This is a genomic window from Lacrimispora algidixylanolytica (assembly GCF_003609635.1).
GTDB lineage: Bacteria > Bacillota > Clostridia > Lachnospirales > Lachnospiraceae > Lacrimispora > Lacrimispora algidixylanolytica.
In genome coordinates this window covers 1-115,343 of record NZ_MCIA01000014.1, presented here as the reverse complement: position 1 = coordinate 115,343, position 115,343 = coordinate 1, and the positions used below count along the sequence as shown (strand labels likewise).

The 115,343-nt window shown below is 41.2% G+C and carries 80 protein-coding genes and 2 pseudogenes (1 of these 82 running past the window's edge); 71 read left to right on the top strand and 11 right to left on the bottom strand.

What is annotated here, in order from left to right; genetic code table 11:
* From BET01_RS10255 to BET01_RS10215, 8 genes and pseudogenes are all read left to right on the top strand, one after another.
* Positions 1–2,503: the final stretch of an InlB B-repeat-containing protein gene (locus tag BET01_RS10255; protein ID WP_158585026.1), read on the top strand. Its footprint begins 3,749 nt before the window's first position; the window shows 2,503 of its 6,252 coding nt (coding positions 3,750–6,252); the start codon falls outside the window, past its left edge; it ends in the stop codon at positions 2,501–2,503.
* A gap of 8 nt (positions 2,504–2,511) precedes the next feature.
* Entirely contained in the window at positions 2,512–2,991 is a 480-nt protein-coding gene (locus tag BET01_RS10250; RefSeq protein WP_120196704.1) for a hypothetical protein, read from the top strand.
* Positions 2,992–3,009: 18 nt separating this feature from the next.
* Positions 3,010–7,197 carry an N-acetylmuramoyl-L-alanine amidase family protein gene (locus tag BET01_RS10245; protein WP_120196703.1) on the top strand — a complete coding sequence of 1,396 codons (4,188 nt, stop codon included), beginning with the start codon at positions 3,010–3,012 and terminating at the stop codon, positions 7,195–7,197.
* Positions 7,198–7,449: 252 nt separating this feature from the next.
* Positions 7,450–7,877, top strand: a pseudogene (locus BET01_RS22405) (single-stranded DNA-binding protein).
* 661 nt (positions 7,878–8,538) lie between these two features.
* Complete coding sequence (locus tag BET01_RS10230; RefSeq protein WP_120196701.1) at positions 8,539–9,252, top strand: hypothetical protein; 714 nt, start codon at positions 8,539–8,541, stop codon at positions 9,250–9,252.
* A gap of 83 nt (positions 9,253–9,335) precedes the next feature.
* Positions 9,336–23,411, top strand: coding sequence for an MSCRAMM family protein (locus BET01_RS10225; protein ID WP_120196700.1), 14,076 nt, complete (start codon positions 9,336–9,338; stop codon positions 23,409–23,411).
* A 103-nt stretch (positions 23,412–23,514) separates the two neighbouring features.
* Entirely contained in the window at positions 23,515–24,342 is an 828-nt protein-coding gene (gene srtB, locus BET01_RS10220; protein ID WP_120196699.1) for a class B sortase, read from the top strand.
* A gap of 42 nt (positions 24,343–24,384) precedes the next feature.
* On the top strand, positions 24,385–25,365 hold the full coding sequence (locus tag BET01_RS10215) for a Gfo/Idh/MocA family protein (protein WP_207667597.1): 981 nt from the start codon (positions 24,385–24,387) through the stop codon (positions 25,363–25,365).
* A 430-nt stretch (positions 25,366–25,795) separates the two neighbouring features.
* On the opposite strand, the gene BET01_RS10210 is transcribed toward BET01_RS10215, so the two are convergent.
* Positions 25,796–26,332: a glucan-binding protein gene (locus BET01_RS10210; protein WP_120196698.1), complete on the bottom strand. Its 537-nt coding sequence runs from the start codon at positions 26,330–26,332 to the stop codon at positions 25,796–25,798.
* Positions 26,333–26,555: 223 nt separating this feature from the next.
* On the opposite strand from BET01_RS10210, the gene clpB reads away from it, so the two are divergent.
* On the top strand, positions 26,556–29,144 hold the full coding sequence (gene clpB, locus BET01_RS10205) for an ATP-dependent chaperone ClpB (RefSeq protein ID WP_120196697.1): 2,589 nt from the start codon (positions 26,556–26,558) through the stop codon (positions 29,142–29,144).
* Between the two features lie 61 nt (positions 29,145–29,205).
* On the opposite strand, the gene BET01_RS10200 is transcribed toward clpB, so the two are convergent.
* Positions 29,206–30,210 carry an asparaginase gene (locus BET01_RS10200; RefSeq protein WP_120196696.1) on the bottom strand — a complete coding sequence of 335 codons (1,005 nt, stop codon included), beginning with the start codon at positions 30,208–30,210 and terminating at the stop codon, positions 29,206–29,208.
* A gap of 128 nt (positions 30,211–30,338) precedes the next feature.
* On the opposite strand from BET01_RS10200, the gene BET01_RS10195 reads away from it, so the two are divergent.
* From BET01_RS10195 to BET01_RS10115, 17 genes are all read left to right on the top strand, one after another.
* A complete protein-coding gene (locus tag BET01_RS10195) occupies positions 30,339–30,518 on the top strand; it encodes a DUF4250 domain-containing protein (RefSeq protein WP_120196695.1) in 180 nt (59 codons plus the stop codon).
* Positions 30,519–30,609: 91 nt separating this feature from the next.
* Positions 30,610–32,121 (top strand): cardiolipin synthase, encoded by a 1,512-nt coding sequence (cls, locus tag BET01_RS10190; RefSeq protein WP_120196694.1) that lies wholly within the window; start codon positions 30,610–30,612, stop codon positions 32,119–32,121.
* 42 nt (positions 32,122–32,163) lie between these two features.
* The gene (locus tag BET01_RS10185) at positions 32,164–32,634 is read left to right on the top strand and encodes a putative ABC transporter permease (protein WP_120196693.1); all 471 of its coding nucleotides are present in this window, start codon (positions 32,164–32,166) and stop codon (positions 32,632–32,634) included.
* Positions 32,635–32,688: 54 nt separating this feature from the next.
* Complete coding sequence (locus BET01_RS10180) at positions 32,689–33,456, top strand: lysophospholipid acyltransferase family protein (protein ID WP_120196692.1); 768 nt, start codon at positions 32,689–32,691, stop codon at positions 33,454–33,456.
* A 16-nt stretch (positions 33,457–33,472) separates the two neighbouring features.
* Complete coding sequence (gene pheA, locus BET01_RS10175; protein ID WP_120196691.1) at positions 33,473–34,609, top strand: prephenate dehydratase; 1,137 nt, start codon at positions 33,473–33,475, stop codon at positions 34,607–34,609.
* A gap of 60 nt (positions 34,610–34,669) precedes the next feature.
* Positions 34,670–35,959 (top strand): ATP-binding protein, encoded by a 1,290-nt coding sequence (locus BET01_RS10170; protein ID WP_120196690.1) that lies wholly within the window; start codon positions 34,670–34,672, stop codon positions 35,957–35,959.
* Between the two features lie 98 nt (positions 35,960–36,057).
* Positions 36,058–37,626, top strand: a complete 1,569-nt coding sequence (locus BET01_RS10165) for a Ppx/GppA phosphatase family protein (protein ID WP_120196689.1) — start codon at positions 36,058–36,060, stop codon at positions 37,624–37,626.
* Positions 37,626–39,767 (top strand): RNA degradosome polyphosphate kinase, encoded by a 2,142-nt coding sequence (locus tag BET01_RS10160; protein WP_120196688.1) that lies wholly within the window; start codon positions 37,626–37,628, stop codon positions 39,765–39,767. Before BET01_RS10165 ends, BET01_RS10160 begins: the two co-directional genes overlap by 1 nt.
* A 147-nt stretch (positions 39,768–39,914) precedes the next feature.
* A complete protein-coding gene (locus tag BET01_RS10155) occupies positions 39,915–40,622 on the top strand; it encodes a response regulator transcription factor (RefSeq protein WP_120196687.1) in 708 nt (235 codons plus the stop codon).
* Positions 40,612–41,748, top strand: a complete 1,137-nt coding sequence (locus tag BET01_RS10150) for a sensor histidine kinase (protein WP_120196686.1) — start codon at positions 40,612–40,614, stop codon at positions 41,746–41,748. Before BET01_RS10155 ends, BET01_RS10150 begins: the two co-directional genes overlap by 11 nt.
* Positions 41,749–41,754: 6 nt before the next feature.
* On the top strand, positions 41,755–44,226 hold the full coding sequence (locus tag BET01_RS10145; protein ID WP_120196685.1) for a hypothetical protein: 2,472 nt from the start codon (positions 41,755–41,757) through the stop codon (positions 44,224–44,226).
* On the top strand, positions 44,226–45,188 hold the full coding sequence (locus BET01_RS10140; RefSeq protein WP_120196684.1) for an ABC transporter ATP-binding protein: 963 nt from the start codon (positions 44,226–44,228) through the stop codon (positions 45,186–45,188). Before BET01_RS10145 ends, BET01_RS10140 begins: the two co-directional genes overlap by 1 nt.
* Entirely contained in the window at positions 45,166–46,074 is a 909-nt protein-coding gene (locus BET01_RS10135; protein ID WP_120196683.1) for an ABC transporter permease, read from the top strand. The genes BET01_RS10140 and BET01_RS10135 overlap by 23 nt, the downstream gene beginning before the upstream one ends.
* A 16-nt stretch (positions 46,075–46,090) precedes the next feature.
* On the top strand, positions 46,091–46,915 hold the full coding sequence (locus BET01_RS10130; RefSeq protein ID WP_120196682.1) for a deoxyribonuclease IV: 825 nt from the start codon (positions 46,091–46,093) through the stop codon (positions 46,913–46,915).
* Between the two features lie 60 nt (positions 46,916–46,975).
* Positions 46,976–48,166 (top strand): SPFH domain-containing protein, encoded by a 1,191-nt coding sequence (locus tag BET01_RS10125; protein WP_120196681.1) that lies wholly within the window; start codon positions 46,976–46,978, stop codon positions 48,164–48,166.
* On the top strand, positions 48,163–49,218 hold the full coding sequence (locus BET01_RS10120) for a TFIIB-type zinc ribbon-containing protein (protein WP_120196680.1): 1,056 nt from the start codon (positions 48,163–48,165) through the stop codon (positions 49,216–49,218). Before BET01_RS10125 ends, BET01_RS10120 begins: the two co-directional genes overlap by 4 nt.
* Entirely contained in the window at positions 49,215–50,105 is an 891-nt protein-coding gene (locus BET01_RS10115) for a TPM domain-containing protein (RefSeq protein WP_120196679.1), read from the top strand. The genes BET01_RS10120 and BET01_RS10115 overlap by 4 nt, the downstream gene beginning before the upstream one ends.
* A gap of 60 nt (positions 50,106–50,165) precedes the next feature.
* On the opposite strand, the gene sfsA is transcribed toward BET01_RS10115, so the two are convergent.
* Entirely contained in the window at positions 50,166–50,942 is a 777-nt protein-coding gene (gene sfsA, locus BET01_RS10110) for a DNA/RNA nuclease SfsA (protein ID WP_120196678.1), read from the bottom strand.
* 208 nt (positions 50,943–51,150) lie between these two features.
* Here sfsA and thrC point away from each other — a divergent pair, with 208 nt between their 5' ends.
* The gene (gene thrC / locus BET01_RS10105) at positions 51,151–52,635 is read left to right on the top strand and encodes a threonine synthase (RefSeq protein ID WP_120196721.1); all 1,485 of its coding nucleotides are present in this window, start codon (positions 51,151–51,153) and stop codon (positions 52,633–52,635) included.
* Here thrC and BET01_RS10100 read toward each other — a convergent pair.
* Positions 52,632–54,041 carry an MATE family efflux transporter gene (locus BET01_RS10100; protein WP_243117180.1) on the bottom strand — a complete coding sequence of 470 codons (1,410 nt, stop codon included), beginning with the start codon at positions 54,039–54,041 and terminating at the stop codon, positions 52,632–52,634. The genes thrC and BET01_RS10100 overlap by 4 nt on opposite strands.
* Positions 54,042–54,214: 173 nt before the next feature.
* Between BET01_RS10100 and fba the strand changes: the two genes are divergently transcribed.
* From fba to BET01_RS10085, 3 genes are all read left to right on the top strand, one after another.
* Positions 54,215–55,078 carry a class II fructose-1,6-bisphosphate aldolase gene (fba, locus tag BET01_RS10095; RefSeq protein ID WP_120196677.1) on the top strand — a complete coding sequence of 288 codons (864 nt, stop codon included), beginning with the start codon at positions 54,215–54,217 and terminating at the stop codon, positions 55,076–55,078.
* 204 nt (positions 55,079–55,282) lie between these two features.
* Positions 55,283–57,400, top strand: a complete 2,118-nt coding sequence (locus BET01_RS10090) for a glutamine synthetase III family protein (protein WP_120196676.1) — start codon at positions 55,283–55,285, stop codon at positions 57,398–57,400.
* Positions 57,401–57,663: 263 nt separating this feature from the next.
* A complete protein-coding gene (locus tag BET01_RS10085) occupies positions 57,664–58,539 on the top strand; it encodes a hypothetical protein (protein WP_120196675.1) in 876 nt (291 codons plus the stop codon).
* Between the two features lie 198 nt (positions 58,540–58,737).
* Here the strand turns inward: BET01_RS10085 and BET01_RS21855 are convergent, their stop codons facing one another.
* Positions 58,738–59,502, bottom strand: coding sequence for a phage tail tip lysozyme (locus BET01_RS21855; RefSeq protein ID WP_207667596.1), 765 nt, complete (start codon positions 59,500–59,502; stop codon positions 58,738–58,740).
* A 371-nt stretch (positions 59,503–59,873) separates the two neighbouring features.
* Here BET01_RS21855 and BET01_RS10075 point away from each other — a divergent pair, with 371 nt between their 5' ends.
* The 7 genes from BET01_RS10075 to BET01_RS10045 all read left to right on the top strand — a co-directional run bounded on the left by BET01_RS10075 (position 59,874) and on the right by BET01_RS10045 (position 66,729).
* On the top strand, positions 59,874–60,899 hold the full coding sequence (locus BET01_RS10075; protein WP_120196674.1) for a M42 family metallopeptidase: 1,026 nt from the start codon (positions 59,874–59,876) through the stop codon (positions 60,897–60,899).
* 159 nt (positions 60,900–61,058) lie between these two features.
* The gene (locus tag BET01_RS10070) at positions 61,059–61,841 is read left to right on the top strand and encodes a glycosyltransferase family 2 protein (RefSeq protein WP_120196719.1); all 783 of its coding nucleotides are present in this window, start codon (positions 61,059–61,061) and stop codon (positions 61,839–61,841) included.
* Between the two features lie 16 nt (positions 61,842–61,857).
* Positions 61,858–62,634: a glucose-1-phosphate cytidylyltransferase gene (gene rfbF / locus BET01_RS10065; protein WP_120196673.1), complete on the top strand. Its 777-nt coding sequence runs from the start codon at positions 61,858–61,860 to the stop codon at positions 62,632–62,634.
* Position 62,635: 1 nt separating this feature from the next.
* Positions 62,636–63,715 (top strand): CDP-glucose 4,6-dehydratase, encoded by a 1,080-nt coding sequence (gene rfbG, locus BET01_RS10060; RefSeq protein ID WP_330512709.1) that lies wholly within the window; start codon positions 62,636–62,638, stop codon positions 63,713–63,715.
* Positions 63,716–63,732: 17 nt separating this feature from the next.
* Complete coding sequence (rfbH, locus tag BET01_RS10055) at positions 63,733–65,076, top strand: lipopolysaccharide biosynthesis protein RfbH (RefSeq protein WP_243117181.1); 1,344 nt, start codon at positions 63,733–63,735, stop codon at positions 65,074–65,076.
* Between the two features lie 24 nt (positions 65,077–65,100).
* The gene (locus BET01_RS10050; protein ID WP_120196671.1) at positions 65,101–65,943 is read left to right on the top strand and encodes a LicD family protein; all 843 of its coding nucleotides are present in this window, start codon (positions 65,101–65,103) and stop codon (positions 65,941–65,943) included.
* Positions 65,944–66,105: 162 nt separating this feature from the next.
* Positions 66,106–66,729: a hypothetical protein gene (locus BET01_RS10045; RefSeq protein WP_120196670.1), complete on the top strand. Its 624-nt coding sequence runs from the start codon at positions 66,106–66,108 to the stop codon at positions 66,727–66,729.
* A 141-nt stretch (positions 66,730–66,870) separates the two neighbouring features.
* Here the strand turns inward: BET01_RS10045 and BET01_RS10040 are convergent, their stop codons facing one another.
* Positions 66,871–67,854 carry a zinc dependent phospholipase C family protein gene (locus BET01_RS10040; RefSeq protein ID WP_120196669.1) on the bottom strand — a complete coding sequence of 328 codons (984 nt, stop codon included), beginning with the start codon at positions 67,852–67,854 and terminating at the stop codon, positions 66,871–66,873.
* Positions 67,855–68,003: 149 nt separating this feature from the next.
* On the opposite strand from BET01_RS10040, the gene BET01_RS10035 reads away from it, so the two are divergent.
* The 4 genes from BET01_RS10035 (at position 68,004) to BET01_RS10020 (ending at position 71,942) form a co-directional block, all read left to right on the top strand.
* A complete protein-coding gene (locus tag BET01_RS10035; RefSeq protein ID WP_120196668.1) occupies positions 68,004–69,350 on the top strand; it encodes an alanine/glycine:cation symporter family protein in 1,347 nt (448 codons plus the stop codon).
* A gap of 40 nt (positions 69,351–69,390) precedes the next feature.
* Positions 69,391–70,356 (top strand): linear amide C-N hydrolase, encoded by a 966-nt coding sequence (locus BET01_RS10030; RefSeq protein WP_120196667.1) that lies wholly within the window; start codon positions 69,391–69,393, stop codon positions 70,354–70,356.
* Positions 70,357–70,669: 313 nt separating this feature from the next.
* Entirely contained in the window at positions 70,670–71,188 is a 519-nt protein-coding gene (locus BET01_RS10025; RefSeq protein ID WP_120196666.1) for a peptidylprolyl isomerase, read from the top strand.
* Positions 71,154–71,942, top strand: a complete 789-nt coding sequence (locus BET01_RS10020; RefSeq protein WP_147422806.1) for a GNAT family N-acetyltransferase — start codon at positions 71,154–71,156, stop codon at positions 71,940–71,942. Before BET01_RS10025 ends, BET01_RS10020 begins: the two co-directional genes overlap by 35 nt.
* On the opposite strand, the gene BET01_RS10015 is transcribed toward BET01_RS10020, so the two are convergent.
* Positions 71,878–72,579, bottom strand: coding sequence for a hypothetical protein (locus tag BET01_RS10015; RefSeq protein ID WP_120196664.1), 702 nt, complete (start codon positions 72,577–72,579; stop codon positions 71,878–71,880). The two genes, BET01_RS10020 and BET01_RS10015, sit on opposite strands and share 65 nt — an antisense overlap.
* A gap of 173 nt (positions 72,580–72,752) precedes the next feature.
* Between BET01_RS10015 and BET01_RS10010 the strand changes: the two genes are divergently transcribed.
* From BET01_RS10010 to BET01_RS09965, 10 genes are all read left to right on the top strand, one after another.
* Positions 72,753–73,505, top strand: coding sequence for a YesL family protein (locus tag BET01_RS10010; protein ID WP_120196663.1), 753 nt, complete (start codon positions 72,753–72,755; stop codon positions 73,503–73,505).
* A gap of 93 nt (positions 73,506–73,598) precedes the next feature.
* Complete coding sequence (locus BET01_RS10005; RefSeq protein ID WP_120196662.1) at positions 73,599–74,177, top strand: GTP pyrophosphokinase; 579 nt, start codon at positions 73,599–73,601, stop codon at positions 74,175–74,177.
* 328 nt (positions 74,178–74,505) lie between these two features.
* Entirely contained in the window at positions 74,506–75,411 is a 906-nt protein-coding gene (gene ispE / locus BET01_RS10000) for a 4-(cytidine 5'-diphospho)-2-C-methyl-D-erythritol kinase (protein ID WP_120196661.1), read from the top strand.
* Positions 75,401–76,075: a GntR family transcriptional regulator gene (locus BET01_RS09995; protein ID WP_120196660.1), complete on the top strand. Its 675-nt coding sequence runs from the start codon at positions 75,401–75,403 to the stop codon at positions 76,073–76,075. The genes ispE and BET01_RS09995 overlap by 11 nt, the downstream gene beginning before the upstream one ends.
* A gap of 16 nt (positions 76,076–76,091) precedes the next feature.
* A complete protein-coding gene (locus BET01_RS09990) occupies positions 76,092–76,283 on the top strand; it encodes a hypothetical protein (protein ID WP_120196659.1) in 192 nt (63 codons plus the stop codon).
* Between the two features lie 133 nt (positions 76,284–76,416).
* Positions 76,417–77,037 carry a TetR family transcriptional regulator gene (locus BET01_RS09985; RefSeq protein ID WP_120196658.1) on the top strand — a complete coding sequence of 207 codons (621 nt, stop codon included), beginning with the start codon at positions 76,417–76,419 and terminating at the stop codon, positions 77,035–77,037.
* 23 nt (positions 77,038–77,060) lie between these two features.
* Entirely contained in the window at positions 77,061–78,218 is a 1,158-nt protein-coding gene (locus BET01_RS09980) for an efflux RND transporter periplasmic adaptor subunit (RefSeq protein WP_120196657.1), read from the top strand.
* 12 nt (positions 78,219–78,230) lie between these two features.
* Positions 78,231–81,260, top strand: coding sequence for an efflux RND transporter permease subunit (locus tag BET01_RS09975; protein ID WP_120196656.1), 3,030 nt, complete (start codon positions 78,231–78,233; stop codon positions 81,258–81,260).
* Between the two features lie 93 nt (positions 81,261–81,353).
* A complete protein-coding gene (locus BET01_RS09970; protein WP_120196655.1) occupies positions 81,354–82,505 on the top strand; it encodes a TolC family protein in 1,152 nt (383 codons plus the stop codon).
* A gap of 1 nt (position 82,506) precedes the next feature.
* Positions 82,507–83,712, top strand: coding sequence for a TolC family protein (locus BET01_RS09965; protein WP_120196654.1), 1,206 nt, complete (start codon positions 82,507–82,509; stop codon positions 83,710–83,712).
* Here BET01_RS09965 and spoIIR read toward each other — a convergent pair.
* Positions 83,690–84,349: a stage II sporulation protein R gene (gene spoIIR, locus BET01_RS09960; protein WP_120196653.1), complete on the bottom strand. Its 660-nt coding sequence runs from the start codon at positions 84,347–84,349 to the stop codon at positions 83,690–83,692. The two genes, BET01_RS09965 and spoIIR, sit on opposite strands and share 23 nt — an antisense overlap.
* Positions 84,350–84,445: 96 nt before the next feature.
* Between spoIIR and BET01_RS09955 the strand changes: the two genes are divergently transcribed.
* From BET01_RS09955 to BET01_RS09945, 3 genes are read left to right on the top strand one after another with little or no spacing between them, the layout of a single operon-like run.
* Positions 84,446–85,510: a D-alanine--D-alanine ligase family protein gene (locus BET01_RS09955; RefSeq protein WP_120196652.1), complete on the top strand. Its 1,065-nt coding sequence runs from the start codon at positions 84,446–84,448 to the stop codon at positions 85,508–85,510.
* Positions 85,511–85,522: 12 nt separating this feature from the next.
* The gene (gene murI, locus BET01_RS09950) at positions 85,523–86,341 is read left to right on the top strand and encodes a glutamate racemase (RefSeq protein ID WP_120196651.1); all 819 of its coding nucleotides are present in this window, start codon (positions 85,523–85,525) and stop codon (positions 86,339–86,341) included.
* A gap of 11 nt (positions 86,342–86,352) precedes the next feature.
* Positions 86,353–86,799, top strand: a complete 447-nt coding sequence (locus BET01_RS09945; protein ID WP_120196650.1) for a DUF1934 domain-containing protein — start codon at positions 86,353–86,355, stop codon at positions 86,797–86,799.
* Positions 86,800–86,923: 124 nt separating this feature from the next.
* Here BET01_RS09945 and BET01_RS09940 read toward each other — a convergent pair whose 3' ends face one another.
* Together BET01_RS09940 and BET01_RS09935 are read right to left on the bottom strand one after the other, a co-directional pair.
* Positions 86,924–87,544: a superoxide dismutase gene (locus BET01_RS09940; RefSeq protein ID WP_120196649.1), complete on the bottom strand. Its 621-nt coding sequence runs from the start codon at positions 87,542–87,544 to the stop codon at positions 86,924–86,926.
* Between the two features lie 233 nt (positions 87,545–87,777).
* A complete protein-coding gene (locus BET01_RS09935) occupies positions 87,778–88,227 on the bottom strand; it encodes a hypothetical protein (protein WP_120196648.1) in 450 nt (149 codons plus the stop codon).
* Positions 88,228–88,433: 206 nt separating this feature from the next.
* Here BET01_RS09935 and rpoB point away from each other — a divergent pair, with 206 nt between their 5' ends.
* From rpoB to BET01_RS09850, 16 genes and pseudogenes are all read left to right on the top strand, one after another.
* Positions 88,434–92,300, top strand: a complete 3,867-nt coding sequence (rpoB, locus tag BET01_RS09930) for a DNA-directed RNA polymerase subunit beta (protein WP_207667595.1) — start codon at positions 88,434–88,436, stop codon at positions 92,298–92,300.
* Between the two features lie 18 nt (positions 92,301–92,318).
* Entirely contained in the window at positions 92,319–95,978 is a 3,660-nt protein-coding gene (gene rpoC / locus BET01_RS09925; RefSeq protein ID WP_120196646.1) for a DNA-directed RNA polymerase subunit beta', read from the top strand.
* A gap of 277 nt (positions 95,979–96,255) precedes the next feature.
* A complete protein-coding gene (locus tag BET01_RS09920; protein ID WP_120196645.1) occupies positions 96,256–97,131 on the top strand; it encodes a carbohydrate ABC transporter permease in 876 nt (291 codons plus the stop codon).
* Entirely contained in the window at positions 97,121–97,954 is an 834-nt protein-coding gene (locus tag BET01_RS09915; RefSeq protein ID WP_120196644.1) for a carbohydrate ABC transporter permease, read from the top strand. Before BET01_RS09920 ends, BET01_RS09915 begins: the two co-directional genes overlap by 11 nt.
* Positions 97,955–97,970: 16 nt before the next feature.
* Positions 97,971–100,496, top strand: coding sequence for a hypothetical protein (locus tag BET01_RS09910; RefSeq protein WP_120196643.1), 2,526 nt, complete (start codon positions 97,971–97,973; stop codon positions 100,494–100,496).
* Positions 100,493–101,572 (top strand): glycoside hydrolase family 88/105 protein, encoded by a 1,080-nt coding sequence (locus tag BET01_RS09905; RefSeq protein ID WP_120196717.1) that lies wholly within the window; start codon positions 100,493–100,495, stop codon positions 101,570–101,572. The genes BET01_RS09910 and BET01_RS09905 overlap by 4 nt, the downstream gene beginning before the upstream one ends.
* An 18-nt stretch (positions 101,573–101,590) precedes the next feature.
* On the top strand, positions 101,591–102,508 hold the full coding sequence (locus BET01_RS09900) for an AraC family transcriptional regulator (protein WP_120196716.1): 918 nt from the start codon (positions 101,591–101,593) through the stop codon (positions 102,506–102,508).
* A gap of 78 nt (positions 102,509–102,586) precedes the next feature.
* Positions 102,587–103,849 carry an ABC transporter substrate-binding protein gene (locus tag BET01_RS09895; protein ID WP_120196642.1) on the top strand — a complete coding sequence of 421 codons (1,263 nt, stop codon included), beginning with the start codon at positions 102,587–102,589 and terminating at the stop codon, positions 103,847–103,849.
* A gap of 204 nt (positions 103,850–104,053) precedes the next feature.
* Positions 104,054–104,473 carry a 30S ribosomal protein S12 gene (rpsL, locus tag BET01_RS09890; RefSeq protein WP_120196641.1) on the top strand — a complete coding sequence of 140 codons (420 nt, stop codon included), beginning with the start codon at positions 104,054–104,056 and terminating at the stop codon, positions 104,471–104,473.
* 177 nt (positions 104,474–104,650) lie between these two features.
* Positions 104,651–105,121, top strand: a complete 471-nt coding sequence (rpsG, locus tag BET01_RS09885) for a 30S ribosomal protein S7 (protein WP_120196640.1) — start codon at positions 104,651–104,653, stop codon at positions 105,119–105,121.
* Between the two features lie 16 nt (positions 105,122–105,137).
* Complete coding sequence (gene fusA / locus BET01_RS09880) at positions 105,138–107,258, top strand: elongation factor G (protein WP_120196639.1); 2,121 nt, start codon at positions 105,138–105,140, stop codon at positions 107,256–107,258.
* Between the two features lie 154 nt (positions 107,259–107,412).
* Positions 107,413–108,606 (top strand): elongation factor Tu, encoded by a 1,194-nt coding sequence (tuf, locus tag BET01_RS09875; RefSeq protein WP_120196638.1) that lies wholly within the window; start codon positions 107,413–107,415, stop codon positions 108,604–108,606.
* Between the two features lie 243 nt (positions 108,607–108,849).
* Positions 108,850–109,335 (top strand): hypothetical protein, encoded by a 486-nt coding sequence (locus BET01_RS09870; protein WP_158585024.1) that lies wholly within the window; start codon positions 108,850–108,852, stop codon positions 109,333–109,335.
* 570 nt (positions 109,336–109,905) lie between these two features.
* The gene (locus tag BET01_RS09865) at positions 109,906–110,283 is read left to right on the top strand and encodes a hypothetical protein (RefSeq protein WP_120196636.1); all 378 of its coding nucleotides are present in this window, start codon (positions 109,906–109,908) and stop codon (positions 110,281–110,283) included.
* Positions 110,253–110,915 (top strand): hypothetical protein, encoded by a 663-nt coding sequence (locus BET01_RS09860; protein WP_120196635.1) that lies wholly within the window; start codon positions 110,253–110,255, stop codon positions 110,913–110,915. The genes BET01_RS09865 and BET01_RS09860 overlap by 31 nt, the downstream gene beginning before the upstream one ends.
* Positions 110,916–111,180: 265 nt before the next feature.
* A pseudogene (locus BET01_RS09850) lies at positions 111,181–112,026 on the top strand (creatininase family protein).
* A 95-nt stretch (positions 112,027–112,121) separates the two neighbouring features.
* Here BET01_RS09850 and BET01_RS09845 read toward each other — a convergent pair.
* Positions 112,122–112,883, bottom strand: a complete 762-nt coding sequence (locus BET01_RS09845; RefSeq protein WP_120196632.1) for an alpha/beta hydrolase — start codon at positions 112,881–112,883, stop codon at positions 112,122–112,124.
* Positions 112,884–113,575: 692 nt separating this feature from the next.
* On the opposite strand from BET01_RS09845, the gene BET01_RS09840 reads away from it, so the two are divergent.
* Positions 113,576–115,249 carry a DUF5722 domain-containing protein gene (locus BET01_RS09840; protein WP_120196631.1) on the top strand — a complete coding sequence of 558 codons (1,674 nt, stop codon included), beginning with the start codon at positions 113,576–113,578 and terminating at the stop codon, positions 115,247–115,249.
* Positions 115,250–115,343 lie beyond the last annotated feature (94 nt).

Here is a 115,343-nt window from a genome sequence, read left to right as displayed (position 1 = left end):
TCTTCCGGAGCCGGAGGAGAAAGGGTATACCTTTACAGGATGGTATGATGAGGAAAACAATAAAATTAATCCTCAGACCATCTTTCAGCCACAGTCTGGAGCAGAGAGATATACCTATCATGCAGGCTGGAAAGAAAATTCTTATAAGATTCAGTTTGTTTACTATGATGCAAATGGTAAGCAAGTTGTAATAGAAACAAATCAGGATTATCCTTCCCGACTTGGTACACTGCCCGTACCGGAGAAGCCAGGCTATACCTTTGTTGGCTGGTTTAAAGACAACGGGGAGCAAGTGACAGCCGGGAGTTGGGTAGAAGCTGGTGATACGCAGTATAAAGCCAGATGGAAGGCAAACCAGTATACGATTCATTTTGAGCGAAATCTACCAGATTTTGAAGCAGCAGAAGATCCGGAAGATAAGACTGTGACCTATGCTCTCCCTATTGGTACACTGCCATATCTAAACGAGACAGGTTATGTGTTCCTTGGTTGGTTTACTGATCCAGAAGGAGGAAACCGGATCAAGGAGACCACACTGGCAGCACTGGGAGATCAGACCTATTATGGACACTGGAGCATCGGAATTATTGACAATGGAAACGGGACTTACAGAAGACCCGGAGCTGATGGAACATGGAATACAGCCGATGATGAACTCTGGTGGAAGGGACTGGATGGAATTTCTCAGACTTCCGATGACAAACAAATCTTCACCTTCGCAAATGGTACAGGGGCCTATGAAGATAATGGGAACGGAACCCATTACCGTCCATGTGCGGGAGGAAGCTGGACCAGTGGAATTGAACTATGGTGGAATGGTCCGGATGGAATCCCAGGAACCGATGATGATGTTCGGATTTATACCGGGGGGAGTGGAAGCAGCGGAACACCGATTTATTACATTGACAGTGGAAATGGAATCTATATCAGACCGGGAGTCGGAGGAAACTGGGGAAGCGGAACACAGTACTGGTGGTATGGGCCAGATGGAAATTCAGGAACCGATGATGATAGGCAGATTCATTTACTGCCCGGAGGCGGTTACTACATCGACAATGGAGATGGGGCCTATATAAGACCAGGGACCGGAGGAAGCTGGACAAGTGGAACGGAACACTGGTGGTATGGGCCAGATGGAAATCAGGGAACCGATGATGATAGGCAAATTCATTTACTGCCTGGAGGCGGTTATTACATCGACAATGGAGATGGGACCTATATAAGACCAGGGACCGGAGGAAGCTGGGCAAGTGGAACGGAACACTGGTGGTATGGGCCAGATGGAAATCAGGGAACCGATGATGATAGACAGATTCATGTACTGCCCGGAGGCGGTTACTACATCGACAATGGAGATGGTACCTATATCAAGCCAGGGACCGGAGGGAGCTGGACAAGCGGAACCGAACACTGGTGGTATGGGCCAGATGGAAATCCGGGAACCGATGATGATAGGCAAATTCATGTACTGCCCGGAGGCGGTTATTACATCGACAATGGAGATGGAACTTACATCAAACCAGGGACCGGAGGAAGCTGGACAAATGGAACAGAACATTGGTGGTACGGCCCGGATGGAAAGCCGGGAGCCGATGATCGCCAAATTCATACAATGCCGGGAGGAAACGGTTATTACTTAGACAATGGGGACGGAACGCATATCAGACCAGGGACTGGAGGAAGTTGGGATCACGGTACTGAAATCTGGCAGGATGGACCAGATGGAAAGCCAGGTACTCCTGATGATTATAAAAAAGTTGATAATGGGAATACCGATCCGGAACCGACAAAGCCAGATCCAACCGATCCAGGCCCTATAAAACCAGAGCCAACTGATCCAGAGCCGACAAAGCCGGAGCCGTCAAAACCAGAGCCAACCAATCCATCAAAGCCCGAACCATCAAATGAGACAAAAGCTGGCAAAGAGGATAGTGTGGCCGTAACAGTACCAGAGACTCCTTCTATCGACAGTACTTCAAAGCCAAGTGTGCGGGATGATGGTGGTACCTTTAAGGTAGATCCAGAGAACCCAAAGGATGTTACCTATATTAAGCCTGACGGAACTCCTGCAAGTAATGAGTGGGTCGGAGATGGAACCAATTTATATCATGTAAATGAAGAAAGTAAGTTAAATTACAGCTGGTTCTTAGAAAAAGATAAAATGTGGTTCATGCTGAACCAAGATTCTGGAGAGCAGTTTGGAGCAGCACTTAGGGGCTGGTATAGCGAATCAATGGATAAAAAGAAATATTTCTTTGATCCAAGCACAACGGTAATGCTCACTGGATGGCAGCGTATTGATAATAAAGAATATTACTTTACGGAAAAAAATGAACGTAAGACTTATACGGGGGACAACAGGATAGGGTGGTTATTTGATTTTGAGATACTTAACACACCTTTGAGTCGGCTAGATCGGCCGTATGGCTCCATGTATCGAAATGAATATACCCCTGACGGATATTGGGTAGATGAAAATGGTGTTTGCGCATACAAACAATAGGAGGAAGAATGTTAGAAATTAGTATAGGAAAACAGAAATTAGAAGCAAATAATATTGTTGGGATTCATGGGGATACAGGGACGGGTAAATCTTGTCTCATGGCGCAGATCTCATATTGTTTAACAATGGATTTTTTAGGAATGAGACCATTGCTACTGGATGGTGTGATGATGAATTCCTTAACAGATGATACAAAGAATAGTTATATCCAGGCAATAACGGCTCTGGCCAATGAACATCCGGTGATCCTTTTAGTTGATAGCCTTGAGCTGTTAAAAGAAAGTGATATGAGTTTTTATGAAACTTTGGTAGACAAGTCCAATAAAGGTGAATGGAACCTTATTTATACGTCTCAAGAACCAGCAGAAGACTTTAATTGGGATAATAGTATATTACTCCATACGACTAAAAATGCTGGTAGGTATCAAGATGAAATTGTCCTTCCCACAGGATATGGAGCGGAAGATGTAACAGTTCCTTCTTTCTAAACTAATAGGAGAAAAAGAATGAGAAAAAGAGTAACAAAATGGACGGCATACACATTGTGTGCCGCCCTGACAATGACATCACTGCCAAGCCTGGCAGTTTATGCCAATACAGATCTACTAGCCGGAGAACCGGTGTATGCCCGGATGGGGACTCCATCCCAGGCTGAGAAGATCCAGGATGAAGAAGAAAAAACAGTTGATACAACCAAAGAAACAGAACCGGAAATTGATCTTCCTGAAGGTGAAGTAGAAACCGAGCCAGTGCAGGAGCCAGACATTGACTGGACCGAACCGGCCACACCGTCTCAGGCGATTCCGATATCCATAGATCCATTGCTGCCTTCCTCCCTGGTTGCTGTGAAAAAATTAGCTTTAGAGACTTCCAACTCCCTTGGTGATATATGGGATTCTTGGTCTGGAAAGACTAGCTTTGAATTTCTTAGTGGAAGCCAAGGCGAGGGAACAGAAGAGAAGCCTTATCTCATTAAGAACCGGGAACAGCTCATGGGATTATCCGAACTTACGGCCATGGGCATGATGGTTCCAGAGGCAGAGGGAGCAAAATATGCCGGAGATTATTCCGGATGCTACTTTGCCCTGGGAGCAAACATTGACCTTCAGGGAGTAAACTGGATTCCCATTGGATTTTACCAAGATTCCTCTGAAATTGCTGGAGAGGTATCCCATCCATTTAATGGTTTCTTTGATGGAAGTGGAAAGACCATTAAGAACTTAAAGCTGACTTCCTTTGCCGTTTATAATAACGTGGGCCTGTTTGGTGCCGTAACGGATGCCAATATCCATGACCTGACCATAATCCCAGATAGCAGTTCCATCAAAGGAAATGACCGCACTGGTGTGGTGGTAGGATATGCACAAGACAGCCAGATCCGAAACGTAACGATAAAAAATGCAGACATTAGTTCTACTGGAATTTCAGGAGGAATTGCAGGAGAGATCAGTAGCACTGTCATTGAGAATGCTATCTGTGAAAAAGTCATGATTGATGCCAAAGGAGGAAATGAGGTCATTTATGCCGGTGGAATCGCCGGAGTTGCTTCTAATTCCTCCATCGTAGACTGTGAAGTATCTACCGGCACAAGTAACACGGCAAGAATCCAGGGAACTGGATTTATCGGTGGAATTGTGGGATATCAGAATGCTTCCAATGTATTTAATACCTATGTAAGTGGAATCATCGGAGGCTATCATTCCACCGCCATTGGTGGTGTTACTGGAAAATATGCTTCTGGAAAGTTAAAAGTAGCCCGATTTGTTGGGACCATTGGAAACTCTCAACTTGGTTCTAACGCAAGGGAAGGAACCTTTATCGGAACCAGACAGGGCGCTGTCACTAACTTTAACTATATCGAAGATGTGGCGTACCTTTTTGCTGATTCAGAAAGCAAGATAAATTCCAATGTGTGCGGATCAGAGATTGAGGATGACAATGATTATACATACGATGCCCATATTGGCTTCTGGAACACCGGAGATCTCTATTACACTCTGGTGCAAGGAGGGGCAAAAAAGGCCATATCAAACCAGTACTTTTACGAGGAGCTGGAACAAGGTATTTTAACTGTCCTTGATGAAGAATCAGGAGACTATACCCTAGATCATTTTGCACCAGATTCTTTAGGGAGGCCCTTAAGAGGATATCTATTAAATGTCAATCAGATTGATACCATAGCAAACGGCCAGAACTTTTATGACATTGCTACCTTAGAAGTCCGTGGAAGTTCCCAGTATTTCAAGTCTCTTGATAAGGAAAACCGGGGAGCCATTGCAGCCGGTAGCGCAGTTACCGTCACGACAGCGCCAAAGAATACAGATACAGAAAAGTTTCAGATCGAAGGCTCTCCTTTCTATGTAAATAGCAAGGGAATCAAAAAGAGCAGTACTTATTCCGATAGCAGCCATGCGTATGCGTTTACCATGCCAGAGGATAATGTTACCCTTTCAGCACTTTATAAAAAGGTGGCCGTATCCGTAAAGGTAGATCCTGAAAGTTATACCTTTAAAGTCACTCAGACAAGGACTGGAAACCGAAAGAATCCGGTAAAAACAACAGAGATTAAAAACGGGGAAGGAAAGCTGGTTGCCAGATATATCAATGGTGTTCTAGAGCAGGGAACCCAGGTGCAGCCAGTAAATATCAAGGCTGTGATCGATGCCAACAATGACGTGGAAGATAACAAGGTGAAATGGAGCATTGATGATCCTCAGCTTATCACCCTGGAAAAGAATAATGACGAAGGAACAGATGGATATACCGCAAAGTCTGCCAGCCTTTCCCTAAATCTTTCTTCCTCCTTCTTTCAAACCATTATAGAGGAAGCAGAAAAGAAACAGGCAGATGAAAATTATCAGTATAAGATCCCTGGTACCATCTATGGGGCAGGACACCAAAACGGAGGCGTTGCAGTTTTAACCGCACAGACCAGACCTTCCACTTCCTTTGAAGGAAAGCCCTGTAGTGCCAATAGTCGAATCAACGTTACCTTTCAGGTCATTGATAATACCTTAGTTGCAACGGAAGGCGCTGCCCTGGACAAACAGGCGTTGACCTTTACGGTGACGAGAACATTGACCGGAGACCGGAAAGCTCCAAGCGAGAGCATAACGGTAACAGCTCCTCAGTCCTTAACGGCAACGTTCACTCCTGACTTTTTTTCTAAGGATGAAGTGGTATGGGCCAGTTCTGATCCGGCAGTGGTACAAGTGGCTCAGGATAATGAAGCATACCGGGAAGCATCAATTTCCGCTTTAAAGGATGCTGCCTGGATTCGTAACATCATGGCAACCGACAATGGAGTAAAAAGCAACGATCCCTATGCCAAAGTATCCGGAAGCGGAAACCGAGATGTGGTTATCACAGTGGATGGAAAAGATAAGTTAGGAAATAAAGCTTCCGCTACATGTCAGGTGAATGTGAGCTTTGTAACAGATGATCAGACCAGAGTGATCCCAGAAGGAATCACCCTAGATCAGAAAGAAGTATCCTATACACTGGGCTATCACATGGTAGGGGATATTCATTCTCAGATTGTAGTAAAAAAAGGATTTGACGCAAAGAAGCTGACTGCAACGGTTCTTCCAGATTTAAACGAATCAGCAGAACACAAACCATATGATCGCACGGTAATCTGGACTTCTTCAGAACCGGATTCCGTATCCGTAGATGATCAGGGAAGAATATCCCCAGTAGAAGGGGCTGCCTGGATCAAGGAAGCACTGAAAAAGGCTCCATACCAAGCTGAAAAAGATGTGGAGATTACAGCCACCACAAAGGACGGGAAGAAAGCAACTACTTGTCTGGTGAGGCTTACATTCCAAGCAGAATGCCTGGAAGCAGACCGAGACAGTGAAACGTTTGATCTGATTCTCACCAAAACAGGAAGAAGAAACAGTCCTTCTTATACCTGGAGCGGATTGGAGGGAAAGAAAATTTCCGCTTCTGTTTATCCAGAATATAGAGAGAAAAAGAAAATCCAGTGGCGTTCCTCTGATTCAGGAATCCTTTCCGTAGATTCAGATGGAAATGTAAAGGCTATGGTAATCAATGAAAAGCAGGAAGTTATTTCTGGCTGGATTAACCAGGTCATTGGAAAATCACAGTATTCCGGAAGTACAAACGCTGTTATCTACGCAGAAAGCAGCGATGGAAAGCTATCTGATTCAGTAAATGTAACATTGAACTTAAAAGTCATTGACAATACCACTTCTGGAGGCAGCTCCGGTGGAGGAGGCGGTGGAGGCGGTGGCGGTGGCCGATCCGTAGGAGTCACAGCTACAGGAAATATAAAAGGGCCGGAAGCTCCTTCTGGATCAGTAACTGGAACATGGACCCAGGCAGGAAATGGAAAGTGGATCTTTGCTTCTGATCGAACCTATACCAATGAATGGGCTTATATCAGTAACCCATTTGCACTAGGAGAGCAGGAAAAGGCTTCTTGGTTCCGGTTTGATAAAGATGGATTCATGGTGACGGGCTGGCAGACAGATATAGATGGAAATACCTTTTACCTAAAGACAGCTACTGATGGAACTCAAGGACAGATGTTTACTGGTTGGCAGGCAATAGAAGGAACTTGGTACTATTTTAATCCAGTGTCTGATGGAGTAAGAGGAAAGCTATTAACAAACACGACCACACCAGATGGTTATAAGGTAAATGAAAAAGGCCAGTGGATTCAATCATGATGAAAAAATGTGTCATAGCAATAACAATAATTCAAATCACTATAATTACCTGTCTGATATTGTTACTTCTTATTTTTCTTTTTTGTAATGAGGAAATAAGATGGCTGTACATGACGTTAAGTGAAGGCATTGCTCTACTCATTGTAGCCTTAGATATTATATGGCTAATGAGAGTAATGGAAAAGATGAAGTTTCTAGTGGAATAAAAGACACATCCTCTGCCCTGGTGGGCAGAGGAGAAACGGAGGGAAAATGAACAAGGTAATTTTAATGGGTAGGCTGACTCGTGATCCTGAAGTTCGATATTCTCAGGGAGAAAGGTCCATGGCGATTGCAAGATATATTCTAGCTATTGATCGAAGGTGGCGTAAAAACCAGGATAGTAATGAACAGATGGCTGATTTTATTAACTGCGTTGCATTTGACAAAGCAGGGAGTTTGCGGATAAGTATTTCCGTCAGGGAATGAGAGTATTGATTTCAGGACGTATCCAGACTGGAAGTTATACGAATAAAGATGGCATAAAAGTTTATACAACAGATATTGTTATAGAAGATCAAGAATTTGCTGACAATAAACATTCAACTACTGATAATTCCAGACCAGAACCATTAAGTGTGGGAGGTGGGTTTATGAATATTCCTGAAGGCGTAGACGATCCAGGACTTCCATTCAATTAAGAGGAAAAAAAAATGAAGATTTCTATTAAACAAAAAAGTAAGAAGATACCTGTGGAAGTTACTTTAAATGGTAAAAAGATATACGGAATCGTGATATGAAGAGACAATAATCTTATATGTGTTTTACTAAGTACTGGAGAGTATGTAGACGTACAAGAAAGTAATGTGAAAAGATATAAAAAGGAAATTAAACATTAGTACAGAGACAGTTATAGCGTGAAATTGAAATACTAATGTTTTCATAGATAACTACGAACTTTGATAATCGAATATGTTTAACCGATAAAAGTATCAAAACCCTCTTTGAATTAGTAATATAGTTTGAAAAACTTCCAAAATATGGTATAATATTAAATAGGTAGTCAATCTGCCGGGTGGTTTCCATCTCCGAGAGGAGGTGGTTGTTATTAGCACATATGAAGAATTTATGATTATTATAAATGTTACGGCATTGGTCATTACGATCCTTACATACGTGAATAACAAAAATAAAGATACAAAAAAATAACCACCCCGCCAACCAAGCTTTGGGTGATTATTTTTAAATCAAACAAATAAATTGGAAGCCACTCTGTGGAGATGGCTACCCTTTTGTATCTTTAGAATAACACGAATATAAAAAAATGTCAAATATCATATAGAATTAAGGGAGGACTTGAATATGAAAAAGAGACTATTAGGGGCAATATTATCAACGTTACTTACCGTGACCATGGCAACACCGGCTTTTGCGGAAATTATATGGACAGCAGATAAGCTTCCAGCAGGATATACGACAAATGAGTTGGAAAATAAGGACTTTAGCTTTTATTCAGGAAATGCTATAAAGAAAGATACTTATACTTATTATGTAAAAGATTTACAAGGAAACTTTATGAAGAATGCCACATTCGCAGGTGGTTCAAGGACAGATGGTAATGGTGCTTTCATTTATGCAGATGGTTTTGTTCCTTCATTTGGGACAAAAGATGTAGAAACTAACTATATCCTTTCTCAACCATATGAAAAGGATACTTGGCGTCAAGATTCATCAAAGTCAACGAATACAAATGGAATAAGCAATAATTGGTATGGGGATAGCAAAACGTCAAGATATAAATGTAATTGGGCTTGGTTAATGGTGGCTCCAGACGGAAAGAAAGACGGTTTAAAGTATGCTTACTGTTTTAATGAATATGGTTATCTTTACACCAATACTATTACACCAGATGGCTACATGGTCAATGAGTTTGGACAATTAATGATAGATGGAAAGGTAAAGACAATTAATCCAAGGGAAATTATAGCGAATTACAATAATTACCCTATAGGACATTTGATTTACGATCCAGTAACAAGAGCGCAAAGGGAGCAAACTCCAAATCCATTTTTTTAAATTGAATAAAAGATTTTGTAAAAGACTATCGGTTAATTCATAATCGGTAGTCTTTTTTTATTGCAAATTAGAGGATGAAAAGAATGAAAAAACTGTTACAAAAGATTGATATTAAGAGAAAAACAGCCGGATTTATGGCTTTAATTATAACCACGATGTCCTTCTTACCATACATACCTGGAAACATGGTTTCCTTTGCAGACTATGCACAGGTGATTGAAGCAGTGTCCTTACCTTCTTGGGATTCATCCAGATATGGTGATGATATAAGTATCAATGGTTATCAGCCTACAGGATTAATGTATGAAAATAAGGTGTTTCACTTAGGGGCACCAGTAAAAGATGGAAATTTTCCGGCGGGGGCGAAGCAATATCTTGTTGAAAATAAACAGCACAGCAACGGAACTTATAAGGAGTTTGATAAAACCTTTATCTACTGCGTAGAAGGTCATACAGAAAATGAAATGATTCACCTTGGTAGCCAAGCTTTTTTAGAGAAAGTATGGGCACCAGAAGATCCACCCCAGGCATTTCCCAAAGGAGATAATGCAAACAATCCGGTTCTTAAGAATTTTAACTTTCTTATGATTGTTTATGCGACTCATATGGGAAGAAATGATAGCATTGAAGCCTGTAATGATGCCAATGCAGGGACAGCAAAATATATTGTTGCATCCATTGTTAACTGGATGGCTGCAGATTATTGTAAGTTTACTGGCGATTTTAAGACTGACCTGGACTTATTTCGTGATGATGCAAATTATAAATCAGTCATTCAACAGATGAATCCCAATGCCGTAGGGGATAGATCTGTATATCGGCAGTTATCCAGTACTCAGATACCGGAAAGTTATAAAGCTAAAGGCTGTAATAACTGGGCAGAATGGATGTTTGGAAATATATGGGATGCAGCCAATCTTACACAATATTTTAAAACTGATTCAGAAGAAACGGTCTACTTTGCCAAGATGGATCATTCTACAGATGCATATACCATTACAATTCCTTATCCCAATGAAGCGATAAAAGCTTTTTATCAAGGTTTTTCAGCCAAGGATCTGTATGGTGATTGGACATACAGCGGTCCTACAGATGCTGGTCTTGTGTTTACTTCACCGTCAGGTGAGGTTCCAGAAGATGGGAAAGGGATTGGTATCCTTTACTGGGCTAACCCTACGCAGGTGGGGGCAGAGTTAGCCAAAGACCTTGGATCAGCCCAGCTTGCAACCTTTAAATTTTATACTCAAATCCCAGGTGATAATAAGTACGTTTTTGATCGTTCTCAAACTTACTTTGCAGCCAAGCTTGACAAAGATTTAGAGGTTCACGTTCGTATTGGATCAGGTAAAGGCGGACAAGTAAAACGATACAAACATACGGAAGGGTTCGGAGCCAGTTATAACGTGTCCCTGTCTACCTTTGATTCAGAAACCGGAAAGCCTATGGCTGGTTCCCAGTTTGATATCTTAGAGAAATTTGATGATTCTCAGCTTGATGATACAGACCTGGACCTTGATGATTCGGGGAGCTATTCTTCCAACCTCGGCTCTTTATCTGGGGCTTCCTGGGAAGAGGATGCGGGAGGGGATGAAGAGCGGATCTCTAACAATTACAGCGGAGATACCGGATTAAATGATTCAGATTCAAACCGTTATAACCAGGGGAATTCATCCGGCTCTCAGTTTGAGCGATGGAGTGATCCGGAAAAAGATCCTTGTCCAGCAGATAAGCATATTACAGGTGAAAACGGAGAACTTCACTACGTGGATTCCCAAGGAAAGATAGTGAATAAAAAAGCCCACTCTGATAATAAAAATTATACCTATGAAAAAGGGTATTGTTCTGGCCATCCAGCTCCGGTCATTGAGTACGAAGAAGTACCAGAACCAGAGTATGACGAAGAGACAGATGAACAGACCAATGCCGATGAGATTGAAGCCGTGGAACAACGGAACCAGGCCCTTCATGATACCAAATGGGACGAGTGGCTGGCAGGAGTGCAGGAGTGTGAGCGCCTGGTAGAAAAAGGCGGTTTCTTTCATGCCATTGATACAAGCGGCGCACCACAAAAGGAAGCATTAGAACAGGACCGGGATCAGTTTTATAAGGACTTCATTTCCTTAGATTATGAGTACTCGGCCAAGGAAACCACACCGGCTCCAGGTTATGCCCTTCATGGCAGCCACCCCGATGATATCCCGGTGGAATGGAGAACCGTTTCCTCCAGTGAGTATAAGAATTATAGTTCCTCTGGTTTTCGCTCTGGAAGCATGGAGGAAGGATCAGATTTGGAATCAGAATCCAATTCTTTTGATACTTCCTTCATTCAGCAAAATGATTTCACCTCCAGACAAGATTTACTAATGGGCTTTGGTGCCGTAGAACAAGTAGATCTGGTTGACGAAAAGGAGTTCATTGTATCTCACCATGAAGAAGAGACGGAAATTGATACAGAGGTAGAAACCTCTTCAGATAATGAAACAATGGAACAAACGGAAGCAGAAACACAGCTAGAAACCGAAACTGAGAGTCAAACGGAAACAGAAGCGGAAGAAACAAAAGAAGCAATATCAGAATCAACGGAAGCTACAACGGAAGCAGAAACAGAAATTAGAGCAGAAGCAGAAACGAAAGCAGATGTACCGGAGGAAACAACGGTACAATGGGTAGAAGAGACTCAGGAGTCCCAAGTGGAAACGCTGGCAGAGACGATACCGGAAACACTTCCTGTGGAACTTCCCCAACCAGTCAAGAAAAAAAAGGCCACTTTATCCCAAGCAGATGCTATTAACGGTGGAATCTCCTTCACTGGCTTTTTTGAATACATCAAGGCGAACATTACATCAAGCCTTCGAATGGTAGTGGATAAAACAAACTCTCTATTTAAACTTACCGGTAAGAAAAAGGGTTCTGGAGGAAGCTCCTCGTTATCTTCACTTCCAGAATCCACGGAGACCAGCCGGATCTCTCCACCAGATTCTTCTATCGTTGACTGGACTTTTATCGTTTACGATCAACGGGTGGAGGGCGATATCCATATCAATAAAAAAGACATGGATCTAAAGAATGGGGAAACTGGTAACTACAACGCTTACGGAGATACTCAGGGAGATGGCAGCATGGAGGGAGCCGTTTATGGGCTGTTTGCAGCCACGGATATTTCCCATCCTGACGGACATTCCGGAGTTGTCTTTCAAAAGGATAACTTAGTTTCCGTAGCAACGACAGACCGGAACGGAGATGCCAGTTTTTTAACCATTACCCAGACCCCTGGCTATACCTTTAACTATCAAACGGGAGTCATTGAAAAATCACAAGGTGGGTTTGCAGATCATGCCCCCACAAATCTCTATACCTCTATGGGAAAAGCTATTAATAAAGAAGCAGATATGGAGCGGTTTGAAGGCCATACCTCCCGTGGAAGCAATATTTCCATGACAGATAGCCGAAATGAGACTTCTTCCGGATATCAAAAGCTTTCTTCCAACCAGGGACGGGACGGGACCGGAGAAGGAAGTCATTTCTACCCCATTGAAAACAATGAGGCTCTAAATGGAAATGCCTGGATTGGCCGGCCACTTTTAGTCGGTGCAGACGGAACCCAGTATTACATTAAAGAACTAGCCCGCTCGGAGGGGTATGAACTTTCCGTTTATGGAAAGGATGCATCTCTCACAAACCGGGAAGCTTTTGAAGCTGGAGGAAATCCATCGGCAGTGGGAACGGTTACGGCAGGAAGCCTAGAGGTGGACCGCTTAAAGAAAAGCAATTCTTTTACCATAAAAAGCAGTGGTACCACCAATGGATATCAGATCTATGCCCAGGGAATCCCGGCAGGAGCTTCCTTTTATGAAACAAGAAGCCAGATTGTAGAAGATCCAAAGGGAAGCCATACGGAGTATGTATCAAGAGAAGAAACTGCCCTGGCAGAAGAAGCAGGAGCCAAGGTCATTATAAACGGCCAAAGCGTGGCTGCAAAGGCAGGGGATACCATTTCTCTACCAAATGGAGAGAGCGTTGTGGTAAGCCAGGTATCCGATCCGGAATATGATTACACTGCAGTTCGTCCGGACAATGCTTTGCGCTATACCATTCCTACCTTTGAAGATAAGAAAAACACAGAAGACTTAATGGATGATGCCAATGCAGCATTAAAGAAAGCTTCCTTTAAGGAACCAGATGAGGGAGCGCCCTGGATGTTAGTCCCTGTGGAGGGGGAAACCTTTGAGGAACAGGCGAAAAGCCTATATGAAGGCATGGAGGAAGCTGGACTTTCCGTTTTTAATTGCTTACGCATTCAGGAAATCACCGATGGAAATGCAGTGATCCGTTATTCCTACCGGGTAGGCACTTCGATCTCTTCCGGTATTTACGATGAAGCCAGAAAAATAGTCTTTGTCAAACAACCAATTATTTACAAGATCAAGGGAGCTGAAATTTCTGGATATGTATATCTTTCCTACACCGTTGATCAGCTAGAGGATTATAAGGAAAATAGTAACGGCTTTCTTACCTTTGCTAAGGTAAAAGCCGGAGAACTTTCAAAGAAACAGGCTATTTTCCCAGAAGATCTAAACACAATCACGTTGCAGAAAAGCCCGGAGCGCACTTACTGGACCTACAACCAAGGAGAACCGATCCGAAACAATGACGGAAGTATTAAAAAGGTCATGGTAGAGGGAGAGATCCAAGTAGCACCGGGCTATGAATTAAAGGACGTAGACACACCTGTAACTGCCATATATGACGGAACGGGATATACCATAGAAGCATCTGGAAGTGATGAGACCGAAACAAAAGAGTACCGGATCAAATATAATACAGAGCTGGTAGAAGGGACCTATATAACCTCAGAGGAATATGCAGCGTACTATGTTAACATTTCTGTCACGTCAAAGATGGCCAGTGCTGGAAGCTACATTGAATCAGTGACGCTTCGCTATGACCGGACCCGGATTGATTCTGACGGCGGGACCAGACAAGCCCCCGTTTCCTTACAAGGACGGGCCATTATGCAGAAGGTAAAGATAACAAAGGATATATCAGTTCAAGCGGATGGAACCTATGAAGATAATACTTATGCAAACGCTGGAGGAACGGATAAGTATACCAAAGAGGGCGGTGGAACAGAAAACAACGCAGCATATAAGAAGAACTTCCGGTTTAAAGCCTATTTAAAATCCAACTTAGAACGGCTTTACTGGACAGAGGATGGAAGCATTCTCTGGCAAGATCGGAATGGAAATACCGTGGATATTAAGTCTTATCGGGATTCATTCCCAGAAATAGCACAAAAGCTATACACCAACGTAGACCATGAGACCGATCCGCTTAAAAAGGACTCTAACAAGGCAGCAATCGCCAATCCTGAACTTTTTAGTTACACAAATAATTATATCAATGCAGATCAAAATCCAGGATATACAGCTATTTTAGAAAAAGGCTTGCAGAAGGTTAAGGATGAAGCAGGAAACGACCGGGAAATCAGCGGTTACAATTATGAGAAGTTTTTTGAAGGAATAAAAGTAGCCAATGAAGATAAATGGGACCGGACAGACAATGGCAGCACGTCATTCAAACCATTTGCCTGGATCAAACAACTCCTATTCGGAACAGAAGGAGGAGAGAAGGAATACCCGGCCATTCATAACAATTTGAACATGAGAAATAACATCAATACATCAGGAGACGCAGAAAGCAACTCCCAGCGTTCGGATCATGTTCGCCAGTTTGCTATTACCTGGTACTTAGACGATGAAGTGGCAAAGCTGGTAAAAAAGAATCCGGCCGGAGAAACAGAGGGAGCTCCAGGATCGGAGAAATATCCGGATGAGATTTATGATAAGGCTCTGTCCGAAGCCATTAAGAAAGCAGAGAACTATTTAAAACCGTTCTTCAGCTATGACCTTGATGAAATCTATTCCATTCACTGGGACAGTGAAGTAGAGGGAGGAAAAGATAAGGATACGACAACCCTAAGCGCTGACCAGGAAGATGGAGAGGCAAAGTATTGTTATGGCGTATCAGAATATCTCCCCTACGGAACCTACGTGGCAGTAGAACAGCAGCCCTTTAACAAGGAGTTAGGGGATCTTTTCAACAAGCATTATAAGACAGATGTTCCAAAGGAGATTGAGCTTCCAGCCGTATACGAAGGTGGGAAATCCGGATCAGACAAAACACCGGAGGAGCTGGCCAACTATTATCGTTACAGTGTGGCAGATACCGCTTCTCAGCTTTCTTCCAAATACCACATCCGTTTCAATGAGGAATGGCCGGGAGAGAATGGAGAGGATAAGCGTAAATATGTGATCCGGTCACACAGCCGGTTAGGAGATTATGAGATTTATCCTTATGGGTTGGACCTTCAGGCAATTTCTGGCTCTGCTCCTGGAGATCCATCCGGGAAAGGGCATTTTACCATCACCCAGGAAAAAAATGATCCAGGAAAGGATTACTATAACACCATGATTCACCCCAAAGAAGCCGGAGGTAGCCCTAGCAGCCATTACCTGGCAGACGATGGAAACACTGGAAAGACAACGCCAAACGGTTCCACTTATGAGACCAATGGCGTAGAGAAAATCTATCGTTATGGCTCTATTTCAGAGGACAAACAAATCTATGACCAGGTTGCCTTTCCATCAAATGGTGGAGTGGCCTATCGGGATCACGTAACGGCCATGGAGGGAATGCAGACCGCCTATGATGGCAAGTATGCTTCCATGTTAGTCCCCTGGTCTGTGACAGAACCAGCGAATGAGCAGACGGATACCAATCAGAATCAGAATGGTGCCTCCAGCTATAAAGGGTATGGATACCGGAAGTTTACAAACACCTTTTATAAGAGCCGGTTAAGAGTCGAAAAGCTAGATCCAGAAACTGGAGAAAACATCTTGCATGATGGGGCTATTTTTGCCCTGTATGCCGCTTCCAGAGAAGACGGAGAAACCATGGATGGTCTGGTAAAGTTCTATGAAACAGATACCAAAATCAAAGGCTCTAAGGAGTTTTTAGAAGCCATGGGAGCGGAAAAAATTAGTAAAGTTGATAATCTACAAGGGGAAGCGGATCAGGTTCTATGGACAGGAATCGTCCCGGCAGGGACTCCTATCTGTGAGGAAGCAAAGCAAGTGATTCTTTCCGATCAGGAAGGACGAAGAACCGGACAGTTTGTAGCATTTACCACCATAAGGGACGGTCTTCAGGCCAAGGAAGAGGATAACACAAGAACAGGGAATCAGGATCAAAACACCGGATATCTTGTTACACCAGAGCCACTCGGAGCAGGAACCTATGTCTTATGTGAAGTCAAGCCTCCGGCTGGTTATGTGAGAACAAAGCCAGTAGCCATTGAGATCTATTCCGATCAGACCACCTATTACCTAGCTGGTAACCGTAATGAGAGAGTGGCCGCAGCCATTTATGAGAATAAAGATTTAAAGGAAGATACCGCAAGGGTCTATGTTGGAAATACGCCAATCCGCTTAGAAGTATCTAAAATTAAAGATTCTGCGCAAACCGTCACCTACCAAACAGAAACCAGAGTGGAAGGAACAGAGCTGGAATTAAAGCAGAGATATGGAACGGAGAATTTAGAATTTGGCTATAAAAACGGAACGTACTTAGGATATGGCTGGTTCAAAGGAACCTTAGAAGCACTTCTTGCTAGAAAAGAAGCAGGAGAAGATGTGGAGCCAGTTTACTTCAATGGCGTGTTTGCCGGATATGGCCTGGTCTCAAGACCATTGGACACCGCTGACGATAAAAACCGTTACGCAGCCGGAGCAAAGATGGCGCTTTACGATGCCATTGAGATCAAAGAAAACGGAGACAGTGGCGATTACGGATATGACGGCGTGGAAGTGATGAGGGACCGGAACAATAACGTTCAGTCCATGAGAGTGAAAAAAGGATACGCTGGAGATACGGTAGAATTTATTAACAAACAGGATCAGGAAGGAAGCTTGTCCGGAGGAACCGGGGAAGGTACCTGGACGTATCAGACCATTGACCGGGAGGATACTGACATTCTCTTTTATTCTCTGGCAGATCTTACGGTTACAGAGACTAGACCCAATGGAGCAGTCTACGGCTATGACAGAAACAGCAATAAGGTATCTGTAAAAAACCGGGAATCCATCTTTGTGTTAAAGGCCGGGAAGCCAGTCTTTGAACTGACCGAAGGAGATTTAAGTAAAGTTCTCTATACAAAGGCAGATAAGCGCCTGACACTTCCTTCCGGTACAATGCTTTATCACATAGATGAAGAAGGAAACCGGGATGCATTTGTTAATCCTACCACCGGTATGGCCTTTACCCGGAGTATCGGGGCAGACTCTGCCAAAGAGGGAGACAAGCTTCTTGTATGGCCGATAAAGCTATCAAAGAATAAGACCGGGGCCATCATAGCCAGGGAAAAGATTAAAACCTTCCGGATTGCTACGGTGAATGCAGACACAGACCAGGAGTATACCACTGGAACGTACCAGGGGAAAACCTTTCAAAAGAGCATGAATCCCGTATTAAATGGTCATGGCCTACCAGAGTATTATCAGAAGTCCAACGAAACCTATAAAAAGGGAGATCCTATCTATGATATTGATGGGGATTACGTGCGCTATAAATACGATGATCACTTAGATGCATTCAATAAGGTAGCTTATCGGATCAATAATAAATCAGAAAGAGACTCCATAGGTGCGGAGGAAAATATCACAGACGATCCAAAGCTATACCATCGTCAGGGCGAAGCCTGGGTAATGGAAAACACCTGGTTTACTGGAGAAAAATATCCGAACAATCCGTTCCAATCGGATATGACAGTGGGACAAGCGGACATGTTAAAACGTGTTATCCCAGGGAAGTATATTATGGAAGAGCTAAAGGCCCCTTCTGGTTATCAAAAAGGGCTTCCCCAAGGAATCACGGTGAAGGAAAGCAAAGAGGTACAGACAGCCAGTTTGGAAGATTCAAAGATCAAGGTAGAAATCACAAAGACGGATGCCGCCAGCCAGTACCGAATTCCGGTCATACCCGATGGTGCGGGGGATGCTGTCAGTGACTATCATCAAGGGACAGACCCCCAGGGGAACCTTGTACCCGTTGAAGCGGGGCACGCAGTGGTGACAGAGCCAAAAGGTGCTTACAGTTACAAACAGATTACTGGGGCGCATCTGTTGCTTTACAAGGCCAAGAGGGTCTTCACTACGGACAGCAACGCCTATCCAAAAGGTTATTACCTAGTAAAAGCGGAAGACAAACCGGCAGAATGGACCACAGAGAATACGGCAGACAACGCTCCGGTACGAATCGTAGCCGACTGGATCTCAGATGGAAAGGCCAAGTACTTGGAAGGTATTCCGGCTGGAGATTACATTTTGGAAGAGAGCGAAGCAGCAGGCGGATATGTAAGAACATCAAAAGAGGTTACTGTAAAGCCCGCCGGTGATGTTCAAACCATTGATCTGACCAATGATCACACAAAGTTGGAAATCTATAAATACTACATAGACAGTAAGGGAGATAAATCTCTACTACCAAATGATCACCCTGCAGGGCTGGCTCTTTACGAAGCTAAGACAGATCAAGACGGAACCATTTTGATGGAAGGAGGAAAACCACAGTACGATCCAACAAAAAAAGTAGGGGACTGGACTACGGACAATCTGAGCGATTACACAGATCTGACACAAAAGAGCACAAAATTTGCAGACCGCATAAAAGGCTTCCTGGGCTTTACAGACAACAAATCCAGTTTCCTCACCGATTTTGAAGCCTCATACAGGGAAAAGGGAGAAGGTCTTACCTATCTTACCTGGTACACCAGAAACGGAAAACGGAGCGCAGAACGGGCAAGTAGCATATTAACCGGAAAGGGAGAAAACACGACTCAAACTTGGACTACCGATAACGGGGCGACAATCCGAATTACCAGCTATCGTAATGTGACAAATGGTGCCTTAGATTCTGACGGAAAACTGCCTTTGATCTTTGAATACCAGTTCAACTATAAGGAACATAACGCAATAAAATCCTATGATACCTTAGAGGGAATGCACCGTTTCGATTATCTGCCTCTAAACGCAGAAAAGGATGGAAAGAAAATTGGAGCCTATGTCCTGGTGGAAGAAAAAGTCCCAGACGGATTCGAACCAGCTGATCCAAAAGCAATTACCCTAACAGAAACAGGAGCCGTACAGCGATTTAGCTTACAGAATGTAGAGAAATTTATCAATGTTTTGAAGGTGGTAACAGATGGAACCAATCAGTATGCAGCGGAAGGAGCAGAACTTGCCTTATACATAGCTTCGGAGGATGGAAGCTTGCTAAAAGATCAAGTGCACCTTATAGAGACCTGGTTTTCCGGATCTGACGGACGTTATACCAAAGAGGATCAATTCAACAACAAGATCATCGAAGGATTTCAAGTGGGAGATCTAAAACCTCACCAGATCAGCAAGATAGCATACGGAACCTATTACATCGTAGAAATCACTCCACCAGCTTATATGCAAAAAGCAGATCCTCTGAAAATAGAAGTAGAGACAGAAAAAAATCCAGTTTACAAAATAACAAATATTCCAACCGTTGGAGCGTTGGAAATTAATAAAAAAGCTTCTGACACCACGGAGGGCTTAGAAAATGCCCGATTTAAAGTAACAAACACCAATACAGGAGCTTTCTGGCACATGGCGACCGACAAAGAAGGAAGTGCAGTTTTAAAAGATCTCCCTGTAGGAATTGTGCTGGCAAACGGAACTATAAAACCCTATACCTATACAATAGAAGAAGTATCCCCACCTGACCTATACCAAATCAAAGGAGGAATTAGAACATTTCAATTTGATAAAACCCAAAGCGAGAAGATAGTAATTGATACCCAAAGCGTAATTAACGACCCAACAAATATCATCATAAAAAAGACCAATTTTAATACAGGCCTAGCATTAGAAGGTGCTGAAATAGCAGTTTATAAAGCTACCGTAGTTGATGGTACATATCAAAAAGTGGGAGAACCGATTGAAATGACCATATCCGGTCAAAATGGATTCACTCTATCTAAAAAACTGTCTGCGGGTCAAGTTTACATCCTTGAGGAAACAAAAGCACCAACTGGATATACAACATCAAACCCAATAATCTTCACCATGAACAAGTCTGGGACAGGAATCCAAAATATTTCAAATGATTTTAATGTTATCAAATTGGCACAAAGCAATGGATCCATCCAAGCACTTACAATAACTGGCCGGGTACCCGTAAAAGTTTATACCGCATTAAAGGACCTTGATAGTGGAACAGAATTACCAAGTATAATAGGAACAAGCGGCAATCAAACTTTATCAGAGAAAAACGGGATTGAAGATGGTCATTTATATGAGATTACAGAGTATACCAAATATTCTGATGGAAGAACGTTGAAGACAAATAAGGAAACGAAACGGATTTATTTAAATGAGAGCAGAAACTATAACCTTCCAACCAGAACGTATTTACAAACCAAACAGGAGCTGACAGATTTTAATGGAAACATTCTTTCAAGCTGGATCATAAATGAAAATAACTATGATCATACCATTTATAATCCATTAATAAAAGAGATTCCAATCGCCCAGGTTACTAGTGACATTGGAGCAAATCATAGTGCAGTTAAAAATGGAAATGTTATTAGATACAGCATTTCTTACGAGAACTCCTACAACCAACCGACTGACATTTCCATAAAGGCAGTGCTCGGTGATAATTTGGAATACCTGCGTTCTAGCAAACATGGAAGTGAATTAAACAACATCATCACCTGGAACATATCAGAAGTTCCACCTCATGAAAAGGGAACTGTTGATCTGGTAGTGGTGGTAGATGGAGAGGAAGGAAAACAGGCAACGGTACATTTTAATACAACTGCCAAAGAAATAAAAAATCAAACTACCCTTACCAACGTGATTGCTCCCCCTGGATCAATTACATTAGTGAACAAATTGACTGGAATGGGTAAGAACCAGGCAGATGAATTCACCTATCATATAAAGCTAATTGATCCGTCACAGGTATTATTAAGTGGGTATCAGGCTTATAGTGGATCTGTCAAAGGGCGTATAAAAGGAGAAGGAAGTATTACTCTTAAAGGCAATGAGTATTTGACTCTACCAGGACTACCTTATGGCACTCAGTATGAAATTACTCAAGAACCCGCATCTGGATACGACATTGTACCTGATATAAATGGTCAACCCCAGAATAATATTATAAAAGGACAAGTAACAAAAGATCTTCAAAGTGCAGTATTTAAGAATAATAGGGATGACAACACCATTCGCGATATTTTGAAGACCGGAGAAAACTATAGTCTGAAAGAGACAACGGTATATAGTGATGGAAGTAGAATCACAAGCGGTATCTACCGATTTGCAATCAACAATCTTGGTATGATTGACAATCTGGATGTGGAAGATCGTCCGGTTAATCTAAACTTCCTAAAGGTAGACAGAGATACTGGAGGATTAATTACTGGTGGACACTACAGTCTTATTGATGCAATAAATGACAGTGTAATATACGAATTTACCAGGAAGGAATTAAAAGCAATAAGTATTCCGTTTCACCTAATTAACCCTGGCAATCAATATATTGTACGTGAGGACATTTCTCCTGAAGGTTATGCCTATGAGAACGATATTATTTTTACCGCAGATACAACTGGTATTTCAGAGACCATAATAATGGAAGATAAAAAAACGGAGGTGTATATTCAGAAAATAGATGAAGAAACGGGTGAGATATTACCCGGTGGATGCTTTTCCATTCGTGAAAAGGGCACTGGAAATCTTATAAAATCATTTACATCAGAAGGAAAGCCGTACTTGCTAAAAGGGGTCCTTATTGCAGGAAAAACATATCAACTGATAGAAGATGAACCTCCCGCTGGATATTCCTACAGTCAAAGTAAAGAGTTTACTGTTCCAAAGAAAGCAGAAAACCTAGTAGTTACAATGAAAGATAAGCAAACTAAAGTTTACATAAAGAAAATAGCAGATAAATTAATTGAAAGTACACCATCAGAAGCAGAGATTTTGCTACCAGGCAACGTTCTTCAAATACTAAATGAAGACAAGTCACCCACAAAAGCCATTAAAGATTCCAGTGGTTTAAAAAAAGGTGAAGATCTGATTTTCTCAACCACAAAGGATATAAAAGAGATAAAAGGTCAATTAATGCCTGGAAAACGCTACTTGCTCCATGAAGTATCTCCGGCAAAAGGATATTCCTTTGGAGAAGATGTTTCGTTTCTAGTAAGCTTGGACGGAAGTCCTGATGAGGTTATTATGACGAACTATGAAACCCACGTCGTGTTATCTAAGAAATCTGTATCAGACAATCAAGAACTCCCCGGAAATCTCATGAGTGTGAGAGATAAGAACGGCATAATTGTAGAAAAATGGATCTCTACAGAGGCGCCTCACCATATAATTGGAAAGCTGGCAGCAGGAGAGCCCTATTACTTCTGCGAAGAAAAGCCTCAAAAAGGATATTCCTATGCAAAACCAGTATTATTTACGGTAGAAAGAAACAACGAAGTCACAATGGCAGAGATGTCAAATGACACGACAAAAGTAAACATTCGTAAGGTTGATTCAAAGGGAAAATTGCTGGAAGGTGCTATATTAAGAATTATAAACAAGAAAGGAGAAATCATTGTCCCAGATTTTACTTCTGGATCGGAAGAATTTAAAATAGAAGGGCTGTTGGAAGCTGGAGAGACATACATACTAAAAGAAATAAAACCACCAGATGGATACCAATTTTCTGAGACTGTAGAAATTATTGTTCCAAAAGAAGTTAAAATAATAGATGTATATATGACTGACCTAAAGAATCCAGGAACAGATGACGGACATCCAGTGCCGGTGCCACCCACTCAACCACAGACAGTACCTCCTGACGAAACGGTAAAGGTTGGAAAAATCACTGCGTCCTATCACAAATCACCTTTCAATCCCTCTTGGCTGGATATGATATACGGGAAGACGGGAAAGAGAAGAGGAGAGAAAACCGGAGATGATTCCTCCTTAGCATTCTGGACAATAGGAATGTTAATTAGTTTAACAGGGGCAGCGATAACATTAAAAAAGGGAAAACAAAAAAGACGTAAGAAGTAAGACAACCTCTAGATTTTATTAAAATAATGCTATGTTCCCTTTTGGGAGCATAGCTCCTTCAAAGCACTTGAAAATAAATATAGTGATAGAAAAAAACTAGGAAATGAGGAGGACTATTTCAATATTTCACTCTATGAATCAAAAGCATATAAAACGCAGTAGAAAGCCCTTGCCTCCATCTTTGCACTTTGTAAAGTCAATAAATCTGTTCAAAGTCTGCATGTTTACGCTGTGGCTTACTATGTTTTTGGTATTTGCCATGAAACTGATTTTGCGTGTAAATACATATAAAGACGCCAGAAAAGAATACACAAATTTAGAAAAAAGCATTTGGAATAATCAGTCCAATATGCTCAGCCCTAAGGTTAATACCAAAACAACAGAAGAGTCCCTGAAAGAGATTAATCCGGATTATTTATTATGGATCTCCATTCCAGGAACGTCGGTTAATTATCCAGTGGTAAAAAGCCGATATCCTGGCTACTATTTAAGCCATACTTTTTTTTGCACTGAAAACCCCAGTGGCAGCCTTTTTATACAGGAAGATGCCACTCAACTTGGAGATGGTAATTTAGTGATATTCGGTCATAATATGAAAGACGGAACTATGTTTGCAGATCTAAAGCAATATAAGAGCCAGGAATTTTATAAGGACCATCGTAATGTTCATATTTATAATAAGGGACGGTGGTATCAGGCTGAGATTTATTCGGTTCAGATCACAGACGAAAATGACCTGAATAGTTATGAGACAGGATTTGGCAGCCAGAAAGAAAAAGAAAATTTTATACTTAATATGAAAGAAAAATCCATCTATTCGACTTCTTGCATGCCGCCCCCCATCGATACACTAATCACCTTATCTACTTGCCATGGGTCAGCAGAGAGAATGATTGTACAGGCCGCCTTAATATGCTATACTGAAAATTAACGATACTTGGTAATAACCACAAAATCAAGGAGGTCAATAACCATGGAAACAATAAAAATAGGAATTATAGGAGCAGGAGGAATTGCATCAATTTTAGCAGATACGATGGTGAAAATGCCTGATGTTGAACTTATTGGCATCGCTTCCAGAAGTATTGAAAAAGCACAGGAGTTTGCAGCGCGATTTTCTATTAAAAAGGCTTATGGAACTTATGAGGAAATGGTAAAAGATCCGGAAATTGAACTTATCTATATTGCAACTCCCCATTCGGAACATTGCAAAAATGCAAAGTTATGTTTGGAAAATGGAAAGCATGTGCTTTGTGAAAAGTCTTTTGCTGCTAATTATATGCAAGCAAAAGAAATGATCACTTTGGCAGAAGAAAAAAATCTTTTAATTACTGAAGCTATGTGGATACGTTATATGCCTATGGTTGAAACCATTAAAAAAGTATTAAGTAGTGGTGTGATTGGAGAGCCAATGACCCTTACAGCAAATCTCTGCTATCTGATTTCCAAAAAGCCTAGACTAATAGAGCCTGAGCTTGCGGGAGGTGCTCTTCTTGATGTTGGTGTGTATACTCTTAATTTTGCTTCTCTTATTTTTGGCGATGAGGTTACAGATATTCAATCTAGCGTGATAAAAACGGAAACTGGTGTTGACGCACAAAACAGTATTACTCTTTGCTATCCAGGTGGTAAGATGGCTGTGCTAAATAGCTCCTTACGGGTTCTCTCAGACCGTCAGGGAATTATATATGGAACAAAAGGATTTATGGTGATTGAAAATATCAATAACTTTGAAACAATAAAAGTTTACGACGTGGACCGAAAGTTGATTGAGTCATATGAAAAGCCAGAGCAGATTTCAGGATATGAATATCAGATCACAGCCAGTGCACAGGCTATCAAAAATGGCTGGACTGAATGTCCGCAGATGCCTCATAAGGCAACCCTTGACATAATGAAGATCATGGATGAACTGAGAAAGCAATGGGGAATCCAATATCCATTTGAATCATAGATTTTATATTTCTGAGATAAAAGAATGAAATAAAAGGCGCAGATAAAAGACCCAAATATAAAGCGCAGATAAAAGACGCAGATATAAAGCGCAGATAAAAGACGCAGATATAAGGCGCAGATAAAAGACGCAGTATAAAGCGCAGATAAAAGACGCAGATATAAAGCGCAGATAAAAGACGCAGATATAAAGCGCAGATAAAAAGTGCAGATAAAGGTCGCAGATAAAGAATTCAGATAATAGGCACAGGTAAACGAATGAGATAAGCTCTATAATAAAAAGCCAAGAAAAAAGCTGCTGAAATAATTTTTATAACAGATATTGCAAAAAACATCTACATGCAATTTCTTTTATAAATTCTTATTTCAGCAGCCTCTTTTATGTCAATCTTTAAACCATCTCACCCCAAGTAATCTTATAACCCCACATATCACCGTACTTCATTCATTCGGCCTTTTTCATCAACATAAGAGCCATCTATCATACGATTCGTAGCCATAAGTCCGAGTACGCCGTCCTGGTTTTGGTTAAAATAATACCAGGATCCACTCACTCGATGCCAGCCAGTTGACAGTATGCCATATTCATTGGTATAAAACGAGCCATTATAATCTGGATCATGAACCCAACCGATTGCCATGGCCCCTTCTTGTTTCCCTTTTTCAGTGTTGAAAAAGTACCAATGGTTGTTTAAACATTTCCAACCGGTGACCATATATCCGTTGTCCATAAAATAATAGGAATTGCCCTGGTATTCCACCCATGCCCCAGCAGGGGAAGAAAGGTTCCACTGATTGACAAAACGCCAGCCGACTTCATCTTCTACCCAATTACCCGAAATATAAACGGATTCATCTTTTGTATGAGCAAAACTTAAGCTGTGTTGTGAACCAGTAAAGAGAAATAAAAACAGGGCGGTCATTGCCACGAAGGAGCGCATAAGAATCTGGCGTTGTAGTAATTTCATAAGGACAGCAACCTCCTAACTTTTGTAATAAACGTATCTTTGTCTACGATTATAATGGAAGAAAGTATAAAATACAATGCAGAAAAGGGAACCGTAAGATTTTTGACGGAAATCCTTTTGAATTTAAGAGAAAATATCTTGACACTTAATAAATGGTTTGTTATATTACATATAGAACAAAGAAACAACGCTTCTAAAAGCCGGATAAAAGGAGGAAGCTAATATGAATATCAATAAATTCACACAAAAATCCATGGAGGCCGTACAGAGCTGTGAAAAGCTCGCTTACGAATACGGGAACCAGCAAATCGAGCAGGAGCATTTACTGTATAGTCTTCTGACCATTGAAGATAGCCTGATATTAAAGCTCATCACGAAAATGAACATACAAAAAGAGCAGTTTTTAAATGAAACGATTCAGGCCATTCAGAAGCTGCCTAAAGTAAGTGGGGGCCAGCTCTACATCAGCAATGATCTAAATAAGGTGTTGATCAGTGCAGAGGATGAGGCAAAGGGAATGGGAGATGAATACGTTTCTGTGGAACACTTATTCCTCGCCATTTTAAAACAGCCCTCAAAAGCATTAAAAGAACTGTTAAAAACCTATGGAATCACAAAAGAGAACTTTTTACAGGCGCTTTCCACAGTCAGAGGGAATCAAAGGGTAGTAAATGATAATCCAGAAGCAACCTATGACACCTTAACGAAATATGGCTATGACATGGTAGAATGTGCCAGGGAGCAGAAGCTGGACCCAGTCATTGGAAGAGACAGTGAGATTCGTAACGTGGTCCGCATTTTATCTAGAAAAACCAAGAATAACCCGGTTTTAATTGGTGAGCCCGGAGTCGGCAAGACTGCCGTGGTAGAAGGGCTTGCCCAGAGAATTGTCCGAGGTGACGTACCCGGAGGACTAAAAGATAAGATGCTGTTTGCCCTGGATATGGGAGCCTTGCTTGCAGGTGCCAAATACAGGGGAGAATTTGAGGAGCGTCTAAAAGCAGTTCTTGACGAAGTGAAAAAAAGCGATGGGCAAGTCATCCTATTCATTGATGAGCTCCATACCATAGTGGGAGCCGGAAAAACAGAAGGCTCTATGGATGCAGGCAATATGCTAAAGCCAATGTTGGCAAGAGGAGAACTTCACTGTATCGGCGCAACCACCCTTGATGAATACCGACAGTATATTGAAAAAGATCCTGCCCTAGAGCGACGGTTCCAACCAGTTATGGTAGATGAACCAACAGTAGAGGATACTATCTCTATCTTAAGGGGGTTAAAAGAACGGTATGAAGTCTATCATGGAGTGAAAATCACAGACTCAGCACTGGTATCGGCAGCAATCCTTTCTGATCGTTATATCACCGAAAGGTTTTTGCCAGATAAAGCCATTGACCTTGTTGACGAAGCCTGCGCTATGATAAAGACAGAGCTTGATTCCATGCCAGCGGAGCTTGATCAGCTTTCCAGAAGAATCATGCAGATGGAAATTGAAGAAGCTGCTCTCAAAAGAGAAACCGATCATTTAAGCCAGGAACGTTTATCAGAGCTTCAGAAAGAACTTGCTGAACTACATGATGAATTTGCATCACAAAAAGCCCAGTGGGAGAATGAAAAAGCTTCTGTGGACCGCCTGTCTTCTTTGAGGGAAGAGATCGAGAATTTAAACCGTGAGATTCAAGACGCTCAGCAAAAATATGATCTAAATCGGGCGGCAGAGCTTCAGTACGGGAAGCTGCCACAGCTTCAAAAGGCATTGGAAGAGGAAGAAGAACGAGTTAAAAATCAGGATCTCAGTCTGGTCCATGAAAATGTGACGGAAGAAGAGATTTCAAAAATTGTCTCCAAGTGGACCGGAATCCCAGTATCCAGGCTTACGGAAAGTGAGAGAAATAAGACCCTTCATCTAGATGAAGAGCTCCATAAGCGGGTCATTGGCCAGGAAGAGGCGGTTATAAAAGTGACTGAGGCCATCATCCGATCTAAAGCTGGAATCAAAGACCCAACGAAACCCATTGGTTCGTTCCTATTTTTAGGACCTACCGGCGTGGGTAAGACAGAACTTGCAAAAGCATTGGCGGAGAATTTATTTGACGATGAGAATAACATTGTCAGGATCGATATGAGTGAATATATGGAAAAGCACTCTGTATCCCGTTTAATTGGAGCACCTCCTGGATATGTAGGTTATGACGAAGGAGGCCAGCTAACGGAAGCAGTTCGAAGAAAACCGTATTCCGTGGTGTTGTTCGACGAGGTAGAAAAGGCTCACCCAGATGTATTCAATGTGTTGTTGCAGGTTCTTGACGATGGACGAATTACCGATTCCTCAGGCAAGACGGTTAACTTTAAAAATACCATTATCATCATGACTTCAAACATCGGTTCCCAGTACCTACTTTCAGGAATCGATGAAGGCGGAGAGATTATGGAGAATGCAAAGGTTATGGTCATGAATGGCTTAAGAGACCATTTCCGCCCTGAATTTTTAAACCGTCTGGATGAGATTATTCTGTTTAAGCCGTTAAACAAAGAAAACATTGGTGGAATCATTGATCTTCTCATGACAGAACTAAACAAACGACTGCAGGATCGTGATTTCAAGATAGAACTCACGGAATCTGCAAAAGAAATTGTGGTAGACCAGGGATATGATCCTGCGTACGGAGCACGTCCATTAAAACGGTACCTGCAAAAGCATGTGGAAACCCTGGCAGCAAGGATTATATTAAGCGATGAAATCCGAGCAGGCAGCCGAATCGTAGTAGATGCTTCTAAGGACAGCACCGGGCTGACCGCCTATCTGGATTAAGGCATACTACCCCTATATAGGACAATGAAATTAAAAAGTCCTGTATGGGGGTAGTTTCATGTTATGCTTTCCACAAAATATCTCTGTTCACCGTGTGATAAAACATCTCCCGAATCGTTTCTTGATCCTGAGTATGTCCTAGAATCCACATAAGCTTTGTGACGGTAGCTTCCAGAGTCATATCATAAGCTTCTAAAAGTCCAAATTCTTTTTTTATGGAATGCCCCACTTCATAAACGGACATATTGCTTCCCTCATTGGTCACCTGAGTGGTCATGACTACGGTCTTTCCAAGAGAAATCCATTTTTCAATGGCATTGTAAAAGTCTCCGGAATCATAAGAAGGAAGACCACCGACTCCAAAAGATTCAATGATGACCGCATCATAATGTTCCGCCATATAATCAAGCGCATTGGCCCCCATAGAAGGGATCAGCTTCATAAGAGCCACATTAGGATTTAGATCCTGATAAATTTGTAGTTCCCCAGAGTATGTTTTCTTGTCATCAAGGTAAAATATAACATGTCCATCCTGAATGGTCGCAATGTAAGGAAAGTTTATGCTGGAAAAGGCATTATAGCTTTTTGTCCGAACCTTCTTTCCCCGGGTTCCAGCAATGGCCTTGCCATCAAATACGATCGTCACCCCATGAGCTCTGTCATCGCTTGCAAAGCAAAGACTGTCAAAAAGATTGGTGCGGGCATCTGTATTTTCCATATCAATTGGTTTTTGAGCTCCGGTAATCACTATGGGTTTTTGTGAATTTTGAATGAGGTAAGACAAGGCAGCCGCTGTATAAGCCATGGTATCTGTGCCGTGACAGATGACGAAGCCGTCATAATCATCATAGTGGCTTTCAATTGCCTTCGCTATAATAAGCCAGTGCTTAGGCTGCATATTGGTGCTATCGATATTTAAGATTTGAATGCTGTCTGCCTGACAAAAATGTTTTGCGTCCGGGACGTATGAGAGAAGTTCGGTGGAAGTTAAGAGGGGTTTTAATCCGGAATCGCCCCGCTTACAGGCGATGGTTCCACCTGTTCCCAGCATTAGTATTTTTTTCATTGAGTATACCTCCTGAAAGATTCTGAACCTGATTGTAGCACTTCTTTTTCCATTCGTACAGGTCATTTGTTGAAAATCAAGGATAACTATGCTAAAATTAAATATAATTAAAAGGCAGGAGAAAATTTATGACTCATATACCAAAGGACCCAGTTATTTTATTAAGCTATATGAATACACAATTAAGAGACTTTTATCCTTCACTGGAAGATTGCTGTCAAAGTCTTGGCATACTGGAAACGGATATTATCCATACATTAAAAGCCATTGATTATCATTATAATAAAGAGAAAAATCAATTTATATAAGCTAGGACATTCCCTAAAAGGGATAGGCTGGGGGTCGTCGCTAATGCGGTGGCCCTTTTTGGAAAAAAACAATAGGACAGGAGGGATTATCATGCAAACCATAGCGATACAAATGCTGGTAGTGTGGAACTGGATGATGTCACATTTAATCTATATCAATTTAGTTCTTTCTATTATTATAGTGTTTTTTCAGCGCAGGGACCCAAAAGCCGTCTGGACCTGGCTGCTCGCCCTGTACTTTATACCGGTTTTTGGAATATTGTTTTATCTTCTTCTCGGGCAGGATATGCGGAAAAATAAGATGTTTCGGGTAAAAGAAATTGAGGACCGGATGCGTTACTCCATTAAAAACCAAGAAGAATTTTTAAAAAGCAACGATATGAGCCTTGTAACTTCCTTATCTCGTGACTACGCGGATCTGGTGTATTATAACCTGGAAACCTCTGGTTCCGTATTAACCGTAGATAATGATGTCACGATCTTTACCGATGGAGAGAAAAAATTCAGTGATCTGCGCAATGAGCTTTCCATGGCGATACATTTTATTCACCTTCAATATTACATCATAAAGGATGACGAGGTGTTTGATTCTATCATTCCAATTCTGATAGAGCGGGCAAACGCAGGTGTAGAAGTAAGAATTCTATGCGATGGAATGGGTGGCCGGTTTATGGCCAAATCAAAGTGGAGAATCCTTAAAGATAATGGAGTCAAAGTGGGGATCTTCTTTCCCCCCATTTTGGGAAGATTGCAGCTTCGAGTCAACTATCGAAATCATAGAAAAATCGTGATCATTGATAACCGGGTGGGTTACGTAGGAGGCTTTAATATAGGAAGAGAGTACATTTCAAAAGATCCCAAATTCGGCTATTGGCGGGATACTCATTTAAAGCTAATCGGTGGGTCGGTCTTAAGCCTTCAGATCCGATTTGCTTTGGACTGGAATTATGCGGCAGGAGAAAACTTATTTAAGCACATGAGATACTTCTGTGAAAGTGATAATGAGAACTGTTTGGAATGCCTTGGAGTAGTTGATTTAGAACGAGGAAATAAAAAACTTGGAATACAAATCATTGCCAGTGGTCCCGACGCAGGAAGCAGACAGATCCGGGATAATTATATTCAGCTCTTTTCAAAAGCCAAAGATCATATCTACATTCAGACCCCTTATTTTGTACCCGATGATGCCGTGCTTACCGCTTTGCACATCGCGGCCAAGTCTGGTGTGGATGTCAGGCTCATGATTCCATGCAAGCCAGATCATCCCTTTGTTTACTGGGCTTCTTATTCTTATGTAGGGGATCTCCTTTCCGCAGGAGCTAAATGTTATACTTATGAAAATGGCTTCCTTCATGCAAAAGGGGTGATGACCGATGGCAAGGTCAGTTCCTTTGGTACCGCTAATATGGATATCAGAAGTTTTGAGCTTAATTTTGAGGTGAATGCTGTTATTTATGACGAAGAAACAACAAAGAAGTTAGAAGCGTTATTCATAGAAGATCTTAAAGTATGCAAAGAAATCACCAGGGAAATTTATGAAGAAAGAGGTATCTTGATTCGAATAAAAGAGCAGGGCAGCAGGCTGTTATCTCCTCTTTTATAGAAATATTTCCAGCTAACATAATTTCAAATGAACCGGCGCATAATGAAGATTATGAAGACACTAACTAGAATCGATTTAAAACAATTACCCATCAACTTCTGCAAATGCGGAGTGACAGGCTGGTGCCTGGAGGTTATTTTTACCTCGACGGAATCTATATTGCGACAAGACTGGAGGCTCATGGGACAAACCTCTCTTTTGATGTTCCCTATCTATGGGTTAGGCGCGTTGTTAGGGCCCATCGGAGGTCTCATAGACCAGTGGGTGAGTCCTGGTCAGCGGCTTATGACAAGACCTTCGGATCTGGCGATCCGGCATGGATTCCTTTATATGGTTCTTATTTTTATGGCAGAATATATCGCAGGGACATTGCTTCGAAGCACGGGAATGTGTCCATGGGATTATACGGGACGAAGCACCAATATTGACGGGATCATTCGTCTTGATTTTGCACCTCTTTGGTTTTTTACTGGACTGTTGTTTGAACAAATCACAAAAAAGAGAGGAGGGTAGTATTGTAATTAAAGTCACCATTTTATATAATAGATGAAATGGAGGACGAGATCGATGATACGTTTTATATTTGTAGCGGCAACAATCATTTTATTTTTGATATTCAGCATTCCGGTTATCCTTTATTTGTGGCTGACGGGAAAGAAAAACCCAGGTTTAAGAGATGAGAAGAGTATAGCAGTCATACGTGGCGTTTTTAAGACACTTCTCTTCATGGCAGGTGTTAAGATTACGGTAAAAGGAAAAGAAAATATTCCAACAGACCGAGCCGTTCTCTATGTAGGAAATCATAGAAGCTATTTTGATATTTTGGTTGGCTATATGACCGTTCCTGGACTTATGGGATTTGTAGCCAAAAAAGAGATGGAGAAAATTCCGTTGCTTTCCATTTGGATGAAGTATGGAAACTGTCTCTTTCTTGATCGAAAGAATTTAAAGGAAGGCTTAAAAACCATTCTGAAAGGAATTGAGCAGGTAAAGAGCGGGATATCGGTATGGATTTTTCCTGAAGGGACCAGAAATAGAAACCAGAATCCTACCGACCTTATTTCCTTTAAGGAAGGAAGCCTTAAAATAGCAGAAAAGAGCGGTTGCCCTGTGATTCCAGTTGCGATGACAGGAACGGCAGAGGTCTTTGAACAGCATCTTCCTTTCATACGGCCATCTCATGTAACCATTGAATTTGGAGAACCAATTTATTTGAAAGAACTTGAACCTGAGCTTCGTAAATTCCCGGGGGCTTATACAGAAAAGCGAATTAAAGATATGCTAAGAGAGCAGTTAGGACTAGATAACAGCCAGGAGTCATCATACAACGGATAAAGGGAAGATAAGACCAATGAAAAATTTAGACTTGCAGGAAATCAGGAAACAACTAGATGAAATTGATCAAGAGATGGTGGCCCTTTTTGAAAAACGCATGGAGTTGTGCAAAGAAGTGGCTGATTATAAGATTGGAACGAATAGGCCGGTCCACGACGGAGTGCGGGAACAACAGAAGATTGAAGCTGTGACAGGAATGGTGGAAGGAGAGTTCCTAAAGCAGGCGGTTAGAGAGCTGTTTACCCAAATGATGACCATAAGCCGGAATTATCAGTATAAGCAGATGGCAGAAAACGGCCTTCAAGCGAGCCATTCCTTTCAGCCCGTAAAGAACCTTACTGTGGATGGAGTTAAGGTCGTGTACCAGGGAGTGGAAGGTGCTTACAGCCATGGCGCTGCCTTAAAGTATTTTGGAAGTAAGGCGAGCCTCTATCATGTATCCACGTGGGATGATGCCATGAAGGAAGTGGAACTGGGAAATGCGGATTACGCAGTTTTACCCATTGAGAATTCTTCTGCTGGCGCGGTAACGGATAATTATGATCTCTTAATGAAATACCAAAACTACATTGTAGGAGAGACTTTTTTAACGGTGAATCACGCCCTCTTAGGATTACCTGGAGCAGAAGAAAAAGATATTAAAACTGTATTTTCCCACCCTCAGGCACTGATGCAGTGTGGAGAATTTCTAAATTCAAACCGGGCATGGAAAAAGATCAGTGTAGAGAATACCGCAGTAGCAGCTAAGAAAGTGATTGACGAAGGTGATCTTTCTCAAGCAGCGGTAGCCAGTGAGACTGCCGGGGAACTTTATGGACTTAAGGTATTAAGGTCCCAAGTTAACACCAATCAAAACAACACCACTCGTTTTATCATCCTTTCAAAGGAAGCCGTTTACCAGGACAAGGCAGGCAAAATAAGCATCAGCTTTGAGTTGCCTCATAAGAGTGGTTCTCTTTATAACATACTTAGTAATTTCATTTATAATGGTGTCAATATGTTCATGATTGAATCAAGACCAGTACCAGGAAGTAATTGGGAGTACCGGTTCTTTGTTGATATTGAAGGAAACCTAAGTCATGCCTCCATTTTAAATGCCTTAAAGGGTATTTCAGAAGAAGGACGCAATTTAAGAATCTTAGGAAATTATTGAGTCTAATAATAAGTTCGGTCTGTTTCAGACCGGACTTAAACTTTACATCAGGAGGAAATTATGAAATCCAAGGAATTAATTCTTTATCGGAATTTAGAATTTCGAGAGCTTTTTGACCAGATTGCAATGCTTTTTACTCGTTCAAAAGAGAATAGATTAGAAGCGATGCCAGATTCCTATGCCTTGGCCGGTAAACTTACTGAGCTGGCAGCTTACTATGGGTTAAGTGGGAATCTTTGGCATTGCTTTTTAACATTATGCCTGGTAGACAATGAAAACGCCTATAGCACTGCCTGTGAAATCACTGGCCCAATCAAAGGTACCTTAAATGAGCTTGCTGCCCACGATTTTAACGTATTCCGAGAACTGTTTCAATATGATATCAGTCTCTTAGACGCTTCCTCAGATTACGGCATCTGGACCGCTCTAAAAAATTATCAGGCGCCGGAAGAAGGAAATGGAGTCTATGATAAACAGATTAGAGATCAAATTCTATTACTTTCGGTCTCACTTTTAGCTTCTACGGATGTCCAGGAATTGAAAGAACAAGTCACGGAATTCTACCACAAGTTTGGAGTAGGAAAGTTTGCATTAAATAAGGCATTTCGTATTAACGAAGAAGGAATGGGACCAAGCATTCTTCCCATCACAAACATCGAACCAATACGATTATCCCATATCATTGGGTACAAACGCCAAAAGCAGAAGCTGATTGAAAATACAGAAGCCTTTATTCAGGGAAAGGCCGCTAACAACGTTCTTTTATTTGGAGACAGCGGTACCGGAAAGTCTTCAAGCATCAAAGCAATTTTAAATGAATATTATGACAGAGGCCTTCGAATCATAGAAGTTTATAAGCACCAGTTCCAGATGCTTTCAAAACTCCAGGAACAGCTAAAAGACCGCAATTATAAATTTATTATCTATATGGATGATCTGTCTTTTGAAGACACGGAGCTGGAATATAAGTATTTAAAAGCAATCATTGAAGGAGGGCTTGGGATAAGACCGGGCAATGTGCTCATCTATGCCACCTCAAACCGCCGTCATCTGATTCGGGAAAAATTCAGTGACAAGAAAGAACTGGATGATGAATTACATAATAATGACACCGTCCAGGAAAAGCTTTCTCTGGTGGCCCGTTTTGGAGTTACCATTTACTACGGCTCTCCAGATAAAACAGAGTTCTTAAATATTGTAAAAGAATTGGCAGATCGTTTTGACCTTGGAATACCAATGGAAGAGCTTTATGCAAAGGCAAATATCTGGGAATTACAGCATGGAGGTTTATCTGGAAGAACGGCCAGTCAGTTCATTACGAACATCATGGGGAAAAAAGAAGAATCTTGAAAAACTTTGTAATATTTTACCTGGATTTAACACAAAAATACCAAGGATAGAGTAAAATAGAAGCAAACGCCTGCTACTAGGCGGTAAGGAGGACAAGTATGGCAATCAAATTATTTGCTGCCATCGATGTGGGGTCGTTTGAACTGGAACTAGGCATCTATGAGATATCTGTCAAAAATGGAATCAATAAGATCGATCACGTTCGCCATGTTATCGCCCTTGGCAAAGATACCTACAACAATGGAAAAATCAGCTATGAGCTGGTGGAAGAGATGTGCGATGTAATCAAGGATTTTGCTGGAATCATGCAGTCGTATAAGGTGATTGGGTACCGGGCCTATGCCACCAGTGCCTTACGGGAAGCAAAAAACAACCAGATTGTTCTGGATCAGGTTCGTGTCAGAACCGGCATAGAGGTACAAATTATAAGCAATTCGGAGCAACGGTTTATCAGCTATAAGGCCATTGCATCAAAGGACGCAGAATTTAGCAAGATCATTGAAAAAGGAACTGCCATTGTTGATGTAGGCTTTGGAAGCATGCAGGTATCTCTCTTTGATAAAGATGCCTTAGTTTCCACTCAGAATCTCATGCTGGGAGTATTAAGAATTCGTGAAATGATGACTGATGTACAAGTCAGCACAAAGATGCAAAATACCCTGATCGAAGAGATGGTAGACAACGAGCTATACACCTTTCGAAAGGTATATATAAAAGATCGGCAGATCAAAAGTTTAATTGGCGTTGGTGAAAGCATTCTATACTTATCTAGAGGCAGTAACGGCGGAAAAGCAGTTGAATGGATTACGGCCGAAGAGTATGTAGGTTTCTATGAAAAGCTGTTGAAGATGTCTGTGGATCAGATTCAGGAAAGGTTTGGAGTCAATGCAGAGTATGCGGCTCTCTTGGTTCCTGCGGCAATTATTTATAAACGCGTTTTGGAACTGACCGGAGCCGAGATGTTTTGGATTCCAGGCATTCGCCTTTGTGACAGCATCGCAGCGGAATATGCGGAGGAGACAAAGGCAGTTAAATTCCATCATGATTTTTCCGAAGATATTTTGGCCGCCTCCAGAAATATGGCGAAACGATACAAATGCCACGGCCCTCACACCGCCATCATGGAAAAGTATGTGCTTGATCTCTTTGACAGTATGAAAAAATACCACGGCATGGGAAAGCGAGAACGGCTGCTGCTTCAGATTGCCGCTTGTCTTCACGCCTGTGGAAAGTTTATTTCCATGAAAAAGTCCAGTGAATCCGCCTATAATATTATTATGTCCACAGAAATCATTGGATTGTCCCACATGGAACGGGAGATCATAGCCAATGTGGTTCGGTATAACGGAGTAGAATTTGACTACAGCCGTATGCATTTAAATGAAGAGCTGTTTCGCAATACAAAAGGCGAATTATCCAAAGAGGACATCACCATATTAATGGCAAAGCTCACCGCCATATTAAGGCTGGCAAATTCCATGGACAGAAGCCATAAGCAGAAGCTATCAGACTCCCGTATGAATGTGAAAAATGGGCAGCTTTTAGTGACCACTTCTTATGAAGGGGATATCACCTTAGAATCCGTGGCATTTAGCCAAAAGGCAGATTTCTTTGAAGAGATATTCGGAATCAGACCAGTCTTAAAGCAGAAGAGGAGGTTGACTTAATGGTAGACATCAATGAAATATATAGCAATCCAAATAATTATGTTAACCGGGAGCTGAGCTGGATCGAGTTTGACTACCGGGTACTTGGAGAAGCAAGAGATAAAAGCATCCCTCTGTTTGAACGGCTTAAATTTTTAAGTATTACCGCTTCCAACTTAGATGAGTTTTACATGGTCCGTGTAGCCTCCTTAAAGGATATGGTTCATGCCAAATATACAAAACCAGATATTGCTGGTTTAAAACCAGGAGAGCAGCTAGAAAAAATCAGTGAGAAAACCCATGAGCTTGTGGCTCTCCAGTATTCCACCTTCAATCGATCCCTGCTTCCTTCCTTAAAACAGAATGGACTTCATTTTATTTTAAATCATGAAGATTTAAGTGAGGAGGAAGGCCAATTTGTGGACAGCTATTTTGAACGTGACGTTTATCCGGTTCTTACCCCAATGGCTGTGGATTCCTCAAGACCATTCCCACTTATACGCAATAAATCCTTAAACATTGCCGCTCTTCTCAAGAAAAAAAGTGGCGAAGAGGAATTGGAGTTTGCCATGGTACAAGTTCCAAGCGTGCTTCCTAGAATGATTAAGTTGCCTGGAAAGAAAGGGGAAGGGCAAAAGGTTATATTACTGGAACAAATCATCGAACGCAATATTGGAAGTCTGTTTCTTAATTATCATGTAGTCACTGCCAGCCCGTTTCGCGTCATGAGAAATGCGGATTTAACCCTAGATGAAGAGGAAGCGGTGGATCTTCTGGAAGAGATTCAAAAGCAGTTAAAGAAGAGACAGTGGGGAGAAGCAATCCGTCTGGAGGTAGAAGAAAAGATTGATAAGAGCCTGTTAAAGATATTAAAGCGGGAACTTAGCATCAGTTCTAGTGATATCTTTCTAATTGGGGGCCCTCTTGATCTTACCTTCTTAATGAAGATGTATGGATTAAAAGGATTCGACCATTTAAAAGCCATCCCTTATATTCCCCAGCAGGTGCCGGAGTTTATGAACGAGGAAGACATCTTCACGAATATTCGAAAGGGAGATATCTTACTTCACCATCCTTATGAAAGCTTTGACCCTGTAGTGGATTTCGTAAAAACTGCCGCAAAGGATCCTGAGGTTCTGGCAATCAAACAGACGTTGTACCGTGTCAGTGGAAATTCTCCCATCATTGCTGCTTTGGCGGAGGCTGCCGATAACCGGAAACAGGTATCGGTACTGGTAGAATTAAAGGCTCGTTTTGACGAAGAGAACAACATCAACTGGGCAAAGATGCTTGAAAAAGCAGGCTGTCATGTAATCTACGGACTCGTGGGCTTAAAGACTCATTCAAAGATCACCCTGGTGGTCCGAAGAGAAGAGGATGGAATCCGTCGCTACGTCCACTTGGGAACCGGAAATTATAACGATTCCACAGCAAAGCTTTATACGGATTTTGGCCTTATGACCTGCAATCCCCAAATCGGAGAAGATGCCACAGCCGTATTTAATATGCTGTCTGGTTATTCCGAGCCTCTACAATGGAATAAGCTGGTGGTAGCTCCCATTTGGCTCAGAGCGAGATTCCTAAAGATGATTCGGCGGGAGACAAAGAATGCCAAGGTGGGCAAATCGGCTCATATCATCGCTAAGATGAATTCCCTTTGCGACAAGGATATCATTGTCGCTCTTTATGAGGCGTCCTGCTCCGGAGTGAAGATCCAACTTATCGTTCGTGGAGTCTGTAGCTTAAAAGCAGGGGTCCCTGGATTAAGTGAGAATATTTCCGTCCACTCCATCATCGGTAATTTCTTGGAACATGCCAGGATATTCTATTTTGAAAACGATGGCAGTACAGAGTTATACTTAGGTAGCGCCGACTGGATGCCAAGAAATTTAGATAAACGGGTGGAAATCATGTTCCCGGTAGAGGATGAGGATTTAAAGGAACGGATCTGCGATGTCCTTAAATTACAAATAGAAGATAATGTAAAAGCCCATATCTTGTTACCGGATGGAACTTATGAAAAACCTGACCGAAGAGGCCGTATCCAAAGAAACAGCCAGGAGGAATTTTGCGAAGAAGCAAAGCTTGCGGTTAAAGATGAACTTAAGAAATTAAACCCTCAAGCAAACCGGGTATTTATCCCCACAGAGAGTCATAATTAAATGGTAAGCTTAACCTATAATTACCGTTTTATAGGTTTTTTGTAAGAAAATAGTAAGGCAAAGATACCTTTCTTGTGGTAAAATGAATGCAGGCTTTTCTGTGAAAAACGAAGAGCCGCTTACATAAAGACAAGGGAGGTATTTTTCATGTCCGAAACAATAAACGTACTGGTCGTGGATGATGAGAAAGAAATTGCAGAACTAGTTGAAATTTATCTGGTCAGCGATGGATATAAAGTATATAAGGCAAACCACGCAGAGGAGGGTCTTGAGATACTTGAAAAACATCAGATCCAACTAGTCCTTTTAGATATCATGATGCCTGGAATGGATGGGCTATCCATGTGCAGGAAGATACGAGAGACGAATAATATACCCATTATTATGCTCAGTGCCAAATCAACCGATTTAGATAAGATACTTGGTCTGGGAACCGGAGCAGACGATTACGTTACAAAGCCTTTTAATCCTTTGGAATTGACGGCACGTGTGAAATCTCAGCTACGTCGTTATACTCAGCTAAACCCCAACAGCTCAGCCAATGAAGCGGCAAAGAATGAAATTGCCATCAGAGGGCTGACTATTAATAAAGACAATCATAAGGTCACTGTTTACGGAGAAGAGGTTAAACTCACCCCAATTGAATTCGACATACTCTATTTGCTGGCTTCCAATCCAGGAAAAGTGTTCAGTACCGATGAGATTTTTGAAAAGGTGTGGAATGAGAAGGTATACGAAGCCAACAACACAGTAATGGTACATATTAGGCGTCTGAGAGGCAAGATGAAGGAAGACACCAGACAGAACAAGATCATTACCACTGTTTGGGGGGTAGGATACAAAATTGAAAAGTGACATCAATCGCCGGTTCCATACAAGGGTCGTAGCCAACATTTTTTACAGTGCGGTGGTTACGGTCCTCATAGAACTTTTTCTTGTAACCAATATCTCATTGATTGCATCCTATATGAAAAACACAGATAGGGACAATGCATTCGTGGAGCTTCTTACCACGTTTGATGCCGTAGTGATTCTTATTTATGTTGTATTTGGAATCGGTATTTTTACGGTTACCTTTCTTCTTTTGCAGGAAAGTTCCATGCGATACATTGCCAAAATATCCGACGCTATGCACAGTATTTCTGAAGGAGATCTAAACATCACGGTGGATATTGAAGGGGATGATGAATTTTCTGTCATGGCTGCCAGTTTAAATAAGATGGTAGGAGATCTAAAGGAGCTCATGGATAAGGAGAGGGAAGCGGAGCGGACCAAGAATGAGTTGATTACCAACATTGCTCATGACCTAAGGACTCCCTTAACTTCCATAACCGGGTATCTGGAACTTCTTTCTGGTGAGACGAAACTTGATTTGGAGGTTCAAAAGAAGTACATAGGAATCGCATATGTGAAGACAAAAAGATTGGAAAAGCTCATTGAAGATCTTTTTGGATTTACAAAGTTAAACTACGGAAAGATGTCCATGCACGTAGCAAAAGTGGATGTGATGAAGCTTTTAAGTCAGCTTTTAGAAGAGTTTTATCCCAGCTTTGTGGATAAGAACTTATCCTATGAGCTACAAAGTAATGTCCCGGCTATGGTCATCTTAGCTGATGGCAATCTTTTGGCGCGCCTGTTTGACAATCTCATTAACAATGCCATCAAATACGGAGCCGACGGGAAACGGATTTTAGTAAAGGTCAATGGAAATGAGGAACAGGTAACCATATCTGTAGTCAATTACGGTTATGTGATTCCTGCGGATGAGTTGCCATTAATCTTTAATAAGTTTTACCGGGTGGAGCAGTCCCGTTCCACGGATACTGGAGGAACCGGACTAGGGCTTGCCATCGCAAAGAACATCGTGGATGTTCACGGCGGAGTCATAGATGTGACCAGTGATTTATCTGGTACCGTTTTTACAGTGAAGCTAAAAGTAGAATTCGATGTGAACAAAGAGAATTTTGGAAAGATAGGATGAGACAGGATGAATATTAGAAAAGTATTCCTGGTTTGTTCCATAGCGCTTATGATAGCAGGCAGCATAAAGCTGCCTGTTTTCGGCATGAACGCAACGGATGCCAACGCGCAGGAAAATGAATATAATACGGTTTCCGAAGCAGGGATTTCCATGGATGTTTCCTTTGGATACGATGGAAATACGAAAACCGGACGTTTTGTACCTGTAAACGTAACCTTAAAGAGTAGTATTAATACTCCCTTCTCCGGCACAATTCGTATAGAAGCTATGGAATCGGATTATGATATTTATCAGTATGACTATCCGGTTTCCTTAGATGCAAAGGAAGTACTTGATCAATCCTTTGATACTCCGGCAGGTAGAGCAGATACCCTTTATGTAAAGCTCTTGGACAAAAACGGAACCGAGCTACTTCGAAAACGACTCAAAACCAATGCTACCCCTGAAACAGCAGAGCTTTTAGTCGGGATTTTATCCGATAACCCTGAAAAGATGTCTTATCTAGATGGAGTCGGGGTTAACTATAGTTCCGTTCGTATTAAGACGTTTAACATGAAGACAGAAAAGATGCCAGATCACGTCATTGGACTTGATATTCTTGATGTTTTGGTCATATCAGATTACGATACCAAAGTGCTCTCCAAAGAACAGATGTCAGCAATCTGGGAGTGGGTTAAGGGAGGCGGAACGCTTCTTCTTGGCACAGGAGCAAGAGTCGATGAAACTCTCTATGCCTTCCGGTCAGAGCTTCTGGAAGAGTCCTATATGCCTCCTGCAGAACGGTCAGTGGATATGGGAGTGGAATACTCCACCAACGGCCCTGGAGATTCCTTTTTAAGCCTTGTGTGTGCGGATATTTCTTTAAAGGGCGGTACTGGAGTTCTTTCCAATGACCAGTTCTCCGTTCTTAGCTCTGTATCCAAAGGAAAGGGAAGCGTGGGAGTTGCTGCCTATGATTTTGCAGATATTGCCACCTTTTGTGAGACACACAGGTCCTATGTAGATAAGCTTTTCACAGCCCTGATTGGGGATACAAAATTAAGCAACTTATCTTCCTTTTTATACAGTGGTAACTCCGGTCAGTTTTGGTCCGTTCAGAATATGCTCAATACAGGGAATGTAGATAAGCTTCCTAGACTGTCATTTTATATCGTTCTTATACTGGCTTATATTATTTTGTTAGGGCCTGGTATTTATCTCTATTTAAAAAAGAAAGAGAAAAGGGGATATTATCGCACCGCAGTGGTGGTGGTTTCCTTTATCTTTACGGCTATTATCTATTTGATGGGAATAAAGACCCGGTTTAAGGACACCTTCTTTACCTATGCCACCATATTGGATTCCACAGAAAATTATGTGGATGAGTATACTTATATTAATATGAGAACGCCTTATAACAAAGCTTATACCATTTCATTAGATCCCTCTTATGAGATCCTTCCCATTACAAGGAGCAACAACTACGAGATGGAACCTGTACCCAAGTTTGTGGGAGATGAAGATTATAAGGTAAGGGTAGGATATGGCAAGGAAGAAACCAAGGTTTCTCTTCAAAATGCAGCTGCATTTACTCCTAAATATTTCTCTATGCAAAAAAGAACTTCCAACAAGGACCATAGAGGATTGCTTGGAGATATTACGTTGACAGATGGATTGGTATACGGGACTGTGACTAACGAATACCCATTTCCAGTGGAAAAAGTGGGAATTCTTATGTATGGGAAGATGATTGTGCTTGACGAATTAAAGCCCGGTGAGACCGTGAATCTAAAGGGCGCATCGGTGGTCAATTATCCTTTGAATAGCTCCTTTATTGTATCTGCTAGAGTGACGGGAAGCTATCTGTATCCGAAGGCAGATATTAATGATCCTGCGTATATGCTGGCACTTTCAAGAACTAATATTTTAAGTTTTTATATGGATAAGTATTCTTCCGTGTATAATCAGGAAGCCAGAATCGTGGCTTTTAGCAAAAGTCAGTCAGACAGCCAGTTTTTGTCTAAGGGGAATTTTGAGACTTTTGGAATGTCTATGTTTACTTCAACCATTGATGTAAATACAAGAATGGCGGGCAGGGTTTCCCATTCAGCTCTCATTAAATCACCTACTGTAGTCAGTGGACAATATTACTCCGATTCCAATGCGATTTATGCAGTGGATCCGGTAGCTCTTGAATATTCCCTTGGAAATGACCTTGAAGTGGAAAAACTAGAATTTGAAAACCCTTCCGGAGACTTTTCAAACAACGAAAATGTTTCCTATATTAATTTGTTCAAGGGAGATATTTATTTCTATAATCATGACACAGGAAATTATGATGTTATGGATTCTGGAAAAACGGTTTATTCTGCTGGGGAGCTGACTCCTTATCTGTCACCAGGTAATACCCTGACCGTAAAATACGTATGTGATGATACGGAAGGGAAAAACTGGTATATAACACTGCCAATGCTTACTGTTACAGGAAGGGATAAATAATGCTGGAAATCAAGAACTTATGGAAAAAATTTGGCAAGTTTCATGCCTTAAACGGCTTAGACATTATGATTCCTCAGGGCTCTCTCTATGGATTTGTAGGGCCCAACGGAGCTGGGAAGACGACTACTATTAAGATCATGACCGGGCTTTTGTCCGCAGACAGCGGTCAAGTCTTGATTAATGGCAGGGATGTGACTGGAGGATTAGAGGATTTAAAACTGAGCATTGGATATGTGCCTGATTTCTTCGGTGTTTATGATAATTTAAAAGTCAATGAATATATGGAATTTTTTGCGTCCTGTTATGGACTGGATGGGTTAAAGGCCAGAAACCGGTATATGACACTTTTAGAGCAGGTGGGATTAGAAGATAAGTGTAACTTCTATGTGGACAGCTTGTCCAGAGGTATGAAACAGCGTTTGTGTCTAGCAAGAGCCTTAATTCATGATCCTCTTTTGCTGGTTCTTGATGAGCCAGCTTCCGGATTGGATCCTAGGACTCGATTTGAGTTTAAGGAGATCTTAAAAGACCTAAAGGAGCAGGGGAAAACTATATTTATAAGCTCTCATGTTCTTTCTGAATTGTCAGAGCTGTGTACGGATATCGGTATCATTGACCAGGGAAAGATGGTTCTGGGAGGAAGTATAGAAGAGATTCTTCACAGGGTTAATGCCACCAATCCTCTCATAATTGCTATTCTTGGTGAAAAAGAAAGGGCTCTTACCATCTTAAAAAGCCAGCCCTGCGTCCAGACCATTGCAGTTAAGGATCAAGATATTCGGGTTAATTTCATCGGTGACGAGCAAGATGAAGCTTTGCTTCTCCAGCAGCTTGTAGATGCAGATGTAATGGTCCGTGGTTTCTACAGGGAGCAGGGGAGCTTAGAGACTCTGTTTATGCAGATAACCGATCATGATAAAGAAAAGGCGGTGCTTGTACATGAAAATGAACCCGGTCTATAAGCGGGAAATAACGGTCAGTTCTAGAAGCTTCCGTCTGGCCTTAATATTGGTGCTGTTCAATTGCATTCTGGCTCTGGTGGTTCTTCTTAATATGTATTCCGTAGTAGAACAAGTCAAGATGACGGCTGAGATCCAGTATTCCTCCTTTATTAACATTTATGCATTCGTAGCGGTGGTGGAATTTGTTATGCTCATGTTCATTATGCCAGCTTTGACTGCCGCCAGTGTTAGCGGGGAAAGGGAACGTCAGACCCTAGATCTTCTCTTAACCACCACACTGAAGCCTTGGGAGATCATATGGGGAAAGCTTATGGCTTCTTTTGGAACCATGTTTTTGATGGTCATGTCAAGCTTCCCTTTGATTTTCGTATCTTTTGTATATGGTGGAGTGACGGCTTACGATATATTCATTTTACTTTTATGCTATCTTAGTGTGGCGCTTTTGTGTGGAAGCATGGGGATATGTTTCTCCTCTATATTTAAACGTTCCACCATTGCCACCGTGGTGAGCTATGGAGTGCTGGTGATGATCGCAGCCGGTACCTACGCTGTTAATATGTTTGCCTTGTCTATCGCCCGCCTTAATGTGGTCAATACATATGCCTCCTCAGTCAGTGGCATTGCAGACCAGGCGAATTCAGGCCCATTCCTATATCTTTTACTTTTAAATCCTGTTGCAACTTTTTATGTAATGATAAACAGCCAAGCTGGAGATAATCAGGTATTAAAGAGTCTTAATAGTTGGTTCGGCCCTCATCCTCAAAATGGGATTATGAAGCATTGGGTGGTTTTAAGCATCTTTATTCAGCTTCTTCTTGCGGCTATTTTTCTTTTTACGGCAGTAAGAGCCATTAGTCCTACAAAAAGAAAGCGAATGAACAAATAAAATTACAGGAGGTCCTATGCTTACAATCGGATGTCATCTATCATCGGCCAAAGGTTTTCTTGCCATGGGGAAGAATGCCCAGGCCATTGATGCAAATACGTTTCAGTTTTTTACTAGAAATCCAAGAGGTACCAAAGCGAAAGCCATGGATCCGGCCGATGTGGAACGTTTTCTTCTCTTTGCAGAAGAACACGCCATCAGCCGGATTTTGGCTCATGCACCCTATACCTTAAATGCCTGTTCCGCGGATCCAAATCTTCGAATCCTTGCAAAGGATACCATGAAGGATGATTTGATGCGAATGGAATATACCCCTGGCAATTGTTATAATTTCCATCCTGGAAGCCATGTGGGTCAGGGAATCGAAGTGGGAATTCAATATATTGCTGATATGCTAAATGAGATTCTTACCCCAGAGTTTCACACCACAGTACTGCTAGAGACCATGGCAGGAAAAGGAAGTGAGGTTGGCCGGGAGTTTGAGGAACTAAGAGAGATTATTGACCGGGTCCATCACAAAGAGCTTATGGGAGTTTGCCTTGACACCTGCCACGTGTGGGATGCCGGCTATGACATCGTTCACGATCTTGACGGAGTGATTCACCGGTTTGATGAAGTGATTGGCCTTCACCGACTAAAAGCCATTCATCTAAATGACAGCCAAAACCCACTAGAGGCTCATAAGGATCGTCATGCGAAAATAGGAGAAGGTTTTATAGGAGAAGATGCCCTAAAACGGATTGTAACCCATCCGCTATTAAAGGATCTGCCGTTTTATCTGGAAACGCCCAATGAATTACCTGGATATGCAAAAGAAATTGCTTTGATGAGGAATGCCTAATAGCGAATGAACCAAACTTATAGTATAATATAAAGATCTTACAGTTGAGGAGGAACAGACATGGGAATTGTTAAAGCACTGACAACCGCATTAGGCGGATCACTGGCAGACCAATGGCTTGAAATAATAGAAGCAGGAGAGATGGGAGACCAGACCGTATTTGCTTCCGGAGTAAAAATCAGGAAAGGATCTAACACCAAAGGAACAGACAATACCGTATCAGACGGTTCTGTTATCCATGTTTACCCCAATCAGTTCATGATTTTAGTGGACGGAGGAAAGGTAATTGATTATACAGGAGAGCCAGGTTATTTCACTGTAAAGAATTCTTCTCTCCCCTCCCTTTTTAATGGTCAGTTTGAAGAAGCATTAAAGGAATCCTTTGACCGAATCCGTTTTGGTGGTCATACACCTACGACACAGAAGGTTTATTTTATCAATCTTCAGGAAATAAAGGGAGTTAAGTTTGGAACTCCCAATCCGATTAATTATTTTGACCAGTTTTACAATGCAGAATTATTTTTGAGGGCTCATGGAACCTATTCCATTAAGGTAACGGATCCCTTGTTATTTTATTCAGAGGCCATTCCTAAAAACGCAGCCAATGTAGAGGTAGATGATATCAATAGCCAGTATTTATCTGAGTTTTTAGAGGCATTGCAGTCCTCCATCAACCAGATGTCTGCAGATGGAATCCGCATCTCCTACGTATCCTCCAAAGGAAGAGAACTTGGGCAATACATGTCAGATGTTTTAGATGAACAGTGGAAGGCGCGCAGAGGAATTGCTGTTCAGTCCGTAGGAATTGCAAGTATTTCCTATGATGAGGAATCCAAAGACTTAATTCATATGCGAAACCAGGGCGCCATGTTAGGCGATCCCTCCGTCAGAGAAGGATACATTCAGGGAGCTGCTGCCAGAGGAATAGAGGCAGCGGGTGGGAACTCTTCTGGTTCTATGGCAGGATATATGGGTATGGGCATGGGAATGAATATGGGGGGCGGTATTATGGGCGCTGCCTCTAGTGCCAATCTCCAACAGATGCAGATGAATCAGAACAAGCAGCCAAGCCAGAATGCTCCTTCCAGCGCTCAGCCAGACAATAGTTGGACTTGTAGCTGTGGAAATGAAAACACCGGAAACTTCTGTCCTCAATGTGGAAATAAAAAACCAGCTGGACCTTGGACCTGCGAATGTGGAGCCGCTAATACCGGGAAATTCTGCTCAGAATGCGGCAAATCTAAACCATGAGTGGGATTATAACCTATCAGTGCCCCAACTGCGGGGGGCCCCTAAAATTCAATCCAAAGCTTCAAAAATATGCCTGTGAATATTGCCTTTCAGAATTTACAGAAGGGGAAGCAAAGGAAAAGGAAGCAGAGAAAAAAGAAGCAGAAAGAGTCGCCAGGGAATCGAAGGAAAGCCCGGGAGAACCGGTTCTTTATTCCTGTCCTAGCTGCGGTGCTGAAGTGGTGACAGATGAAACCACTGCAGCAACCTTTTGCTACTATTGTCACAATCCGGTAATCTTAACCCGCCGAATATCCGGAGAATATCACCCCGATTATGTGATTCCTTTTTCCATAGATAAGAAAAAAGCCGAAGAGATGTTTCGGAGCTGGATGAAGAAAAAGCGTTTTACACCAAAGGCCTTTTATAGTGAGGATCAGATTGAGAAGATCTCTGGTGTTTATTTTCCCTATCTCCTTTATAGCTGCAAAGTAAATGGAAGTCTGGTAGCAAGGGCAGATCGCCTGCGCATCTGGGTCAGCGGAAATTATCGTTATACAGAGACACAAACCTATGAAGTCAAACGAGAAGGATTGATGCCCATAAAATATGTTCCCCGCAATGCCTTAAAAAAGGCCAGCAAAGAGCTGACAGAAGGCGTCTTTCCGTTTGATACCGATGTCTTAGAGCCTTTTTCCATGGGATATTTATCTGGTTTTGTAGCGGAGCGCAGAGATATGGAGGAGACGGACTTTTCCGGTGAAGTAAAGGAAGAAGTTCGATCCTTTGCCAGAGACACATTAAAAAACAGCATCGCTTCCTACGATTCTGTCAGGGTTGAGGATGAATTGTTTGACTTTACAGAGGAACGCTGGGAATATGCCCTTCTTCCAGTATGGGCACTTACTTATTTAGATCGTAATAAAAATAAGATGTATTATTTCACCATAAACGGACAGACCGGAAAGGTCTGCGGAAAGCTCCCTGTAGACAAAGGAAAACTTCTTCTACTGTTTGCGGAAATTTTCATTCCAATGCTTTTAGCCATGCTAGCTGTGGGGTATCTAATATGATGAATATAAAATCGATTTGCTTGAAAAAAGGAATGCCAGTGGTTATTCTATTTGCTGTGTTCTTTTTACTTGCTTCCCTGTTGATGCCGTTCCATTCCTTTGGGGAAGAAAAACGGGTCTTTGATGATGCTGGTCTTTTTACTACAGAAGAGAGAAACAGCTTTGAGTCACAGATCACATCCATGAAAAAGGAAATGAACATGGATGTCTTAGTCGTGACGACGGATGAAACTGGTGGTAAGTCGGCAAAACAATATGCAGAGGATTTTTATATCAATGGGTCTTACGGCGTTGGCTCTGATTACAGAGGCGCCTTGTTCTTAATTGATATGAATAACCGGGAGATGTACATTCTTCCTGTGGGTAAGATGAACCGATTTCTAACAGATGAACGCTGGAATGCAATTCTTGATAAATCCTATGAAAGTGCGAGTAAGGGAAATTATTCAGCCAGTGCCCAAGCCTTTTTAGACGGAGTGGTAAAGTATTACAGAGCGGGCATTCCTGGAGGGCAGTATAACTACGATAAGGAAACAGGAGAGATCAGCGTTTACAGAAGCATTCGCTGGTATGAGGCTCTCGCGGCGGCAGCAATCGCCTTTTTTGTTGCTGGGACGGCCTGTTTAACGGTAACTGGACAGTACTCCATGAAAAAGGAGAGAAACCGGACCGGAAACTATTTAAAAGCCTATCGTGGTGCCAGTGACTTTCGCTATTCCGAGAAGATGGATAATTTAATTAATAAGACTGTGACCCATGTGATTATTCCAAGGAATAATAATAATGGAGGCTCTGGAGGAGGTTCTGGCGGTGGATTTTCACCCGGCAGAAGTACCACCCATTCCTCTTCTGGCCGTACCATGGGAGGCGGAGGTCGTAAGTTTTAACGTTAAAAAGTCTGGGAAGAAGAAATTCTTACCCAGACTTTTTGATATCAATCGTTAAGTTCATTCATCCAACAAAACGGGTACTGGTTGGTTTATGGTCATAGAATTTTCTGTGACAATACAGTCATAGGCCAGGATATGGACTCCTGCATCTTTTGCCGCTTTTAGTGCCTGCGCAAATTCCGGGTGCGTTTTTATATTTGGTGTAAACCCTTTCATCCCTTTCATCTGGATCACAAAGAGAATATAGGCTTCATACCCTTCTTTGTGAGCCTTTACCAGCGCTTCCACATGTTTCACTCCCCTAAGGGTAGGTGCATCAGGAAACATGGCTAAGCCATCTTCCTCTAGAGTAACGCCTTTGACCTCCATAAATGCGGAGAACCTAGGTTCTAAAGATTGAAAAGCAAGATCGAACCGGGATTGTCCAAACGTTACCTCCCGCTTTAAGTTCTGTATTTTTAAGAGGGAATTAGTACCTTTGTTGCCATCTTCATCGTAAGGAAGAGGGATCCCTGTTTCATTTGATAAAAGCCATTCATAGGCTGCTTGATTCGGGGCCTGGGAATCCATATTAATAAGAAGAGGACCGCTTTCTCTTTCCTTCCACACTCCGATTAAGGAATACTGTGTTTTTCTCCCAAGGAGAGCAGCATCCGGGTGAAACTCTACGACCACGGTTACCCCTGGCATCAACAGTTCTTTGCAGCGTCCTGTATTTTTTACATGGCAGACAACAGATTCTTCCTGACCGTTTTCTAAAGATATTAAAACATGGGCAATAAAACGATTGGGACGGCTAAGAAAAATTCCTTTCTGCATATGTTGATATTTCATAAAAATCTTGTCATCCTTTCTGTATCCATGGGAGTATCTTACCATAGATAAATGGAAATGAAAAGCGAACGACTGTGTCTTTGTAACGAATACAAATGTCCGCATAAAGGGCACTTTTTGCTTGCGCCATCTCATAAAGTGTGCTACAATGCTGGCAAGGTTTTTATCCACTCATAACAATGACAAAGCAGGAAAGGAATCAGATACTATGGAAATATCCTATCAAAGCACCCGGGGCGGCGAAGCCGGTGTGACGGCATCTCAGGCAATTTTAAAAGGACTGGCAGCAGACGGCGGTTTATTCATGCCAAGCTTTATCCCAAAGCTTGACAAATCCATGAAGGAGTTTTCCCTCATGACATACCAGGAAACAGCATATGAGGTTATGAAGCTGTTCCTTACGGATTACACCGAAGCTGAATTAAAAAGCTGCATCGCCAAGGCCTATGACAGCAAATTTGATACGGAAGAGATCGCACCTCTATCCAAGGCAAATGGTGCTTACTATCTGGAGTTATATCATGGAAGCACGATTGCATTTAAGGATATGGCGTTGTCCATTTTGCCTCATTTGATGACCACCTCTGCAAAAAAAAATAAGGTAAATAATAAAATCGTAATTCTTGCTGCCACTTCTGGTGATACGGGCAAGGCAGCCATGGCGGGCTTTGCTGATGTAGAAGGAACGGAAATCATTGTATTTTATCCAAAGGATGGAGTAAGTCCTGTCCAGGAGCTGCAGATGGTAACGCAAAAAGGGGACAATACCCATGTGGCGGCTATTCACGGTAATTTTGATGATGCCCAGACAGGAGTAAAGAAGATCTTTGGAGACAAAGCCTTTGCTGAGTTATTGGAAGAAAAAGGATATCAGCTTTCTTCTGCCAATTCCATTAACATAGGAAGACTGGTTCCTCAGATCGTTTACTACGTTTATGCTTATGCAAAACTTCTTTCAAGCGAAGAGATTAAAGATGGGGAAGAGATCAATGTAACGGTTCCAACCGGTAACTTTGGCAATATTTTAGCCGCTTATTTTGCAAAGCTTATGGGAACACCGATTAAGAACTTAATCTGCGCTTCCAATGAAAATAAAGTTCTGTTTGACTTCTTTCAGACTGGAACCTATGACAGGAATCGAGATTTTATTTTGACCACCTCTCCATCCATGGATATCTTAATCTCAAGCAATTTAGAGAGACTCATTTACTTAAGCACCGGATGCGATGGATCAGCGAATGCGGATCTGATGAATTCATTGGGAGAAAATGGTAATTACTCCGTTAATGGTGAGATGAAAGAGAAGATGAATGGTTTCATCGGTGGATTTGCTTCGGAAGCTGAGAATAAGGCTGTAATTAAGAAACTCTTTGAAGATACCGGTTACTTAATTGACACCCATACAGGAGTTGCCTCAGCGGTATATAACAAATACAAGGAAGAGACGAAGGACGACACAAAAACTATTATTGCCTCAACTGCAAGCCCATATAAATTCTCCAGAAGTGTCTTAGAGGCCATGGAAGGAAATCAAGAGACTGAGGATGAGTTTCAGATCATTGATCACTTATCAAACGTGTCTGGAGTTTTAGTGCCTCAGGCAGTTGAAGAAATCCGCACCGCAGTGGTACGTCATACCACGGTTTGCGATGCGGATCAGATGAAAGAAGCTGTTTTAAATTTCCTGGATTAAGAAAGAGTACGAAGGGCGAACCGTCGCCATTTTCCTCTCAGAACACGAGTGGAGAAGAAGATGGCGCGGACCAGCCAGTCGATGGTCATGGCAATCCAGATACCCATGAGTCCCAGCCCAAGGTGAAGGCTTAAGAAGTAGGCTAAAACGATGCGGCAGATCCACATGGAGCAGATGGATACCACCATAGTGAATCGGACATCTCCTGCGGCACGCAGTCCATTGGTGAGACAAAAGGCCAGAGGATGAATCATCATGCAGCAGATGCTGTGATAAAGCATCAGCCTTACCGCCAGAGCACTGGTTTCTGGGGAAAGTTGGAACAAGCCAGTTATACCATTTAAAAATGGTATAATGCAAAGATTTAATACAATGAGCCAGATATAAGCCGTTTTTAACAGCTTGCCCATATATTTCTTGGCCTGATCAAGTTCCCTAGCTCCAACACACTGTCCTACTACAGTAATCATGGCAATACCGATGGCAGTAGCCGGAATCGTTTCCAGTCCGCATATGGTGCTTGCCACAGCGTTGGCTGCAATGGCAACGGTTCCAAAACTGGAGATAAGGCTTGATAAGAGCAGCTTCCCAAGCTGGAAGATGCTGTTTTCCACTCCATTTGGTACACCGATGTAGAGAATTCTACGTAGCATTCCCTTATCTATCTTAAGCGTAAAATCAACGGTAAGTCCTGCGTGTCTGTGAAGGAGAATCAGTATGATCACCGCACAGAGGATTCTGGAAATCAAGGTGGAGAGTCCGGATCCTGCCACACCCATATGGAATCCGAAGATAAATATGATATTTCCTACAATATTAAATACATTGGCAATAAGCGAAACCCGCATGGAAATTCCTGAATTTCCTACGGAGCGAAAAAGCGCTGCCGCACTGTTATAAAAGGCCAGGAAGGGATACGATAAAGCAGATAGTAAAAAATAAATTTTTGCATTATCCATAACATCCTGACTGATTTTTCCATAGATCAGACGCAAAAGCGGCTCGTTGAATATCAGAGCAATTGCCATGAGAACGATGGAGAGCCCTCCAACGGCAAGAAAGAGCTGTCCTGCAGCCTTTGCTACATTCTTTTTATCCTTTCGTCCGATGTATTGAGCGGCCACCACAGATCCTCCAGCAGCCATTGCACCGAACAAACCGATCAAAAGAATATTAATCGTGTCCACGATGGATACGCCTGATACAGCGGCTTCCCCGATGGAGGCCACCATAAGGGTGTCTGTCATTCCCATAGCTACGGCTAAAAACTGCTCAATGACCAAAGGAAAAATAAGTTTTTTCAATTGTTTGTTTGTAAACAGGTGCTTGGTTTCCTGAGCCTGGGGTACTAAATTAGCCTCCACATCAGGAGCTGTCAATCGATCTTCTTCTGTCGTCTGATTCATAACATATCTCCCATTTTGTATTTATTCTAATACTATTATAATGCATGTACCCTATGAAAGCAAAATGTAACTTTGTTATAAAAAAAACAATCATTTTTAAATTATTCTTTTCAAATAGTACAAAGTGGTATATAATGAAATAATAAAAACTTAAATAAATGGAGGTTCGTGATATGTTAGTTTCAGCGAAAGAGATGCTTGAAAAGGCAAGAGACGGAAAATATGCAGTCGGACAGTTCAACATCAACAACCTTGAGTGGTCAAAAGCCGTTTTACAGGCAGCACAGGAGTTAAATTCCCCAGTAATCCTTGGCGTTTCCGAGGGTGCTGGAAAATATATGACAGGTTATAAAACTGTATCTGCTATGGTAAAAGCTATGATCGAAGAGATGAACATTACCGTTCCAGTAGCACTTCATTTAGACCATGGCTCTTATGACGGTTGCTATAAATGCATCGAAGCAGGATTTTCATCTATCATGTTCGATGGCTCTCATTACCCAATTGAAGAGAACGTAGAAAAGACAACCGAGCTTGTTAAGGTTTGCAAAGAAAAAGGCATGTCCATTGAAGCTGAAGTTGGTTCCATCGGTGGAGAAGAAGACGGTGTTGTTGGTATGGGAGAATGTGCTGATCCAAATGAGTGCAAGCAGGTAGCTGATTTAGGCGTAACCATGCTGGCAGCAGGTATTGGCAATATTCACGGAAAATACCCAGCAGACTGGGCTGGTTTAAGTTTTGAGACTCTTGCAGCTATTAAGGACAAAGTAGGCGATATGCCATTGGTTCTTCATGGTGGTACAGGCATTCCTGAGGATCAGATCAAGAAGGCCATCAGCCTTGGCGTTGCAAAGATTAACGTTAATACAGAGTGTCAGCTTACCTTTGCTGAGGGAACTCGCAAGTACATTGAAGCTGGTAAGGATTTAGAAGGAAAGGGCTTTGACCCAAGAAAACTTCTTGCTCCAGGTACAGAGGCAATTAAGACAACTGTAAAAGAAAAGATGGAATTATTTGGTTCCGTTGGAAAAGCATAATTGTTTTTTCTTTCATAATATTTGAAAAAGTACTTGATTTTTTTAGGAAAATGATTTATTTTAATTAAGAACGATGGCGTTCTCCTTGCAAAAGGAGGGCGCCATTTCTGCTATTTCTGCATATTCAGTTATTGAGGAGACAAAAAAAGGGCGAACTGACTTAATTTTATTAAGTGGTAATTCATATGAGAGGATGGAAAATTTATGAGTGAAGTTGTAAACGTAGCCGAGAAGTTTGGCAAGAATGTATTTAACGAGACCGTTATGAGAGAGCGTTTACCAAAATCTGTTTTCAAGAAATTAAAGAAAACGGTTGAGGATGGCGCAGAGTTAGATCCTTCCATTGCTGATGTAGTTGCACATGCAATGAAAGACTGGGCAATTGAGAGAGGTGCTACTCACTACACCCATTGGTTCCAGCCACTTACAGGCATTACAGCAGAAAAGCATGATTCTTTTATCTCCGCACCAACTATTGAAGGAAAAGTCATCATGGAATTTTCCGGCAAAGAGCTGGTAAAAGGAGAGCCGGATGCATCCTCATTCCCATCTGGTGGACTTAGAGCTACTTTTGAAGCAAGAGGTTATACTGCTTGGGATTGTACCTCACCTGCATTCTTAAGAGAAGATGCCATTGGCGTTACCCTTTGCATTCCAACTGCTTTTTGCTCTTACACTGGAGAAGCACTTGATAAAAAGACACCTCTTTTAAGATCCATGGAGGCTGTTGATGAGCAGGCTTTAAGAATCTTAAAATTATTTGGAAATACCACATCAAAGAGAGTTACCCCTTCCGTTGGACCGGAACAGGAGTACTTCTTGGTGGATCACAATAAATATTTACAGAGAAAAGATTTAATTTATGCTGGCCGTACCTTATTTGGTGCTATGCCTCCTAAGGGTCAGGAACTTGAAGATCATTACTTTGGAGCCATTCGCGAACGAGTTGCTGCTTACATGAAGGAAGTAAATGAAGAGCTTTGGAAGTTAGGCGTTCCAGCTAAGACACAGCATAATGAAGTTGCTCCCGCACAGCACGAGCTGGCACCTATCTTTGAGCAGGTAAACGTAGCAGTAGATCATAACCATCTGGTTATGGAGATACTTAAGAAAGTGGCAGGACGCCATGGACTTAACTGCCTGCTTCACGAAAAACCATTTGCAGGTGTTAATGGTTCCGGTAAGCATAATAACTGGTCCTTAACTTCTGACAACGGTATTAATTTATTAAATCCAGGTGAGACACCCCATGAAAATATTCAGTTCTTACTTGTATTATCTTGTATCTTAAAGGCAGTTGATAAACATGCAGACCTGCTTCGTGAATCTGCAGCAGATGTAGGAAATGATCACAGACTGGGAGCCAACGAGGCACCTCCAGCGATCATCTCCGTATTCATTGGCGAACAGTTAGAAGACGTTGTTGATCAGCTTTGCAGCACTGGTGAAGCTACTAGCTCCAAGTCAGGCGGTACATTAAAGACTGGTGTAAGAACATTACCTGATTTATCTAAGGATGCAACAGACCGTAACAGAACTTCACCATTTGCTTTTACAGGCAATAAGTTTGAATTCCGTATGGTTGGTTCCGCTGACTCCATTTCTTCTCCTAACGTAGTGTTAAACACGATTACGGCAGAGGCATTTAAAGAAGCGGCTGACGTTCTTGAAAAGGCAGATGATTTTGATACCGCAGTACATGATTTAATTAAGGAGCAGTTGGCTGCTCATAGAAGAATCATCTTCAACGGCAACGGTTACTCAGATGCATGGGTAGAAGAGGCAGAGAAGAGAGGACTTCCAAACCTTAAGTCCATGATTGATGCGATTCCAGCTCTTGCAACAGAAGCTGCTGTTAACATGTTTGAAGAATTCAAAGTATTTACAAAGGCTGAGTTAGAATCTCGCGTTGAGATCGAATATGAAGCTTACACCAAAGCCATTAACATTGAAGCAAGAACCATGATCGATATGACTGGAAAGCAGCTCATACCTGCAGTTGTAAAATACACTACCATTTTGGCAGATTCCTTAGGAAAGATTAAGTCTGCATGTCCTGATGCAGATACCAGCGTGCAGGAAGAACTTCTCATTGAAGTAAGCGCATACCTTTCTGATATGAAGGTAGCCGTATCTGCTCTGATAGAACTGACTGATAAGTGTTCTGCAATTAGTGAAAACAAAGAGCAGGCAACTGCATACCATGATGAAGTAGTTCCTGCTATGGCAGCTCTACGTGCACCTGCTGATAAGCTGGAAATGATCGTAGACAAAGATTTATGGCCATTACCAAGCTACGGCGATTTGATCTTCGAAGTATAATATCAAATAATAAACCATATAGTTAATCTTAAAATGCGTTTTGAACGGTTGATAAAGTCCGTTCAAGACGCATTTTTTGTGGAAATCATTAAGAAAGGGATTGATAAAAAGAAAACGAGTGTAACTTAAGGCAAAGGTGTAATAAGGATTTGTTTCGGGAAAAGTTACAAATAGTACCGTTTTTATTACGACTTATGTTATGATGCTAACAGTATTTATTATGATAAAGAGATTACGCAAGATATAATGATTGGAGGTATTAAATGAATCAAAAATTAGTGTTACTTAGCGTTATCATATTTTCTTGCTCTCTAATTGCTGGTTGCGGGGAAAAGGCAAAAGACGTATCACAAACCATAACCGTTGAACAAGAAACAAAAAATGCAACAGCGACTAAGGAGTCAGAGGTTAAAACTAGTACGAAAGAGCCGGAGACTTCAGGTAATACAGATGAATCAAAAACAAAAGATGAATTAAAGACCACGGAAGAAATAGAAGCTAAAGATGGTAGTATTACAATGTCAATTTATACAGAAGCGCCTAATAAGAATAGTTCCATAAAAATTCAATATCCAATGTTTTCGGATAATGATGCATTAAATGCTAAGATTTATGAAAAAGTACAGAGCTTTGCCAAAATAGATACTTCATTATTTTCAAGTGATGCCAGCCTAAACGTTGATTATCAATCTGAAGTTACATTGAAAAATAATAAGGTAGTGAGCATCATTTTTTGGGGACCAAGTTATATTGATGATGCTGCGTATCCAAGCAATGACCTAATCACGCTGAATATAGACTTGCTTTCTATGAAAGAAATTACGCTCAAAGATCTATATACAACAAATGCAGATTTTGCAGCAGTATTTTTTAAGAAAGCCTTTTTTCCTGAGAATCCAATAACTTCATATGACAAAAAAAGTTTCCCAGATATGCTTAAGCTTCAATCGCCAGAATATCAGACCGTGGATCCATTTAGTCAGGCAGATAATATTTCAGTCTTTTTAAAACCTGACGGCATTGTGCTGAGTATGCCTGCTTTACATGCAACTGGATCTGATCACTTTGAAGCACAGCTTAACTATAGTGATATACAACCGTTTTATCTACTTAAGCAGAATTACTGGGAAGATAAATAATGGCTGAAGATTATAATGCGGATACTTATTTCTAAGTGAAAATTTTGATACATTTAGGAGCTATTGTGAAAATAGAGGAAAAATCTATTTGAGCAATTGCTCTTTATTATAAATGAAAGCAAAAACGGGTATCGTACTCCTATAATAGAGGAATGCGATACCCGTTTGCTTATATTCAGGAGGTGCAGTTTGGTGTCGTTAAGTTAATGTTTGAAACCAATAGGTTCCCTGATTTCCCCGTGTCTCATCCTGGGATGCATTTTTCGGTCTTTCGTAGTTATGAAGGAAAACGCAAGCTAGGTAGTATGCACTTTCTGTGGATTTGGTAAATTGTGAGAAGGACATATTATACTTAGAAGTTGCATAAAACTGTACATTATTGCTTACTTCATAAAGAATACGTTTTAACTCACTGTCCATGTTAGCAACAACCAAACTATTGCTGTTGGCCCAATTTATATAATTTGTAGCTGGTGTCCACTGGACTAAACCAAAACCACCACTTAAGTTGCCTTCATCTAGACTCTGCCAAATACCAGGGTTAATGCTACTTTCCGTCTGCATATTTCCAAGCATACCGCAAATGGCATTTTTGGTCCAACCTTTTTTTCTCAGATAGTTAAGGATATACTGGGCATTCACTGTCATTTGCTTTGTGGATAAATAACTATTGCTACAATAGATAGTTCCGTCACCGGAAGAACCACCAAGAGCTGCAAGAGTAGCTTTTCCAGCCTTACCATCTACCGTAAGACCTTTTGCCTTTTGGAAATTTCTCACCGCAGTATTGGTACCGCTTCCAAACTTACCATCAGGAGTGCCACAGTTATATCCTGCCGCATTCAATTTTTCCTGCATTGTTTTTACGCCTGCGCTGTAACGCAGTTTATCATCCATCATATAATATCCGGTGCCTGCAAGCACCTGTGCATAAGTGTAACTTGAGTTGTTGTAATCTGCCATAATTTTTCTCTCCTTCTTTTTTCGTGGTTTGTTTTTAAATGTGAATTCAAATGAATGGGATAATGGCATAAAAAGTTTATCCCCAACTTTTTTGCCAATGGTCATTTGAGTTAATTTGAAAGAACGTTATGTATCTTTCACCTATTACAAATAAATTTCCGTTTGTTTTGTAAACCATGATTTAATGAATCGATATTAACAAGGAGATCAGATTTAAGTCTTTTACTGGGAAGCTAATAAGAGAATTGATAATAAGAAAGGTTGAGAACAAGTTATACATGGGTCCTCTAGCCATGGGAAAGAAAATCTGCTAATATAGATAGAAAGAATGGTATCGACAGAGAAAATACAAAGAAAGAAGGCAATACCTTATGGAAACCATGACATACGTGACTGAAATTTTGGAGAAGATCGTAAATATTCCAAGCCCCAGTGGCTATACCAAAGAAGTATTAAAGGCAGTTGAAGAGGAAGCAAAGTCATTTGGTTATTCCTCAACTTACAATCGAAAAGGCGGCTTAATCATTGAGGTTCCTGGACAAACCAAGGAAGTATTAGGACTGTCCGCTCATGTGGATACCTTGGGCGCCATGATACGTTCTATCACCCCAGAGGGAAGATTAAACATTGTTTTAGTAGGCGGATTTATGATGGAAAGCATTGAAGGCATGTACTGTAAGGTCCATACAAGAACAGGAAAAACCTATACAGGCACCATACTAACGAAGGAGCCGTCGGTTCATACCTATGACAATGCTAAAACCCTGGAACGTAAGGCAAAGAATATGGAAGTGCGCTTAGATGAGCTGGTTGATAGCCCGAAAGATATAATAGATCTTGAGATATCAACAGGGGATTATATCAGTTTTGACCCTATGTTCGTCCATACAAAAAGCGGCTATATAAAATCCCGCCATTTAGATGACAAAGCCTCCGTGGCAGTTCTTCTTGGTGTACTTAGGGACATTTCCCTTTCTGGCGCTCTTCCAAAGAGAACCTTAAAGCTTGTAATCAGTAATTATGAAGAGGTAGGCTTTGGTGCAAGCTTTATTCCGGAAGATATAGAAGAATTCATCGCTGTGGACATGGGTGCACTTGGAGATGATTTGACGGGAAGCGAGCATAAGGTTTCCATCTGCGCCCAGGATTCCAGCGGACCTTATGATTATGAGATGACCAGCCGTTTAATCTCTCTTGCAAAAGAGCATAACATTGGCCATGCCGTTGATGTGTTCCCTCATTATGGATCTGATGTAGGGGCAGCCATCCGGGGTGGAAATGATATTAGGGGAGCATTAATTGGACAGGGCGTCCATGCTTCACACGGAACAGAAAGAACTCATATAGATGGAATGGAACAGACATTAAAGCTGATAAAAGCATATATCGAGCGATAAGAATGAAACAATAATGCAGACGCCCCCGCCGGCAGGTATCTAAAGATACTGGCTGGCGGGGGCAAATTCTTTCAATATAATGAATATGGTGGAATGTTTTGTATCTTTTATGGTATAATCATAGCCAGACAAAAACAAGCATTATCAGAGGATTATAATATGAAATTACACTCATTTGCAATCTGTGCCTATAAGGATTCCCCCTATCTGGAATCCTGTATTCGTTCGTTACAGGCTCAGACTATGAAATCAGATATTATACTGTGTACATCTACACCCAGTCCTCATATCAAAGAACTGTGTGAGAAGTACCATATTCCCATGTTTATCAGGCATGGGGAAAGTAATATAAGAGATGACTGGAATTATGCCTATCATAAGGCTGATTCCCGTTTCGTTACCATCGCCCATCAGGATGATTTATATCAGAAGGATTATGTTGAGACACTTTTGAAGTATGAGAAAAAGTATCCTGACATGACCCTTTTTACTGGAGGTTATGCAGTCATTAAGGATGATAAACTGGCTCGCTTTGAAGCGGTTGAGTTTATCAAACGAATCCTTCGCCTTCCTCTTCGACTAAAGGCAATTAGCCATTTGTCCTTTGTGAAAAGAAGCATCTTACTATTTGGCAACTCCATCTGTTGTCCAGTATGTGCTTATAATAAAGAACGGCTGGGAGAACCATTATTTACATCTCCCTACCGATTTGCACTGGACTGGGATACCCTTTATAAGCTGTCTTATCTTTCAGGTCGCTTTGTCTGTGAAGAAAGACCTCTGATGTTCTACCGCGTCCACCAGGAGGCCACTACAAAAGCGTGTATCGCTGATAACAGCCGCGCAAGGGAAGAAGCAGAGATGTTCAAAAGAATATGGCCCAAACCTGTTGTGAAGGTACTCATGCACTTTTACCAGAAGGCCTATAAAGAATACGAATAAACAGGAGGATCAGAATATGAAAGTAGTATTGTTAGCAGGAGGTCTTGGAACTCGGATCAGTGAGCAGAGTCATTTAAAACCAAAGCCAATGATCGAGATCGGGGAAAGACCTATTTTATGGCATATTATGAAATATTATTCCCAATATGGATTTCACGATTTTGTAATCTGCCTTGGATATAAGCAATACGTGGTAAAAGAGTTTTTTGCAGATTATTTCCTTCATACCTCAGATGTTACCTTTGATCTCACCAATAACAGTATGGAGGTACATAATAATTATTCAGAGCCATGGAAAGTAACCCTTGTAGATACTGGTCTTAATACCATGACCGGAGGCAGAATCAAGCGCATTCAGCCTTATATCGGGAATGAACCTTTTATGCTTACCTATGGTGATGGAGTCTGCGATGTGGACTTAGATAACCTCCTTGACTTCCATAAGAGCCATGGAAAGACAGCAACCATGACAACGGTTAATATCGCACAGTTAAAAGGAGTTTTGGATATCAATGAAGAAAATGTGGTCAATTCCTTCCGGGAAAAGGCAGAGACAGATGCCAGCTTAATCAACGGCGGTTTCATGGTCTTAAATCCAGATATCTTTTCTTATATTAAAGATGATGCCACAATCCTAGAACAGGAGCCTCTCCAGAGATTGGCACAGGAAGGCCAACTTATGAGCTTCCACCATAACGGCTTTTGGCAGTGTATGGATACGCAGCGAGAGATGAAGAAACTAGAAGACCTATGGCAGTCTGGCAAGGCTCCTTGGAAGATTTGGGAGAATTAATATGACAGATTGGACAAGTATAAAATGGGAAGAATTTTCTGAGTTTTATAAAGGAAAGAATGTTCTTATAACAGGCCATACAGGATTTAAAGGCTCTTGGCTCAGCCGGATGCTCATAAAAGCAGGTGCAGTCGTCACAGGTTACTCCTTAGAGCCCCCCACGGATCCCAGTCTCTTTGACGTGACAGGGCTTTCCGATGAGATGCATTCCGTGATTGGTGATATCCGTGATTTGGATCATTTAAAGAAAGTATTTGAAGAGACCAAACCGGAGATTGTCTTTCATCTGGCGGCTCAACCCATCGTGCGGGATTCTTACAAGGAGCCAGTCTACACCTACGAAACCAATGTGATGGGTACCGTTCATATTTTAGAATGTGTGCGCCTGACACCATCTGTAAAATCCTTTTTGAATGTAACCACCGATAAGGTGTATGAAAATAAAGAGTGGGAGTATGGATACCGAGAGAGCGATCCGCTTGATGGTTATGATCCTTATTCCAATAGTAAATCCTGCTCAGAGTTAGTGACCCACAGCTATGCAAAGTCCTTTTTTTCTCAGGGAGAAACAAGGATATCCACATCCCGCGCCGGCAATGTAATCGGCGGTGGAGATTTTGCCAACGATCGTATTATCCCGGACTGTATCCGAGCCGCTTCCAGTAAGCAGGAGATCGTTTTAAGAAATCCTCATTCCACAAGGCCATATCAGCACGTGCTGGAACCCTTAGCCGTTTATATGACGATTGCCATGAAGCAGTATGAAGATATAAAATTTCAGGGATACTATAACGTAGGCCCGGATGATAGGGACTGCGTAACCACTGGTAACTTGGCAGATATCTTCTGTGAGGCATGGGGAGAGGGACTTCGTTGGGTAAACCGTTACGAAGGAGGCCCTCATGAAGCCAACTTTTTAAAGCTGGATTGTTCCAGAATCAAGAATGTCTTTGGCTGGGCTCCCAGATATGGAGTAAAAGAAGCTGTAGAAAAAACAGTCCAGTGGGCGAAAGCATATCTAGAAGGTGAAGATATGCTAAAAGTGATGGACCAACAAATTAAAAATTTTTTTCATGAATAGAACCAAAAGGAGAATATATTATGTTTGAAAACAAAACAGAAAAACAGTCCAGAGAAGAAATTCTGGAGCTGGTAAAAGAATATTGTGATACATTCCATAATCAGAAAAAAACATTTGAAGAGGGAGATCGGATTTCCTATGCTTCTCGTGTCTATGATCATAAAGAGATGGTAAACTTAGTAGACAGTTCACTGGAGTTTTGGCTTACTTCAGGACACTATACCGATGAATTTGAGAAGAAGTTTGCAAAGTACTTAAATGTCCGCTTCTGTTCCCTTGTTAATTCCGGTTCTTCCGCTAATTTACTGGCATTTATGACACTCACCTCCCCACTTTTAAAAGAGCGTCAGATCAAACGTGGAGATGAAGTCATAACTGTGGCAGCAGGTTTTCCTACAACCGTTAATCCAATCATTCAGTACGGAGCAGTTCCTGTATTCGTAGATGTGACCATTCCTCAGTATAACATTGATGTAACTATGCTAGAGGCCGCATACTCTGAGAAAACAAAGGCGGTCATGATTGCCCATACCCTTGGTAATCCATATGACCTTACTGCAGTTAAGGCATTTTGTGATAAATACAACTTATGGCTGGTTGAAGATAACTGTGACGCTCTGGGAACGAAGTATACCATTGACGGAGAAGAGCGTTTTTCCGGAACCATCGGAGATATCGGCACCTCAAGCTTTTACCCCCCTCATCACATGACCATGGGAGAGGGCGGCGCTGTTTACACCAGCAATTCTTTGTTAAACAAGATCATTCGTTCCTTCCGTGACTGGGGACGTGACTGTGTTTGCCCGTCTGGTACGGACAACTTATGCGGACACCGCTTTGACCGTCAGTACGGACAACTTCCAGTTGGGTATGACCACAAATATGTGTATTCTCATTTTGGCTACAACTTAAAGACCACAGATATGCAGGCAGCTATTGGTTGTGCCCAGCTTGATAAATTTCCTTCCTTTGTAGAACGTAGACGTTATAACTTTGACCGTCTTTATGAAGGAGTCAAAGCGGTGTCTGATAAGCTGATTCTTCCTGAGGCATGTCCAAATTCAAAGCCAAGCTGGTTTGGTTTCTTAATCACCTGTAAAGAAGGAGTGGACCGGAATAAAGTGGTGCAGTACGTGGAATCAAAGGGCGTTCAGACAAGAATGCTGTTTGCAGGAAACTTAACAAAGCATCCTTGTTTTGATCAGATGAGAGAAGCAAACGAAGGTTTTCGTATAGTAGGAGAACTTAAGAATACAGACCGCATTATGATGGATACCTTCTGGATTGGTGTATATCCTGGAATGACGGACGAGATGATCGATTATATGGCAAAGGTCATCAAAGAAGCAGTAAGGCAGTAGAGTTACAGGCAGAATGGAGATAACATGGAAGAATATGATTTATCAAAGGTTCATCATGCCAATCTTTCCATATTAAAAGAGATTGACCGCATCTGCCGGAAATACCGGATCAAATACCTTTTGGATGCTGGAACACTTCTTGGGGCGGTAAGGCATAAAGGCTTTATTCCCTGGGATGATGATGCAGATGTAGCATTTACCCGATCTAATTACGAGGCATTTGTAAAGGTAGTACGCCGGGAGCTTCCAGAGACGATGGAGCTTTTAGAGCCAAAGGATTTAAGAGGAGGCAAAGCATTTTATGACTTTACTCCAAGAATCCTTTATAAAAACAGCAAAACCCATGAGGACACCAAAGAGATGGAGTATTATGAGGGAAAGCTGAATCATCTGTGGGTGGATTTGTTTATCATTGACGAGCTGCCAGAGAAGAAGGCCGCTTCCACATGGACCTTACTTCTTCATACCGTAATCTATGGACTGGCAATGGGTCACCGCTACCGGTTGGATTTTTCAAAATACAGCCTGACCAATAAGATCTGTGTGGGAATGCTTGCTCTCTTAGGAAAACTCATTCCTATGAACGTGATAGGAAAACTTCAGCATATGGCTGCAGTAAAAGATCGGAAGGGGAAAAGCAGACTTCGTTATTACAGCAATTACCAGCCAGACTATCTTTATGTGACCTTACAAAAAGAATGGTGTGAGGAAACGGTGGACTTAGAATTTGAAGATACGAAGCTTATGGCCCCTAAGGGCTGGCATGAGGTCCTGACCTGGGTTTATGGAGACTATAAAAAGCTGCCTCCCAAAGACATGCAGCACCCCACTCACTCCAGTACGGAAATACAGATTTTTGACCAATAAATAGCAGTTTAAATGGACTGGCATGGATTCCTAGGTAAAAGAAGGGATCCATGCCAGTAAAATTTGGATGCAATTGTGAAGATTTTCTGACTTTTTTCCAAAACTACTACTAAAAAAACAGCGTATCCGCTATAATGTAATTTGTTCAAGAAGGAGGAAATTATGATGAAGAACAAAACAATCATGATATTTGCTGTGTCAGCCATGTTATTAACCGGTTGTACAAAAAGCAATATTCTTGCATCAGGAGGTCCGGCAGAGCCGGTTTTCGAAACACAAAAGGGCATTCAACTGGATTGGACCCAGATTAACACTGATATTGATGAGGAATTTGTAGAGAACGAGCAGTATCCCATGGCCTTGAGCGTGAATTATGACTTGGATAAGGAAAAAAAGACCATGAATATGACGCTGATGGTAAAACACGGGACAACCCCGGATCAGGCGGTGGAATTTGCCAATGCTGCTGTTAAGTTTTTAAATGACGAAGTGGCAACCCAGGATTTCTCCTATGAGAAATCAAGCGATACCTCTTTTGGCGGTTTTTTTAAAGAGTATGACTTAAAGCTGATTGTAATGCCTGACTACACTATGAAAGAGAATAAGTACTGGCTGGTGGATATGGACATTCCAAAGGGATCTAATCAGACTATCGTTCCCAAAGAAGGTGCCGAGGTTATGGAGACAACGGTTGCCGATGAGGAAGATACAGAGGAAAAATCATCGGAAGAAGTAACGGAAACAAAAGTTCAAAAGGAAACAGAGACATCTGCACCATCGAAATGAGAAGTTTGTCTTGAGATATAAGAATCTACTGTAACTGAGATTCCATATGACATTGAATCAAAAGAATGAAATATATTACATAAAAACACGTCTTGAACGGGGCCATTGGCACCCAGTCAAGACGTGTTTTTATGTTGCCATTTAATCTTGATCCACAGCAAGACCGCTGTGGTAAGAATAATTTCCAAGTTCTTTTAATAACCTGTTGTGGTCTAAATTCTTTAAAGGAATGGGAGAACTTAACTCTTCATTAAGAAGATAGAATGCATCTCCGCATTTCATCATGGTTAGATGGAAAAGTTCTGGGAATGAAGCGTTTGAAGCCAATCTGCGGTTCCATGGGTTACTCCAGGTCTCATGATTTAGATTCATGGTTACAACCGCATCCGGGGGTGCGTCGGTTACCAGTTTTTTTGAAGCAATTGGAGTACGAAGAAACAGAGATTCCACAAATTCTATGCTGTTCTTCTTTCGGCTGCTGGGATCCGCTAGGGTCCGACAACCAAGACGCATGGCAAGAATGGATCTGTGAACCATTCGTGAGGTTACCTGATAATTGTTCCGGTAATTTAATGGATAATAAGTCTCATTGATGCACCCGGATAGAAATTTAGAAATAAACTGCATCTCCTGGCCATTTAAACAGATGGTTGCGGCCTGGTTAAACTGAGAAGGCTTTTTCTTTTTATATTTCATAAGCAGCAGGGCATCAATATCATTCTCCAGCATAGCATGGAGCCCGTGGTGATAATTGGTGGCATTTTTTACTTCATATTCAATTCTGCCGTAAACGTAAGGATGGCAGATAGAGTCTCCGATGTAATGGCAGAAGAATCCGCTCATATAGGCAATGGCCTGTTCCCTTTGTTGTCTTGATTCTATCTGGGAGAGATGGCTTAAACAGGTGACAAAAAAATCATGTACATGGTTTTCATGCATGTAGGAACCAACGTTGCGGTAGTCCCTGTGGCGCAGAATAGGAATATTGTAAAAAAACATATCCGGACCCTGGAGACCAAGTTGATACAGCCAACGATATTTAGAAATGATGCGCTTTAAAGGATTGTTGGGCATATCGCTAAAAACCTTGACTCCCAGCAGATAGTGGGTTGTAAAACCGGGCATATTGTTCACCTCGCATTTTTATTAAGTAGAATGACGCATAATTTGATTATACCATACGATTTTTTATTTTGTGCGAAAATCATTGGAAATTTTCATACTATGCAGCTTCAAAGAATATGTGTTAAGGAAAGCATTCAGGAGATGATTCTATGATACATCGCATACACGAACTCGTATGGGGGCCTTGGCTTCTAATTCTCTTTCTTGGAATTGGAATTACATATACCATAAAAACCGGATTTTTCCAAATTAGAAAACTACCTTTTTGGTGGATGCAGACCATTGGAAGCATAAAGGAGGAAGACGACGAAAAAGTCGGAGTCACCAAATTCCAGACGGCTTGTACGGCCCTTGCAGCGACCATTGGCACTGGTAATATCGTCGGAGTTGCAACGGCTCTCACGGCTGGAGGACCTGGAGCCATATTCTGGATGTGGGTGTCGGCTTTTATTGGCATGATGACAGGTTATGCAGAAACCATGCTTGGCATTCGTTACCGTTACCGGGATCATAATGGAGCTTGGGTCTGTGGTCCCATGGTTTACATAGAGCGGGGATTAAAAAAACCTATTCTTGGAATGGTCTATAGTTTCCTTTGTATCATGGTATCCCTTGGAATGGGAAGTATGGTACAGTCAAATTCCATTGCAGAGACCATGGAATACTCCTTTGGCATCCCTCCTGCCTCCATGGGAGTTCTTCTGACCGGAGTGGTATTTTTAGTGATTTTAGGAGGAATTAGCAGGATTGCTTTTGTCTCAGAACGCTTGATTCCCATATCGGCAGGAATCTATATGTTGTTTTCCATGGTGGTTATTATGTCCTGTTTTGATAAAATTCCATATATTTTTCAGTGTATTTTTAAAGATGCGTTTCAGCCCATTTCCATTTTCTCAGGAACTGCTGGTTATGGAATCAGCAGAAGTCTGCAATACGGCATATCCAGAGGTGTTTTTTCCAATGAAGCAGGACTTGGAAGCATGGCAGTGCTACACGGAGCAGCAGAAGACACGACGCCGGAACAGCAGGGCATGTGGGCCATGTTTGAAGTGTTTTTCGATACTATCTTAATCTGCACCATGACAGCACTTGTAATCCTTTGTATGACAGAAGGAGATGCAGCCGGATCCGGGTATGACGGAGCCGCCCTCACTGCCTATAGTTTTTCCAAACGACTTGGTCCTCTTGGACAGTATATTGTGTCCGGCGCTATGCTAATCTTTGCATTTGCTACCATCATTGCCTGGTATTATCTAGGACGTCAGGCGGCTGCTTATCTGGCGGAAAGCCTAAAAAAACGCAATATTTTATACATCTTGCAACGGATTTTAAGAGGAAAGATTTATACCATTCTCTATTTGGGAGCCGTGTTCTTAGGCTGCCTTGCTAAACTTGAGACTGTATGGGAGTTTTCTGATATCTGGAATGGTCTTATGGCATTGCCAAATATCATTGCCCTTATATTCCTGATGAAGGAAGTGCGGGTTCCCAAATAACAGATCTTTATAAATAAGCATTTGAAAGGGGGTATGTGATATGTGTACAGCAATTTCCTTGCAATCAAAGCAAGGGGAAACCTTTTTTGGGAGAAATATGGATTTTTCCTATGATATTGAACCACATCTTTATATCGTCCCTTCGGGATATGAATGGAACAATGTGGTGACAGGAGGAAAGTTCCGTGATCGGTATCGTTTTATAGGCATCGGTCAAGAACTTGACGGCTTGCTGGGATTTTTTGATGGTGTGAATGAAATGGGACTCGCAGCAGCAGCTCTTTACTTTGCAGGGTATGCCGATTACGATTCCGTCGCGCAATACGGAGAAGAGGAGGAGGTGGCATCCTTTGATCTCCTTCATTATATCTTGGGGAAATGCACAAATGTAGAAGATGTGGTCAGAAAACTAAAGCAAGTCAAAGTCAGTGGAGTCATTGACCCGGTCACAAAGACAGTAGCACCACTTCATTGGATTGCTGTAGACCGAGGTGGCAACTGCATTGTAATCGAGTTTACAGCAAACGGTCTTGAGATCTGGAGAAACCCAATAGGAGTGCTTGCAAACAGTCCAGAATTTACTTGGCACATGACAAATTTAAGAAATTATACGGAAGCAAGTCCTGCTCAGGCAGAAGAAGCATATTGGGGAAGTTATCGCCTAACCCCGTTTGGACAGGCGGGAGGAACTCAGGTCCTTCCAGGAGGCTATACGTCTCCAGCACGATTTGTGCGCACTGCATATTTAAAATCCTTTGTACCGGCTCCCGAAAACCGGAATGATGCAATTGTATCCTGCTTTCATATTATGGAGAGCGTTACCATACCAAAAGGAGTTGTCTTAACCAGTAGAGATCAATACGACTATACCAAGTACACTGCTTTTATTAATACAGCCACCTGTGAATATTTTTTTAAAACTTACGATAATCTTCAGGTGATATCGGCAAGTCTTTTTGAACATGCCTCCTCAGATCCTGCACTTATGAATTTGGGAGGAATTTAAACGGAGTAGTTAAATGGGAACAAAAAAACATTGCATGGATTAGAGGAAGCTAAACCATGCAATGCATCTGGCAAAAATATTTCAAAAAGGGAGGAGGGCTGGTAACTAGTTACCAGCCCGTATTATGAAAAAAATCTTTTTAGTAATTTTGTTTACATTGTTATTATATCCACCAAACATGAAGAAATCATGTTAATGGTGTAAAAGGTTTTTGAATGAAATTGAAACAAAATATGAACAACTAGACAAAAACAAAAGGATTTGATAAAATACAGACATACGTGAGCTTAAGCGGCGGGAAAGGAAGAAAGATATGAAAAATCCGGTTATTACAATTACAATGGAAAATGGAGATGTGATCAAGGCAGAACTTTATCCAGAGATCGCACCTAACACAGTAAATAATTATTTAAGTCTTATAAAAAAAGGTTTTTACGATGGTTTGATCTTTCACAGAGTTATTAATGGTTTTATGTTACAGGGAGGTTGTCCTCAGGGTACAGGGACAGGCGGTCCTGGATATTCCATTAAAGGTGAATTTAGCCAGAATGGCGTAGCAAATGATATTAAGCACACAGAAGGCGTACTTTCTATGGCAAGATCCATGCATCCAGACTCTGCAGGATCTCAGTTCTTTATCATGCATAAGGCATCTCCTCATTTAGATGGCGCTTATGCTGGATTTGGTAAAGTAATTGAAGGAATGGATATTGTTAACAAGATTGCTGATGTTAAAACAGATCACGGCGATCGTCCTATGAACGAGCAGAAGATCAAGTCTGTAACAGCGGATACCTTTGGAGAAGAATTTCCAGAACCAGAAACCGTTTAATTCTATGACTCTGGAACGGGAAATCATAATAGAAGGAACTAAATATAAGATTACCGTGTCTGACGATTCAAAGGCCCTGTGTTCTGCTTATGCAGAAGGCAGGGCTGTTATTGGCTTATGGGATAGAAGTGATCCAGGGCAATCCCTCTCCCCGGCTGTCTATATAGTGGAATCGATAAAAGACATTGATACTGAGTTTTTAGAAAAGGTAGTAAGAAGAAGGCATGGACTTCCCTTTCAGATTGTAAAGACAGACAGGCTTATTGTCAGGGAATTTATATCAGACGATAGCCACAAGGTTCCTCGTGAGCCAGATGGGGGAGAGAACGGAGCGGTTTTTTACCATCAAGATTCTTTAAACGATTATATTCGGTGTCAATACGGATTTTTTGAGTACGGCATATGGGCGCTTATGGATCATAAGACAGGAATGCTTGTAGGAAAAGCTGGTATTATTCCAATGGATCTTTCCGGTATGGAAGAATTTCTCCCCTTTATAAAAGAAAAAGATACCCCGCTAGAGCTGGGATATCACATCTTTTCTTCCTATCGAAAGAATGGTTACGCCAAAGAAGGGTGTAAGGCTATCGTCTCTTATGCCAGTGAAAGAATCGCTCCCAAAATCTATGCAAGAATCCTTCAGGACAATCTGCCTTCCATGAAACTGATAGAAGCCCTTGGTTTTACCCTTATAGCCCAAACATGTAACGAATCAGGTCATGTGCTGTGTCTTTATGAGTGGAGTTTATCATAACCGAAAGAATAGGTCCGTCAATGAGTAGTCCGGTTTTTTTCTCAAAATCTGCTTCGTCGATTAAGATACCTGCGGCTACCTTTTGTCCGGTTTCATCAGAGGTTACAAAATAAATTTTATCTTTTACTTTCTCATATTCTTCGGGGGAAAGGATTTCCTTTAAATCCGTAAAGCCGTCCATCTTACCAAAATGATCGATGGAATCTTTTCTACCGATCATTACATCTAGTTCCTTGCTGGTGATCATGGCAGAAAGCTTTGCCAATTCTGCATATGTGAAATCATTCATCGCAGACTCTTCAAAAGAGAGGGACATGGAATGATTCACTTCGATCTTTGTATCCTCTGGAAGATTGATATATTGACGAAAGCCTTTGTCAAAGTAATCATCTGGAGAGGTGGATTCGCTTGTAAACTGGCTGTTTAAGATGACACAGTTTAATGCTGTTTCAAACCGGTTGCTATAGATGGCAGAGGCAATGGATATGATAAGAAATAGGGATACAAATACGCTGATAATAGGGATTTTATAGTATTCCCAGATGTACCAGAGCTTGTCCTTGCCATTCATATCCTTAAGCTTTTTTCTTTCCTCACGCAGGGAATCCTTTATGGTCTTGTCTTCGTATGGGGTCATGATGCGCTCCTTTTTTTTATCATATTCCAAATTATTTAATGATTATATCATATTACCGGGAGTTATTTAAGAATAAACTATAAATTTTCCATGAAATAAATAAGAATGTTTGATTTTTATTAGTAAATCCGCTATAATGACATTTGACGCTAAAGAGAGAAGGGGTATGACATATGCTATCTGGTTTTTTTAATTATGATAATCCGGTGTGGCGCTTTATAGGCAAATTCGGAGATTTAATCCTATTAAATATTTTGTGGCTTGTATTTAGTATACCAATTTTTACCATTGGGGCTTCCACAACAGCCGTTTATTATGTGACGCTGAAGCTTGCAAGGGATGATGACGGTTACACCATTCGATCCTTTTTTAAATCATTTAAGGAGAATTTCAAACAGGCTACGGCGATTTGGTTGGTGCTTTTGGCAATTGGAGCAATCCTAGGAGTGGATTTGTATTTCTTTGCTAGATTATTCACTGGTTCCGGCACGATAAAGACTGTGATGTTGACTGTATTTTTAGCCTTGGCAATTGTGTATGCTGCGGTTTTTATGTACATCTTCCCACTTCAGTCCAGATTTTTTAATTCAGTAAAGAAAACCTTTTTTAATGCATTTTTTATGTCCTTACGCCATTTATTCCGTACCATCGGAATGATTGTGATTAACGTAGCACTCATAGTTATGGGATTTGTATTCGTAGTACCTCCTGTACTCATGATTTTTATGTTGTTTGGATTTCCTATTCTTGCATTTATAAATTCTTATATTCTGTCTCCGGTTTTTGAAAAGTACATGCCTAAAACCGAAGAGCCTACGGATGATCTGAAACCACTTTTTTACGATGATGAGGTTCCAGTAAACAGCATACTATTGGCAAAGGGTGATAAAAACCCTACCAAAGAAGAAGATGAAAAGCAGGATTAACCCCTTCTTCTAATTCATAGTTTGTACACCAGTTAGACACAAAAAAAGGTTATACTTAATTTCCGTGATAAGGAATTGCCAGGGAGGTGGAATATGACCGAAGAAGAGTACCTATGCTTTGTCCAGCCATATGAAGATGCGCTTAAGAACATTCTGGTCAGAGTGGATGTACTGAATCAGGATTATAGAAGAAAGTATCAAAATTATCCCATTCATCACATTCAGCATAGGCTTAAGCAGAAGGAGAGCATAGAGAAGAAGCTTCAAATTAACGGATATGAGATCAGTACAGATTCCTCCAGGGATTATTTGACGGATATCGCAGGAATTCGTATTATCTGTTACTTTGTAAGAGATATCTATGCGGTCGTAAGCCTTTTAAAAAAACAAAACGATATTGTAATTATAAAAGAGAGTGACTATATTAGAGAGCCAAAGGCCAATGGATATAGGAGCTATCACATTGTATTTGGTGTTCCAGTCTATCATACGGATGGAATGGAGTACTACCCGGTGGAGATTCAACTTCGTACCATGTCTATGGATTTATGGGCCAGCATGGAGCATAGAATCTGCTATAAAGGGAAAAAGGAGTGCGAAGCCGAGGACGCATTTAAGGATTATGCCTCTGATTTAAAGGCAATGGAAGAAGAGATGGAAGAGTTTTTATAAGAGAATTAGAGAAAAGAGGCTCCGCAGTATGACTGCTGGAGTCTTTTTATTTTATAGGAAAGTTCTACGAACTCCCCTATAAATAAAAAGCACGACCTGCGGGATGCACATGACGCTTAAGAGGAAGATGTCACTAAAGTGACAGCGCGTCAGCGCCAGAGTCTGACAAGTCAGACTCTTTCTTATTTGAGAAAAATTTTCATGAATTTCACCTGCCTTCATGTTAAAAGAATAACACTTGTACTTTTCCAATTTTGGGTATATACTAAATACTGTATACAAAAAAATGCAAAAATACAATCCATACAAAAGAGAGGGCTGTTTGCCTATGATAAGACATCTGGGATTAAAAGCATATGGAAAAATTAATCTGGGGCTTGATGTTTTGCGGAGACGGGAAGACGGATACCACGATGTTCGCATGATCATGCAGACCGTGGGCCTTTACGATAAGATCGATATTTACTTAAAGGAAACACCAGGCATTGAGATTGTTACTAATTTGTTTTACTTACCAGTGAATGAGAACAATTTGGTATACAAAGCGGCTAAGCTCTTAATGGATGAGTTTCATGTTTCTCACGGAATCCGGATTACTTTAAAAAAGTTTATACCGGTATCCGCTGGAATGGCAGGAGGCAGCAGCGATGCAGCCGCCGTATTATTTGGTGTGAATAAGATGTTTCAGCTTGGACTTAGCAGGGAAGAGCTTATGAAACGAGGCGTTAAAATTGGTGCAGATGTTCCCTACTGCGTGCTAAGGGGAACTGCATTGTCAGAAGGAATTGGTGAGGTTCTTACCCCTCTTCCAGATATGCCTCAATGTCAGGTGTTGATTGCAAAACCTGCTGTGGGGGTATCCACTAAATTTGTTTATGATAATCTTAATCTGGAAGGACTTAAGGCTGAGGACCACCCAGATATTGACGGAATCATAGAGGCCATTAAAAGTCACAACATCCATCAGGTGTCCCAGCGCCTTGGAAATATCTTAGAGACGGTCACTATAAAGGAATATCCAGTCATAGAACAGATTAAGGAAAAAATAAAGGAGCTTGGAGCTGTAAACGCATTGATGAGTGGAAGCGGTCCTACGGTGTTTGGCATATTTGTAAGCCCCAAGGCAGCGGAAAATGCTTATGAAGAACTGCGTTACGGTGAAAGCAAAGGTCTGGTGAAACAGGTCTATTTAACGAATTTTTATAATACCAAGGAGGTTACCAATGGGCAATGATTTAAAGGTCAATATGAATGAGTATCTGCCGCTACGTGATGTGGTTTTCAACACGCTAAGACAGGCGATTTTAAAAGGAGAACTGGCACCAGGTGAGCGACTGATGGAGATTCAGCTTGCTGACCGCCTCGGAGTTAGCCGTACTCCAATAAGGGAAGCCATCCGTAAGCTTGAACTGGAAGGACTTGTCCTCATGATCCCAAGAAAGGGTGCTGAGGTAGCGAAGATTTCTGAGAAAAGCTTAAGAGATGTATTAGAGGTCCGCAGATCCTTAGAGGAACTGGCCATTGAACTTGCTTGCCAGCGTATGCTTCCAGATGCGGTAGATGAGCTGGAGCAGAGACAGGAAGAATTTAAAAATGCTGTATTAAACGGAAATCCTATGGAGATTGCAGAGACAGATGAAGCATATCATGATGTCATCTATAAAGGAACCTGCAATGACAGACTAATACAAATGATCAATAATTTAAGGGAGCAGATGTACCGCTACCGATTAGAATATATTAAGGATAAAGATAAGCGACAGATATTATTGCTGGAGCATGATAATATATTAGAAGCTGTCAAAAAACGCAAGGTGGATGAAGCCAAGGAAGCCATGCGGGAACATATTGATAATCAAGAAATTACAGTTTCAAGAAATATCAAAGAGCACGAGTAAGGAAAGGAGTTTGTATATGACATTTAAGGAAAAATATCTGGCCGGTGAGATTGAATTTGAAGATATTGATGATTATATCAATGAATGGAACGGCAGTAGCTCATCGGAATCCCTTGCCGGTTTTCTGGGGCTTAATGAAGAAGAAGAAGATTTATGGATTGAGGAAAGCGATGAAGCCTTAAAAGAGCATCTGGACAAGAAAAAGTGAAAATTTGAGAAACTATATTAAATAAACGTAACCTTTCTTGACAAGGTGACAACGTGTCATTATAATAAATGGCATGTTGTCACCTTTTATATTGCGCAAATATATCAGGGACATGAAAGAGGGAGGTGAGGAAATGCCTACGGAACGATTTTATAACCTTCCGAAGGAAAAAAAGGAAATCATTATAAAAGCGGCCAGGGATGAGTTCGTCCAGGTCCCATTTGAAAAGGTTTCAATTAATCGAATTATAAAACACGCTGGTATATCAAGAGGAAGCTTTTACACTTATTTTGAAGATAAGCATGATTTGCTTGCTTACATATTTGAAGATGCTGGTGATAACTTTCAATGTGCTTGGGAAAGTAACGCCAAAAAAAATCATGGGGATCTTTGGAAGACTATAGATTCTTTTGTAGAAGACAGTGTTCTCTATAATGATGGAAGTATGCTTCAATTAGTTAAGAATATTGTAGATAGTGTTCAGATGTATGGAGTGACCAATCATTTGTGTCACAACATTACTCCGGGACAATTTTGTATGCTTAAGGTTATGCATGAATCCATTGATAAGTCAGATTTTAGGGATCAGAGCATTGAAACCTTTGGTATGTTAATCTCTACAATTTTCTTTGAGTTGGGAAAAGGCCTTGAGTGGTATTACGCACATCCGGAAGACAAGGAAAAAATTAAGGAAGTTTTCCGTAAAAAATTAGATATTTTACAGTATGGAATTCGTAAACAGAATTTAAAATGATTATGAGACATGAGGAGTGAATTATGACAAAGAAAAAGATCGTAATAATTGCCGGAGCCGTAATCCTGATTTTGGCCATGGCAGGTCTGGTAGTTCCGAGAATACTTGGTGGCAATAAAGAAGAGATTGTAGCAGAAGTGCCCCCTACTGTAACAGTCGTAAAGCCGGAAGCTCGGAATATTCAATTGAGCAGCGAACTGATTGGAACCATTGAACCAGACAGCATTGTTTACGTAACCCCACTTGGGAGCGGTGAGATTACGAACACAGGAGTTCAGACCGGTGACATGGTAAGTGCTGGACAGTTGCTTTGTGTCATTGATACGAAGCAGGTAGAAAGCTCCAAAATCACGGCTGAGACTGCAAGAGTCAGCTACGAGGATGCCAAGAAAAATTTAGACAGAATGACAGTCCTTTATCAGGCGGGAGATGTAGCTGAGGCAGATTATCAGTCTTTGGTAGACAAAGTCCAGCTTGCAAAACTTCAATATGATAATGCAAAGATAGGCTATAACATCCAGCTGGAAAGCAGCCAGGTGACTGCACCAATCTCCGGACGGGTGGAGAGCTTTAATGTAAAGGTTCATGATATGGTTTCTCCAAGCACAGTTCTTTGTGTCATTTCTGGAGAAGGTGGGAAAGCAGTCACATTTTATGTGCCGGAACGAATTGTAAACGGACTTAAGACAGGAGACAGTATAAAGCTTGAAAAGAATGGAACTGACCGTTCCGCCGCTATTACAGAAGTAAGCACCATGATTGATCAGGCTAGTGGATTATTCAAAGTAAAAGCTTCCATTCCAGATGGCAATACTCTGGCAACCGGAACTTCAGTTAAGCTTTACGTAATTTCTCAAAAGGCAGATAATGTTATGACCGTACCAGTAGACAGTGTTTATTATCAAGGTGGAGATCCATTTATCTATACATATGTAGACGGAAAGCTTAAGAAAAATGCAGTTAAGGTAGGCCTGGCTGATAACAGCTTTATGGAGATTAAAGAAGGAATCCAGGTTGACGATCAGGTCGTTGCCACGTGGACGAGTGAATTGTACGATGGTTCTGTCGTAACTCTTTCCGATGCTGGTAGCAAGGAGAATCAGGCAGTACAAGAAACGGCACCGGAAACCAAGACTGAGACAGAGGGAACTACTTTAGAATCTTCTGTAGCAGCACAGTAAGGGGGCAAAGAGATGGGAATAACGAAACTTGCTCTAAAGCGCCCCGTTACCACAGTTTTAGTGGTCATATGTCTTATCGTGTTTGGCTTATCCTCCATACTTTCTTCAAAGCTTGAGCTGTTTCCGGAGATGAATTACCCGATTCTAACCATAAGTACTATTTATCAGGGTGCCAGCCCTGAGGATGTAAATGATTTAATTGGTAAGCCTATAGAGGATGAAGTAGCAACTCTATCGGGAATTAAAAACATTCAGTCCACTTCCAAGGAGAATGTATCCATTATTATGTTGCAGTATGAATACGGCACCAACATGGATAAAGCATACTCTGACTTGAAAAAGAAGATGGATAACATAAAACTTCCAGATGATGTAAAGACACCAACCATTATGGAGTTAGATATCAGTGCTATGCCAGTCATGTCTCTGGCTGTCAATGATACCACTCAGGAAAATCTTTATAATTATGTAAAAGCTGATATTGTTCCGGAATTAGAAAAAATCTCCTCCATCGCAAGCATCGATACCAACGGAGGACGAGAAGGATATATCAAGATCCGTTTGAATCCAGAGAAATTAAATCAGTACCATTTGAATATGAATGCAATTGTCCAGTCCATTAAATCCGCCGATTTTACCTATCCGGCAGGTACCACTGGGGTTGGAAACAGGAAACTGGCAGTAAGTACAGCCGTAGAGGTGAATTCTGCGGAGCAGCTTAAGAAAATTCCTGTCGTAGCTGGAAATGGTAAGACCATTTACTTAGAAGATATTGCAGAGATTGGTGATACGGTTAAGGATCAGGATGCCATTGGTCGATACAATGGAAAAGATACCGTTACCTTATCCGTCAACAAGCAGCAAAAGAGCAGTGCTGTTGAAGTATCAAAGCAGGTAAAAAAGACAATTGAGACTTTAAAGGCAGAACATAAGAATCTGGATATCGTGGTCATCGACGACACCAGTAATCAAATTCAGGCTTCCTTAAACAGCGTATTAGAAACTATGATCCTGGCAGTTATTATTTCTATGATCATTATCTTTCTGTTCTTCGGAGATATCAAGGCTTCCTTGATTGTCGGTAGTTCCATTCCTGTATCCATTTTAGTCGCCCTCATTCTAATGTCTGTTATGGGATTTTCTATGAACTTAATTACCATGAGTGCCATCGTCCTCGGTGTAGGTATGATGGTTGATGACTCCATCGTTGTATTGGAGAGTTGTTTCCGAATCCATAAAGACGATGATTATGAGTACTCTGCGGTAGAAGGTACCAAGCTGGTGCTTCAGTCTATTTTAGGCGGTACCATTACCAAGTGCGTGGTTTTTATTCCACTTGTATTCCTTGCAGGTATGACAGGTCAGATATTTAAGCCTTTGGGCTACACCATTGTATTTTGTATGATGGCGTCCCTGATTTCGGCGATGACCATTGTTCCTCTTTGCTATTTTAAATACCGTCCTGTTGAGAAACATAATTCTCCTCTAGGTGGTATTGTAAAAGCATTGCAAAATGGCTACCGGAATTTAATTGGAAAGCTTCTTGATAGAAAGGCAATGGTTTTAATTGTTGCCGTACTTCTTTTAGTAGGGTCCTTTATGCTAGCAGGAAAGCTTAAGTTCGAGCTGATGCCTGAGACAGACCAAGGTACCATTTCCATCACTACAAAAGTGAAACCTGGCCTTAAGATCGAAGAAGTAGATAAGGTTCTTAAGCAGATAGAAACCATAGTTAGCGATGAAAAAGATTTAAAATCCTATACATTAACCTATGGCGGTAATGCCGTAAGTATGGACAGTTCCTCTAATGCAACTCTGACTGCTTATTTAAAGTCTGAAAGAGAACTTAGCACCAAAGAAATCATGAATAAATGGAAGAAAGTAATGGGTCAGCTTCCGGACTGTAATGTCACCTTAACATCAACTTCCAGCATGCAGTCTTCTGGTAGTAAAAATGATTTTGAAGTTATCTTAAAGGGTGCAAAGCTTGATCGGCTAAAAGATACAGCAGACCAAATGGTTACAGAGCTTACGACACGTCCAGAGCTTATTAAGGTTCATTCTGACCTTGAAAATGCGGCACCAGTCGTAAAGATAAAGGTTGATCCCATTAAAGCAGCAGCAGAAGGGATTGCTCCGGTAACCGTAGGTGGAATGTTTAACAGTATGTTAAGCGGAGTCGAGGCCACTACCTTTGATAAGGATGGTCAGGAAATATCTGTTAAAGTGGAATATCCAGAGGATGCCTATGATACTTTGGATAAAGTAGAAGGAATCATGGTCCCCAATGCAACAGGTGGTTCTGTAGCAATTACGGATATCGCTTCTATTGGTTACGAAGATAGCGCGTCTACCATTACAAGAAAGAACAAACAGTACCAGGTTACTGTAACTGGTTCCTTTACCGATAAGGTTAAGACAGAAAAAGACAAACAAATGGTTACCAAAGAAATTGATGATCAGGTAGTTAAAAAGTATTTATCCGATACCATTACAAGAGGGCAAAACAGTGAGGCAGAATCCATGTCTGATGAATTTGGTGGTTTGTTCCTTGCTATCGCAACGGCAATATTCCTTGTATTCGTTGTATTAGCGGCTCAGTTTGAGTCCCCTATCTTCTCCCTCATGGTAATGGCTACCATTCCATTTAGTTTTATTGGTGCCTTTGGGCTCATGCTCATCACCAATGTAAGCATCAGTATGACTTCCCTTTTGGGATTCTTGGTGCTCATCGGTACGGTTTTAAACTCTGGTATTCTTTATGTTGACTGTGCAAACCAGTATAACGAAACCATGGATACCAGAAGTGCAGTTATTGAGGCAGGATTTACACGTCTTCGCCCCATTCTTATGACCGCATTGATCGCCATATTATCCCTGATTCCTCTTGCAAGAGGTGGAGAGAATGGAGAGATGATGCAGGGGCTTGCGCTTGTTAATATCGGAGGACTTGCGTCTTCCACCCTTTTATCCCTTTTGGTACTCCCAGTACTCTATTCTATTTTGAGACGGAAGAAAAAGGATAAAAAAGTACCTGAATAATAACCAGTTACCCTGCCAGATATGGAAGAAAGTGGATTGGTGGCAGGGTGACCATTGTGATATCATAGAATTACCAAATAAGGAGGATTAAGGATGAGAAAGTGGAAACTGATCAGTGCATGTTGTCTTAGTGCTGTGCTTGCTTTTTCCGGACCGGCAGCTACTGCATGGGCCGGCAGTCCGGAGTTTTCAAGAACCCCGGAAGAGTGGGCAAAGCTAAGAGACAATGTGATGGAATACGATGAGCTGTCAGGCCTGATTCGGGAGTATAATGTAACGATCCAGAAAAATCAGCTCGATATCAATGATAAGAAAAAGGACGACAAAATCACTAGCGATCAGTATGCTCAGTACTACCGGGATGCGGCCAGTGATGCCAGAAGCAATATTTCAGGTGATAACGCAGCAACAGATGCCCAGAGTGCAGTGGCAGCGGCTCAGGCAGATGAAGCTGCTGATAAGAACACAGAAGACTTAACGGTACACCAGCTTACTTACGATCAGCAGGAAGCTAATCTTGTGGCTTCGGCACAGTCCTCTATGATATCTTACTATCAGCAAAAATTGGAATTAGAATCGGCGAAAGACGGTGTTGAATTTTTAGAAGCTCAGTACCAATCTGCTCTTATAAAGCAGGGAGCGGGTATGGCAACACAGTCTGATGTACTGGGCACAAAAGAGAGTGTTCAGAGTGCTCAGGCTTCCATTGAAAAACTGACTGGGACAGTAGAAGAAACAAGGCAAAAGCTTTTAATCATGCTTGGCTGGAAATACAATGACGTTCCTGAGATCCTAGATATTCCAGCAGTCAATTTTGATCGAATTGCAGCTATGAATCCGGAAACTGATATAGAAGCAGCTCTTAATAATAATTATACTTTAAAGATCAATAGACGAAAGCTCAATAATGCCACCGCAGAGATTACGAAAGAAACATTAAAGAGAACCGTTTCCAACAATGAGCAGACCATAAAATCAGAACTTGTAAAGTCTCAACAGGCTGTACTGCAGGCTAAGGCATCCTATGATCAGGCAATGGCTGAGCTTGAACTGGAAAGCAAAAATATGGAGACAGCAGAACATAAGCAGCAGGTAGGAACTTTAAGCAGACTGGATTACATGAAACAAAAAAATGCATTCAATACAAAAAGCATTTCCTTAAAAAAAGCACAGCTTACACTGTTTCAAGCAGTTCAGACCTATGACAATGCAGTGAGCGGATTGGCTTCGGCAGGGGGCGCATGATATGAAGCGTAGAAACGTTTTACCAGTTTTTCTTGCAGTAGTGATTTTTACTACTCCGGCTCTTTCCGTCTATGCAGCGGAGGGACCGGGGCAGGCCCAAAAGCCACTTCCAGAAGGGATTACAACAGAGCAGTGGAGCCAGCTCAATGATCAGACCATAAAGTTTGATGAGCTTTCCAATCTGGTAAGATATTTCAATCCAGATGTTCAGAACATGGCAGATAGTCTTAATATTAATGTGGAAAATGTAGAGTATGTCCATGATAATCTTAGAAAGTATATCAAAGATCTGGAAGATGATGCAAAAGAAGTAAAAGATTCCGGGGGAACCAGTACGCCAGAAGGAATGGAACAGTACATGACTTTAGTTGGAACAGTGAAAGTATTGAAATCAAATGCGGAAACTGCCCAGAAGTCCATTAAAAAGCTAAAACAGTCGAACTCAACCATTAATTTTAACATCACTCAAATGTCCAGACAGTACGAAAACATCGCAGATCAGGTAATGATTGGTTATAACAATGCATCGGCAAACAGAGCACTGCTTCAAAAAGTAGTTGAATTAAGCAATGCAGCCTATGAGGCGCAGGAGCTTGGATTAAAAATAGGAACTGCGACTCAGACTGACGTATTGTCAGCAAAAAAGGAGTTACTGTCTGCACAGTCCTCCCTCATGAATCTGGATAATACCATTGATGGTCTTCGTCGTTCCCTGGGGCTTCTGACAGGATATTCAAGTGAATCCATACCAGCAATCGAAGGGCTTCCAGAGCTTGACCTTCAGACCCTTTCCTCCATCGATCTTCAGGCAGATACTGCCAAGGCCATAGGCAATAATTATGACCTTATCAATATGCGCCGGGCGAATTCCAACAAGACGACAACCGGCATGGAGAACAAACAGGCAAGTGTATCAGAAGGAGAGCAAAATGTGGCAGTCACCATGCAGTCACTCTACCAGAATGTAAAGCAAGCTAAAACAGCCTACGAAGCAACTCTCACTTCCTATGAGAAGGCAGGACTAGACAATGGAAAAGCCGAGCGCTCCTTCCAGATGGGTATGCTAAGTAAAATTACATACCTTCAGTCTCAGATGGCATTTTTACAGGCAGAGGGAGCCAAGCAAAGCGCATATTCAGAGCTATATCAGGCCTACACCACATATCAGTGGGCAGTAAAAGGTATTATTTCCGATTCTCAGAAATAGGCTCTTTCGACTCTTTCTGTTTCTTTAATAGATCCACAAGCTTTAGCCGAACATGGATCTTTGGATTTTCCGTACTTAATTTTAAATAATCCGATGGATCTAAGGATTCTCTTAGTATCTCTTTTGAGGTATCTGGAACAACTGCATAAGACGAATCCACAAAACAGAGCGGAGGATAAAGGACACACCACCAGTTGCGTCCTTTGCCTTCGCCTATTTTTACCCTGACAGCTTCATAAGTGCCACAAGGGAATACCATATCACCATAGGTTTTGGTAGGAAAATAAGTGTTGGCCAGTTCCATATGTGCGGGATAATCGTATCCCAAATTCTTCATGTACATTTCTGCTTTTTTCTCTAAACTGTCCTTATGGGTCCGGACGTATTTTTTTGTTTCTTCTAAAGATGCATTTTCTCCCATTTCCTCATATATTGTGTTTAAGAGTAGGGTGCGTACCTTTAGTTTTAAATTCTGATCTTCTGTGCTGTCACTATTAGCCAAAACATGGAAGCGAAGAATTTCAGGTGCAATTCGTGCGGCCATGGCTTCCTCTGCGCCTCTTTCCTTTGACATAGAAAATAAAAGTGCAAGCAATAAGCATGTAATACATAAGAATAAATCACGTTTCTGTTTCATGGGTGTTCTCCTTTTTTATGGATTCTATTTGTAATTGTAACCATATGTGCTATAATATAAACGCTGTAAAATCAAGAAATTGGTGAGGAGATTAAAATGGGCAAAAAAAATGCGGTTGTACTATTTGGCGGCCAGTCATCAGAGCATGTGGTTTCTTGCATGTCGGTCATCAATGTCATTAACCATATTAATAGAGAAACATACGATCTAATTCTCATTGGAATTACGGAAGAAGGACGTTGGATCAAAACAGATACAATAGAAGCGATTCAAAATGGAACATGGAAAAGTGGCAGCGTATCTGCGATTTTATCTCCAGATGCAACCATGAAGAGCGTGGTTTTCCTAGACGGAGATAAGACAGAGCTTGTAAAAGCTGATGTGGTATTTCCAGTGCTCCATGGATTATATGGAGAAGACGGAACCATTCAGGGGCTTATGGAGCTATCTGGTATTCCATATGTCGGCTGCGGAGTTCTTTCATCAGCGGTATCCATGGATAAATTATATACAAAGATTATCGTAAAAGATTTGGGAGTCAAACAGGCGGATTACGTAGCAGTGATGCGTCGTGAATTACAGGATTTGGACCCAATCGTTAAAAAAGTGGAAGATAAATTTACCTATCCGGTATTTGTTAAGCCCTCCAATGCAGGCTCTTCAAAGGGAGTAAGCCGTGCAGAAAATGGAGTGGAATTAAAAGAAGCACTGATTTTGGCGGGAGAACACGATCGCAAGATTTTAGTGGAAGAGATGATTGTGGGCCGTGAGATTGAATGCGCAGTCTTTGGGGGAGGGAATACACCAACCCAGGCCTCAGGCGTAGGTGAGATTGTGGCAGCAGCCGAGTTTTACGATTTTGATGCAAAATATTATAATTCCGATTCTAAAACAGTAGTAAATCCAGTACTTCCCGATGGAGCGGCAGAGAAGATTAGAAGTGCTGCAACTGCTATTTTTGAGGCAGTCGATGGTTACGGCCTAGCAAGAGTGGATTTCTTTGTAAAAGAAGATGGAACCGTAGTTTTTAATGAGATCAATACCATGCCTGGCTTTACGGCTATCAGCATGTATCCCATGTTATGGGAAGCTGCAGGCATTACAAAAGAAGAACTGGTGAACCGCCTACTGAAACATGCAGCGGACCGCTCCCAGTCCTAAAGGAGAGGTAACATGGCAGATAGAAATTCACCCATCGGAGTATTTGACTCTGGAGTAGGTGGACTTACGGTAGTGCGGGAGATTATGAGGCAGATGCCCGAGGAGAGACTGGTATATTTTGGTGATACGGCAAGAGTACCTTACGGCACCAAATCAAAAGATACCATTGTCCGCTACACTAGACAGAACATACGCTTTTTAATGACTCAAGATGTAAAGGCAATCGTGATTGCATGTAACACTGCCACCGCTTTTGCTCTAGAGATAGTGGAGCAGGAACTAAAAATCCCTGTGATGGGAGTTATCCATGCAGGGGCAAAGACTGCAGTGGAAGCCACTAGGAACGGAAAGATAGGAATCATCGGAACAGAAGGCACCATCCGAAGTGGAGTATACACGAAGATGATGGAAGAGATGAGAGATGACATAGAGGTAATTGGAAAATCCTGCCCCTTATTTGTTCCCCTGGTAGAAGAAGGTTTGCTTCACGATTCTGTGACCGATGAAATTGCTTCCAGATATTTATCTGAATTAAAAGGGAAGTTTATTGATACACTGGTACTGGGATGCACACATTATCCCCTGCTTCGTTCCACGGTTGGAAGAGTTATGGGTCCTGAGGTCACATTGGTAAACCCAGCTTATGAGACAGCCCTGGAATTAAAACAGGTGTTAAGTGAAAGCCAGCTATTAAATGATACAGATGAGCCTTTCCAGGACAAATATCATTTTTATGTCAGTGACCTGGCGGAGAAGTTCACAAACTTCGCCTCCTCGATTCTTCCAGACCAGATAAAGCAGACAAAGAAGATAAATATTGAAGATTTCTAAAGGAGTTTACTATGACTAGAGATGTCCTAATCAGTATCAGTGGGATACAGATTGCAGAGGGAGATAACAACACCGTTGAGTTGATCACCTCCGGAGATTACTTTCTTAAAAATGGAAACCATTACATTCTATATGATGAGGTCCAGGAAGGACTTGAAGGAGTGATTAAAAATACCATAAAAATAAGTCCTTACGGTCTGGATATCATTAAACGTGGAAGTTCTAGCGTTCATATGACATTTGAAAAAAACAAGAAAAATATTGCCTGCTATGCAACACCTTACGGGGAATTGATAATAGGATTAAATACTAACGACATCCAAGTCATTGAAGAAGAAGACCGCTTAAGAGTCCATGTAGCATATTCGTTGGATATTAATTATCAGCATATCTCTGAATGTGATATTGATTTAGATATTCATTCAAAAGCCACCGCTGATATACACCTATTAAATTAAAAGAAACATATAAAAAGGGAACCGTCCGGTATTTATATACCAGGCGGTTCCCTTTTATTCTTTATTTGTAATGTCTATTTTGGAGGAGTACATAATTTGAAATCACAGGTTATCACAGTTTTTGTTAGCCCTTAATCACGTTAACGTAATTATCAGACACGGCCTTCCAGTCAACAACTTCAAAGAAAGCTTTGATGTAATCAGCTCTTAGGTTCTTATACTTTAAGTAATAAGCGTGTTCCCAAACATCAATGCCTAAAAGGGGAACATGACCATTGCCTTCCATAAGAGGATTATCCTGATTTGGGCTAGAGGAAAGAATTAATTTTCCGTTTCGGTCACTTGAGAGCCAGCCCCAGCCAGAGCCAAACTGTCCGACGGCCAAGCCGCTTAATTTATCCTTAAAATCAGTGAAGTTACCAAATGCCTGATCAAGAGCTGCTTTTAGATCGCCTTCCGGTTCGCCACCGCCACTAGGACTCATTGTTTTAAAATACAGGTTATGGTTGTAAAAGCCGCCGCCGTTGTTGCGGATTGCTTTTCTCAATGCTTCATCAGAGATCTTATCTAAGGAAGAGAGTAAGAATGTGATATCTTTATCTTCAACTCCAGCTTTTTGAGCTGCATCGTTTAAATTTTTTGTATAAGCTGCATGATGCTTGGAATAATGAGTCTCCATTGTAAGAGCGTCGATATGGGGTTCTAAAGCGTCATAAGCATAAGGTAATTGGATTTGATTAAACATAGTAGTTCTCCTTTCGGTTCCGTAATTTATTTTCAAAAGTTCATATTTATTATTTGGTTAGTCGTTGCTAACTTGTTTGTAAGTTCATTATATCATGAATTCATGCAATGTCAAGCTGATTTTTCAGATTATTTCAAAGTTTATAGTATATAAGCACACAAAAAAGCCCAGGTGCGAGATATCTCGCTTCCTGGGCTTTCGCCTCAAAACCTTTGGGTAATGGGAATCACTTATTATTTTTTGTTCTTCTTAAACCTGTCCCAAAATGATTTCTTCTTTGGAGCTGGAGGAACTGCTTTACCTCGAAGACTCTTGATCTCGGTTATGTAAATACCGCTTATCACAACCTTTGCTTCTGTCTTAATAGGAAGGACTTCGAAAACTTTGGCATCTGCAATCAGTGTCATTACCTTTGGTCCGATCTTAGCCTTTACAATGGGCAGCTTTGTTCTGCGCATATACTTTGGTGTTTGTTCGTACACAATCTTAGGAAGTCCGGCATCCTTTAGCTTCATCTTTTTCTTATCAATAACCAGCATGTTAACGGTCTGTGCTGCAGCTTCTAATGCCTGCTGCTGTTCCACCTGACGCTTTTCCAGCTTCTTGCCAAGAAAGTAAAGGACTGCCAAAGCCACAACTAAGATGAAAAGAATCACGATTAATACGTTTAAAAATGTGCTCACCGGGAATACCTCCAATAGTTCATTTTGTAAATTGGGCCTATCTGTGATAGTATATCACGTTTTCTTGGTAAATACAAGCAAAAAATGCTTGACACCTTGACAACGCTATGATATTATGGAATGTGCACTATTGTGGCTTTGTGTGCCTTGTAGGGACATCTATGCCCAAAAGAAACAATTAGAAAGAAAACAGGGGTGAAACGTCAATGGAGAAAAGCAGAATGCGTCCGGTCCCAGCCGGTAAGAGCCTGAGAATGAGTTTCTCAAGACAAAAAGAAGTGCTTGAGATGCCAAACCTGATTGAGATTCAAAAGAATTCCTATCAGTGGTTCCTTGATGAAGGATTGAAGGAAGTCTTTGAAGACATCTCTCCGATTGCAGACTTTGCAGGACACTTAAGTCTTGAATTTGTCGACTTTACACTATGTAAAGATGATGTCAAGTACACAATAGAAGAATGCAAGGAAAGAGATGCAACTTACGCGGCTCCTTTAAAGGTAAAGGTAAGACTTTGCAATAAAGATAAAGATGAAATTAATGAACATGAGATCTTCATGGGTGATTTACCACTTATGACGGATACCGGTTCCTTCGTTATTAATGGTGCCGAACGAGTTATTGTAAGCCAGTTGGTACGTTCCCCAGGTATATATTATGGTATCGAACATGATAAAGTAGGTAAAGAGCTTTATGCGTGTACCGTTATTCCGAACCGTGGAGCATGGCTGGAGTATGAGACAGACTCAAACGACATTTTCTATGTACGTGTAGATAGAACCAGAAAGGTCCCTGTAACAGTACTGATCCGTGCACTTGGTTATGGTACCAATGCAGAGATTATAGAATTGTTCGGTGAAGAGCCAAAATTATTAGCCAGCTTTGGTAAAGATACTTCTGATAATTACCAGGATGGCTTATTAGAGTTGTATAAGAAGATTCGTCCAGGTGAGCCTCTATCTGTAGATAGTGCTGAAAGTTTGTTAAACAGCATGTTCTTTGACTCAAGAAGATATGATCTTGCTAAAGTCGGAAGATATAAATTCAATAAGAAGCTTCATTTTAAAAATCGTATCTCAGGCCACACTTTGTCTGAGGATGTAATTGATACAACAACGGGTGAAATTCTTGCCCAGGCTGGAACTATAGTAGACAAGCAGCTTGCCGAAGCGATTCAAAATGCAGCGGTTCCTTATGTCTGGCTAGAAGGTGTGGAGCGCAAACAGAAGGTTCTTTCTAACTTAATGGTTGATTTATCTACTCATGTAAGTTTTGATCCTAAGGATGCAGGCGTTACAGAGTTAGTATTCTATCCAGCTCTTGAAAAAATCCTGGCAGAAGTTGGCAGTGATGATCAAGAAGCTCTTAAAAAAGCAATTCACAGAAATTTAAACGAATTAGTTCCTAAGCATGTTACAAAAGAAGATATTTTAGCTTCTATTAATTATAACATTCATTTGGAAGAAGAAGTTGGTATGGCCGACGATATTGACCATTTAGGCAATCGTAGAATCCGTGCCGTAGGCGAGCTTCTCCAGAATCAGTACCGTATTGGTCTTTCTAGAATGGAGAGAGTGGTTCGGGAAAGAATGACAACTCAGGATATGGATGGCATTACACCACAGTCCCTGATTAATATTAAGCCAGTTACTGCGGCAGTTAAGGAATTCTTTGGAAGTTCTCAGTTGTCTCAGTTCATGGATCAGAATAACCCGCTTGCAGAGCTGACACATAAAAGACGTCTTTCTGCCTTAGGACCTGGTGGTCTTTCTAGAGACCGTGCCGGATTCGAGGTTCGAGATGTTCACTATACCCATTACGGTCGTATGTGCCCTATCGAGACACCTGAAGGTCCTAACATCGGTCTGATCAACTCCCTTGCTACTTATGCGAGAGTAAATCAGTATGGATTCGTAGAAGCTCCTTATCGTTTGTTAGATAAAACAGATGAACAGGATCCTATTGTTACGGACGATGTTATTTATCTGACTGCTGACGAGGAAGATAACTTTGTAGTCGCTCAGGCGAATGAGCCTCTTGATGACGAAGGTCATTTCATTCATAAGAATATTTCCGGTCGTTACCGCGAAGAGACTTCTGAGTTCCAGAAAAAGAACATCGATTTGATGGACGTTTCTCCTAAGATGGTATTCTCTGTTGCGACTGCTATGATTCCTTTCCTTGAGAACGATGATGCGAACCGTGCCCTCATGGGATCAAACATGCAGCGTCAGGCCGTGCCACTTTTAACTACCGAGGCTCCAGCAGTAGGAACCGGTATGGAAGTGAAGGCAGCTGTCGATTCTGGTGTTTGTTTAATTGCAAAGAATACTGGTGTGGTAGAGAGATCTGCTTCCAATGAGATCATTATCCGCAGAGATTCTGATGGTGGAAAAGATGTTTACCGCCTTACTAAGTTTAAGAGAAGTAACCAGTCTAACTGTTACAACCAGAAACCAATTGTCTTTAAGAACAACCACGTAATTAAGGGCGAAGTAATTGCTGATGGACCTTCTACCCAAAATGGTGAGATCGCTCTTGGTAAGAATCCGTTAATCGGATTCATGACCTGGGAAGGTTATAACTATGAGGATGCGGTTTTATTAAGTGAGAGACTGGTGCAGGAAGATGTTTATACCTCAGTTCATATCGAGGAATACGAAGCAGAAGCTCGTGATACCAAGTTAGGGCCAGAAGAGATTACTCGTGACGTTCCTGGTGTTGGAGAAGATGCGTTAAAGGATCTTGATGAAAGAGGAATTATCCGTATTGGTGCGGAAGTTCGTGCTGGTGATATTCTGGTTGGAAAGGTAACTCCAAAGGGAGAGACTGAACTGACAGCAGAAGAGAGACTTCTTCGTGCCATCTTCGGCGAGAAAGCAAGAGAAGTGCGTGATACTTCCTTAAAAGTACCTCACGGCGCTTATGGTATCATTGTTGATGCAAAAGTATTTACAAGAGAAAACGGCGACGAGCTGTCACCTGGAGTCAATGAAACTGTCCGCATTTATATTGCTCAGAAGAGAAAGATCTCTGTTGGTGATAAGATGGCTGGACGTCATGGTAACAAGGGTGTTGTTTCCCGCGTGCTTCCAGTAGAAGATATGCCGTTCCTTCCTAACGGTCGTCCTCTTGATATCGTATTAAACCCTCTGGGTGTTCCTTCCCGTATGAACATCGGGCAGGTACTTGAGATCCATTTAAGCCTTGCAGCAAGAGCTTTGGGCTTTAATGTTTCCACTCCAGTATTTGACGGTGCAAACGAGATTGATATTATGGATACTTTGGATATGGCCAATGATTATGTAAATATGAGTTGGTCTGATTTCCAGGACAAATATAAAGATATTTCAAAGCCTGAGGTTCTTGAATATCTTAACGAACACTTAGAGCATAGAGAATTATGGAAGGGTGTTCCACTTAACCGTGACGGCAAAGTACGCCTCCGTGACGGACGTACTGGTGAATATTTTGACAGTGCGGTTACCATCGGACACATGCATTACTTAAAACTTCATCATCTGGTTGATGATAAGATCCATGCTCGTTCCACAGGACCATACTCTCTGGTTACCCAGCAGCCTCTCGGCGGTAAAGCCCAGTTCGGCGGACAGCGTTTTGGAGAGATGGAGGTTTGGGCTCTCGAGGCTTATGGCGCATCCTATACACTTCAGGAAATTATGACAGTGAAATCTGATGATGTAGTGGGTCGTGTAAAGACTTATGAAGCCATTATTAAGGGTGAGAATATCCCTGAGCCTGGTATTCCGGAATCCTTTAAAGTATTGTTAAAGGAGCTTCAGTCCCTGGCACTGGATGTAAGATTGTTGCGTGACGACAATACCGAAGTTCACTTTAATGAAAACACAGACTACGAAGAGACTGATTTGAGATCCATCATTGAAGGTGACAGACGTTATCGTGAAGAAGAACCCTTTGCTGAATTCGGTTATCAGAAGCAGGAATTTAAAGATAATGAACTGGTTGCTGTTGTTGAAGTAGAGGAAGCAGACGAAGTCGAAGATTCCATTGAGGATTTCGATGACGTAGAGCTTGAGGATTCAGACGAAGAATAATAGAAGGGAGAACCGCTTATGCCTGATAATAATGAAACTTACCACCCAATGACGTTTGATGCCATAAAGATTGGTCTGGCTTCTCCGGAAAAGATTCTGGATTGGTCCCACGGCGAGGTAAAAAAGCCTGAGACAATTAACTACAGAACTTTAAAGCCGGAAAAGGATGGTCTGTTCTGTGAACGGATTTTCGGACCAAGCAAGGACTGGGAATGTCATTGCGGTAAATATAAAAAGATCCGTTATAAAGGTGTTATCTGCGATCGATGTGGCGTTGAAGTAACAAAAGCCAGCGTTCGTAGGGAACGTATGGGCCATATCCAGCTTGCAGCCCCTGTTTCCCATATCTGGTATTTCAAGGGAATACCAAGCCGTATGGGTCTCATTTTGGACATTTCTCCAAGAACCCTGGAAAAGGTGCTTTATTTTGCATCTTATGTGGTACTGGATGCCGGTAATACCGGTCTCCAGTATAAGCAGGTCTTATCTGAGAAGGAATACCGAGAAGAGAATGAAAAATACGGTCATGGCGCTTTCCGCGTAGGAATGGGTGCAGAATCTGTTCTGGAATTGTTACACTCCATTGATCTTGAAAAAGAGTCAGAAGAGCTGAAAAAAGGATTAAAGGATGCGACTGGTCAAAAGCGTGCTAGAATCATCAAACGCCTTGAAGTAGTAGAAGCCTTCCGTAATTCTGGTAACTTACCTGAGTGGATGATTCTGAAAGTTGTTCCTGTCATACCACCAGATATCCGCCCGATGGTACAGTTAGATGGTGGCCGTTTTGCTACCTCTGACTTAAATGATCTTTATAGAAGAATCATTAACCGTAACAACCGTCTTGGTCGTCTGTTAGAGCTTGGCGCACCTGATATCATTGTACGTAACGAAAAGCGTATGCTTCAGGAAGCGGTTGATGCTCTGATCGACAACGGAAGAAGAGGAAGACCGGTAACCGGACCAGGAAACCGTGCATTAAAATCTCTTTCCGATATGTTAAAGGGTAAGCAGGGACGATTCCGTCAGAACTTGTTAGGAAAGCGTGTTGATTATTCCGGACGTTCTGTTATCGTCGTTGGACCAGAACTTAAGATTTACCAGTGCGGTCTTCCAAAGGAGATGGCAATTGAGTTATTCAAACCATTTGTTATGAAAGAGTTGGTTGCTAACGGAACCGCTCATAATATAAAAAATGCCAAGAAGATGGTAGAGCGTCTTCAATCAGAGGTATGGGACGTACTTGAAGATGTTATCAAAGAGCATCCGGTTATGTTAAACCGTGCGCCTACCCTTCATAGACTTGGAATCCAGGCGTTTGAGCCAATTCTTGTCGAAGGTAAGGCAATTAAGCTTCATCCTCTCGTATGTACCGCGTTTAACGCCGACTTTGATGGAGATCAGATGGCGGTTCATTTGCCTCTTTCCGTAGAAGCTCAGGCAGAATGCCGTTTCCTTCTTTTATCACCTAACAACCTGTTAAAACCGTCAGATGGTGGCCCTGTGGCCGTTCCTTCACAGGATATGGTTCTTGGTATTTACTACCTGACACAGGAACGTCCTGGTGCAAAGGGCGAAGGCATGATATTTAGAAGTGTGAATGAAGCCATTCTCGCTTATGAAAATGAAGCAACCACCCTTCATTCCAGAATTAAGGCAAGAGTTACTAAGAGAATGCCAGATGGCACCATGATGAGCGGAGTCGTGGAATCCACAGTAGGACGTTTTATCTTCAATGAGATCGTTCCTCAGGATCTTGGTTTCGTAGATCGTTCCATTCCAGGTAATGAGCTCTTAATGGAAGTAGATTTCCATGTAGGTAAGAAACAGTGTAAGCAGATCCTTGAAAAGGTTATTAACGTTCATGGAGCAGTACAGACTGCAGAAACCCTAGATGATATTAAGGCGATTGGTTATAAATACTCAACCAAGGCAGCCATGACCGTATCCATTTCCGACATGACCGTGCCGGAGAGTAAGCCAAAGCTGATTGCAGAGGCTCAGGCAACGGTTGATCAGATTGCAAAGAACTTCCGCCGTGGTCTTATTACAGAGGAAGAGCGTTATAAAGAAGTTATTAACACATGGAAAGTGACCGATGATCAGCTTACCCATGACCTGTTGACTGGACTTGATAAGTACAACAACATCTATATGATGGCAGATTCCGGAGCCCGTGGTTCTGATAAGCAGATCAAACAGCTTGCAGGTATGCGTGGACTTATGGCCGATACAACTGGTCATACCATCGAACTTCCTATCAAGTCTAACTTCCGTGAAGGCCTTGACGTACTGGAGTACTTTATCTCTGCCCATGGAGCTCGTAAAGGACTTTCCGATACAGCTCTTCGTACAGCCGATTCTGGTTACCTAACCAGACGTCTGGTAGATGTATCACAGGATATGATTATCCGTGAGATCGATTGTTGTGAAGGCAAAGATAGTCCGTTTATGGAGATCAAGGCATTTACAGATGGAGAAGAAGTTATCGAGGGCTTGGAGGAGCGTATTACAGGTAGGTTTATTGCAGAAAACATTATTGATCCGGACAGCGGTGAAGTGATTGTAAAAGCAAACCACATGTGTACTCCAAAGCGTGCTTCTATTGTAATGAAGGTGCTTGAAAAGAACGGACGTGACTCAATTAAGATCCGTAATGTACTAACTTGTAAATCCCATATGGGTGTTTGCGCAAAATGTTACGGTGCAAACATGGCTACCGGTCAGCCTGTTCAGGTAGGGGAAGCAGTTGGAATTATTGCTGCTCAGTCTATCGGTGAGCCTGGAACACAGCTTACCATGCGTACCTTCCATACTGGAGGTGTTGCGGGTGGTGATATCACACAGGGTCTTCCTCGTGTCGAGGAACTTTTTGAGGCAAGAAAGCCGAAAGGTCTTGCCATTATCGCAGAGTTCCCTGGAGTTGTTGCTATTAAGGACACCAAGAAAAAGCGTGAGATTATCATAAACGAGAATGATGCTGAAAATTCCAAAACCTATCTGATTCCTTACGGTTCCAGAATTAAGGTACAGGATGGACAGATGCTTGAGGCTGGTGATGAGCTGACCGAAGGTAGTGTGAATCCTCATGATATCTTGAAGATTAAAGGTGTTCGTGCCGTTCAGGATTATATGATCCAGGAGGTACAGCGCGTGTACCGTCTTCAGGGTGTAGAAATCAATGATAAGCACGTAGAAATGATAGTACGACAGATGCTTAAGAAGATCAAAATCGAGGAGAGTGGAGACAGCGATGTCCTTCCAGGAACCTCAATGGATGTTCTTGATTATATTGACTTAAACGATGGACTCATTGCACAAGGCAAAGAACCGGCAGACGGAAAGCAGGTTATGCTTGGTATTACTAAGGCATCTCTTGCAACTGACTCCTTCTTATCTGCAGCTTCTTTCCAGGAGACCACAAAAGTACTCACCGAAGCCGCAATTAACGGCAAGGTAGACCACTTGATTGGTCTTAAGGAAAACGTTATCATAGGTAAGCCGATTCCGGCAGGTACTGGTATGAGACGTTACCGTAAAATGAATTTAAGTACGGATGTTGTATTGGAAGAAGATGAAGAGATTATGTTATCTGAGGATGATGAAATCTTATTATCTGACGACCGTCTTGAAGAAGCAGAAGAGATTTTAACCATCAGTGAAGATACAATAGAAGAATAAATAATAGGAATGCCCTGACAGGTTTCGACTGTCAGGGCATTTTTTTATTTTATAGGAAAGTTCTACGAACTCCCCTATAAAATAAAAAGCACTCCGTGCAGGATGCACATGACGCTTAAGAGGAAGATGTCACTAAAGTGACAGCGCGTCAGCGCTAGAGTCTGACAAGCCAGACTCTTTATCTACATTAAAAGACAATATTATGTGGTATTTGCATAAGTAAACTGGATTTTTACTATTTTTTTCATGCTATAATCATAAAAAAGGAGGTAAGACAATGAGGAAGTTTGAGCGGAGTGTGTTTCCTTATCTGCTGCTTGCACCCACTTTAATTATATTTGGCCTGTTTTTGTTCTTTCCAGCTGTAAATGGGTTGTGGATATCATTGACAAAGTGGGATGGGGTAAATCCTCAGAAATTTGTGGGGATTAATAATTATATTAAGTTGTTTTCAGACCGGGGATTTTGGAGTTCTTTTCTTCGTACCGTGTTTTTCACTGCAGTTTCCGTTCCATTGGTTTACGTCTCAGCCATGGGACTTGCTCTGCTTTTAACAAGTGCCAGAAAGGGAAATGACTTTTTTAGGGCTGTATTCTACTGGCCGACCATGATTTCAAGCATTATTGTTGGATTGACCTGGAGATTTCTCCTGGGAGAAGAATTTGGTGTCATCAATTATCTGCTGACTGCTATGGGAAGGTCTCCAGTCAAATGGCTGACAGATCAAAATTATGCCATGGGTGTGGTAATCTTTGTAACCGCATGGAGCATGTCTGGCTATTACATGGTCATGTTTATATCCGGCATTAAAGCAATATCTGAGACTTATTATGAAGCTGCAAAAATAGATGGTGCTGGATTCTTTCATCAGTTTCGTTATATTACACTGCCGCTATTAAAGCCAACTAGTCTTTTGGTTCTGGTTTTATCCACGGTAACCATTATTAAAACGTATCCTCTTGTGTACGCCCTAACTCAGGGAGGTCCGGCAGGAGCTACAAAGTTTATGGTACAGACCATTCAGGAAACTGGATTTGAGAAAAATCAGATGGGTTATGCCAGTGCAATGACTATGATTTTATTTGCGCTGCTGGCCATATTCACAGTGGTACAATTTAAGGCAAATAAGGGAGGGGAGCAGGATGCAGACTAATAGTAAGAAATATTTATTTGCCGCAGGAACATGGGTGCTTTTACTGCTACTGACCTTTTTATTCCTGACACCAATTCTTTGGGTCATCGGTTCCTCGTTTAAAAGCACAGGAGAATTATTCTCTTGGCCTCCCAGTCTCATTGGAAAGAATCCATCTCTTTATAACTATAAAAAGGCACTAGAGGAAGGACATTTTGGTATCTACTTTTTCAACACAGTATTTACCAGTGTGGTGGCCACCTTTTTAACTGTAGTGGTAAATGTGATGTCTGGTTATGCCTTTGCAAAGTACCGGTTTAAAGGAGATAAGATTATCTTTGGCATCGTACTTGCCACTTTGATGATTCCTTTGGAAGTTATAATGATCCCTATATTTAAGGTGATCGTAGCGACGAATCTTTATAACAGCTTATGGGGACTGATTATTCCTGCGGTAGCATCGCCAACAGCGGTCTTTTTGGTCAGGCAGTATTACGTGGGAATCCCAGATGCTTATATGGAGGCGGCCAGAATTGATGGAGCATCGGAAGCTAGCATCTTAATGCGGATCATGCTACCGCTTGCCAAACCGGTAATCTCTGTCTTATGCATTTTCTCCTTTATGTGGAGATGGAATGATTATCTCTGGCCAAAGCTTGTAATTAATAGCAAGGAACGTTATACCATTCAGCTTGCACTTGCAAACTATTCTGGTGAATACTCCGTGGATTGGAACAGTCTTTTGGCGATGTCAGTCATTTCCATGATTCCGGTTATCATCGTGTTTGTGACACTGCAAAGTTATATCATCGGTGGAATGACAGCCGGGGGAGTGAAAGAGTAAACAGGAGGAAAAAAACATGAAATACTTGGAGTATCCGCTGTTCGCGGAAGGATTTGTCAATCGCTTTCTTATGAGCGAGGTACATACTCAAATCCGAAAATTCACCAGGTCTACATTAAACGGCAGAGTGAATGAATGGCTGAAGAAGGGATTTGCCATTCATGAAAATCCCTGTAGGAAAGAGTTCATTAAAGAGCGGAAAGGCGAAATACCTGGTTGTCCAGATTTTAGCCATATTACCAATGGGGATATGCTGACATTCTTTGATGAGGAAAAGCAAGTAAAACAATATTTCCCTTTTGGGAATCCAGGCGTGGATGGGTCAGGTTTTTATTATCAGCCTACTTATTTAAGAATGTATGGCTATACCATACTCCTTTCCGAGGAAAATGATTGTGTTGATTTTGAGCTTGAAACATGCGGAGGCTTAACTCTTTGGGTCAATGATCAGTTGATCACAGACTTTACACCATTTACGAGAAATCTGGTCAAGAAAACAGTAGTATCCATTCCACTTCAAGAAGGCAAAAATCATGTGGTAGTTTGCTTAGATGATCTGGCAGAACGAGATACCGATTATTATTTTCGGATGAAGCGTCTGGGAGATGCTGATTTAAAAATTCTTATTCCTGTAAAAGAAGACGTAGAGGAAGACATCTTAACTCAAATGGAGTTGATGTTAAATGGAATGTGCTTTGATAAAGAAGCTTATTTCAGTGAAGACATAAGAATGAATCTAAACAACCCTCTGGATACGACTCTCAATCTTGAGGTCGTGATAACTCCAGGAGAATTTATAGAAAAGATGGAACAATCCTGGAAACTTATAAAAGTCAGAAAATACACCATGGAACCAGGACAGAAGGGACTCCCCCTATTCCATACTGATGAGATATCTCCGGGGTATTACTATTTTACGGTGGTGCTTGAATATAAGGGAATCATCATAAAACGAAAGATTGGAAATCAGCTTGTAAGAAGGGAATTCTTATTAAGCGACAATGATGATAGCAATGTCCGTAAAAAGCTAGCGCTGGATGCAGTAATCCGGTTCGCCCCAGAAAATGCGTATAAGGCAGCTGCCCTGTTTCAACGGGAACGAGAATATCAGCGTGCAGAGGATATCATATTAGAGGAACTAGAAGGAGTCAGAAACAGAAAAGATTGTTCTGATTTTCATTTCATCATTATGATCTATATTTACCGGACCTTTAACAGCCGAATCTCCGAAACCTTAAAGGGGGCAATAGAAGAGGCCATGTTAAATTACCGTTACTGGATTGATGAGCCAGGTGACGATGTGATGTGGTTTTTTAGTGAAAATCATGCGCTCTTGTTTCACTGCTGTCAGTACCTCTCTGGAACTTACCTTCCAGATCAGATCTTCACAAACAGTGGTAAGTTAGGAACCGAGGTGAAAGCAAGAGGAGAAGAACTGCTTCACCATTGGTTTGATGAATTCTTTCGGGAATTTATTACAGAATGGAATTCAAACGCCTATATACCGGTAGATGTTTTGGGGATTGGTACCCTATATAATTTGACAGATGTGGATAATCCACTCCATGCGAAAGCAAAAAAGGCTTTGGATATGATCTTTTATTCCTTGGCAGTTAATGCTCATAAAGGAGCAGTTATGACCAGCTTTGGTCGCAGCTACGAAAAGGAAATGAAAGGCAATTACAATGCAGGCACCACTTCCTTACTCTATGTTGCATACAATGCAGGTTATTTAAATAGAGCCTGCATCGGATACCTGCCTTTGGTGCTAGGAGATTATCAGCCACCAAAGGAATATGAGAAATTGGTATCTCTTAAGGATGGAGATGAGATGATCTTTCAAAATACCCAGGGATTTGAAAACCACGCCAATCTCTATCTCTATAAGAACAGCAAAGCTCTTCTATCCACAGCAATTGGTTTTAAGCCATTTCAAAAGGGATATCAGGAACACATTTTACAGGCAACCATAGATGAGACGGCTCAGCTGTTCATCAATCATCCGGGAGAATCCTTTCCATATGGAAGCGGAAGACCAAACTTCTGGGCAGGTAATGGCGTTCTTCCTCTGGCAGTCCAGTATGAGAATACTGCAATTTTAAGATTTCATATTGGAGAAGAGGAGCGGATTGGCTACACACATGCTTATATACCAATTTCTGCATTTTCCCGCTATCAAGGGGAAGAAGGAGTTTTGGTATTGGAAAAAGATGGTGCTTATGTGGCAGTGAAAGCCCTTTGTGGACTCACCATACAAGAACAGGGACCAAACCAGTTTAGGGAATTCATCAGTCAGGGAAGAGACAATGTCTGGGTCGTTCGAGTAGGAAGTATCAAAGAGTGCGGTAGCCTGGAAGATGTATTGCATGAGTTTAAAAAGATTGAGATTACCCTAGATGGAGAACGGACTCTGGTTAGAGATGAAAATGGAAGGGAATATGATCTCGATGCAGAAAACGTATTAAAGGTTGATGGAGCGTCTGTATATCAGTATCCAGAAACCGTAGAAGGAAAAATCACATGGAAGGAGACAGAAAATTGATTGACACAAACACCATGGAGGAAAAACTGAACCTGGTATCAGAAAAGATGATGGCTCTTAAAAGTAACGGAATGAAGGAAATATATCCCATTAGCCTGATTGATTTTAACTGCTGGGAATGGCCTCAAGGAGTTGGAATCTTTGGACTTTATAAATATTATGAAGTTAGCCAGAAGAAAGAAATTTTGGATTTCATAGAGGATTGGTTCGATCATCGAATCAAAGAAGGCATCTTAGAGAAGAATGTTAATACCACATCACCCATGCTGACGCTCACTTATCTATACGAGATAACAAAAAAGCCGGAATATTTGGAATTCATCAAAGAATGGTCAGACTGGATTATGGAGGATAAAAAGCTGATTCGTACTGGGGACGGATGCTTTCAGCATATGATCACAGGAAGTGCCAACGATGATGAGATACTCATAGATACCCTCTTTATGACAGTTTTATTTCTAACAAGAGCTGGTAAGATTTTAGGTAGAAAGGATTACTTAGACGAAGCCAATTACCAGATTCTCAATCACATCAAGTACTTGCTTGACAAAGAAGAAGGGCTGTTCTACCATGGCTTTAACTTTAAACGAAACGACAACTACGGTAAAGTTTTGTGGGGAAGAGGAAACTGCTGGTATACCATTGTGATTATGGAGCTTCTAGAGGACATTACTCTAGATGAAGGCATAAAGCGGTATTTCCTAAGTGTATATGAAAATCAGGTAGCAGCGCTGAAACAATATGCAGACCCAGAAAGCGGTTTATGGCATACCATTATAAACGATGATTCTTCCTATTTAGAATTATCCTGTAGCGCAGCATTTTTATATGGTATTATGAAGGGCGTGCGTCTTGGTATACTAAATAAGGAAGATTACCAGGGACTGATTGAACGTGGTATGAATCACCTTATGGATTATATTGAAGAAGATGGAACCGTTAACAATGTTTCTTACGGCACTCCCATTGGATTAGATGGAGAATTTTACAAGACAATTCCGTGCTGTCCGATGACTTACGGACAGGCACTTATGATTTTGGTACTTCAAGAAGCAATGCTTCCTTATTGGCATTAGAAAGGACTGGTTGTGAAGATGAAAGAAAGAGTATTTTTTGAAGAATTTGAATCACTTTATTATTTCCATGGCGGCTCGGAGAACTGGGCCATGCAGGGCTTCCATTTTCACAACCAGTATGAGATCATTTTATTTCTCACAGATGGAGCGCTCATGGAGATCGGCAATCGCACCTATCACGCCAAGTCAGGAGATCTATTCCTGATTAATAACAAGGAATATCACCGCACCAGCGGGGGTGCAGATAAAACATATCACCGGTATGTTCTCATGTTTGAGCCAGAGCTCCTTTTGCATTTGGAGGAAGCCTTCCATTATGATTTCACCATGTTTTTTGAAAAGCGCCCGGACCCATTTCTTCATCGCCTTCACTTAGGTGGAACTAACTTTGAAAAGGTGGAAAAGCTGTTTGAAAAAATTGAACAAAACATTCATTCAGAAAACAAGGGCAGCATTGAGACTAGTGTAAGAATCAAACTTTCCATTTTGGAGCTTATCGTCTCTGTCAACGAGATGTACCAGTTCTTTATGGAAAAGGAAAAAAGCAAAACACTTCTGGACTATGAGGCCAAATGTGAAACCCAGGAGTTTAAAGACCCGGTTCTCTACCGGGAAAGAATTGAGCAGCTTAAAAAGTACATTGCGTCTCACGTAGAAGAGCGGCTGGATCTTCATGAGATTTCCCGGAAGTTTTATATGAACCGGTATTATTTAAGCCACTATTTCAAAAAGGAGACAGGGTTTACTTTGACCCAATATGTGTCCAATCAAAAGATTATAGCGGCGAAAGCTCTTTTAAAGGAAGGACATTCTGTTACTGATGTGGCGCTAAGACTTTCCTATAATAGTGACAGCCATTTTATCGCTGTTTTTAAAAAAATGACCGGGATTACACCCAAAAAATATGCCCAGTCAAAAAAGAGCAAGAAAGAATGATTTCCTGTCTGAAATATGAAATTTTTTACGTGAGGCAAATGATAAAATGAGATTACCATTTAAGAAGGAGAGGTATTTATGAAAAAAACAGTATCATGGTTACTTATGGGGATGCTGGCGCTTACAACCCTTGTGGGTTGTTCCGGTGGGGGAAAGCAAGCGAACAGTAAAGAAAAGAATCTTGATGTAGTATGGTTCAGCGATGGAAAAGAAGGGGAATCCTTTATGAAGCTTGCTGATGGATACATGAAAGAGCATCCAGGTATTAAAGTTAATTTGATTGAAGTTCCATACTCCGATTTGGAAAGCAAAATCAAAAATATGATCAATGGTAAGGAAACACCAGCCATTGCAAGACTTACTAATTTAGGACCATTTCAGAATCAGCTTCTGGACCTGGGAGAATACGTATCAAATAAAGATGAGTTTGTAAACAGTTTTGGAGAAGGGCTGAAGTTTGTCTTTGATGATAAAGTATTGGCGGCTCCAATGGATGTGACTTCTAATGGACTCATTTATAATAAGACTGCATTTGATAAGGCAGGAGTTAAAGTACCTCAGTCAGAAGATGAGGTATGGACATGGGATGAATGGAAAGAAGCCATGAAAACTGTAATGGAAAAGGGTGGTTGTAAATACGGTCTTGTTTATGATAAGTCCCCACAGAGATTTACAACGCTTCTATATCAATCAGGTGGCGGATTATTAAATCCAGAATTAACAGCTGGTGATTTTAATACTCCAGAAAATAAACATGCCATAGAGTTTTTTAAAGGTCTTCATGATGATGGCATCATTCCATCTTCTGTTTGGCTGGGTTCTGAAAATCCAAACAACTTGTTTCGGACTGGACAGGTTGCGATGCATTTTTCAGGAAGCTGGATGATTGCAAATTATAAAGATCAGATCACTGACTTTGAATGGGGAGTGACTTACCTTCCAAAAGAGTCCATACGCTCTTCTGTACCAGGAGGAAAGTATCTGGCAGCGTTCCAGAATACCGGAGTGGAAAAAGAAGCGGCTGAGTTCATTGAATGGATCTCCAAGCCAGAGAATAATGCAAAATACTGTGAAGAGAACAGCTACTTATCTCAGGTAAAAGGAAATGAAAGCTTAAACTATGCATATGGCAAAGAATTTTTTGATATATTTTCAAAAGAGCTTGCAGCTACTTCTTCCCGTCCGGGAGCAGAGTGGGGATATCAAGCACTCACCGGGGCCGTACAAAGTGATCTTCGTGATAAACTGGTAGAAGTTTTAGCTGGCAAGATGACGGTAGATCAGTATACAGAAGAAATGGATGGTCTGATTAACGAAAAATTGAAAGAATTAAAAGAATAAAAACAGAATAAAAATAATCATGAGGCTGCCGCAGATCCTTTGCGAAAGCCTCATTTTATGTCCAAATCTTCGGAAAAGAAAAACTTGACAAAAAAAAACTATATGTATATAATAATTAGGCGTGCATAAACGCGTCATGTTTTTGTGCGTAAATTAAGCTGAAGTTTACAGCAACCACAGACAATATCACAGGAGGTGAATGGAATGCCCACATTTAACCAGTTAGTAAGAAAGGGAAGACAGACAAGCGAAAAGAAATCTACAGCACCTGCTCTTCAGAAGGGTTTTAACTCTTTACAGAAGAAGGCGACTAATATTTCCGCTCCACAGAAGAGAGGCGTTTGTACTGCAGTTAAGACTGCTACCCCTAAAAAGCCTAACTCAGCTCTTAGAAAGATCGCTAGAGTTCGTCTGTCTAACGGTATCGAAGTAACAAGCTACATCCCAGGAGAAGGACATAACCTGCAGGAGCATAGCGTTGTTTTAATTCGTGGCGGTAGAGTAAAAGATTTACCAGGTACCAGATATCATATCGTTAGAGGTACTCTGGATACAGCAGGCGTAGCTAACAGAAGACAGGCTCGTTCCAAATATGGTGCTAAGAGACCTAAAGACAAGAAATAATTAGAACCACACATTTGAATTTCTAGTGCCGGACTTTTGATATTGAACCTGTAGGTTGCAGGATTATATATAGGAACCGAGCGCGAACGCAACTTGAATGTTTGTGAGTACCTGAGATCTAATGAATAGCTGGATTATCCAGTAATGAGATCCAGCCATATTAAGGAGGGAAGTAACGTGCCACGTAAAGGACATACTCAAAAAAGAGACGTATTAGCAGATCCATTATACAATAATAAGGTTGTTACAAAGTTAATCAACAACATTATGTATGATGGTAAAAGGGGTGTTGCTCAGAAAATCGTATACGGTGCATTTGGCCGTATGGAAGAAAAGACAGGCAAGCCAGCAGTTGAAGTATTTGAAGAAGCTATGAACAACATCATGCCAGTACTTGAAGTAAAGGCAAAACGTATCGGTGGAGCAACATATCAGGTACCGATCGAAGTTAGAACCGAAAGAAAACAGGCTTTGGCCCTGAGATGGATCATTCTTTACTCTCGTAAGAGAGGCGAAAAGACTCAGGAAGAAAGACTTGCTAATGAGCTTTTAGATGCAGCTAATAATACTGGTGCAGCCGTTAAGAAAAAAGAAGATATGCATAAGATGGCTGACGCTAACAAGGCATTTGCTCATTATAGATTTTAATTAGGAGGAAAAAGCTTTGGCTGGAAGAGAATATCCATTGGAAGCAACCAGAAATATTGGTATCATGGCCCACATTGATGCAGGTAAAACTACATTGACAGAGCGTATCCTCTATTACACTGGTGTGAATTATAAAATCGGTGACACACATGAAGGAACTGCTACCATGGACTGGATGGAGCAGGAGCAGGAAAGAGGTATTACAATTACTTCTGCTGCTACCACATGTCACTGGACTATGCATGAAGATAATAAAGTAAAGGCTGGCGCTCCTGAGCATCGTATCAATATCATTGATACTCCAGGGCACGTTGACTTTACCGTAGAGGTTGAACGTTCCTTACGTGTACTTGATGGCGCTGTTGGCGTTTTCTGTGCAAAGGGCGGCGTTGAGCCACAGTCCGAAAATGTATGGCGTCAGGCTGACACATACAACGTACCTCGTATGGCATTCATCAACAAGATGGATATCATGGGTGCAAATTTCTATGGTGCAGTAGAGCAGATCAAGACTCGTCTTGGTAAGAACGCTATCTGCATTCAGCTTCCTATCGGAGCAGAAGATGAATTCAAAGGAATCGTCGACTTATTCGAGATGAGAGCTTATATCTACAATGATGACAAGGGTGATGATATTGTCATCGTTGAAATCCCAGAGGATATGAAAGACGATGCAGAGCTTTATCATGCAGAGTTAGTTGAAAAAATCTGTGAGTTAGATGATGAATTAATGATGGCTTACCTTGAAGGTGAAGAACCATCTATAGAAGAATTAAAGAAAGTATTAAGAAAAGCAACTTGTGATTGTAAAGCTATTCCTGTATGTTGCGGAAGCGCATACAGAAACAAAGGCGTACAGAGACTCCTTGATGCAATTCTTGAATTTATGCCATCTCCAATTGACATTCCTTCCATTAAGGGTATTGATTTAGACGGTAATGAGATCGAGAGACATTCCTCTGATGAGGAGCCATTTTCCGCTCTTGCATTTAAGATTATGACGGACCCATTCGTTGGTAAGCTGGCATTCTTCCGCGTTTACTCAGGTATCATGAACGCTGGATCTTATGTATTAAATGCAACAAAAGGTAAAAAAGAGCGTGTAGGCCGTATCCTTCAGATGCATGCCAACAAGAGATCTGAGTTAGATAAAGTTTACTCCGGTGATATCGCCGCTGCTGTTGGTTTTAAAGTAACAACAACAGGTGATACTATCTGTGATGAACAAAATCCGGTAATTCTTGAATCCATGGAATTCCCAGAGCCAGTTATCGATATCGCTATCGAGCCTAAGACAAAAGCTAGTCAGGGCAAGATGGGCGAGGCGTTAGCTAAGCTTGCAGAAGAAGATCCTACCTTCCGTGCAAAGACCAACCAGGAAACTGGACAGGTTATCATTTCCGGTATGGGTGAGCTTCATCTTGAGATCATCGTAGATCGTCTGCTTCGTGAGTTTAATGTAGAAGCAAACGTAGGTGCACCTCAGGTTGCTTACAAGGAAACCTTCACTAGAAGCGTTGATATTGACAGCAAGTATGCAAAGCAGTCTGGTGGACGTGGACAATACGGACACTGTAAGGTTCGCTTTGAGCCGATGGATGCCAATGGCGAAGAACTGTTCAAGTTCGAGTCAAGCGTTGTCGGAGGATCTATTCCTAAAGAATATGTTCCTGCAGTCGGTCAAGGTATTGAAGAAGCAACGAAGGCTGGTATTCTCGGCGGATTCCCAGTAGTTGGTGTTAAGGCTACTGTATACGACGGTTCTTACCATGATGTCGATTCTAGTGAAATGGCATTCCACATTGCTGGTTCTATGGCATTTAAGGATGCGATGAACAAGGGTGGATCCATTCTTCTTGAGCCTATCATGAAAGTTGAAGTAACTATGCCTGAGGACTACATGGGTGATGTTATCGGTGATATCAACTCTCGTCGTGGCCGTATCGAAGGTATGGAAGACATCGGAGGTGGAAAGATGGTTAAAGCTTTCGTACCACTTTCTGAGATGTTCGGATATTCCACAGACTTACGTTCCAGAACACAGGGACGCGGCAACTTCTCAATGTTCTTTGAGAAATATGAGCCGGTTCCAAAGAGTGTACAGGAAAAAGTTCTTGCAGATAAAAAGGGCAAATAATTCCTAACTGGTTCCATTGGGTTTCAGGTGGTTACGACTGCCTGAAACCCGTAAATAGGCTTGAAAATAGTGCACAAATAGCATATAATAAAAAACAGCCTAACATATAAAAACAAAGCTCGAAGAGAGCGTAAATTAAGGAGGACGTTATAAAATGGCTAAAGCTAAATTTGAAAGAAACAAAGTTCATTGTAACATCGGTACTATTGGACACGTTGATCATGGTAAAACTACTTTAACAGCTGCAATTACAAAAACACTTCACGAGAGATTAGGTACTGGACAGGCAGTAGCTTTCGAGAACATCGATAAGGCTCCAGAAGAAAGAGAGCGTGGTATCACAATTTCTACTTCTCACGTTGAGTATGAGACAGAGAAGAGACATTATGCACACGTTGACTGTCCTGGACATGCTGATTACGTTAAGAACATGATTACTGGTGCTGCTCAGATGGACGGCGCTATCTTAGTTGTAGCTGCTACCGATGGTGTTATGGCTCAGACAAGAGAGCATATCTTACTTTCTCGTCAGGTAGGCGTTCCTTACATCGTTGTATTCATGAACAAGTGCGATATGGTTGATGATTCTGAGTTACTTGAGTTAGTAGACATGGAAATCCGTGAGCTGTTAAACGAGTATGAATTCCCAGGCGATGATACACCAATCGTTCAGGGTTCTGCTTTAAAGGCTCTTGAAGATCCTTCAGGCTCTTGGGGAGATAAAGTTCTTGAATTAATGAAGGCTGTTGACGAGTGGGTTCCAGATCCAGTTCGTGAAACAGAGAAGCCATTCTTAATGCCTATCGAGGACGTTTTCTCAATCACAGGCCGTGGTACTGTTGCTACAGGTAGAGTAGAGCGTGGAACATTACACGTATCTGACGAAGTTGAAATCATTGGTATCCATGAAGAGACTCGTAAAGTTGTTGTAACTGGTATCGAGATGTTCCGTAAGTTACTTGACGATGCTCGTGCTGGTGATAACATCGGTGCATTACTTCGTGGCGTTCAGAGAGCTGAAATCGAAAGAGGACAGTGTCTGGTTAAACCAGGTTCCGTAAAATGCCATAAGAAGTTTACCGCTCAGGTTTACGTTTTAACAAAAGATGAAGGTGGACGTCATACTCCTTTCTTCAACAACTACAGACCACAGTTCTACTTCAGAACAACTGACGTAACTGGCGTTTGCGATTTACCAGCTGGCACAGAAATGTGTATGCCTGGCGATAACGTAGAAATGTCTGTTGAACTTATCCACCCAATCGCTATGGAGCAGGGTCTTCGTTTCGCTATTCGTGAAGGCGGACGTACTGTAGGTTCAGGTAGAGTTGCTACTATCGTTGAATAATTAAAATTTAAAGCCGAGCCCTTAGTTTATAAGGGTTTCGGCTTTTTCTTTTTGTCTTGTGGTACTAAAGAGGAGAAAACCTCCCAAATGGAGTAGAAAGCTGTTATTTAAAATTAATAATTAAGTGAATCCCATGTCCATTTATACTGCTCCATTTTTGAGAACGCCTGTTGATTTATCGTCGATGGGTGTTTTCTTTTGGCAAAACATGTTGTATAATGGAAGAAAATGGGAGGAAATTGTATGAAACAAATAAGAAGAATTTTTTATATTACAACGATACTAGCTACTAGTTTTACCATAACATCATTTGCAAATCGTTATAATCCAGAAACACAAATTGGACCATTGACAGAAGAAGATATACAAAATATGAATGCAGATCTGTCAGAACAGGATTATTTAAATAATCTGCCATCTATAGGATATGATGAGAACACGGATAGTTACTATGAAGACACTTGCTTAAAAGCAAAGCCGGGAAGTTGGATGAGTAATGATATCGGAAAATGGTATCAGTTGGAAAATGGAAAATATTATAAAAATGGCTGGGTTAGAATTGAAGGAAAACGTTATTATTTTGATGAGAGCGGATATATGAAAATTGGTTGGATTCAAATAGGAAACAACTGGTACTATACTAATGATACAGGAGTCATGGTAACAGGAAAACTCCAGATAGATGGGGTGACTTATGATTTTAATGCATATGGCGTTATGAAAAAATAATGAATAGATTTGAATATATTGAGAGGCGGCCAACTCCGTCTCTTTTAATATAAAAGTGTTAACAAGATTGATGAGAACAGTTGGCAGTAAAAAAAGATTGTTCACCTTGGTAATTTATGGTAATATGTTTTTAGGAGTAACCGAATACAGGGTGGGACCTTCCAGCTTTTATGTCTTTAAGTCATAACGAGATGGGAGGTGGTGTCAGATATGTTTTCATTTGCAGACGTACTTTTATTTGCAACTTTTATCTTGGCATTGCTGACTTACATAGATAAGTTAAAAAAATAGCCTACCCTGCAGCGAACAGGATAGGCGGTGTCCATTAGGACATTTGTCGTTATACTGGGAGCTTCCACCTTGTGTGGCGGTTTCTCTTTTATAATTTAAATATAACATTAGTACATTGTGATGTCAAGTTTAAGTTAAAACTGTTGGAGAAGAATAAAGAATAAGGATCTTTATCAGTTATTGAGGTCAAGTAAAAAACTAGTACACCTGTTGAAAGATAGGTGATTTCTTTTAACCTAATTTAGTTTATAATAATCAAAAACACAAGAGGAATATTAAATGGAAAATGGAGAAAATTTTAAAAAATTAATTGATAATCTAGTTGAAAAAGATGATAAATATGAAAACGCCTTACGGACGTTTTTGAATTATTTAATAGAGAATGGATTAAGTGATTATTGTTTTGATCTATCGCTTCGAGATATTGATAAGTATTTTGAATCACTTATAAAAGTGAAAATAGATTCACCCAGTACTTTAAATTCTCATATTGCTGGGCTTACAAGCTTATTTGTTTATCTAATGGAGAATTATTTTAATTTCCGTGAGTTATACGCATATATAAATACTCCTCAATTCAAAAATAAAATATTAGTAAAATTGATACGGGATCAAAGTAATCCGTTATGCCAATTGACATTCTTACAGATGTGCTAAGCAAAATAGAGAATTATTTAGATGGAGACCTGACAAGACAAAAGGATAAGAAAATTTATGATGTATTAATAGCTAGGTTATATATTAAATTATCTCTCTTGATTCCGCTTAAAGCGAGTGAAATAATTACCTTGCAAATAGGTAACATAAAAAAAGAAAGTTTCAGAGAAATAAACTATAATAACATAACGATAAAAATCCCAAATGGTGTAAGATCGGAAATAATTAATACGGTTAATTTCGCAGAGAGGCACTTTAATTTAAAGTATGATAATAGTATTTCATTATTTGAATTTTTATACAAGGCAACAAATCTAAGACCGTCTACGACGAAAATATCTGAAACACTAATAAGAGCTTATAAGATAATTGGGGCCAGCGCATTATTAGAAACATATAAATCTGGAACTAAAAATATATCCTTATACCCTCCTGAGAGCTATAAAAAGACTGCAATATTAGAAATGCTCAATAGAGGAGTTAACATAGTTTATTTAAGACAATTAACTGGATTAGATATTAATTCACTTATATCCGATTATGACATAGACAGTACAGTGTCCGATGTTGATGTAAAATCATATAACATTAACAGCGGTACAATTAACACTGAGTATTATGCTTATTTATAGTTTTGACACAGAGGCGGCCAACCCCGTCTCTTTTTGGTACTATAATGGTACTACAAAATTGTTCATATTCTAATTGTTTAATTAACCCACTATAAAAAATGCAGTGAAGCTAACAGCTTAAAATGGAAAATAGTAAAATTAATTGTATCATAACTTATTATGTAATATACTGATTAAGACGAGATTACTTATTTTACAACTAAGGTTAAATAAGGAGTCTCGTTAATTTCTTTTACTGGTTCCGGTAAAGTATTAGTATGAAATAATGCAATTAAGAAATCGGGGGATTACAATGGAATCTATTTTTAGTGAAACAATGGCAAATATGAATTGGAAGGAAATTGAGTTACTGGGTAATCAAGATATACCTGTACTATTTCCATTAGGGGTAATTGAGGAACATGGTCCCCATCTACCGCTAGCAACAGATATATATTTAAGCTATGCCGTATGCAAAAAGGTTAAAAAGAAAATCGAATCTTTGAATGGTAAATGTCTGATAGCACCACCATATTATTGGGGGATTAATAATTGCATGGGGGCATTTCCGGGATCCTTTTGCTTTAAAGAGTAGACTTTAAAGAGGGTCTTAGGTGACATTTTTGAGAATCTAAGTAAATTTGGTTTCAATCGTATTTATTGTGTTAATCAGCATGGTGACCCTTTACATATAAAGACAATACTGGATTCAATTAAAGAGTCAAATAAAATACATGATATGAATATTAAAATATTAATGGAACCTTTTGATCTAAGGAACTACAATCTAAAAGGAGATGAACCATATATTTTATTAGATGAAGCCAATTATCCACAATCTCTTTTTCCGGCTGATAATGGGCTATTGGATATTCATGCTGGAGCATTTGAAACTGCTGCCATGGAACACTTTTTTAAGGATCTTGTAGATACGGAGGCTGTAAAAAATCTGAAAGACTACTCCTTAAACTACGATAGTATTAAAATATGGTTGAGGGGTGGAGAAAGCACGAGGGAACTAGTACCTTTGGGATATGCTGGAAATCCATCAGAATACGAACAAGAGAGACAAAGTATAGAAGCCACCTACTCCATATTGTGTGACTATGTGGCTAGAGCAATAATGAGGTAAGAATTAAGTAAAAGAAAATGGAGCCGATCTCTGATGTTTTAGGAGACCGGCTCTAAACTATTCTCAAGTGAATGACTAGAAGTACTGAATATTAATTATGATATTCCAAGCTGCTCATTTAACCATAAAAGTCCATTCCGGTAACGCTGACCTGCAAAGGAATGGTGGCCTCCATCATCCTTAGTAACAGTGACCTTTCCCGGCAATCTTTGCGACAGAAGTTCTCCAGTTTTCTCGGCATATTCAGCAGCTCTCTCCATCGGACCTGATTTTCCTTTGCCTTCCCCAGTGCCATAGTGGACGCAAAGAGAGATCAGGTCTTTGCTTATGTTTTTGCTCTCAATCCAGGACATCCAACCATCGTACCAAAAAGAACTGCAAATACCAGCCACATGACGCCAACAGTTTTGTATGGTAAGTGCGTATACGCTGATCAGACCTCCAAGTGAGTAACCTAGCAAAGAGACGTTTTCCTGATCTACCTTGTAGTTATTTGATAACCAGGGGAGCAGTTTTGTCTCAAGAGAAGCAAGGTATTCATTTCCCCCACCTTTAAAATCAGGGAAGCGGGAGGACATGGCATGGGCTGACCATGGAGTGTATTCTGAGAGTCGGTCCAGAGGACATATCATGACCAGAACAAACTCTCTGCCCTTTTCCTTACTCCAAAGTTCCTCCAGTTCTGAAAGTACAGGAGTGACTGCCTTTAAGGCCTGATCCCCATCTTGAACCAGGACGGCTGGATAGACTCTGCTTCCCTTTTTGTTCCAGGAGGGAGGGAGATATATTATGACCTTGTGATTTTCCCATTGAGCTTCTATTATAGAAGATGCTCCTTCGTAAATTTTTGAATTCATGATTCTTTCCTTTCTGAAACGATTCCGCTATTTATTTTGCTTATAAGGATTCCTATATGTTTTTTTAAATAATATGTTGAAAAAAATCAACTTTATACCCAACGGTTGTTGTTGCTTGTCTAACGCAGTTTTTGAGAAAGTCAAAGGTCTCATATATCAATTCGGTTTTAGAAAGCAGCTTATCGCATTGTCAGTGGATACCTTGCGTATTCTTCTGCTAACTGGAGACGAAATTTAGGCATTTGGTACATCCTATTTCATAAGTCTACATTTAAAATATTATAGGGGCAGTATTTTAGGAAGTCAATAAAAGCAGGATTGGTGATATTTTTTCTCGCTTTTGATTTCGTAGTGGTCCATGTCATTTTGTTTCATGAAGATTGTGCATTACCATACCTACGCAATTTAATTAGAAAAGCTTTCTTGTATTCAGGTTGATCCAACTCTTACCAAATATCTTTTTGAAGTGAACATAATATGGGAGATAAGCTTTCCCAGGATAATCCTTGTAGCAGCCGTAGGAGCCGAGATTCCATAAAAATATGTGCACCGCCTATTATTATGTGACCGCAAGCCTTAAGGTTTTATTACGAATAAGTAATAATTTCGTTATTGTAAATATCAGGGAAATTGGTTATCATTGTATAGGATCTGGAAATGACGTGAATATGACAATATGGAGGAACATGAACATGAAGAAAATAAAGATAGGCAGGGCCTTAACTGGACTTGTTGCCGCTGCATTTCTGTGCTGTGGAACTGCTTTTGTTTCACTTGCAGATGTAGGTCAGGCAGGAGTGCAGGCTGATATACAGTCCTGTTTGATTAATTCAGATAAAAACAATGTAACGGTGAAAATCTCAAGCACTGCTAATATGGAAGGAACGGACGGAGTTCTTTATCTGGTTGAGATGCAGCCCTATCAGAGTAACTTAGATGGAAGAACGGATTTTGCTGCAAAGGCTTCTCCTAGTGGCACGGTCACATTTACCTTTCCTTTAAACCGTAACACAGCCCAGGATAGACTTTTTAGTAAATTCGTTGTGGCAGTTTGGGATGGCGCCAAATACATAGAAGTCAGCAAGCCTCATTACATAACAAACCCTGAGATGGTTGCATCCAATACGGCAGTATTTAACTCTCCTCTTACCAAAAAAGGTCTGAACATTGAATTAAATATGCTAGGTGATGCCTTTGAATTAGGTGTAAAGCATGTTGCAACCAACATAGCATTTCACCAGATCCTTGGATCAGGAATTGATTATCAGTTTGATGGAAAGACCTATCACTTTGATAAGAATGTCATTGCCGGCTATGATGACACAATCAGTGCCTTGTCTGGAAAGGGAATGACAGTAACAGCCATCGTTTTAAATGGTTGGAATGACAAAACACCAAACCTTCTCTATCCTGGAGCAAAGAAGACTTCCAAAGCATTCTATTATATGTTTAATACAGCTACTCAGGAAGGCCTTGATGAAACCAGAGCCATCGCATCTTTCTTAGCAGAACGCTATAGTGGATCCCACCCTAATTACGGAAAGATCTCCAACTGGATCATTGGAAATGAAATCAACAACCAGCAGTGGAACTATATAGGGCCTAGAGATATAACAAGTTATGTTCAGACGTTCCAGGATGCATTCCGAGTTTTCTACACAGCCATTAAGAGTACCAGTGCCAATGACAGAGTTTATTATTCTCTCGATTACAACTGGAACAATGAGATTGATAATAAGTTAAAATATGGTGGAAAAGCCATTGTAGATACCTTTAACTCCATTGCTAACGAGCAGGGACAGATGGATTGGGGACTTTCCTATCACCCATACCCATGCCCAATGACAGAACCGGAATTCTGGGATGATGACAATACCGGCCTTGTGAAAAATGATTTTAACTCCCCAGTCATTAACTTTAAGAACTTAACCACTCTTACCGACTACATGGCTCAGGATGCACTAAAGTCCCCAACCGGTCATGTGCGCCATATCATTTTGACGGAACAGGGATTTACGGCTACAAGCCAGTCAAGAGGGAATATACCACAGGTACAGGCAGCGGCATTTGCATATTCCTATTACCTGGTTGACAGCAATCCTTATATTGATGCTTATATCTTAAGCCGTCAGGTAGATGCTCCTTTGGAAGTAAGAAGCGGACTCTCCTTTGGTCTCTGGGAATGTGCCATGGATCGGGGTGACGAACTTGTTGCTACAAAGCGCAGAAAGATCTGGCAGGTATTTAAAGATATTGATAAGAAAAAATACACTTTGGAAACCACAGAGTTTGCAAAATCCATTATTGGAATTCAGAAATGGTCTGATGTAGTTCCAGATTTCCGTTGGAGATCGATTGAGAAATAATTATAATGAAAAAAGGGGCTGTAAAATAAGTCCCTAAAACAAGAATCGCCAGTTCCGGCAAATGCCGGTTCTGGCGATTCTTGTTTTTATTACT

Excerpts from the sequence above, each read along its gene's own strand:
- BET01_RS10250 (WP_120196704.1), top strand. The coding sequence starts at position 2,512 with ATGTTAGAAATTAGTATAGGAAAACAGAAATTAGAAGCAAATAATATT.
- BET01_RS10245 (WP_120196703.1), top strand. The coding sequence starts at position 3,010 with ATGAGAAAAAGAGTAACAAAATGGACGGCATACACATTGTGTGCCGCC.
- BET01_RS10230 (WP_120196701.1), top strand. The coding sequence starts at position 8,539 with ATGAAAAAGAGACTATTAGGGGCAATATTATCAACGTTACTTACCGTG.
- BET01_RS10225 (WP_120196700.1), top strand. The coding sequence starts at position 9,336 with ATGAAAAAACTGTTACAAAAGATTGATATTAAGAGAAAAACAGCCGGA.
- srtB (WP_120196699.1), top strand. The coding sequence starts at position 23,515 with ATGAGGAGGACTATTTCAATATTTCACTCTATGAATCAAAAGCATATA.
- BET01_RS10215 (WP_207667597.1), top strand. The coding sequence starts at position 24,385 with ATGGAAACAATAAAAATAGGAATTATAGGAGCAGGAGGAATTGCATCA.
- BET01_RS10210 (WP_120196698.1), bottom strand. The coding sequence starts at position 26,332 with ATGAAATTACTACAACGCCAGATTCTTATGCGCTCCTTCGTGGCAATG.
- clpB (WP_120196697.1), top strand. The coding sequence starts at position 26,556 with ATGAATATCAATAAATTCACACAAAAATCCATGGAGGCCGTACAGAGC.
- BET01_RS10200 (WP_120196696.1), bottom strand. The coding sequence starts at position 30,210 with ATGAAAAAAATACTAATGCTGGGAACAGGTGGAACCATCGCCTGTAAG.
- BET01_RS10195 (WP_120196695.1), top strand. The coding sequence starts at position 30,339 with ATGACTCATATACCAAAGGACCCAGTTATTTTATTAAGCTATATGAAT.
- cls (WP_120196694.1), top strand. The coding sequence starts at position 30,610 with ATGCAAACCATAGCGATACAAATGCTGGTAGTGTGGAACTGGATGATG.
- BET01_RS10185 (WP_120196693.1), top strand. The coding sequence starts at position 32,164 with ATGAAGATTATGAAGACACTAACTAGAATCGATTTAAAACAATTACCC.
- BET01_RS10180 (WP_120196692.1), top strand. The coding sequence starts at position 32,689 with ATGATACGTTTTATATTTGTAGCGGCAACAATCATTTTATTTTTGATA.
- pheA (WP_120196691.1), top strand. The coding sequence starts at position 33,473 with ATGAAAAATTTAGACTTGCAGGAAATCAGGAAACAACTAGATGAAATT.
- BET01_RS10170 (WP_120196690.1), top strand. The coding sequence starts at position 34,670 with ATGAAATCCAAGGAATTAATTCTTTATCGGAATTTAGAATTTCGAGAG.
- BET01_RS10165 (WP_120196689.1), top strand. The coding sequence starts at position 36,058 with ATGGCAATCAAATTATTTGCTGCCATCGATGTGGGGTCGTTTGAACTG.
- BET01_RS10160 (WP_120196688.1), top strand. The coding sequence starts at position 37,626 with ATGGTAGACATCAATGAAATATATAGCAATCCAAATAATTATGTTAAC.
- BET01_RS10155 (WP_120196687.1), top strand. The coding sequence starts at position 39,915 with ATGTCCGAAACAATAAACGTACTGGTCGTGGATGATGAGAAAGAAATT.
- BET01_RS10145 (WP_120196685.1), top strand. The coding sequence starts at position 41,755 with ATGAATATTAGAAAAGTATTCCTGGTTTGTTCCATAGCGCTTATGATA.
- BET01_RS10140 (WP_120196684.1), top strand. The coding sequence starts at position 44,226 with ATGCTGGAAATCAAGAACTTATGGAAAAAATTTGGCAAGTTTCATGCC.
- BET01_RS10135 (WP_120196683.1), top strand. The coding sequence starts at position 45,166 with ATGAAAATGAACCCGGTCTATAAGCGGGAAATAACGGTCAGTTCTAGA.
- BET01_RS10130 (WP_120196682.1), top strand. The coding sequence starts at position 46,091 with ATGCTTACAATCGGATGTCATCTATCATCGGCCAAAGGTTTTCTTGCC.
- BET01_RS10125 (WP_120196681.1), top strand. The coding sequence starts at position 46,976 with ATGGGAATTGTTAAAGCACTGACAACCGCATTAGGCGGATCACTGGCA.
- BET01_RS10120 (WP_120196680.1), top strand. The coding sequence starts at position 48,163 with ATGAGTGGGATTATAACCTATCAGTGCCCCAACTGCGGGGGGCCCCTA.
- BET01_RS10115 (WP_120196679.1), top strand. The coding sequence starts at position 49,215 with ATGATGAATATAAAATCGATTTGCTTGAAAAAAGGAATGCCAGTGGTT.
- sfsA (WP_120196678.1), bottom strand. The coding sequence starts at position 50,942 with ATGAAATATCAACATATGCAGAAAGGAATTTTTCTTAGCCGTCCCAAT.
- thrC (WP_120196721.1), top strand. The coding sequence starts at position 51,151 with ATGGAAATATCCTATCAAAGCACCCGGGGCGGCGAAGCCGGTGTGACG.
- BET01_RS10100 (WP_243117180.1), bottom strand. The coding sequence starts at position 54,041 with ATGAATCAGACGACAGAAGAAGATCGATTGACAGCTCCTGATGTGGAG.
- fba (WP_120196677.1), top strand. The coding sequence starts at position 54,215 with ATGTTAGTTTCAGCGAAAGAGATGCTTGAAAAGGCAAGAGACGGAAAA.
- BET01_RS10090 (WP_120196676.1), top strand. The coding sequence starts at position 55,283 with ATGAGTGAAGTTGTAAACGTAGCCGAGAAGTTTGGCAAGAATGTATTT.
- BET01_RS10085 (WP_120196675.1), top strand. The coding sequence starts at position 57,664 with ATGAATCAAAAATTAGTGTTACTTAGCGTTATCATATTTTCTTGCTCT.
- BET01_RS21855 (WP_207667596.1), bottom strand. The coding sequence starts at position 59,502 with ATGGCAGATTACAACAACTCAAGTTACACTTATGCACAGGTGCTTGCA.
- BET01_RS10075 (WP_120196674.1), top strand. The coding sequence starts at position 59,874 with ATGGAAACCATGACATACGTGACTGAAATTTTGGAGAAGATCGTAAAT.
- BET01_RS10070 (WP_120196719.1), top strand. The coding sequence starts at position 61,059 with ATGAAATTACACTCATTTGCAATCTGTGCCTATAAGGATTCCCCCTAT.
- rfbF (WP_120196673.1), top strand. The coding sequence starts at position 61,858 with ATGAAAGTAGTATTGTTAGCAGGAGGTCTTGGAACTCGGATCAGTGAG.
- rfbG (WP_330512709.1), top strand. The coding sequence starts at position 62,636 with ATGACAGATTGGACAAGTATAAAATGGGAAGAATTTTCTGAGTTTTAT.
- BET01_RS10050 (WP_120196671.1), top strand. The coding sequence starts at position 65,101 with ATGGAAGAATATGATTTATCAAAGGTTCATCATGCCAATCTTTCCATA.
- BET01_RS10045 (WP_120196670.1), top strand. The coding sequence starts at position 66,106 with ATGATGAAGAACAAAACAATCATGATATTTGCTGTGTCAGCCATGTTA.
- BET01_RS10040 (WP_120196669.1), bottom strand. The coding sequence starts at position 67,854 with ATGCCCGGTTTTACAACCCACTATCTGCTGGGAGTCAAGGTTTTTAGC.
- BET01_RS10035 (WP_120196668.1), top strand. The coding sequence starts at position 68,004 with ATGATACATCGCATACACGAACTCGTATGGGGGCCTTGGCTTCTAATT.
- BET01_RS10030 (WP_120196667.1), top strand. The coding sequence starts at position 69,391 with ATGTGTACAGCAATTTCCTTGCAATCAAAGCAAGGGGAAACCTTTTTT.
- BET01_RS10025 (WP_120196666.1), top strand. The coding sequence starts at position 70,670 with ATGAAAAATCCGGTTATTACAATTACAATGGAAAATGGAGATGTGATC.
- BET01_RS10015 (WP_120196664.1), bottom strand. The coding sequence starts at position 72,579 with ATGACCCCATACGAAGACAAGACCATAAAGGATTCCCTGCGTGAGGAA.
- BET01_RS10010 (WP_120196663.1), top strand. The coding sequence starts at position 72,753 with ATGCTATCTGGTTTTTTTAATTATGATAATCCGGTGTGGCGCTTTATA.
- BET01_RS10005 (WP_120196662.1), top strand. The coding sequence starts at position 73,599 with ATGACCGAAGAAGAGTACCTATGCTTTGTCCAGCCATATGAAGATGCG.
- ispE (WP_120196661.1), top strand. The coding sequence starts at position 74,506 with ATGATAAGACATCTGGGATTAAAAGCATATGGAAAAATTAATCTGGGG.
- BET01_RS09995 (WP_120196660.1), top strand. The coding sequence starts at position 75,401 with ATGGGCAATGATTTAAAGGTCAATATGAATGAGTATCTGCCGCTACGT.
- BET01_RS09990 (WP_120196659.1), top strand. The coding sequence starts at position 76,092 with ATGACATTTAAGGAAAAATATCTGGCCGGTGAGATTGAATTTGAAGAT.
- BET01_RS09985 (WP_120196658.1), top strand. The coding sequence starts at position 76,417 with ATGCCTACGGAACGATTTTATAACCTTCCGAAGGAAAAAAAGGAAATC.
- BET01_RS09980 (WP_120196657.1), top strand. The coding sequence starts at position 77,061 with ATGACAAAGAAAAAGATCGTAATAATTGCCGGAGCCGTAATCCTGATT.
- BET01_RS09975 (WP_120196656.1), top strand. The coding sequence starts at position 78,231 with ATGGGAATAACGAAACTTGCTCTAAAGCGCCCCGTTACCACAGTTTTA.
- BET01_RS09970 (WP_120196655.1), top strand. The coding sequence starts at position 81,354 with ATGAGAAAGTGGAAACTGATCAGTGCATGTTGTCTTAGTGCTGTGCTT.
- BET01_RS09965 (WP_120196654.1), top strand. The coding sequence starts at position 82,507 with ATGAAGCGTAGAAACGTTTTACCAGTTTTTCTTGCAGTAGTGATTTTT.
- spoIIR (WP_120196653.1), bottom strand. The coding sequence starts at position 84,349 with ATGAAACAGAAACGTGATTTATTCTTATGTATTACATGCTTATTGCTT.
- BET01_RS09955 (WP_120196652.1), top strand. The coding sequence starts at position 84,446 with ATGGGCAAAAAAAATGCGGTTGTACTATTTGGCGGCCAGTCATCAGAG.
- murI (WP_120196651.1), top strand. The coding sequence starts at position 85,523 with ATGGCAGATAGAAATTCACCCATCGGAGTATTTGACTCTGGAGTAGGT.
- BET01_RS09945 (WP_120196650.1), top strand. The coding sequence starts at position 86,353 with ATGACTAGAGATGTCCTAATCAGTATCAGTGGGATACAGATTGCAGAG.
- BET01_RS09940 (WP_120196649.1), bottom strand. The coding sequence starts at position 87,544 with ATGTTTAATCAAATCCAATTACCTTATGCTTATGACGCTTTAGAACCC.
- rpoB (WP_207667595.1), top strand. The coding sequence starts at position 88,434 with ATGGAGAAAAGCAGAATGCGTCCGGTCCCAGCCGGTAAGAGCCTGAGA.
- rpoC (WP_120196646.1), top strand. The coding sequence starts at position 92,319 with ATGCCTGATAATAATGAAACTTACCACCCAATGACGTTTGATGCCATA.
- BET01_RS09920 (WP_120196645.1), top strand. The coding sequence starts at position 96,256 with ATGAGGAAGTTTGAGCGGAGTGTGTTTCCTTATCTGCTGCTTGCACCC.
- BET01_RS09915 (WP_120196644.1), top strand. The coding sequence starts at position 97,121 with ATGCAGACTAATAGTAAGAAATATTTATTTGCCGCAGGAACATGGGTG.
- BET01_RS09910 (WP_120196643.1), top strand. The coding sequence starts at position 97,971 with ATGAAATACTTGGAGTATCCGCTGTTCGCGGAAGGATTTGTCAATCGC.
- BET01_RS09900 (WP_120196716.1), top strand. The coding sequence starts at position 101,591 with ATGAAAGAAAGAGTATTTTTTGAAGAATTTGAATCACTTTATTATTTC.
- BET01_RS09895 (WP_120196642.1), top strand. The coding sequence starts at position 102,587 with ATGAAAAAAACAGTATCATGGTTACTTATGGGGATGCTGGCGCTTACA.
- rpsL (WP_120196641.1), top strand. The coding sequence starts at position 104,054 with ATGCCCACATTTAACCAGTTAGTAAGAAAGGGAAGACAGACAAGCGAA.
- tuf (WP_120196638.1), top strand. The coding sequence starts at position 107,413 with ATGGCTAAAGCTAAATTTGAAAGAAACAAAGTTCATTGTAACATCGGT.
- BET01_RS09870 (WP_158585024.1), top strand. The coding sequence starts at position 108,850 with ATGAAACAAATAAGAAGAATTTTTTATATTACAACGATACTAGCTACT.
- BET01_RS09865 (WP_120196636.1), top strand. The coding sequence starts at position 109,906 with ATGGAAAATGGAGAAAATTTTAAAAAATTAATTGATAATCTAGTTGAA.
- BET01_RS09860 (WP_120196635.1), top strand. The coding sequence starts at position 110,253 with ATGCCAATTGACATTCTTACAGATGTGCTAAGCAAAATAGAGAATTAT.
- BET01_RS09845 (WP_120196632.1), bottom strand. The coding sequence starts at position 112,883 with ATGAATTCAAAAATTTACGAAGGAGCATCTTCTATAATAGAAGCTCAA.
- BET01_RS09840 (WP_120196631.1), top strand. The coding sequence starts at position 113,576 with ATGAAGAAAATAAAGATAGGCAGGGCCTTAACTGGACTTGTTGCCGCT.